This window comes from Cupriavidus sp. 94F1, from assembly GCF_057798875.1.
In genome coordinates this window covers 1-106523 of the sequence record NZ_JBYOJT010000015.1, presented here as the reverse complement: position 1 = coordinate 106523, position 106523 = coordinate 1, and the positions used below count along the sequence as shown (strand labels likewise).

Sequence of the window (106523 nt, the reverse complement as noted above, 5' to 3'; positions counted from 1 at the left end):
CGAACCTTCACGCCTTGGGCGCCCTTGTGCGCCAGCAACTCGCCGATGGTCATGACATCCGCATGGCCGCGCTTGAAGTACATCGAGGGCTGGAAACCCCAGCAGATGATGTCCACCGAACGCCGTGCGGCCAGGATGGCGTCGTAAACCTCGCCGAACGCCTCTTCGCCGTTCACAAGCGGCTTGAACGTGCATTGCGCCGGGTCATATTCCGAACGTTCCACAAACCACTTCAAGGCGATCGTGGCAGTGCGCGTGCGCGACAGCGCAATCGGGGTCGTGATGGGATTCCGACTCATGCTGGCGGCTCCTTGTCGGTGAGGGTGTGGCATATGGCACGATGCTGTGCGCGGTCTTCCGCATCCGCATCGTCGTCGACAGCGCGCTCATGCAGCTGGAAGCCCTGATTGGCTAGTTCTCCGTTCGACATGTCGCCCCGATAGACTTCTGCGACGGGCACGGCGTAGGTACTGCCATTTGCCAAGGCGATCACGTACGACTGCACCTCTGGCCGATGGTCGATAGAGATCAGCGCATCATCATCGATGACGCCGCTCCCCACTGGAGCGCCGTCGGCCAGCACGGTGTATGGCATGCCCACAGGAAGGTTGTGCCGACTGATGGCCGACGCGACTGCGCCCAGCCACAACTTTGTCGGGGGTAGTCCGGTCGGGAGCTGGGCCTCAAGTGGCACGGAAGCGGGGCCGGCTTTGTCCCACGCGGCGCACTTCTCGACGATGTCGCCAGTCGTGCCGTTCTCGATCCGCTCCGGCGTGATGCGAATGTACGAACCGCCTGCGCCGATTAACACCTCTTTGTCGGCGGAGAGAATCAGCTTGCCATCGACACTGGCGATCTTCAGGTCCTTCAGCGCGCTCAGGTGCATCTCGTCGGACTGAGCCTGGATCTCGACCTTTCCCCTGCTGGCGAACAGCCTCATTCCAAGGCGTTGCGCGAACAGTGATATGCCGTTCCCGGCGGCCACCATGAACTGCCTGAGCACACTGATATCTGCGTTTCCCCCCGCAGTAGCAATCAGATTATTGTTGGCAGTCAATTGCAGGTCCTTGCCTGAGACCAACGCCATGCCCGCCGGTGCACTGGCAAGCAGGCCGGCAGCCTTCAGCTGGTCGAGGGTGTCGCCGAGCAGCGCCTTCTGCCGCTCGCAATCAGCGACGAGTGCCTGTGCCGCTCTGGCGGATTCGGCCAGCGCTTCCGTTTGCTGCTGTGCGATCGTCAGCAGCCGCAAGGCAGGTTGCATGTCCAGTTGCGCCCCACCGGCCCCAGGCTGATCGTCCGCCGACAAAAACAGCCCCTTGCCCGCCCGCACCGCGCCCCAGTGCGATGTCCGCAACTCGAACCCCTGCCCCCGCTCCTTCATCTGGCGGTCCACCAGGTACCCGAGATTCAATTGCGACTTGCCGCCGTACTCGGTCGACAGCTTGATCCCCTCGTGCCCTTCCCAGTCCTCAAAGCGCAGCTTGTTGTTGCGCTGCGTCCGGATTACGTTGCGCGATTGCCAGCCGTCCCGGCCGATGATCAGGTCGGGCTTGTGGCTGTTGTGCAGCGCGTGGGCGATATAGGGACGGTTCGGGTTGCCGTCGTGGAAGGCGATGGCGACCTCGGTGCCTTCCAGCAGCGGGAAGTGGAAGCCGGTCTGCACGGCGCCGGCGAACGGCTTGGCCAGCCGCAGCGGTACGCTTTCCTGGCCAGTCGGCCATGCGTCGAAGTCGAGGTCGAAGCGGACGGTGTAATGGCCGTCCTGCGTCAGGTAGGCATATTTGTATTGGCCCGGCGAGGTGACGCGACCGCTCAGCGTGCCGGCGATGCGTGGCCATTTCGTGTCGTCGACCGGCAGACGGAAGCGCCGGTCCGACGGAATCGCCTGATAGGTATTCCGATAAGCCTGATCGCGGGCGCCCGTGTGGATGACTTCGGTAATGACCTGGCCGTTCGGCGCATCGGGCAGCGTCGCATCCATGCGCAGGATGCGCGCCGGGCGCAACGCCAGCACGTTGCTTTCACCCTGATAGACGACCTGGCTGGCGATGGCCGCCTCGTGGCGCAGCAGCGCCTCCCACTTCGCGCCAGCCATATCCAGATGATGGGTGCCGTGGACGTATGGCTCGCCATAAGTTGTCCGATCCTTGTATGCAATGTTGGCGTCGGCCTTGAGCCGCTCGTAGGCGTGCGCGGGGTTGTAGTCCGATGCCAGGACCGATCTGGCGACGGTTCTCGTATGGGTAAGAATCGCAAAGACGGCTTCGGTGCCCGACTCCAGCCCGGCCGTCTCCCGATAGGGCACCCGCAGTTCCGGCTGATAGATGTAGTGGTCGATGTCGTCCCCGAACACCACAATTTCGCCAAATTTTCCCGGCGCGAAGTAGCAATACATGCCTTCCTGCTCCATCAGCAGGCGCACGTAGTCCCAATCGGACATCTGGTACTGCAGGCGGAACTTGTGCTCGGGATACTCGCGCCGTAGCCGAAAAGCGAATTGATGGCCTTCCAGGTCGTGGCTGCGCAGGATCGCCTCGATGATCTGCGGTGCGGTCTTGTGCTGATAGACACGGCTGCGCGGCGTCAGCCGCAGGCGCGTCACCAGCGGCTCCACGACCATCTCGTAACCATGGAAGTCGCGCGTCTGACGAGTCTTCGAGAACGCCGGAATCCATCCCGCAAAGCGGCGCGGCTCGCTGCCATCGCCGGGGTCGATGACGAAGGTGGCTGGACGATTCAGGTAGTCGGCACGGTCCAGTTCCAGCGGATGGGTCAGCTGGACGGTGACCTCGTAAGGCTTGCCGAGTGTCTCGACGGCCTTGAACGAGACCACCGACAGGGCGATGGCGGTGGGCGCAGCGGGGACTTCGAGGCGGTAGGACTGGCGGCCTGGCATCGTTGCCGGTAGACCGTCCGCAGACCCAAGCAAGTGTTTATCGATCATCGGTTCGCGTCACGCACTGTTTGCTGTGCGACGCACGCTACACCGACTTTCTGCCGACAAAGCTACCGATTTCGCGGTGATCTAATCCGACGCAACCGCACGCAGAATTCGTCGGATTGCGATTTACGCGCAAATGAAAAGGGCCCTGCGAAGCAAGGCCCTTTCCGGGTTCCGAGACAGGCTCGGACGCTGATTCCTTCACGACGACTGCGCGCTCACCCAGGCTGTGCCGCCTTGCGTTCCGCCAGCAGTTTCTGGATGGCCGCCTCGGTTTCCTTGTAGCGGCCTTCGCCGTAGTGCTGGTAGACGATGCGGCCATTGGCGTCGATCAGGTAGAGCGCGGGCCAGTACTGGTTGCGATAGGCCGACCATGTGCCGTACATGTTGTCCTGCGCCACCGGGTAGCGGATGTCGTACCGCTTCAGCGCCGCCTGTACGTTCGCGGTCGATTTTTCGAACGGGAATTCCGGCGTGTGCACGCCGACCACCACTAGCCCCTGGTCCTTGTACTTGTCGTACCACTGTTTCACATACGGCAGCGTGTTCACGCAGTTGCCGCAGGCGTACGTCCAGAAGTCGACCAGCACCACCTTGCCACGCAGTTGCTGCATCGTGAGTGGCTCGGAATTCAGCCAGTTGTTGATGCCCACGAATTCGGGGGCGGCGCCCTGGTCGCCAACCTTTGGAATTTCGGCGATGGCGCCGGTGCCGAAGGTATAGATGGCCGCGATGCCGATGGCGGCGAGCATGGCGCGGATGACGTTACGCATGATTCAGGGGCCTCTGTCCGGAAGATGCTCGCCCCGCGTCCGCAGGGCGGACGTCGGGGCGATGGCGCGATGGGGCACTGGTCAGACCAGTTCGGTTTCGATATGGATGTTGCCGTGCAGGGCCTTCGAGTACGGGCAGGTGCGGTGGGCGGTGTCCACCAGCGCCTGCGCCACCTCGCGCTCGATGCCGGGGATATGCACGCGTAGCCGGGCCTGCAGCAGGTACTCCGCACCGGCCGTGCCAAGGTCCACTTCGGCATCGACCGACAGGTCTTCCGGCAGCTTGATCTTCTGCTTGCCGGCGGCCAGGCCGATGGCGCCGATGAAGCAGGCAGACCAGCCGGCGGCCAGCAGCTGCTCGGGGTTGGTGCCGTTGCCCTTGCTGCCCGGCGACGACAGGTCGATGTCGAGTTTGCCGTCGTCGCTGCGGGCCGATCCGTTGCGGCCGCCGGACGTGATGTGGACCTTGCCGGTGTACAGGACGTTTTCGATGCGGGTCATGGTGGATTCCTTGTCTTGTTCAGTGGTTGGTTGTGGTAAAGCGGATTCGATGGCGACGGTGCGTGGGCCGGGCTCAGGCGTAGGCGCCATCCAGGTACGGATCGACGCTGCGTGCCGGATCGGCCGACACGCCGGTGCGGTCCATGCCGGCCACCGTGCGGGCGCCTTCGTAGTACGGGTCGAGCGTGCGGGCGCCGTCATAGAACGGGCTACGCTGGTCTTGCACCGAGCGGGCGCCGTCCAGGTACGGATCGGCCGAGCGGGCCGGCGGGGCTGACACGCCGGTGCGATCCAGGCCGGCTACCGTATGGGCGCCGTCGTAGTAGGGGCTGCGCGGTTCCTGCACCGAATGGGCACCGTCGGTGTACGGGCTGCGCTGGTCCTGTACCGAACGCGCGCCGTCGCTGAACGGATCGGCCGAGCGGAACGACAGGCTTGCCACCGTGCGGGCGCCGTCGGTGTACGGGCTGCGCGATTCCTGCACCGTGCGGGCGCCTTCGGTGTACGGGTCGCGGGCGTCGGCGGCCGAGCGGGCGCCTTCGCTGAACACGTCGCGTGCACCCTGTACGGCGCGGGCGCCGTCGGCGTACACATCGCGGGCCCCGACAACGGAAGCCTGTGCGCCAGCAGCGGCGGCAACCAGGGCAACGGCGAGAACAAGGCGCTTGGTGAGGTTCTTGGACATGATGGTTTCCTTTTCAGTGGTATGCGGTCGATTCGGTGGATGCCGTGGCAGCGTTTTCGCTGTCGTTTGTGCGTCGCGCTGCCATGGACCGTATTTAAGGCGGCCCACGTATCGCGCCCGTAGCGAATTGGCGGCCGTTGTGTCAGGGCACGTATCGTCGCGGCGGCCTGATACAAAGCCGTACAAAAAGCAAGGAAGCCTGCGGGGAGGCGAGCACTACGGGGAGGGGAAGAACCGCGGAGGTGCGCCTTGCGGCACGCCCCTCTCCCGGGAGGGAGGGAGAAAGAGAGATGTTGGAGGGGGAGGGCGGCAAGGCGCTGCTGGCCTGCCCGGTGCGATTTGGATCGCTCGCCCTATCCCTGGACCCTTCTCCGCCGACGGGAGAGGGGAGCAAACCGAATCGCTGGAGACTATCGCAAGACAGCCTCAGCCAAGCCGGATTTCGGCAGCCAGGCCGCCGCCTTCGCGATTGCGCAGCGTCAGCGAGCCGCCGATGGCCGCCGCGAGCTGGTGGGCGATGGCCAGGCCCAGGCCGGTGCCGCCGGTCTCGCGGTTGCGCGAGCCCTCCAGGCGGACAAACGGCTGCAAGACGGCTTCGAGCTTGTCTTCGGGGATGCCGGGGCCCCGGTCCATGATCGATATGATCACGGCGTCACGTTCGCGGTGGACGCCCACTTCGGCCGCCCCGCCGCCATATTTGATGGCGTTGTCGATCAGGTTGGTCAGCACGCGCCGCAGCGCATTGCGGCGCGTCACGATGGCGCCGCCGGCGTTCTCGCCGATCGACACGTCCTTGCCGGTGTCCTGGTAGTCGTAGACCAGGCTTTCGACAAACGACCCCAGGTCGATCTTCGACGCCTCCTCGCCGTCGCCGCCCGAACTGCGCGCGTACGCCAGCCCTTCGCGCACCAGCGTCTGGATTTCCGCCAGGTCGTTGACCAGCTTGCGCTTTTCCTCGGAATCCTCGGCCAGCTCCGCGCGCAGCTTCATCCGCGTGATGGGGGTCTGCAGGTCATGCGAGATGGCGGCGAGGATCTGCACGCGCTCCTCGACAAATTGCGCGATGCGGTCGCGCATGGCATTGAACGCCCGCGCCGCCTGCGCCAATTCCGTGGGCCCGTGCTCGTCCAGCGGCTGCGACCGGGTATTCGGGTTGAGCGCGTCGGCGGCGTCGGCCAGCGCCACCAGCGGGCGGATCGACAGGCGCACGGCGAACCAGCAGCACAGGATCAGCAGCAGCAACTGCAGCACCAGCACATAGGGCAGCCACTGGGCGATGGGCGTCATGCGCGGGTGCACGTCGATGGTCAGCGGGCTGCCGTCGCTCAGCGTCAGATGCGCCTGCAGCTGCTTGCCGTCCCCCGGAATCGACTCCACCGTGACCGGATAGTGCGTGCCGGTGGCTTCCATGATCCGCTCGGCGATGTCGCGCCCGCGCTGGGTCATCTCCGGCACCCCCGGCGATCCTGGCCCCAGGATGTACTGGTAGTTGCCACGGTTCACGCGCGGCAGCCACTGCGGGCGCTCGGCGGCGGGAATCCGGTCCAGGATCGCCACCGACGTCGCCACGTCGGTCTCCAGCGTGCCCAGCATGACCTGCCGCGCCGACATGTACCGCTCCGAAAACAGCACGGCAAACGACATCAGGTGCGCGACGATCATGCCCGCCAGCAGGATCAGGAACAGGCGCGATCCCATGGTATGGGGCCAGCGCCAGCGGTGAGTGCTCACTGACGTGCCTCCGTAATCTCCACGGGCATCGAGAACACATAGCCCTCGCTGCGCACCGTCTTGATATAGGCCGGCTCACGCGCGTCGTCCTTCAGGCGCTGGCGCAGGCGGCTGACCAGCAGGTCCACCGACCGCTCGAACATGTCGGCTTCGCGGCCCTGCGTCAGGTTCAGCAGCTGGTCGCGGTTCAGCACGCGCTGCGGGTGGTCCACGAAGACGCGCAGCAGCCGATATTCCGCCCCGCTCAGCGCGACGATGGTGCCTTCGTTGTCGATCAGGTGGCGCGCGGTGGTGTCCAGCTGCCAGTCGCCGAAGGCCAGCATCTGCCCGGCCTCGGTGATCTGCAGGTTGGGCGGCAGCATCCGGGTGCGGCGCAGCACGGCCTTGATGCGCGCCAGCAGCTCGCGCGCGGCGAACGGCTTGGTCAGGTAGTCGTCGGCGCCCATTTCCAGGCCGATGATGCGGTCGGTCTCGTCGTCGCGGGCGGTCAGCATCAGGATCGGCGTGGTCTTGTGCTTGCCCGCGCGCAGTTCGCGGCACAGCACCAGGCCATCGTCACCCGGCAGCATCACGTCCAGCACGATCAGGTCGACCGTGTTGCCGTCCAGGAACTGGCGCATGTGGCGGCCGTCCGGCGCCATGGTCACCCGCAGGCCATTCTTGGTCAGGTAAGTGGATACCAACTCACGGATCTCCCGGTCGTCATCGACGATCAGGACATGGTCGACATGCGATTCCATCAGCTTCACCCCTGGGCAATCTATTTTTAGGAAAAATGTGAACAATCAGTCCGTTGGCGGCATTGTATGGGCGCGGGCGCCGTCGCGTGTATCGCAATGTATCTGGCGGCAGCCGGCCCACAAAGCCATACAACTTTGCCGGTTGGCGACACATTTACGGTAGATCACGGGCGTCTCATTGGGGCATGCCAGATGGCTGGCCTCTCATCCTTGCCGAAAGGAACCCGACCATGACGCTGCTGATCCTTGCCTACCTGGGTGGTGCCCTGACCATCCTGAGCCCGTGCATCCTGCCCGTGCTGCCGTTCGTGCTGAGCGGCAGCGGCCAGCCGTTCCTGCGCGGGCGGCTCCCGATGCTGGCCGGCATGGCGCTGACCTTTGCGGCGGTGGCCACGCTGGCGTCGGTGGGCGGCGCCTGGGCGGTGCGCGCCAACGAATACGGCCGCCATGCCGCGCTCGTCCTGCTGGCGATGTTCGGGGTGTCGCTGCTGGTGCCCCGCCTGGCCGATGCGCTGACGCGGCCCGTGGTGGCGCTGGGCAACCGGCTGGCCGGCGATGGCACGGCCGGCGCCGCGTCGCCGTGGGCATCGCTGCTGCTCGGGGTGGCCACGGGCATGCTGTGGGCACCCTGTGCCGGCCCCATCCTGGGCATCGTGCTGACCACGGCCGCACTGCAGGGCGCCAGCGTGCAAAGCTCGCTGCTGCTGGTGGCATACGCGGCCGGTGCGGCCACGTCGCTGGCCGCCGCGCTTGGGCTGGGCGGCCGCCTGTTCGCGGCGATGAAGCGGTCGATGGGGACCGGCGAATGGCTGCGTCGCGGCCTGGGCATGGGCGTGCTGGGCGGCGTGGCCGCCATCGCCATCGGCGCCGATACCGGCTTCCTGGCGCGGCTGTCCATCGGCAGCCCGGCCCGGCTGGAACAGGCATTGATCGACCGGCTGCACAACGCATCGGCGCCGGCCCCGCAGGCCAGCCACGAAGATGCGTCCACGACCGCTGCCGCAGGCAACGCCGGCGCCAGCGCGGGCATGCTGCTGGCCGCCAACGACACCGGTTACGGCTTCGGCAGCCGCCTGCCGGCCGAAGGCCAGTTGCCGCCGCTCGATGGCGCGGTCCAGTGGTTCAACACGCCGAACGGTGCGCCCATCACGCGCCAGCAGTTGCAAGGCAAGGTCACGCTGGTCTATTTCTGGACGTACTCGTGCATCAACTGCATCCGCACGCTGCCCTACCTGCGCGCCTGGGCTGACAAGTATCCGGGCCTGCAGGTCATCGGCGTGCACACGCCCGAGTTCGCCTTCGAGAAGAAGCCGGACAACGTGCGCCGTGCCATCGGCGACTTCCGGATCGGCTTTCCGGTGGCCGTGGACAGCGACTACGCCATCTGGCGCGCCTTCCACAACAACTACTGGCCGGCGGCGTATTTTGTCGATGCGCGCGGCACTATCCGCCACCACCAGTTCGGCGAAGGCGACTACGCCCAATCCGAGCGCGTGATCCAGACCCTGCTGGCCGAGGCCGGCCAGCCGTCTGCGTCGCGCGATGTGGTGGTGCCCGATGCCACGGGCGCGCAGGCCGCGCCCGACCTGCGCAACGTCCGCTCCGGCGAGACCTATGTGGGCTACAACCAGGCGTCGAACTTCGCTTCGCCGGGCGGCATCCGTGCGGATGCACCGCGCAATTACGCCGTGGACGGCAAGCTGCGCCTGAACCAGTGGGGGCTGGCCGGCCAATGGACGGTCGGACCGGAATTCGCCACCGTGGAACGCGCCGACGGCAGCATCCGCTACCGCTTCCAGGCCCGCGACCTGCACCTGGTGCTGGGGCCCGCCGCCAACGGACGCGCCGTGCGCTTCGTGGTGACCATCGACGGCAAGGCGCCGGGCGACAGCCATGGCGCCGATATCGACGCCAACGGCAACGGGGCGATCACCGCCACGCGGCTCTACCAGCTGGTGCGCCAGGCCGGCGAAGTGGGCGAACACACGTTCGAGATCCGCTTCCTCGACCCGGGTGCCCAGGCCTACGCGTTCACGTTCGGCTGATCGTCGCCGAAGGCCGGCGCGGCCAGCTTGCGGGCGTGGTCGCGCAGGTCGGCGGGCCACGCCTGGGACAGCGCCACGAAGCGGTCCCGGTCGCCGCCGTACAGCGCGCGGGATGCCTCCTCGTAGCCGGGCTGGTTGCCGAGCATCGTCGACATGAACCGGTCCGCCGCGGCCTTGGCACGGCCGGCGGCCAAACCGGCGTCGGCCCCCTGGCCCTTGCGCGCGGCGTCCACCAGCTTGCGCAGCGTCACCGACGCCCCGCCCGGCTGCTCGCCCAGCCATTCCCAATGGCGCGGCAGCAGCGTGACCTCACGCGCCACGACCCCCAGCTTCGGCCGCCCCGCGCCCTTCCTGGCCGGGCCGTCATCGGCAGCCGGCGGCGCCAGCCGTGCGGCAATGTCGGCATCGCTGCCGCGCAGGTCGAAATCCAGCTGCCGGCCCGTGGTATCGCCAAACGCCAGAATCGATTGATGCGGATCGGCACGCAGGGCGGCCGCCACGGCCAGCGCCACGTCCACCGGCTTGCCGGACGCCAGCCGCCGCTCGCCAGCAAAGGCGGTACAAGATTCGTTGTCTTCCATGGGGTCTCCCGACGCCGTTGTGATGGGAGTCGATATTACCCGGATAATATCCAGGCAGTCAATTACATCCGGGTAATATTTTTCTTGCGGGAAGGATGGGGGGGCCAACGCGTGGCGTTTTGACCCGGGGCGCCGCGCATGGCAGCATCGCGGGGCAGATTTTCCAGACCACTTCTTATGAAACCTTCAATGATCGGAATCCGGCCACTGCTGATCGCGGCGATCGTCAGCCCGCTGCTGGCGGCCTGCGCCAGCGGCAGCTCTGTGGAATACCTTGAATCGCAGGACGGCAAGCCGTTCCATTCCGACGCCAGCGTGGGCGACATCGTCGTCTGCCTGAAGCAGAAGCTCGGCGACGACGCGAACGTGCTGGCCTATCCCGAACCGGGCAAGGTCGACGTGCGCGTGGGCTACGGCCACCGGGCCGACGCCGGCTACTCGTACCTCATCAACCTGCGCGCCGCCCGCCAGGGCACCGACGTAGAAATCCGCAGCGCCGGAGACTTTCGGCCGATGCTGAGCCAGGGGCGCGTGACGGGCTACATCAAGAACTGCCAGCCGGGCACCCCGGCGCGGTAAGCGCGCTTCAGCCGGCCCAGCCCATGGTCCGCGCCTGGGCCAGCACGGCGCGGGCGCGCTCCACGAACGGCCGGTCCACCATCTTGCCGTCGACCAGATAGGCGCCCACGCCGCTCGCGTCGGCCTCGTCGGCGGCAGCCACGATCCGCTGCGCGGCGTCGATTTCGGCGGCGGTCGGCTGGAAGACTTCGTTGGCCAGCGCGATCTGGCTCGGATGGATGCAGCTCTTGCCCAGATACCCGAGCCGGCGCGCCAGTTCGGCCTCGGCACGGTAGCCATCGGCATCCTTGACGTCCGCGAAGGCCGCGTCATAGGCAAACACGCCGGCTTCGGCGGCGGCCATGCGCATCTGATACATGGTCTGCGCCACGGCCAGTGTTTCGCGCCGATGGATGCCTGCCGGCTCGAACAGGTCGGCATAGCCCAGCTGCAGGCCCGCCACGCGCGGATCGGCGGCGGCCAGTTCATGCGCGCGGCGCAGCCCGCGCGGCGATTCGATATTGAGCAGCAGCTTCACCGGCGTGGTCACGCCGTTGGCGGCCTCGGCCAGCGCCACCGCCTTGGCCGCCAGGTGCACCTGCTCGACGTCTTCCACCTTGGGCACGTTGACCAGATGCAGCCCGTTGCGTACCACGGCGGCAATATCCGGCGCGAAGTGGGCGGTGTCCGGCGCGTTCACGCGCACGATCAGCGTCTTGCCCGATGCGGCCGTGCGGCCCGACGCCAGCAGGTCCTGCAGCGTGGCGCGGGCCTCGGCCTTGCGCGGCTCGGCCACGGCGTCTTCCAGGTCGAACGACAGCGCGTCGGCCGCGCTGGCCAGCGCCTTGTCGAACAGCTCCGGGCGCGATCCCGGTACAAACAGTTTGCTGCGCATGATCGCCCTCATCTTCATTCCGCCCGGATGCTGCGCTGCTTGACCAGCGCCCCCCAGCGCACGGCCTCGCCCTGCACGAACTTGCCGAACTGCTGCGGCGAGTTGCCCACCGGCTCCAGCCCCATCTGGCGCAACTTGTCCTGCACTTGCGGGTCGGCCACGGCGCCCTGCACTTCCTTCGCCAGCCGCGCCACCACCTCTGGGGGCGTGCCCCTGGGCACCCACACGCCATTCCACTCCAGCACCTCGAAATCGGGCAGGCCGCTTTCGGCCAGCGTCGGCACATCGGGCAGCCCCGGGTTGCGCTTGAGCGACGTCACCGCCAGCGCCTTGAGCTTGCCGCCTTTCGCATAGTTGAGCGTGGATGCCACGTTGCCGAAGTACGCCGACACCTGGTTGCCCATCACGTCGGTCAGTGCCGGCGCACCACCCTTGTACGGCACGTGCAACAGGTCGATGCCGGCCTTGGCGTTGAGCAGTTCGCCGGCCAGGTGCGACCCGCTGCCCGAGCCGGCCGACGCGAACGTCAGCTTGCCGGGGTTGGCCTTGGCATAGGCGATGAATTCCTTGACCGTCCGGTACGGCGCGTTGGGCGGTACCACGAGGATGTTGGCCGCCGTGGCCACCAGCGAGATCGGCACCAGATCCTTGAGCGGATCGAACGACATCCTGCGCAGGCTCGGATTCACCGCGAACGCCGATGCGTCGTACAGCACCGTGTAGCCGTCGGGCGTGGCCTTGGCCACCGCTTCCTCGCCGATCACGCCGGCCGCGCCGGGGCGGTTGTCGATCACCACCTGCTGACCCATCGACGCGCTCATGCGCTGCGCGATCACACGCGCGGTGTTGTCGGCGCCGCCACCGGCGGAGTACGGCACGATCATGCGGATCGGGCGGTCGGGATAGGCTGCGGCGGCCAGCAGCGGCGCGCAGGCGGCCACTGCGACCAGCAGTTTGCGGCAGGTCGAATGCATGGATGGGTCTCCTGATGTCGTGAAGTCGTGCGGTCGTCAGACCGTGGCCATCGGGTTGGCCGGCGATCCCACCGCGCGCGGCAGGTGCATCGGCGGGGCGGTCAGCAGGAACGAGGCCCGCCCCGCCTGGTGCAGCCATGCGGCCAGTGGCGTCAGGTGCCACATCTCGCCCAGCGGGATGCCCAGCTTGACCAGGCAGAGTTCGTGCAGCGGCAGCAGCGGCCCGGTGGTGCCGGGCGGCAGTGCGTGGCGGCGCTCCTCCACCGCGTGGTTGTCGGCGGCGATGGCGGCGATGCCCGCTTCGTCGATCCAGCGCAGCAGCCGTGCGTCGGTGCCGTCCAGCACCGCGCAGGCATGCCGCAGCCCCGCATGATCGTCGGCCGCGGAGAGTTGCAGCGCCATGTCGGCCAGCCCGGTATGCACGCAGAGGATGTCGCCGCGCTGCACGTCCACGCCATCCGCCTCGATCACGCGCATCAGGTCGTCATAGCCCACCGCGCGCCGCGCCGGGCCGAAATGCCGGTGCAGGTCCACCAGCGTGCCGCGCCCCTGGATGCCGCGCGCCGCCATCGGGGCCACCGACAGCGCCTGCGCGCCGATGAACGTGCCATCGGCCGCGCTGCCGCTGCCCACCGAGTAGCCGTTGTACCCCACCGTTTCGGCCTGGCCGTCGCCATCGGCATCGAACAGGCAGTTCACATGGCCCAGCGCGTCCCACTGCGTGGAATATTGCGGCGACAGCGTGACGTGGTCGTCGCTGATCACGTCGGTGGCGCCCGGCACATCGCCCGCCATCGGGCGATTGAACACGCGCTGGCCGTCCTTCTCGGAGGGATGCAGCACGGGCGGGCGCCGGCGCGGATTCAGCACGCCGGCACGCGGCACGTCGAGCGGCAGGCTCAGCGAGAACGTCAGCCCCTGGCGCACTTCGCGCACGGCGGCCAGCACCTGCGCGGGGCCGATCAGGTTGAGCCGGCCAAGCTGGTCGTCGGGACCGAAGTCGCCCCAGTTGGATCCTTGCGGACGCTGCTTCCAGCGCGGGTTCGCCGCCATCATTGGTCCTTGCCGGCGTCGCCGGCATCGATCACCACGCCGGCCGCCTGCAGTGCGGCGATACGGGCGTCATCCAGCCCGGCCGCGCGCAGGGCTTCGACCGAATGCTCGCCCAGCGCCGGTGCCGCGCGCCGGAAGGCGCCCGGCGTGCCGCCCAGGCGCGGCGAGATGTTGTGAACCGGAATCTGGCCCATCTCGGCGTCGGGAATCTCCACCACGATGTCGCGTGCATGGAAGTGCGGGTCGTGCTCGATGTCGGAGATGTCGTAGATCGGCCCAATCGTCACGCCGGCCTTGTCGAAGAACGCCACGCAATCGGGCTGGGTCATCGTGCCCAGGAATTCGCCGATGATGCCGTCCAGCAGCGCGGCGTGCTTCACGCGTTCGGCATTGGTGGCGAAACGCGGATCGGTAATCAGCGCCGGCCGGCCGATGGCGCGGAACAGCCGTTCGGTCATGGCCTGCGTGGACGCCGACAGGCACACCCATTTGCCATCGGCGGTCTGGTAGGCATTGCGCGGCGCGCTGTTGGTGGACCGGCTGCCGGTGCGCGGCTTGACCTTGCCGGTCAGCCGGTAGTTGGCCGCCTGCGCGCCCAGGATGGCGAAGATCGGGTCGAGCAGCGGCAGGTCGATCACCTGGCCCACGCCGCCGCGCACTTCCACGTTGCGCACGGCGCTGAGCACGCCGATGGCGCCGTACAGGCCGGCGGTCATGTCGCCCAGGTAGATCGGCGGCAGCACCGGCTCGCGATCGGCAAAGCCGTTCATCGACGCAAACCCCGACATGCCTTCGACCAGCGTGCCGAAGCCGGGACGATGCGAATACGGGCCGTCCTGGCCCCAACCCGATACGCGCACGATCACCAGCCTGGGGTTGCGCGCCATCAGCACGTCGGGGCCCAGGCCCATGGTTTCGAGCGTGCCCGGCTTGAAGCTTTCGACGAACACGTCGGCGTGAGACACGAGATCCAGAATCACGCCGATGGCGCCTTCGGCCCGGAAGTTCAGGCACAGGCTGCGCTTGTTGCGGCAGTAGGCCTTCCAGGCGGTGGACACATCCTTGACCTTCCAGTCGCGCAGCGTGTCGCCGCTGGCCGGTTCCACCTTCAGCACATCGGCGCCCAGGTCGGCCAGCGCCATCGTCAGCGTGTTGCCCGCCACCAGGCGGGAGAGATCGAGGATGCGGATGCCGTCGAGCGGTCCGGTGGCGTCGGGCGCCAAGGCTTGCTGCCTGAACATGGGAAGACTCTGTGAATTATTCGGCGGTGATGTTGCGGGCCTTGGCCACCTGCTTCCAGCGCGCGCTGTCGCGGCGGATATGCTCGGCGAACTGGGGCGCGGTCATCGCGGATGGCTCGGCCCCTTCGCGCGAGAAGATTTCGCGCATTTCGGGCGTGGCGATGATGTCGCGGATCTCTGCGTTGAGCTTGTCCACCAGCGGCTGCGGCGTGCCAGCCGGCGCGAACACGCCCCACCAGAGTTCGGCGGCATAGTTCGGCACGGTCTCGGCCACCGACGGCCACTGCGGCGCAAAGCGCGAGCGCGCCGGCGACGTCACGGCCAGCGCGCGCACCTTGCCGCCCTTGACCTGCGTGGCCACCGACGGGAAGCTGGCGATCACGAACTGCACCTGCCCGGCAATCAGGTCGGTCAGCGCATTCGAGATGCCCTTGTACGGCACGTGCGTAAACTCGATACCGGCGTCGCCGGCCAGCAGTTCGCTGGACATCTGGTTGATCGATCCGATACCGGCCGACCCGTAGTTGATCGCACCCTTTTCCTTCTTCGCGGCGGCAATCAGGTCGGCCACGGTCTTGTATGGCGACTTGTCGGACACGGCCAGCACCATCGGGCCGCTGGCCAGCATCGCCACGGGCGCGAAGCTCCTGTTCACGTCGTAGCTGGTCTTCGGCTGCACGGCGGCATTGGCGGTCAACGTGGACGACGTCACCAGCAGCGTCGCACCGTCGGGCGCGGAGCGCGCCACGAATTCGGCCCCGATGGCGCCGCCCGCGCCCGGCTTGTTGTCGACGATGGCCGTGATGCCGAGCTTCTTCGACAGCTTCTCGCTGACCAGGCGCGCAAACACGTCGTTGCTGCCGCTGGGCGGGAACGGCACCACCATGCGGATCGTCTTCGGCACCACCGGCTCGGCCGCCTGCGCGGCGGCCGGGGCAAGCGCGGCGCCGGCCATGCCCAGGGCGACGGTGGATGCGGTGGAAAAAGCGGCGGCAAGGGTGCGCAGGCGCGGACGGTGCGGCATCACGGCGTTGTCTCCAGATATTGTGCGGTGCGGCACCTGTCGATCGGCGCCGTCTGCCAAGCATCGTAGCCATGCCGTCGATTGAGATAAAGTGACGTTTTTAAACCTATCGGTGAGAAAAACTCATGAAGGTCGAGTGCTTCCAGACGCTGGCGGCGGTCCTGCGCTGCGGCAGCTTCGCCGGCGCGGCGGCCGAGATGAGCCTGTCGCCCAGCGCGGTCAGCCTGCAGATGAAACAGCTGGAGACCTACTTCGGCCAGCCGCTGTTCGACCGCTCTGCCTTGCAGGTGCGGCCCACGCCGTTCGCGCTGGAGGTCAGCGCCACGCTGGACGGCGCGATGCATGCAATGGAGTCGCTGCGCCGCCGCTCCGCGCCCGTGGTGGAGGGCAAGGTCACGCTGGGCATCATCGAACCGATGCAGGTGACGCTGCTGCCGCCGTTCACGGCGCTGGTGCGCGAGCGTTATCCCAACCTGGACGTGCGGCTGGAACGCGGCCGCTCCACCGCGCTCGTGGACGCGCTGCGCTCTGGCACCATCGACGCCGCCGTGGTGGCCCAGCCGGAATCGGGCGCCTCGGCCCGGGTGCGCTGGGCACCGCTGTTCCGCGAACCGTGCGTGCTGGTGGCACCTCTGGATTCGGCGGGCCGCACCGCGAAGGCGCTGCTGAAGGCCTACGAGTGGATCCGCTTCGATACATCGACCATTGCCGGGTCGGTGGCCGCGGATTTCGTGCGCCGCACGGCGCCCGACGCGCGCTCGCGCATCGAGCTGCTGTCGATTCCGGCCATCGTGGCCATGGCGTCGCGCGGGCTGGGCGTGTCCGTGCTGCCTCAGCCCGACCCTTATCTGCTTGAGGCATTTCCGGTGCGCGTCATGACGCTGGGCGACACGCCACCTTCGCGGCAGATCTCGTTCGTGTCACGCGTGGCGCCGGCCGAGGACCGCGTCATCGCCGCACTGCTCGACACCCTGCGTAGCGCCGCGGCCGGAAAGGTCTGAGCGCGGGCGCGCCAGGCCGCCTCCGGGTCAGTTAAACGGTTTCGACGCGCGATCTGACTCATTTCGCAAGGTGCTTCCACAGGGGTTGCCTTGCGGCATACTGGCCCGCGATGTGGCCCTCCGGCCACGCTTCCTTGACAAAGGTGAGCCCGTGGAAAAGACGCAGATCGTCAAAGTGGTCAACGCCATCGCGGTGGCGGCCGTTGCAGGTGCCGGCATGGCCCATGCGCAGGACAAACCCGGCGTCGAAGGCACCCCGGTGCCGGTCACCGCCGACAACTTCGTGCGCGCCGAATCGGACATGTACCTGGCCGGCCTGGCAAAGCAGGGCGGCGTGGGCAAGCTGCTGCACCGGCGCGAACCCGCGTCGATCGACCACCAGACCGTGATCCGCCTGAACCGCGACACGCTCTATTCGTCCGGCGTGTTTGACCTCGACGCAGGCCCGGTGACCATCACCATGCCCAATCCGGGCAAGCGGTTCATGTCGATGCAGGTCATCAACGAAGACCACTACGTGCCGGCCGTGTACTACGGCGCTGGCAAGCATGTGCTGACGCGCGAGAACGTGGGCACGCGCTACGTGGTGGTGGGCATCCGCACCCTGGTGGACCCCGCCAGCCCCGACGACATCAAACAGGTCCACGCGCTGCAGGACGCCATCCAGGTCAGCCAGAAGGCGCCGGGCACGCTGCAGTTGCCGGACTGGGACGCCGCCAGCCAGAAGAAGGTGCGCGACGCCATCCTGGTGCTGCAGTCCACCCTGCCCGACTTCAAGGGCGCCTTCGGCAAGAAGGGCGAGGTCGATCCCGTCCGGCACCTGCTCGGCACGGCCGCGGGCTGGGGCGGCAATCCCGACAAGGACGCCACCTACCTGAATGTGACGCCGCCGAAGAACGACGGCAAGACCGTCTACCGGCTGCATGTGAAGGACGTGCCGGTGGATGGCTTCTGGTCGGTCAGCGTCTACAACGCCAAGGGCTACTTCGAGAAGAACCCGGCCGGCGCCTATACGCTGAACAACCTCACGGCAAAGCGGGATGCGGACGGCGGCATCACGATCCAGTTCGGCGGCTGCGAGGCCAATACGGCCAACTGCCTGCCTATCGTGGACGGATGGAACTACACGGTGCGGATGTACCGTCCGCGCCATGATGTGCTCAGCGGCCGGTACCAGTTCCCGGCGCCGCAGCCGGTGAACTGAACCCTGGCGGCCGGCTGGCGGCCACGCAACAAGGCAAGAGGGGGCGTGCAGACACGCCCCCTTTTCTATGGGCATTCCCGCCGGCATCGGCGCCCGCCAAGGCGCCGCCGGCCAGTGCCTAGTGTTTGCTGTCGTCTTCGGGATGCGACGACAGCAAATCAAGCATCTCGTCCGCGTGTTCTTCCTCGACGGCCAGGATGCTCTCCATCAGCCGGCGCGACGTGGGGTCTTTCTGGCCGATGTACTGCACGATCTCGCGATAGGTGTCGATGGCGATCCGTTCGGCCACCAGGTTTTCCTTGATCATGTCGGTGAGTGACGTGCCTTCCACATATTCGGCGTGGCTGCGCGACGCCAGCCCATCGGGCGACAGGTCGGGCTCCCCGCCCAGTTGCACGATGCGCTCGGCGATCTGGTCGGCATGGCCCTGCTCTTCGTTGGAGTGCGCCAGGAATTCTTCCGCCACGCTCTTCGAATTCGGCCCCTTGGCCATGAAGTAATGGCGGCGATAACGCAGCGTGCACACGATCTCCGTGGCCAGCGCCTCGTTCAGCAGCTTGATCACGGTGTCGCGTTCCGCATCGTACCCAGCGGTCACCGCGCCGTCGTCGATGTGTTGGCGGGCACGCTCGCGAATGGTCTTGATGTCCGTCAGGAACGGTTGCTTGTCAGACATGAGGGGACTCCTTCGTCATCGTTCGAATGGTCCCGCGCCCCGCTGCGTGCGGGGGCGGCTTTTACTGCTGAGGCAAAATCGGTGCCATTCCGCCCAGCCCTGATACGGCTGGGGTCCTGCAGCCTGCCGCCCGTGTGTTTTTTACAAAGGCCGGGCACCGGCGCTTGCAAACTCCCGTTGCCATCCCACGTAGCCGCCCCCGCCCGTCGTCAGCCAAAAGGCTTACCCCCACTACCGCAAGGCCCAACTTGCCGCTGCCCGGCAATCCGCGTAGTGTGACGATTTGCGTACATCTGCAACACATTGCGGATGCCAAACCTCGTTCACTCGGAGAACTACGATGGAATCGCGCCGCCTGCCCCGCGCCCGCATGTCCCCTTCCCCGCTGTCTTCGCTGCTGTCCCGCCTGTCGGCTGCCGCTACCGCCACCGCCGTGGCCGCCGTGATGGCCACGGCGCTGCCGCTGGCGGCCAGCGACGCCCATGCCGCCCCGCCCGCCCAGCAGAAGACGCAGGTGCCGGGCTACTACCGCATGATGGTGGGACAGCTTGAAGTCACCGCGCTCTACGACGGCTATATCGATCTGGACCCCAAGGTGCTGAAGTACACCAGCGCGCGCGAGGTACAGAGCCTGCTGGCGCGCATGTTCGTGGCATCGACACCCGGCATGCAGACGGCCGTCAATGCCTATCTGGTCAACACCGGCACGCACCTGGTGCTGGTGGATACCGGCGCGGCCGCCTGCTTCGGCCCGACGCTGGGCGGCATCGTGCAGAACCTGCGTGCGTCCGGCTACACCCCGGAACAGGTGGACACGGTGCTGCTGACCCACCTGCATGGCGACCACGCCTGCGGCCTGACGGCCGACGGCAAGCCCGTGTTCCCGAACGCCACGGTCTACGCCGACAAGGCCGATGCCGACTACTGGCTCAGCGAATCGGCGGCGGTCAGCGCCCCCGAAGGCGCCCGGCCGTTGTTCGGCATGGCGCGCGATGCCGTGGCGCCGTACCAGGCCGCCAACCATTTCCGCACCTTCAACGCCATCGCCGGCGAGGAACCGATCCCCGGCGTGCGGGCCGTGCCCACGCGCGGCCACACGCCGGGCCATACCGGCTATCTGTTCGCAGCGGGCAAGGAAAACCTGCTGCTGTGGGGCGATATCGTCCACAGCCACGCCACGCAGTTCCGCCGCCCGAACATCGCCATCGAGTTCGACGTGGACAGCCACCAGGCCGTGCTGACGCGCCAGCGCGTGCTGGCCGATGCGGCAAAGGACAAGCTGTGGGTGGGGGGCGCGCACCTGCCGTTCCCGGGGCTGGGGCATGTGCGGCGCGATCAGGTCGGCTATACCTGGGTACCCGTGGAATTCGGGCCGATCCGCAGCGATCGCTGAACGCCACACCCCTCTGTCGGCCGGCGCGCCGGCGTGCGAACATGGCACCTTTGCCCCGATGTCCGCACGCCGATGATTACCCGCCCGCCGCTTCACTGGTTCAGGATGCTGTTCGTGCTGCGGGGGTCGGTCCTGCCCAGGATTGCCCCGCAGCTCGTCACTATCACGTTGTTCGCCGCGGTCATCACGTTCTTTCACGGGCGGATCGGCGAATGGAAAGTGTCGCTGAATTTCGTGCCGTTCTCGCTGATCGGCCTGACGCTGGCCATCTTCCTGGGCTTTCGCAACAGCACCAGCTACGCGCGCTTCTGGGAAGGCCGCACGCTATGGGGCAGCGTGCTCAACGAATCGCGCTCGCTGACCCGCCAGGCGCTGACGCTGGTGGCCGACCAGCACGACGCGCGGCGGCTGGCGTACCGGCTCTGCGCCTTCGTGCACGCCTTGCGCCACCAGTTGCGCGGCACCGACGCCTGGCCGGACGTGGCCCCGTTCCTCGACGAGGCCGATGCCGCGCGGCTGAAGGCGGCGAAGTTCAAGCCGGCAATCGTGCTGCTGATGGCTGGCGAATGGGTTGGCGAGCGGCTCCGCGCGGGCCAGCTGGCGCCGGCGCTGGCCCAGCCGATGGAGATGTCGCTGAACCAGCTCAGCACCGCGCTGGGCGGCTGCGAACGGCTGGCCGGCACGCCGATTCCGTTCACGTACTCGGTCATCATCCACCGCTGCATCTATCTCTATTGCGTGCTGCTGCCGTTCGGGCTGCTCGACTCGATCGGCCTGATGACGCCGGTCATCGTCTGCTTCATCGCCTATACGTTCTTCGCGCTCGAAGCCTTGAGCGCAGAGATCGAGGAACCGTTCGGCGAGGAACCCAACGACCTGGCCCTGACCGCGATGTCCTACATGATCGAATCCACGGTGCTGGAAATGATTGGCGAGACGCCCAAAAGCGCCGCGCCGTCGCCGCACGACTTCATTCAGGTCTGACGCCCCCGGCACCGATCCCGACTGGCTATCCCCTCCCGCAGGGCGGGAGAGGCGTTGGGGGTTAGGTGCTTACCTCGGCCGCTTCACCGCGCGCACCTTGCCGCTGTCGCCGCCACCGCAATAGAAGCGGTCACCGCCATCCGACTCCAGACCCGACACGGCCATGCCGGCCGGCATCTCCACCGCTTCGAGCACCTTGCCAGATTGCGGATCCACATGGCGCAGTTCGCTCTGGTCGTTCTCCCACGTGCCGTGCCAGAGCTGGCCATCGACCCACGTCACGCCGGTAACAAAGCGGCTCGATTCGATGGTGCGGCGAATCGCGCCGGTGCCGGGATCGATCTCGTGGATCTTGCGGTCACGATACTGGCCCACCCAGAGCGACCCTTCGGCCCAGGCCAGCCCCGAGTCATTGCCGTTTCCCGGCGCCGGAATCGTTGCCACCACCGCCCCGGTCTGCGGATCGATCTTCTGGATGCGGCGCTCGGCAATCTGGAACAGATACCGGCCATCGAACGCCGTGCCGGCATGCGCGGGCACGCTGATCGCGTGCCCGGCCTTGCCGGTGGCGGGGTCGAGCGCCAGCAGCCGGTCGCCCACGGCGAACCAGACCTGCTTGCCGTCGTACGTCAGGCCGTGGACATGATCGACACCCGGGAAGGGACCGTACTCCTGGACAATCTCTGCGGCAATACGCTTCATGATGATTTCCTTTGGACGTTTGCAAGCGGCGCATGGCTGCGCGCCTGCGTGGTGGATCTGGAAACCATGCTACGCGCCGGGCAGCGGCGGCGGGAGTAACAAGGCCGTCGCGAATCCGGCCATCGGCGGCGTCATCCAGCGGCGCGTGCGGCCGCCGCCCACAGGCTGGACCTTGCCCGCCCCGGCCAGCACGTCGAGCGCCCGCTGCACCGTGCGCTGGCTGGTGCCCAGTGCCAGCGCCAGTGCCGAACTCGACCACGATTCGCCATCGGCCAGACACGCCAGCACCGCCGCGTGGGCTTGCTCGACAGGATGCGTCATCACCACGATCTCGACCCCCGCAGGCGGTAGCAGCGCAAACCCTTGCGGCGTCGCGTGAATGCGCGCCAGTTCGCCCAGGGCCTTGCGCAGCCGTCCGATTTCCACGCGCAGGCGTGCGCGGTGCGTGTCGTCGGGGTGTCGCATGCGGAAGGCCGTGGCGATCAGCGCGTCGCGCGGCACGTCGCCGGGCCACGCCTGCGCCAGCGCGCGGGCCAGCGCAAACAGCACCGGCCGCCGCGCCAGCGGCACGACGGCGCAGCGCTGCCGCACGGCCATGCGGCAGGCATCGACGATCAGGGCACCGGACGCAAACCAGGCTTCCACCGCATCGAGCCGCAATGGCTGTTCCGTGCCCCGCGCCAGCAGACGTGCCACCGGCGCGCGCAGCGTGTCCAGGGCGCCATCGACTTCCGCCATCAGCGCGGGAATGCCGGCCTGCCGCGCCGCGATGCCGGCACGCTGCAAGGCATCGCGCGCAGGCGTGAACGACACGCGACGCATGGCGATGCCGGCCGCCACCAGTTCGTGCGCTGCGCGCAGGGCGGGCGGCAACGGTGCGGGATCGATCGTGGCGATGGTCTGCTCGGCATCGTCGAGCTGGCCGGTAAGCAGGTGATGCCGCGCGATCAGGTAGCGCGCATGCGCGGCGTTGAGCGTGTCGCCATGGGTGTCGAGCACGCGCCAGGCAGTATCCAGCGCCCTGGCGGGCCAGCCAAGGTCGCGCGAGACCAGCGCGATCTCGGCTTCGGCCACGGTGCAGCGGGCCCGCGCGATATGTTCCCGGGGGCCAAAGGCGCGCGCCGCGCCGCGCAACAGCGCGCGGGCACGCGTGAAATCGCCCAGCTGCGACATGGCAATGCCGCGCAGGGCCAGCGCGGAGGCGTCATCGCGCAGGGCGATGCGGTTCAGCGCGCCAAGCGGGTCGCCGGCCGCCAGCGCGCGCGCCGCCGCCGTGATCAGTGAGTCCATGGGAATCCCGCCACACCGGTTACTCCCCATGCCGGGAGCCGGCGCCTAATCTAGCACACGACCCTCGCCGATGATGGGCACCTGACGACACCCGCCTCGACCATCATTGCGGCGACATGGCGCATACGCGGCCGTGGCGCGCGGGCGCATCCCCGGCAGTGCGGCAATGCAGCAGGCGTCCGATGTTATCGTTGCGCCTGATCCCCGCCATGGCCGCCGTCCGGGCCCCTCGTCCATGCCAGAACGCACGTTGCAGGCGCCGGCCACCCCGCTCTGGCTGCGCGTCGCGCCCGCCCTGTTCCTGCTGCTGTGGTCCTGCGGCTTCGTCTTTCTGAAGCTGGGCCTGCAGTATGCCGATCCGCTGACATTCCTAGCGCTGCGCTACGCCTGCGTGGTGGCGCTGCTGATCGGCCCCTGCCTGTGGCTGCGCCCACCGATGCCGCGCGGCCTGGCGCCCTGGCTGCATCTGGCGATGATTGGCCTGCTGATCCAGGCCGGCTATTTTGCGTGCACCTATCTAAGCCTCAAGCTCGGCATGTCGGCGGGCGCGGTGGCGCTGGTCACGTCGCAACAGCCGATCCTGATCGGGCTGCTGGCGCCAGCCATCGCCGGCGAGCGCGTGGACCGCGTGCGGTGGGCGGGGCTGGCGCTCGGGGTGGCCGGTGCCGTGATGGTCATCACGGCCAGGTCCCCGGTGCAGATGACGTCGCCGCTGGGCCTCACTTTCGCGCTGCTGGCGCTGCTGGCAATGACCAGCGGCACGCTATGGGAAAAACGCTTCGGCGCGCCTGTGCATCCGGTACTGGCCAACACCGTGCAGTACACCGTGGCGTTGCTGGTCACCGCCCCGCTGGCCTGGTGGCTGGAACCGATGCACGTGCAATGGACGCCAGGCCTGTTCGGGTCGCTGGCGTACCTGGTCGTCGGCAACTCGCTGGTGGCGATCTCGCTGCTGCTGGCGATGATCCGGCATGGCGAGGCGTCGCGCGTGTCGGCGCTGTTCTTCCTGGTGCCCCCGGCCACGGCGGTCATCGCGTTCGTCCTGCTTGGCGAATCGCTGGCGCCGATGGCCTGGCCCGGCATGGCCATCGCGGCGGCGGGGCTATATCTTGTAATGCGCCGGCGCTAGAGATCTCGCGGCCCAGGGCGGCGGCCCAGGGCGGAAGCCATGCAAAAGCGGGCCACGCGGGCCCGCCCTTTACTGCCTGTGCGCCAACCGGTTCGGGCTCAGCGCGAAGAGCTGCCCGAAGTGGCGCCGCTGCCGCTGGTGCTGCCGCTCGAGCTGCCGCTGGGGGCCGAGCCATAGCCGCCGCCGTAATGGCCGCTGCGCGAGCCCGAATCGGTCGGGGTCACGGCGCCGGAGCCTGCCACCGAGCCGGAGCCCGTACCACTGCCAGCTGCCGTACAGCCGCCGAGCATCATCATCACCAGGGCCAGTGCTGCTGCCGTCGTTGTCGTCTTCCGCATGGTTTCCTCCATCGAACCGTTAGTCACCCCCCCAGCCCGGGCGGAAGCACAAGGGGACTCCCCCGCCTGTCACGCAAACGCCGTTCCAGTGTCCGGGTGCGCACGACGACAGACATTTCGTCATCCTGCAGTCAGGCAAGGCACCGCCGGATGGCAGCGGCTACTCACGGTTGTAAGCATTGCCCGGGACGGCGGCTGTGCATGGGCTGCTTACTTCAGAGAGGCGGCCGTGGGCTGATTCCACGTCGTGGATCTGCGTTTGATGCAGCGCAAAGCGAATAGCCATATCGCCAAATTCTCGTGATGAACGGACTACGATCGGATGGCGTCGGCGTGCGCCATTACCCCGCACGTCCGCCTATTCGCCATGGCCAAGAAATTTCCGATTCATCCGAAACATCCCGAGCGCATCTGCTGGGGCTGCGACAAGTACTGCGCGGTCGATGCCATGGGCTGCGGCAACGGGTCGAGCCGGACGCAGCATCCGATGGAACTGCTGGGCGCCGACTGGTACGAACACGGCGACTGGGGCATCGACGTCGAGCATGCGCCCGCGCCATCGGCTGCCCCTGCCCCCGCCAAAGGTTCGACCTGAGGCCGCAGTCCTGCCGCTTCAGATACCCCTCGGGCAGCGCCGGCCGACGAGGGCCGGCGTCGATCCGGCCCACGGCGACGGTTTTGCCTGTACTGCCTGCCTCAATAGCCGTAGTACTGCTGCGGCGGGGCGTACTGCACCGGCGCCGGACGGCCGCACGGCACGTAGCCACCCTGGTAGTTGCTATAGCAGTAGCCCGGCGGCACGGCCGGCGCGGCATAGGCCACCGGCTGCGGCGGCGCGTAGACCGGCGCCGGCGCGGCGTAGACCGGCTGGCTGCTGGCCACCAGCGCGCCCAGCGCCAGGCCTGCCACGGCCGCCACCGCAATGGCGGCACCTGCCGAAGATCCGCCACCGCCACGGTGATAGCGGTCGTGGGCCGAGGCGGTCCCGGCGACCAGCATGGCGGCACTCAGGACAGCGATACCGGTGTAACGAATCGACTTGCGCATCTTTCACTCCTTCAGTCGGGCCAACCTTGGCCCTCTCTACGGAATGCATGATGGACGCCCGATGATTACAGTGGGTTACGCCGTCGTGAGCAGATGTAAGCGCAGGGAGACATCGCTGCCCGCCGGACGGCCTGCCCGCGCGCACGGATCGCCGTTTCTTGAATTTGGCGTTACAACTTCCTGCGGCGTCCGGCCCGGCCCTGCTGGGAAACGCCGGTTGACAGCGCATCGGCGCATGCAAATACTCCACCTCGCAACGCCTCAGTGCCTGCGCGAATCCCCCCCTGAAGCGGTGCGGTTTTGGCAATGTCGAGACAAATTCAACCAGGGACGACCATGATCACACGCCGCCTTCCGGGGCTTTCGCGCCTGCCATCCTGTGCGCCACGCCTGCTGCTGGCTGGCGCCATCGGGCTGCTCGGCGCCTGCGCCACCAGTGTTTCGCCTCCACCCGTGCCGGCACAGCCGGCCGCCGCGGCCACGGCCACGGCGCCAGTGGCCGCGGGCAAGACCGAAGTCCTGTGGCTGGGCCAGTCGGCCATGCGCATCACAACGCCGGGCGGCAAGGTCATCGTCGTCGACCCATGGCTGACCGGCAATCCGAAGACGCCCGCCGAATACAAGCAGTTGACCGCGCTGGGCAAGGTCGACCTGATCCTGGTCACGCACGCGCATGGCGACCACCTGGGCGATGCCGTCGCGCTGGCAAAGCTCACCAACGCACCGCTGTGGAATGCCGGCGGCCTGAGCCAGCAGCTGGTTACGCTGGGACAATTGCCGGCCACCCAGGCCATGCGCTTCGGCAAGAGCGGCACCATCGCACCGCTGGGCGACAACGGTCCGAAAATCACGGCCGTGCACGCCGAGCATTCGTCGGAACTGGTCTGGAAGAATCCCGCCACCGGCAAGGACGAAACCCATTACGGCGGCGAGCCCGTGGGCTACATCATCGAGATGGAGAACGGCTTCAAGATCTGGCACATGGGCGATACGGGGCTCTACGGCGACATGATGATGGTGGCCGACCGCTACAAGCCCGACCTGGTGCTGATCCCGATCGGCGGCCACTTCACGATGGGCCCGCAGGACGCCGCCATCGCGCTGCGCGACTTCATCCGGCCCAGGTACGCGATCCCCATGCACTACGGCACCAGCCCGATGCTGCGCGGCACGCCCGCCGAACTGAAGACGGCGCTCGGTACATCGGCCGCCACGGCGGTGATCGTGCCGGAACCGGGGCAGAAGGTGGATTTTTGATGGGGGGGTGTCCGACCGCAGCTGAAGAAAGAAAAAACCCGCTGCGAAAGCGGGTTTTTTCGTTTCAGGCATTGGGCCGTCAGGCCGTTGTCAGGCCATCACTTCGGCCGGTTCACGGAGATGTCGAAATACGGTTTCGTCACGTGCAGACCAAGATTCACACCGATGCCGGTGTTGCCCAGCGTCAGCTGGACCGCCTCGTCGGCACCCACGCTGCGAGCGCGATAGCGCAAGCCGGTCAGCGGATAGTTCTGCCGCCACATGTCCAGACGATTGTCTTCGATACGGGTACGGGTGTACGTGCCATTCACGGTGTCGACCGAGGTGATGCGGGTCGATGCCTTCGTGAACTGGCTCGACATGTCGCCGAAGGTGACATAGTCCCAGTAGGCATTGGTCGCACCCACTACCGGCAGGTCGCGTGAAACCTGCTTGGTGGCGATCATCAGCCCGGTCTGCTGGCTGATTACCGCCGTCACCTGGCCGTCAGTCCCCTTGAATGCCACGCCTACGCTGGTGCCCGTCACATCGGTAATCAGGAAGTAGCCTCCCGGCTGTTTCGTAACGGTAGACAGTTCATTGCCAGTCCAGGCCGCGCACGCATTGTCGTCGTTGCAGGTCGAACCGGCCGTCATCTTGCCATTGGCATCCAGCGTGAAGGTCGCACGCGCTGTCGTAAAGCTGGCGCCACCCGCACCAACCATTGCGAAGGCGTTCCAGTTGCCTGCAAGTTCTGCCAGGGACAACTGCTGAACTGGGACGATCACGGCCGGCGCACCATTGGGCGCGGAGACCGTCCCTGCGCTCGGCATCGCCAGGGCAATGCCCGCCGACGACACCAGCATGCTGAAGGCGTTGTTATCGACATCGAAGCGGCATGCTTCGCCGGAAGCCGGCGACATTGCCAGCGAAGCAACCGTCGCCAGCGGGGCCACGACGTTTGCCGGCACGTTTGTCATGGCTTTGGGCGTCAGCGTCAGCGCCTTGGCATCGATCGACAATGCACCGACCGTACCCCCTGGGGCCAGCAACACGTAGTCGCCGGTCCGCAGCCCGGCGCATGTTGCCGAAGCGGTCTTCAGGATCGTGCCGATGGCCTCGGAGCCCGCATTGCTGCCGATGGCGGTCGCCAGGTCCGCCACCGTTGCCCGGGACGTGGCAAGCCGATCACGCAATTGGTCGAGCAACTGGTCCATGGCGTTGCCAGGCTTGCCGTTGTTGGCGGCAACCAAGGCCCCCTTGAGCGGGTCCACGCCAGCCAGGTCAACCACGCCAGTCAGCGTCAGGCGCACCGTATCGGTCGCCGTCGACAGGCTGGACGCCGTCAGGCGCGCCTGGGCGGCGGCATCGAACTGGCTGAAAAACTTGTCGGTACTGCCCTGAGCGAGCGCAGCAGTCAGCAATTCCGTGAACGGCGAGACATTTGCCGTGACGCTGGTTCCCGAACCCGCTTCCACGACCGAATGAAGGACCGTGCCGTCCGCCGCCGTCGCGCTCAGCACGCAGGGGCGGGTGGCATTGTCGATATTGATCGTGAACGTGCCGTCGGAAGCGGTCACCGCGCTGCCGCCGCCGGATGCGCACTTGGCGGTTACCGTCACGTTGGCCATGGCGGCACCGGTCGCTGCCGTACCACTGATTTTGGTCGTGGTGGCCGCAGGCGTCGCTGTGCCGCCGTTGCCGCCGTTGCCGCCATCCCCTCCACCCCCGCACGCCGTCAGCACGACAGCGGCCAGACCCGTCAAAAGAAGTCTCGATTTCATCCCTGTTGTCTCTTTCTTTGGTTGATTTCGACGCGCCACGTGCCAGGTTCTTCCGGCCTGGGCTGCCCCGGACCGACTGGCGCGCCTAATACATCACACGCAGGCTTTATGCAACCGCATTACCAGGCGGCGTGGAGTGTGTCCGACTCGACTTGCGCCGCATAACCCACATCAGGGGCATTGACAGGTGACGAATTTGTAATATTTGGCATACATAGTTGTTACATTTTTGATGCAGTGCGCGCTGCATGAGCCGATTTCGAACGGCCGTGGGCCATGGCCCCCGTAGCGCCCACGCGTAAAGCCATATGTGACGCGGAAGATAGCCCTTCCCGTCACAATCCCGCACCGCACATAGCGAAAACGCCACTATTGCCTATACTCGTCTTGTCCTCGCAGAACGTCCATGACCGGACGGCGGTCCGGTCCCAGGAGGTGTACCCATGGTTACGATGAACCGCCGACAGTTCCTGAAGTTCACGGGAGCGTCGCTGGCGGGGTCAAGCCTGGCGCTGATCGGGTTCGCGCCCGACGTGGCGCTGGCGGAGGTGCGGGCCTACAAGCTGGCGCGCACCACCGAGACCCGCAATACATGTCCCTATTGCTCGGTGGCGTGTGGGCTGCTGATGTACAGCCTTGGCGACAATGCCAAGAACGCGAAGGCCAGCATCATCCATATCGAAGGCGACCCCGATCACCCGGTGAACCGCGGCACGCTGTGCCCCAAGGGGGCCGGCCTGATCGACTTCATCCATAGTCCCAACCGCCTGCAATACCCCGAGTACCGCGCGCCGGGCTCTGACAAGTGGCAGCGCATGACGTGGGACGACGCGCTGGACCGCATCGCCAAGCTGATGAAGCAGGACCGCGACGCCAACTTCATCGAGAAGAACGAGCAGGGCGCCACGGTCAACCGCTGGCTCAGTACCGCGATGCTGGCGGCGTCCGCCAGCAGCAACGAGGTGGGTTACATCACGCACAAGACTATCCGCAGTCTTGGCATGCTGGGATTCGACAACCAGGCTCGTGTCTGACACGGCCCGACGGTGGCAGGTCTTGCCCCGACGTTTGGCCGTGGCGCGATGACGAACCATTGGGTCGACATCAAGAACGCGGACGTCATCCTGATCATGGGCGGCAATGCCGCCGAGGCACACCCGTGCGGATTCAAGTGGGTCACCGAGGCCAAGGCGCACAACAAGGCGCGGCTGATCGTGGTGGACCCGCGCTTCACGCGGTCGGCGTCGGTGGCGGACTACTACGTGCAGATCCGCACCGGCACCGACATCGTGTTCCTGGGCGGCGTGATCCGCTGGCTGCTGGAAAACGACAAGATCCAGCACGAGTACGTGAAGAACTACACGGACATGTCGTTCATCGTCCGCGAGGATTACCAGTTCAAGGACGGCATCTTCTCGGGCTACGACGCCGAGAAGCGCCACTACCTCAAGGAAACCTGGGACTGGGAAATGGGCGACGACGGGTTCGTGAAGACCGACCCCACGCTGGCCCACCCGCGTTGCGTCTACCAGTTGCTGAAGGCCCACTACGCGCGCTATACGCCGGAGATGGTGGAACGCGTCTGCGGCACGCCGCAGGACAGGTTCCTGAAGGTCTGCGAGATGATGGCCTCGACGGCCACGCCCGACCGCGCCATGACGATCATGTACGCGCTGGGCTGGACGCAGCACTCGATCGGCTCGCAGATGATCCGCACCGGCGCCATGGTGCAGCTGCTGCTGGGCAATATCGGCATTGCCGGCGGCGGCATGAACGCGCTGCGCGGGCACTCGAACATCCAGGGCCTGACCGACCTGGGCCTGATGACCAACCTGCTGCCCGGGTACCTGACGCTGCCGTCAGACTCCGAGACGGACTACGGCAAGTACATCGAGGCCCGCTCGTTCAAGCCGCTGCGGCCCAACCAGCTCAGCTACTGGCAGAACTACGGCAAGTTCCACGTGAGCCTGATGAAGGCCTGGTGGGGGCCGGCGGCCACCAGGGACAACAACTGGGCATTCGACTACCTGCCCAAGCTCGACAAGCCATACGACATGCTGCAGGTGTTCGAGATGATGAACGCCGGGCGCATCAACGGCTACATCCTGCAGGGCTTCAACCCGCTGGCGGCGGCGCCCAACAAGGCCAAGCTGCTCAAGGGCCTGAGCCAGCTCAAGTTCATGGTGGTGATGGACCCGCTGGCCACCGAGACCAGCGAATTCTGGCGAAATTACGGCGAATCGAACAACGTCGATTCGAAGTCGATCCAGACCGAGGTGTTCCGCCTGCCCACCACCTGCTTTGCCGAGGAAAACGGCGCGCTGGTCAATTCGTCGCGCTGGCTGCAATGGCACTGGCAGGGCGCCGATCCGCCGGGCGAGGCGCGCAGCGACATCGAGATCATGGCGGCGCTGTGGCTGCGCATCCGCGCCATGTACCAGAAGGAAGGCGGCAAGTATCCCGATCCGATCGTCAACCTCTGGTGGCCCTATGCGGTGCCGCACTCGCCTTCGCCCGAGGAACTGGCCAAGGAGTATTCGGGCAGGGCCCTGACCGACCTGGTGGACCCGAAGGACCCGACCAAGGTGGTGCGCAAGGCCGGCGAGCAGCTCAACAGCTTTGGCGAGCTGCAGGCCGACGGCAGCACCATGAGCGGCTGCTGGATCTACTGCGGGTCGTGGACGCAGGCCGGCAACCAGATGGCCAAGCGCGACAACAGCGACCCCACCGGCATCGGCCAGAACCTGAACTGGTCGTGGGCCTGGCCGGCCAACCGCCGCGTGCTGTACAACCGCGCGTCGTGCGACGTGAGCGGCAAGCCGTTCAATCCGGCGCGCAAGCTGATCGCGTGGAACGGCAAGAGCTGGACCGGTTTCGACACGCCCGACTTCAAGCTCGACGAAGACCCGGCCAACGGCATGGGCCCGTTCATCATGCAGGCCGAAGGCGTGGCGCGGTTCTTTGCGCGGCAGACCATGGTGGAGGGGCCGTTCCCCGAGCACTACGAGCCGTTCGAGAACCCGCTTGGCTACAACCCGCTCAATGGCAAGGACTCCAAGGTCATCAGCAACCCGGCGGCGCGCGTGTTCAAGGACGACTGGGCGCAGTTCGGCAAGCCCGATGCCTATCCGGTCATCGCCACCACGTATCGCCTGACCGAGCACTTCCACTACTGGACCAAGCACGCGCGCATCAACGCCATCCTGCAGCCCGAACAGTTCGTGGAAATTGGCGAGGAACTGGCCAAACAGGTGGGCGTCAAGGCCGGCGACCGCGTCAAGGTGACGTCGATGCGCGGCTACATCCGCGCCGTGGCGCTGGTGACCAAGCGCATCAAGCCGTTCAGGATCGATGGCAAGACCGTGCACATGGTTGGCATACCGCTGCACTGGGGCTTTACCGGGCTGACCAAGCCGGGCTTCCTGGCCAACACGCTGACGCCGTTCGTCGGCGACGGCAACACCCAGACGCCCGAGTTCAAGTCGTTCATGGTCAAGGTCGAACGGGCATAGGAGACCGACATGGCACTACAGTCCCTGGATATCGTGCGCCGGTCGGCCACCACCACGCCGTCGCCCAGCGTGCGCGAGCCCGTGACGGGCAGCGTGGCCAAGCTGATCGACACCACCAAGTGCATCGGCTGCAAGGCCTGCCAGGCGGCGTGCATGGAGTGGAACGACCTGCGCGGCGATGTGGGCACCAACGTGGGCGTCTATGACAATCCGGCCGACCTGGACGAGCATACGTGGACGCTTATGCGGTTTGCCGAGTACGAGAACCCGAACGGCAATCTCGAATGGCTGATCCGCAAGGACGGCTGCATGCACTGCGAGGACCCGGGCTGCCTGAAGGCCTGCCCGGCGCCGGGCGCCATCGTGCAGTACGCGAACGGCATCGTCGACTTCCACGAGGAAAACTGCATTGGCTGCGGCTATTGCATCACGGGCTGCCCGTTCAACATCCCGCGCATCTCCAAGCAGGACCACAAGGCCTACAAGTGCACGCTGTGCTCCGACCGCGTGGCCGTGGGCCAGGAGCCGGCCTGCGTGAAGACCTGCCCGACCGGCGCCATCGTGTTCGGCACCAAGACCGACATGATCCAGCATGCCGAGGAACGCATCGTCGACCTGAAGTCGCGCGGCTTCGAGAAGGCCGGCCTGTACAACCCGGCCGGCGTGTCGGGCACCCACGTGATGTACGTACTGCACCATGCCGACCAGCCGAGCCTGTACCACGGCCTGCCCGACGATCCGCATATCAGCCCGCTGGTGAGCCTGTGGAAGGGCCTGGCCAAGCCGCTGGCGGTGGCCGGCATGGCCATCGCGGCGCTGGCCGGCTTCTTCCACTACATCCGCGTGGGCCCGAACGAGACCGGCCCCGAGGATGAAGCGGCGGCCGAGGACGAGATCGTGCGCTGGGGCCGCGACAACCCCCGGCCGCGCGGCACGCCCGATGAAGTGGTGCCCCCCGAGGAGGTCCGCGATGAGAATCGATAAGCGCCGCGAGGCAACCATCCGCCGCTACACCGCGGGCGAACGCACCAACCACTGGATCGTCGCGCTCACGTTCGTGCTGCTGGCGCTGTCCGGACTGGCATTGTTCCATCCGTCGATGTTCTGGATGAGCGCGCTGTTCGGCGGTGGCACCTGGACGCGCATCCTGCACCCGTTCCTGGGCGTGGTGATGTTCCTGGCCTTCCTGATCCTGGCCGTGAAGTTCTGGCACCACAACCTGCTGACATGGAGCGACCGCGAATGGCTGCGCCACGGACGCGACGTCCTGACCAACCACGAGGAAAACCTGCCCGACGTGGGCCGCTACAACGCCGGCCAGAAGCTGCTGTTCTTCCTGATGGTGGGCTGCCTGGTGCTGTTGCTGCTGAGCGGCATCGTCATCTGGCGCACCTACTTCTCGGCGTTCTTCCCGATCTGGGCCCTGCGGGTGGCGTCGGTCGTGCATGCCGTTTGCGCCTTCGCGCTGATTTGCGGCATCATTGTCCACATCTATGCAGCCGTATGGGTCAAGGGTTCCGTGCAGGCCATGACGCGCGGAACGGTCACGCCCGGCTGGGCGTGGAAACATCATCGCACCTGGTTCCGGGAGACCTTCCGGCCGGGCGACAAATAGCGGGCCGGTGGCGGGAAGCCGATACGCCAGACACGCCGGACTGCCAGAGGATGACGACGGATGGTGCAGCGCATTCTGGAGCCGGCGGAAATCGAATCGATCGACCACATCGCCATCGCGCGTGTGCGGCTGCCCGATCGCGCGGAGGTGTTTGCCGCGCGGGCCCAGCGGCTGCGCCAGCTGGCGCCCGGCAACCCGATCGGCCCCTACCTGCTGCTGATGGCCGCCGTGGCCGACGCGCAGCATGTGGTGGCGCAGTCGCTCGCCGGGTCTCCCGGTTTCGCGGCCCTCACCCCCGCAGCCATCGACCGTGCTGGCGAGCACTGCATGCCGCTGCTGCCCGCGCAGGACGCCGGCGCGCCCCATGCGGCCGCCGCGCTGTTCGACCGGCTGGCCACCACCTGCCCTGAACTCGCGGCCCCGCTGGCAACCCTGCGTGCGATGCCGGCCGATGCGCTGGCCAACGCCGTGCAGGGGCTGCTGGGGCTGCGCCATGCGGCCGACAGCCCCATCGACACCGCCACCGCGCCGCTGCTGATGGCGGCCCTGCAACTGGACCGCACCGTGCTGGCCAGCCAACTGCGCGAGCAGGACCTGCCGATGCTGGACGTCCACACGGTCTGCCCGGTCTGCGGCACGCCGCCGGTGGCCAGCATCGTGCGCATCGGCGGGCGCTACCAGGGGCTGCGCTATCTGCACTGCGGCCTGTGCGCCACCGAATGGCACATGGTGCGCGTCAAGTGCAGCCATTGCGAAACCACCGAGGGCATCAGCTACTACGCCGTCGAAGGCCAGGGCGACGCGCTCAAGGCCGAGACCTGCGGGCAATGCCATCACTACCGCAAGATCGCCTACATGGAGAAGGACCCGATGGTCGAGCCGCTGGCCGACGACCTGGCCTCTCTGGCGCTCGACGTGATGATGGGCGAAGCGGGCTTCGGCCGCGCCAACGGCAACCCGCTGCTATGGCTGGCCGATGACGAAGACGGTGACGGCGGCGTGGCGATGCCGGAGGCGCGCGGATGAACGACACCGTGTCGATGCCCGCCCGCCCCGCAGACATCCCATCGGTCGACCGCGTGCTGCGGCTGCCGGGCCTGCAGCCGTTGCTGGACCGCTACGGCCGGGCACCGGCCACCAGCGCCCTGCGCCGCCTGCTCGACGCGCTGCGCGCCCAGGCCGTGGCCGGGCAGCTCGCGCGCCAGGCCATCGGCGACGACGCGCTGTGCGCGGCCCTGGCCGCGCAACTGGCACGCGACGCCGAGCCGCGCATGCGCGCCGTGTTCAACCTGACGGGCACCGTGCTGCATACCAACCTGGGCCGGGCACTGCTGCCCGACGGCGCCGTGCAGGCGGTCGTCCGCGCCATGACCACGCCGGCCAATCTCGAATTCGACCTGGACACCGGCGGCCGTGGCGACCGCGACGATCTGGTCGCCGACCTGCTGTGCGAACTGACCGGCGCGCAGGCCGCCACGGTGGTCAACAACAACGCGGCGGCCGTGCTGCTGATGCTCAACACGCTGGCGCAGCGGCGGGAGGTGGTGGTATCGCGCGGCGAACTGGTGGAAATCGGCGGCGCCTTCCGCATTCCCGATGTCATGCAGCGCGCCGGCGTCAAGCTGGTGGAGATCGGCACGACCAACCGCACGCATCCGCACGACTACGCCAACGCCATTGGCGCACGTACCGCGCTGCTGATGAAGGTGCATTGCAGCAACTACGAGATCACGGGCTTCACGCGCAGCGTGGAGGTGGCCGACGTGGCGCGCATTGCCCAGCCGCTGGGCCTGCCCGTGGTGGTGGATCTGGGCAGCGGCACGCTGACCGACCTCTCCCAGTGGGGCCTGCCGCGCGAGACCACGGTGCGCGAGACCATCGCCGCAGGCGCGGACCTGGTCACCTTTAGCGGCGACAAGCTGCTGGGCGGCCCCCAGGCCGGCCTGATCGTCGGACGAGCCGACCTGATCGCGAAGATCAAGAAGAACCCGCTCAAGCGCGCGCTGCGCGTGGGCAAGCTCACGCTCGCCGCGCTGGAGCCGGTGCTGCGGCTGTATCGCGATCCGGACACGCTGGTGCAGTCGCTGCCCACGCTGCGCCTGCTGGCGCGGCCGTCCGGCGAGATGGCGGCCATGGCCGAGCGCCTGCGGCCCGTGGTCCAGGCGCCGTTGGGCGATGGCTGGCAGGTCGCGGCCGTTCCCATGGTCAGCCAGATCGGCAGCGGAGCGATGCCCGGCGGGCAACTGGCCAGCTTCGGGCTGGTCAGTTGCCCGCGCGACGCCGGCAAGCGTACCGGCCGGCGTCTGCAGCAGCTGGAAGCCGCGCTGCGCGCGCTGCCGCGCCCGGTGATCGGCCGCGTCAGCGAAGACGCGCTATGGCTGGACCTGCGCTGCCTGGAAGCTGGGGACGAAGCCGCGTTCGCGGCGCAGTGGCCCCTGCTGGCGGAGGCGCTGCGTTCATGATCGTCGGCACGGCCGGACATATCGATCACGGCAAGACCACGCTGGTGCGCGCGCTGACCGGCGTCGATACCGATCGGCTCAAGGAAGAGAAGGCGCGCGGCATCTCGATCGAGCTTGGCTATGCCTACACGCCGCTGCCGGATGGCGACGTGCTCGGCTATATCGACGTGCCCGGCCACGAACGCCTGATTCATACGATGGCCGCCGGGGCCAGCGGCATCGACCTGGCCCTGCTGGTGGTGGCCGCCGATGATGGCGTCATGCCGCAGACGCGCGAGCACCTGGCCATCGTCGAGCGACTGGGCGTGCCGCGCGCCGTGGTGGCACTGACCAAGGCCGACCGGGCCGATGCCACGCAGCTGGCCAGCGTGCGCGGCGAGATCGAGGCGCTGCTGGCCGGCACCCCCTATGCCGGCGCCGACGTGTTCCCGCTCAATGCCACCGACGATGCCGATCCCGGCGTCGCGGCGCTGCGCACATGGCTGCAGGACACCGCGCAGCATACGCCGGCCCATGGCGCCGACGGGCTGTTCCGCCTGGCGGTGGATCGCGTGTTCACGCTGGGCGGTCATGGCACGGTCGTCACCGGCACCGTGTTCGGCGGCCGGGTGGCGGTGGGCGACGTGATGCAGGTGGCGCCGTCGGGCCTGCCCGCCCGCGTGCGCAGCATCCACGCCCAGAACCGGCCGGCGGAGGCCGGCCTGGCGGGCCAGCGTTGCGCGCTGAACCTGGCCGGCATCGACAAGGCAGACATCCATCGCGGCGACTGGATCGTCGATCCGGCCCTGATGGCGCCGGTGACGCGCATCGACGTCCGGCTCACGCTGCATCCGGGCGCCGGTTCGCGGATCGGTCACTGGTCGCCGCTGCACGTCCATCTTGGCGCCGCGCATCGCATGGCCAATGCCGTGCTGCTCGACTGCGAAGCCCTGGAGCCAGGCGGCACGGCGCTGGCCCAGCTTGTATTCGCCGCGCCGGTCTGCGCGGTGGCCGGCGACCACTTCATCCTGCGCAATCCGCAGGCCACGCAGACCGTGGGCGGCGGCGTGGTGCTCGACAACGTCGCACCCGAGCGGCATCGTCGTGCGCCCGGGCGTCTTGCCTGGCTGCTGGCAGTGGAGCAAATGCTCGGCGGCGCCGGCATCCTGCCGTTGCTGGACCATGCGCCGCACGGCGTGGCCGAGGCCCGGCTGGTACGCCTGACAGGCCTGCCGGCCAGCGCCATGACGATGCCGCCCGCCGTGCTGCGTATCGGCGAGACGCTGATCCTGTCGCGCTATCTCGATACGCTGCGCAGCGGCGTGCTGGACACGGTGACGGCCTTCCATGCGCGCATGCCCGACGAGCCCGGTCTGGGCGCCGGTTCGCTGCGCCGGGTGGCATTTGCGGGCGCGCCGATTCCCGACGCGCTGTGGTCCGCCCTGCTCGACACGCTGCTGCAGCAGCATGCCGTGGAACGGCATGGCGGATGGCTGCGCCTGCCGGGCCACGCCATCACCTTCACCGATGCCGAACAGGCGCTGGCCGCGCAGTTGCTGCCGCGCGTGGCGGCGGGGGGCTTCGACCCGCCCTGGGTGCGCGAGCATGCGGTGGCGCTGGGCGCGCCCGAGGAACAGGTGCGCCAGGTGCTGCGCAAGCTGGCGCGCCAGGGCACGCTGCATCAGGTGGTGCGCGACCTGTTCTATGCCGAAGCGGCCATCGAAACCATGGCCCGGCTGTTCGGCACGATGGCCGCGGCGCAGGGCCACGTGGAGGTGATTGCGTTTCGCGATGCCGTGGGGCTGGGCCGCAAGCGCACGATCCAGGTTCTGGAGTTCTTTGATCGCGCGGGATACACTCGCCGCGTGGGCAATGCGCGCATGCTGCGCCCCGATAGTGAATGGCGCCCGCTGGCCACGCCTGCCCGGCCAGCGCCGTCATAGATCCGCAAGGGAAGGCATCCGTATCCGGTGATGCGGCCGGGCTTCAAACCCGGTTGGGGGCGCCAGCCGTTCCCAGGTAGGTTCGACTCCTGCTGCTTTCCGCCATTCCTCTTCGGTTTGCCGCCGATTTCCCTGTTGCCACGCGCATGACCTACCATGCATAAGCAGCGGTTGGGCATGTTTCGAGTCTCGAACTTCTCATCCAGAGGAATCATCATGGACAGACGCGCATTCCTGCGGCTGGGTGCCGCAGTACCGGTTTCCATTGGCGCGGGCGTCGGCCCGGCTTTCTGCGCCCCCTCCTCCGCCCCCTCCTCTCCCGCCGACCCGTATCCGGCCTCCGCCGGCTGGCGCGTCTACGAACTGACCACCGAAGTGCACCTGCCGGCCGCCGCGGCGCCGGCCACGGTGTGGCTGCCCGTCGCCGCCCCGCACCTTGGCGACTATCAGCGCACCGTATCGAACGAATGGATTGCGCCCGGCGCGCGGGCCCGGGCGGCGCGCACCGGGCGCTACGGCGTGGACATGTTGGTCATCGACTGGCCCACCGCCACGCACGGCGCACCACTGTCGGCCCGGCTCACCAGCACCGTGGCGCTGCGCGGCCGCGATGTCGATCTTGGCGCGGTACCGTCGCGCAATCCGGCGCGGTCGGCGCAAGCGGCGGATTCCGCTGCCACGCTGGCCGAGTATCGCCGGCCCACGCAACTGATGCCCACCGACGGCATCGTGCGCGACACCGCGCTGGCCATCACCGCTGGCCTGACCGACGACATGAGCCGCGCGCATGCCATCTACCAGTGGGTGGTGGACCATACCTGCCGCGACGCCAGCGTACGCGGCTGCGGCACCGGCGACGTGGTGACGATGCTCAAGACCGGCGGCATCATGCATGGCAAGTGCGCGGACATCAACGGCCTGTTCGTGGCACTGGCGCGCGCGGCTGGCATTCCGGCGCGCGATGCGTACGGTATCCGCGTGGACGATTCCCCGCGCGGCTTCCGCGCGCTCGGCAAGGCTGGCGACATCTCCAGGGCCCAGCATTGCCGGGCCGAGTTTTATGCCGCAGGCTATGGCTGGATTCCGGCCGATCCGGGCGATGTCCGCAAGGTGGCGCTCGAAGAGGTGCCGGGCGGCCTGCCGATGACGGACAGCAAGGTCCTGGCCGCCCGCGCGCTGCTGTTCGGCGCCTGGGAAGGCAACTGGGTAGCCTACAACCACGGCCATGACGTGCGTCTGCCCGGCAGCGGCCTGGCGCCGGTGCCCTTCCTGATGTATCCGCAGGCGAAGACCGTGGCCGGTACGCTGGACAGCCTGGACCCGGCGGCATTCGGCTATCGCATCGCGTCGCGGAGGGTGGCCTGATGACCGCATCGATCGAACACAGGGGTGGTGAAGTCCGCCTGACATCGCTGGCGCATGGCGGCGGCTGCGGCTGCAAGATCGCGCCGGGCGTGCTCGGCGACATCCTGCGCAACACGCGGCAATTTCCGGCGCCGCCGGGGCTGCTGGTGGGCATCGAGACCAGCGACGACGCGGCGGTGTACCGGCTCAACGATACGCAGGCGCTGGTGGCCACCACGGACTTCTTCATGCCCGTGGTGGACGACCCCTACGATTTCGGGCGCATTGCGGCCACCAATGCCATTTCCGATGTCTACGCGATGGGCGGCACGCCGATCATGGCGCTGGCGCTGGTGGGCATGCCCGTCGACAAGCTGTCGCCCGAGACCATCGGCAAGGTTCTGGAAGGCGGCCAATCGATCTGCGCGGCCGCCGGCATTCCGATTGCCGGCGGCCATTCGATCGACTCGGTCGAGCCGATCTATGGGCTGGTAGTCATGGGCCTGGTGCATCCCGACCGCGTCCGCCGCAATCGCGACGCGCGGGCCGGTGACGTGCTGGTGCTGGGCAAGCCGCTGGGGGTGGGCGTCTATTCGGCCGCCATCAGGAAGGAATCGCTGGACGACTACGGCTATCGGCAGATGATCGCCAGCACCACGCAGCTCAACACGCCCGGCAAGGCGCTGGGCGAACTCGACGGGGTGCACGCGATCACCGACGTGACCGGCTTTGGCCTGCTCGGCCACCTGCTGGAAGTCTGCCGGGGCAGCGGGCTGGGCGCTACCATCGACATGGCCCGCGTGCCCCTGCTGCCCGGCGTGGCGGCGCTGGCCGAAGGGGGCGCGGTCACGGGGGCTTCGCGGCGCAACTGGGCCAGCTACGGCCACGACGTCACGCTCGATGCCGGCGTGTCGCACGTCCAGCAGGCGCTGCTGACCGACCCGCAGACCAGCGGGGGATTGCTGGTCTCTTGCGCGCCCGATGCCGTCGACGCGGTGCTGGGCATCTTCCGCAAGGAAGGATTCGGGCACGCCGCGGTGATCGGCGCCATGGCCGAAGGCGATCCGCGCGTCACGGTGACGGGCTGATGGGGTGAGGGGGTGAGGGGGTGAGGGGCTGACGCGGCGCTGCCCTGGCGCGAAGCGATCACCCGCAGGCCCCCGCACGCGCAGGTTCCCGCACGTCGCGCACGCTGTGTGCGCTACCCCACGTTGGCGTAGGCGTTTCCGTGAAAATCTACACGCCACGCTACCGGATTTTCCGCGTTGCAGCCGCGCGGAAGGGGCGCCAGCGTCTAAACGTACGCCAACCCGCGCAATCGCCTCCGCCCGAGGCGGGGAGCCACTCCATGACCCAGATTTCGGTCGTCACCGTCAACTACAACAACCGCGCCGGGCTGGGCCGGACGATGGACAGTGTGGCCATGCAGCACGCCGACACGTTCCAGGTCCAGTACCTCGTCATCGACGGCGGCTCCACCGATGGCTCGGTGGAACTGGCGCAGTCGCGCGCCGCCGAGATCGACATATTCGTCAGCGAACCCGACAACGGCGTCTACGCGGCCATGAACAAGGGCCTCTCGCGCGCCACCGGCGAGTGGGTGCTGTTCATGAACTCCGGCGACTGCTTTGCCAGGCCCGACGCGCTGTCCATCATCGTGAAGGCCGCCCACCAGCACCGGGGCGCCTGGCTGATCTACGGCGACAACATCAGCCCGCGCGGCCTGGAGCCGGCGGCGCCGCTGCACCGGCTGAAGGCGGGCGTGATCCACGCCTGCCACCAGGCCATGGCGTTCCGCGTCTGCGACCTGCGCTACGATGAAAAGTGGCGCATCTACAGCGACCTCGATTTCGTCCTGCAGTACTACAAGCGGTTCAAGGCCAAGGCGTTCCGCCACGTGCCCGTCGCGTTGTCGCTGATCGAGGAAAGCGGCCTCAGCGCGTCGTTCCCGGGCGCCAAGCGCCGCGAGAAGTTCGGCATCGTGTACGAGCGAATGGGGCTGGCAGGGCTGATCTTCGCCCTCGCGTCATCGGTGCTGGCCGCCATCGACCTGCTCTGACCCGCCGCGCTGATATCAGTTGGCGTCGTGGAAAATGATTCCCAGTGTCTGCCGATGACCGCTACGCAGCCGGCTGACGCCGTGACGCAGCGTGACCCGGTACGTCCCCCGCGTGCCTTGCACCGGCCGCTGGTGCACGGCAAACACCACGGCGTCGCCCTTGCCCAGCGCCACCACCTCGGCGCGGGACTGCATGCGCGGGCGCTGCTCGGTCATCACGAATTCGCCGCCAGTGAAATCCCTGCCCGGCTCCGATAGCAAAATGGCCACTTGCAACGGAAACACGTTGTCGCCATACAGGTCCTGATGCAGACAGTTGTAATCGCCGGCCTCGTAGCGCAGCAGCAGCGGCGTGGGGCGCCGCTGGCCGGCACGGTGGCATCGGGCCAGGTAATCGCCGTGCCCGGCGGGATAATCGACGTCGATGCCCATGGCCGCGTTCCACCGGTTCGCGATGATTGCCAGATGTGGATACAGCGCGGCGCGAAAGGCGCCCACGACGTCCGGCAGCGGATAGGAGAAATATTTGTACTCGCCGCTGCCGAAGCCATGCCGGCGCATGTCGATACGCGAGCGGAACAGCGCATCGTCCCGATACAGCGCGGCCAGTTCGTCGCACCTTGCCGGCGGTACCAGTTCCCGAATCACGGCACAGCCGTAGGCGTCCAGGTCATGGCGGATGGCCGGCCAGTCCAGTGCATCGACTTGATGCCGGACGGCGTCGGATGGAGGTCGTGTCTTCATGTCGAATTACCCGATGCCTGATAGGTCTGTAAGGTCTGTGAGGTCTGTGGTGCCCCGGTGCCCGCAGGCCTTGTATGTGCGCGCTGGCACGTTGGACGCCGCGGGAGACTGCTACGCTTCGTCAACTTCACGGAAGCCGCCTCTGGCGTACGCGCGTGCCCTCTTCGATCCGGCGTCGATTCAGCGGTGATCCCGCCACCCAATGGCTGCCGCGCGCCGCCTCGGTGGTGCTATTTGTTGCACTTTGCGCACTGGTCACCCATTGGGTGCTGACGTTCAGCGCGATGCGAACCATTCCCGTACCCAAGTCCGCGCGCATCGCCCGCACCGACGCCGTGGAGACCGGCGCCATCGCCACGCTGTTTGGCGGCAGCGCGCAGCCGGGCGTGCGAGACATCCAGCTGATTGGCGTCGTGGCCGATCTCGATGGCCCTGGCCGATCTGCCGCCATCATTTCGCTCGATGGCGGCCCGCCCAAGGCAGTCCGCGCCGGGGCGTCGCTGTCCTCTGAGATCCGCCTGACCGAGATCCATGGGCGCAATATCGTCATCGACCGCAATGGCGTGCGGCAGGAAATCGCGCTGCCGCTGCCGGGCACGGCCTCGGCGGGCCGCCCGGGGAATGTCCCCGCGTCGCCCCCGTCTGGCGCGGCTGCCCCGTTAGCGACACCGATGCCCGCCCCGGTCCAGTCGCCTCCGCCGCAGTCTGCCAACGCACCGGCGCGGCAGCCTTCCCAGACTCCGCAACAAAACGTCCAACCCCAGCTACAACCGCAGGCGGAGCCCCAGCCCAGCCCGCAGGAGATTCCGCAGATTCCCGGGCAGCCGTTCAGGGCCGTACAGCCGCCCGGCGGGTGATTCCAGCCGACCCAGGCACCCAAACCCCACTCACCTTCATGGACAAAAATATTCCTTGAAATGAGATCGATTCCCATTTACTATCCAACCACTGTCTAACGCACGGCACCGCCGGGGCGGACAGGAACAGATTGCTGGGCGTGGTAGCGATGGATCGATACGGCGCCCGATACCGTCTTTTGTGGGGACCGCTCCGACACACGGAGCGTTTGGTAGTAGCCAGCTCCAGGAAGATCGGGAAAACATCCAGACCCCGTTTTCCCGATCGCGTCATCCTGCAGCAAGCCAGGCCACCTTTTTATTCCGCGCGCCACGCAGGCACAGCGCGCCGTCCGGAGCGATGCAACGTGTTCGATCCGACGCTTCCCGCCTGCTTCCGCCACGATCTGGCGGAAGGTTGGCCGGCCAAGGGCGCCGGCCCCAGCTTTCCGCCGTGGATCCACCGCCTGGAGTATTAACCGTGCGTCCCAGTGGGGCGCGAGCCGCCGCATGACTATTTCCACAGTGAACTCCGAAGCCGTACCTCTCAAGCGCGCGGGCCTGAAAGCCACGTCGCCGCGCATGCACGTGCTGGAAGCGTTCCGCAACAGCGACCGCCGCCACCTGAGCGCGGAAGACGTCTACCGGATCCTGCTCGACCTCGATGTCGATGCGGGGCTGTCCACCGTCTACCGCGTGCTCAACCAGCTGGTGCAAGCCAATATCCTGCTGCGTCACAGCTTCGAGTCCGACCATGCCGTGTTCGAACTCAACGAGGGCGGCCATCACGACCACCTGATCTGTATCGCCTGCGGCGTGGTGGAGGAATTCAGCGACGAAGGCATCGAGGCGCGCCAACAGCAGGTAGCCGCGCAGAACGACTTTGTGCTGCGCGAACACATGCTCGTGCTCTATGGCCTGTGCCCGGCCTGCCAGCGGTCGGATGTCGAGACGGCCACCGGCATCCTCAGGAAGTAACGCCGACGTTTCTTACACAAACACGAAGTGCCGTTACAAAGGCGTGCAATCGGTAATACGCCAGATGGGTAGAGTGGAGCCATAGCACCTTACCCACTGGTGATCACGATGAACAAGCGCCCCCTGTATCTCTCCCTCCTCGTTTCCGGCGCCGCCGCGCTGGCCACTTCCACTGCCGCCATGGCGCGCGTCGATGTCGATGTGAATGTCGGCGTGCCCGTTGCGCCGGCACCGGTCGTCGTGGCGCCAGCCCCGGTCTATGTGCAGCCCCAGCCCGTCTATGTGGCGCCGCCGCCCCCGCCGCCGGTGGTCTATCGCCCGGCACCGCCAGTCGTCGTTGCACCGGCGCCCGCCATGGTGATCGGCTGGCATAACGACCGCTACTGGGACGGCCGCCGCTGGTACGACCGCCGCGAGTATCACGCCTGGCACGACCATGGCCGGGGCCCGGACCACTATCGCGGCGATGATCGCGGCTATTACCGCCGCTGAGCGCCGGCTCTCGGTACGCGTGGCATCATGACCGCGCCACGGCCGGCGCAGGCGCCGGCGTCGCGGGGCGCAGCACCAGCCAGACCGCCCCGCCGATCAGCAGCATGCCGGCCGCGTGCGCCCACGACAGCGTCTCGCCCAGGAACATCCAGCCCCACACGATGCCGAACGGCGGAATCAGGAACGTGACGGTCAGCGACCGTACCGGCCCAAGATCGGCGATCAGCCTGAAATACAGCACGTAGGCAATGGCGGTGCAGAACATGCCCAGTCCAAGCATGCCGGCCCACACACCCAGGCCGGCCGCAGGCAGCGTGTTATCGCGGATCAACGCCGCCGCGCTGAAAGGCAGCAGGAACAGCGTGGCACCGACCAGGCTGCCGCCTGCAACAAGCCGACTGTCCAGCCCACCGCGCGCAGTGATCCAACGACGCGTCAGAAATCCGGCCAGCCCGTAACACGACGTCGCCACCAGGCACGCCAGCGCGCCCAGCAACACGTCGTGCGAGAAGACCACCGGACCCGTGCGCGTCAGCACCGCCACGCCGGCCAGGCCCAGCAGCACGCCCGCCGCCTTGGCGCGCGTCAGTTTCTCGGCAAAGAACAGCGCGCCGATCACCACCCCCATCAGCGGTGTCATGGCGTTGAAAATGGCCGAATAGCCAGCCGGCAGCCATAACGCGGCCACCGAATACATCACGAAAGGAATGCCCGAATTGATGACGCCCAGCATGACCACCGCTGGCCACTTGCCTTGCATGTTCCATTTCAGGCCCAGCATGGGCAGACAGGCCGCCAGCGTGATGGCGCCAATCAGCACCCGGAAGAACGCCGTCGGCAGCGGCCCCAGGACCGGCGCGGCAATGCGGATGAACAGGAAGCTGGCGCCCCAGATGGCGGAGAGCAGCAGGAGGCGAAACAGATCGGCAGGCTTCATCAGTTCGATTCAGGCAATGATTGGGTTCAAAGACAGCAAACCGTTGCAATAATGCGACAAATGCTGCACTTTACAGCGCTTTCATGCGATTCGGGCGCAAATCCATGGGGGCCATTTCATCGCAAATCCACGCGCATGGCTGGCTGGAAGCGGACATGCGCCCCTTAGCGCGCGCACGGTCGAAGGGGCGAAATACTGGCCGATTCACGCCCAAAAATGGGGCAACAGCGGCGTTTGTTGCGCCTTCGCCGCAATATCGCTTTCGAAAGCCTTACGGAATCACCCCCCGGTGGTAGGGGTCACTACCACAGGGCGTGACATCGCGTATTCAGTTCCATTAAAATCTGCCCTGCGCCAGAGTTAATTGACCCCTCCGACGCATTCCCGACAAGCCGCCAGGCAACCCTGGCGGCTTCTTTTTTTCTGGCGTTGAGAATCACGTATCGTAACGACTACGGAGCGTGCAAGGGGATGGGGCGCTTCGCTCACGTTGCATTCCCGCGTCAACCGCCACCCCGGCTTTTGCGTTGCCTGCCACATGAAACGACAGTTCCTCGGCTTGCTAGCCCGCGTCTACGTCATGCAATTCGCCATGGAGGTGCCCGCCACCGTGGCCATGCTTGCAGAAATGCTCATGGAATACGGATTCCAGGTGGACATCGGCACGGTACGACCTTTGCTGCGCGCGCTGCAGATGGAAGGCTATCTCGAAAGCGTCCTGCGCGATGGCATCGGGCGCGTCTACCTGCTGACCGAGCAGGGCCGCGAAGAACTCGCGAGCAGCCGGTCGCGCATCGACGACCTGTACCGGCGCCTGCACAATCCCACGGGGGTCGGAGAACCGGCCGTGGTCACCACGAATACCTGAGCGCCCCCGCTCTCACCGACAACCCGGCGTTGCGCGCCATGCGCGAGCCGGGTTTCTTTTTTGTCGAAGCGTACCCGTTTCTGCGTGCGTTTTTGTATGACGCGCCGCTCACGCCGCGTCGGCAAACCCTTTTCCGCCCAGCAGGATCTGGCGCAGCGCATCGAGCCCCACGGGCTGGCAGAACAGGAAGCCCTGCACCGCATCGCAGCCTTCGCCGCGCAGGAATTCGAACTGCGCCTTCGACTCGACACCCTCCGCCACCACCTGCAGGTGCAACTGATGGCCTAGCGCGATGATGGCGGCCGCCACGGCGCGGTCGTGCCCCGGCATGGCCAGGTCATCGACAAAGGACTTGTCGATCTTCAGCTTGCTGATCGGCAGGCGCGTCAGGTAGCCCAAGCCTGAATAGCCGGTGCCAAAGTCGTCGATCGACACACCGACGCCAAGCTGCCGCACACGGCGGAACGTCTCGATCGTCTTTTCGCCACCGTCCACCAGGATGCCTTCGGTGACCTCGATCGTCAGGCTGGCCGCCGGCAGGTCGGCGGCTTGCAGGCACTGCACCACGGTTTCCGGAAAATTCGCCTGCCGCAGTTGCAGCGGCGAGATGTTGACGGCCACGTCGATGTCGAGCCCCAGCTCTTGCCGCAGCGACTGGATCTCGCGGCAGGCCGTGGCCAGCGTCCACGCGCCCAGCGCGCCGATCAGGCCGCACTGCTCGGCAACGGGGATGAACTCGGCGGGGCGCATCGGTCCGCGCTCCGGCGTTTCCCAGGCGATCAGGGCTTCCACGCCCACCACGGCTAACGTGGCGACATCGACGATCGGCTGGTAGCGCAGCCGGAACTCCTGCTCGGCCAGCGCACGGCGCAGCAGCGCCTCGATCGTGAAGCGGGCCAGCGATGCCTGCGCCATCTCCGTGGCAAATCGACGCAATTGCGCGCGGCCATCCTGCTTGGCGGCGTACATCGCCGAATCGGCCGACTTCATCAGGTTGGTCAGCGTGTCGCCGTCGTCGGGATAGACGGCCATGCCCAGCGACGGCGTCACACGCAGCGACTGGCCCGCGATCTGCAGGTCTTCCGACACCCGCGCCAGGATCTTGGCCGCCGCCAGTTCGGCTTCGCTGTCGTGACGCAGGCCGCCCAGCACCACGGCGAACTCGTCCCCACCCATGCGGGCCACCACGTCGCGCGGCCGCACTGCGCCGCGGATGCGGTCGGCGATGGTGCGCAGCACGTCGTCGCCCACCGGATGGCCCAGCGTTTCGTTGATGTGCTTGAAGTGGTCCAGGTCCAGCAGCAGCAGCGCCACGCGATGACCGTGGCGGCGCGCGTCGGCCAGCACCGTTTCGGTACGTGCGTTCAGCTCGGTGCGATTGGGCAGGCCGGTCAGCGCATCGTGCTGGGCCAGATGCCGGATGTATTCGTCCACCCGCCGGCGTTCGGTCAGGTCGTGGGCGATCACCAGGAAGCCGCCTTCGGTGCTGCCGTCGGCCAGCACCGTCACCGTCAGATGCACGGGCAACCGCGATCCGCCCTTGCGCAGGTACGTCCAGTCGCGGCCATCGGTCACGCCCAGCCGGGCCTTGGCCACCAGCGCCGGCAGCCCCGGCTCGACCGTTTCGCCGACCTCGTCCGACAGTTCGCGCGCGTGCGCGGCCACCTCGTCGGCATCGTGCAGGTTGGCGTAGGGCATGCGGCCAACGAGTTCGGCCTCGGCGTACCAGAGCATGCGCTGTCCGGCCCGGTTGATGCCCGTGATCATGCCGTAGGCATCGAACGTGATGACGCAGAACGGCGCGTGATCCATCAGCCGCGCGTAGCGCAGACTGGCGGTGGCCGCGCTCTGTTCGGCACGGGCCAGGCTTTCGCGCAGGCCCGCAGCCACCGCGCTGCCCGCCTGTCCGGCCAGCGAGGCCTGCCGGCGGGCATCGCGCCGTTCCCGTGCCAGCCGGAACGCCAGCCATGCCATCAGCCAGGTGGCCAGCGCGCCCAGCGCCAGCACGCGCATGCCATAGCGGCCGGCGTGCGCGGCTTCGAAGCCGGGCCGCGTGGCGGCGCGCAGCGTCCAGGTGCGGCCGCCGAATTCGATCTGCCGGTCGGCCTCGATCATCGGCTTTCGGTGGTCGTCGCGACGCTCGGCCTCGGGCACACCGCCTGACAGCAAGGCGCCGGCGGCGGCCGAAGGTCCTTCGAACAGCGTCAGCACCAGATCGCCCGACACGCCGCCGCTCACGCCGCGCATCAGGTCGCCCAGCCGCAGCGAGACGTACACGACGCCGGACAGCGCATCGCGCCGTTCGGCGGCGGTGGCTGACGGTACCCCCGCCGGGAACACCGGCGCATAGAGCAACGCACCGCGCTGCGGCGCCTGCGCTTCCACCTCGCGGATCAGGGCCAAGCCTTCGGTCAGCCTGGGCTGGCCGCTGTCGCGCGCCGCTTCCAGCGCCGCGCGGCGCGCCGGGTCGGTGAGCAGGTCAAAGCCCAGCGCCCTGGCATTGCGGCCGCTGGGCGGCTCGTTGAACAGAATCGGGGCGTACTGCGCCCGCTCGCCCGGCGGATAGACCTCGAAGTCGCTCACGCCATCGGCATGGGCCCCGGCCACGACGCCGGCCAGCTGTGCCTGGGGCACGAGCGGTGCGTAACCGATCGACTGGGTGCCCGTTGGCAGTTCGTCAAGTTGCGCCGAATAGAGGTAGTTGCGCCACTGCGCCCGCGTGGTGTGGCCATTGGCGGCCATCAGGGCGGCGGCCCCGCGCAGCAGGCGTTCGTTTTCCTGCAAGCGGTCGGTCAGCGCATCGGCGGTGCGGCCCAGCATGGCGCCCACATCCTGTTCGGCCACCCGGCGCTCCAGGCCCGTGGCCAGGCGCCAGGCTCCCGCCGTCAGCAGCGCCCCCCCTGCGGTAACCAGCAGCGAGAGCACGACAGGAGACAGCAGGCGCAATTTCATGAATGAATGGGGCGGGACAGGATCATGCCGACCCTGGGCATACATTACGTAACATGGATCGCCGCACTATAACCTGCCCCCAAGCGCCCGCACAGTGGCGTCACACACACATGTGTGCGGGCGGCGCCAGGCTGGGGCAGGGCCCCTGTCACGCGATTGTCAAACCCCGGATTGCCCGGGCTGAACCAAACGGGTGTGCCGTGATACCGTTCGGCTGCCTTGTCGTACCCTTGCACTGGATATCCAGGCGCGACGAAAGGCCTTTCGGACGCCGTGGCCCCTGAGCCGCCCTGACCTCTGACATCCTGCATTGCCGTGCCGGCGTCGTATTTGGACCCATGCCCCGATTTTTGCCATCGCTCAAGGCGCGCATTGCGCTGATCACCACGGTGCTTGCAGCCGTGCTGGGCAGCGGCATCGTGCTCGGTTCGCTCTACTACGCACACCGCGACCTCGAGGATGTGCTGCAGAACCAGCAGGACTCGATCGTCAAGCTGTCGGTCGACCAGCTGGACACGGCCATGGAAGATCGCATCGTGATGCTGACCCACCTGGCGCCGCAGTTGAGCGCGCCGCTGGCGGCCGCGCATGGCATGTCGCCCGACGCGCTGCGCAACCGGGTCAAGGATGTGGTGACGCGCACGGTGCCGGTGCCCGAGGCATTCGATTCCGTGCTGGTGGCCGACGCCAGCGGCACCCTGCTCAGCATGAGCGGGGCCGCCCCGGCCGACATCAGCGACCGCACCTACTTCCGCGAAGCCGCGCGTACCCGGAACGTGGTCGTGGCCGCCCCGTTGCGGGCGCGTATCGACGGCTCGATGGGCGCGCTGCTGGCGGTGCCGATCCTGTCGCCGTCGGGCGCGTTCCTGGGCCTGGTGGCCGGCTGGCTCAACCTCGGGCATCCGAATTTTCTGGTCGAGATCGGCCACAGCCGGCTGGGGATCACCGGCTTCTACTGCCTGGTGTCGGCCGGCGCGGCGCCGGTGTACATCCAACATCCCGACCCCGCGCAGGCCCACCAGCCCGCCAGCGCCGCCGGCAATACCTGCGGTGTCGACGACACTGCCGCGCCGCTGGAATTCCTGACCCCCACGCGGCCAGTGATCGCCCGGCGGCTAATGGCCACCACCGGCTGGGAGCTGGTGGCCGTGCTGCCCGCGCACGAGGCCTACGCACCGCTGCGGCAGTTGCAGCGGCGCTTCGTGATGATGTCGGGCATCGTGCTGGCCGTGGTGGCCCTGCTGATCTGGCTGGCGGTGCGCCGGCAGCTGGCGCCGCTGTCGCGGCTGCACCAGGTGGTGCGCGACAGCGCCAGCGACTTGGACGCCTTCGAGCGCCTGCCGAAGCGGCCCCAGCGCGACGAAATCGGCGACGTCACGCGTGCCTTTATCCGCCTGATGCAGGACGTGCGGCAGCGCGGGCAGCAGCTGGCGCGCAGCGAACGCCGGTTGCGCGCCGTGACCGATACCCTGCCCGCGCTACTGGCGTTCATCGACAACGACGAGCACTACGTTTTCAACAACGCGGCCTATGAACGGGCGTTCGGCCTGTCCGTCGAGCAGATCCGCGGCATGACCGTGCGCGAACTGCTGGGCGAGGAACGCTATCTGCGCGCCCGCCCGTACCTGCAGCAGGCGCTGGCGGGCAGCGTGGTCAGTTTCGAGGGCGAGTACGAGTTTCCGCGCCACCACTGGATGGAAACCACCTATCGGCCCGAATGGAGCGAGGACGGCAGGCAGGTGGTGGGGGTGCATATCCACGTGCTGGACATCACGCAGCGCAAGCTGGAGACCCAGCGGCTATCGCATCTGTCGCGTACCGATCACCTGACCCAGCTGCAGAATCGCAGCGCGTTCGAGGCGCATCTGCGCGATGCCATGGCCCTTTCCCGGAACGAGGATCGCCTGATGGCGCTGCTCTACCTGGACATGGATCGCTTCAAGGCCGTCAACGACATCCACGGCCACGCCACTGGCGACCTGCTGTTGCAATCCTTTGCACTGCGGCTGCGCCGCTGCGTGCGCCACCAGGACCCCGTGGCCCGGCTGGGCGGCGACGAATTCGCGGTAATCCTGGCGGACATCGAATCCCCACTGGCGGCGCGGCGCGTGGCCGAGGCCATCCTGGAATCGGTGGGCCGGCAGTTCTATTTCGATGGGGTGGTGACCGACGTGGATGTCAGCATCGGCGTGGCCTTGTACCGGGGCGAGCCGCTTAGCGAGGATGCACTGATGCGCATGGCCGATGTGCTGCTGTATCGCGCCAAGGCGGCCGGCCGGGGCCGCTATGAAATCGGCCCCGAGGCGCTGCTGGCAATGCAAGCGTGAGCGGCTGGCGGCGGCCGACGCGGCCCACTGACGACTTTCGGCGCTGAAAGCCGCCACTGTGGCCGGGTTGGCGCGTCCTCAATGTTTGGTCGACTCGTCGGAAGCGTCCGATGCCAGCGGTGCGTCGGCGTCGAACGGCACGTGGCGGCCGTCCGCCGACTGGTAACCGAGCTTGGCGTTTTCGCCCATCATCCGTTCGTAGGCCAGCATGGCTTCGGCAACCGCCTTCGACTCACCCTTGAACACCACCACGTCGTTGCCGCAGTTCGGGCACTGTCCGCCGAACACGGCGTCGATACCGTGCAGGCCCGGCGCGGGAATGGCATCGAAATTCGTGAATGCGGTCTTGCAAGATCCGCAGACCAGCTGTGCAGGCCGCAGCGCGTCAATGCGTGCCCGTGCCTGTTGTGCCCGTTCCTCGGGCGTACCCCGCCGTTTTGCGTCACCCATGATGCTGTCCTTTCCACTGGCGGATTGTGTCAATCACTGCCTTCTGCGCGCTTCGTCGGTCATCCGCCATTTGCATGGCCGACCATGAACGCCACAGAAACAATGCAGTGGCGGCCATTGTAGAACAGTCCGGCGCCAGGGCCATCAACGGGGCGTGCCGGCCCGGCGTGCCGGCATGGTCGCGGTACGCCTGCTATTGTGGATAACGGTTGCCTACCCCTTACCCCCTTAGGAGGACACCGATGATTCGACCCAACGTGAAGGAAAACTTCAACCGTTACGCCGACTGCATCGCCGCGTGCAATGCCGCCGCGGCGGCTTGCCTGAAATGCGCCGCCGCGTGCCTGGAAGAGCCCGACACGAAGAAAATGACCCGCTGCATCGCCCTGGACATGGATTGCGCAGGCATTGCCAACCTGGCTGCGTCATACATGCTGCGCAACAGCGAATTCGCGCCACTGGTGTGCGAAGACTGCGCCGAAGTGTGCAAGTGGTGCGCCGAGGAATGCGAGCGCCATGACCATTGGCACTGCCAGGAATGTGCCAAGGCGTGTGCCGCCTGTATGGAAATGTGCCTGAAGATGACCGCCTGACCCCGTCGCCCGCGTTGACGGCCCCATAGATCGTTACGCCGGATCGACGCGGGCATTTCGCCAGGCAACCGCCGCCGGCCGCGCGCACAAGCACACGCCGGCGGCAGGGCCATGCGGCGCATATGCCACCGGACGGCTATCCTCTAGGTCTGCTCAGATTCAGCTGTGAGATCTCTTTCCTGAAGGAGTCAGTCCATGTCCGAGAAGTCCACCGCCACCCGCATCGAGAAAGACAGCCTGGGAGACGTTGCCGTCCCCGCCGATCATCTCTGGGGTGCGCAGACCGAAAGGTCGCGTCAGAATTTCCGCATCGGCAGTGAGAAAATGCCGCCCGCGCTGATCGAGGCATTCGCGGTCCTGAAACTGTGCGCCGCGCGCGCCAACCGCGAACTGGGCGTACTGAAGCCCGACGTGGCCGACGCCATCGAAAAGGCCGCCGAGGAAGTGATCGCCGGCAAATGGCCCAACGAATTCCCGCTGGTGGTCTGGCAGACCGGTTCCGGCACGCAGACCAACATGAACCTTAACGAGGTCATCTCGAATCGCGCCATCCAGATGCTGGGCGGCGAGGTCGGCAGCAAGAAGCCGGTGCATCCGAACGACCACGTCAACGCCAGCCAGTCGTCGAACGACAGTTTTCCAACGGCGATGCATATCGCCGCCACGCGTGCCATCCAGCAGACGCTGTTGCCGTCGCTGGAGAAACTGCAACAAACCTTCGCAAAGAAGGTGGAAGCCTTCTCCGATATCGTCAAGGTCGGCCGCACCCATCTGCAGGATGCGGTGCCGCTGACGCTGGGCCAGGAATTTTCCGGCTACATGACGCAGGTGGCCGATGCCCAGTCGCGCCTGCAGCAGGCCATGCTGCGCGCGATGCCGGTGCCGCAGGGCGGCACGGCCGTCGGAACGGGCCTGAATTCGCCGCAGGGCTTCGCCGCCGCGTTCGCGCGGGCGCTGGCCGGCTACACCGGCCTGCCGTTCGAACCGGCGCCGAACCGCTATGCGCTGCAGGCCGCGCACGATGCGCTGGCCGACCTGTCGGGCGCGCTCAATACCACCGCGTCGTCGTTCCTGAAGATTGCCCGCGACTTCATGCTGCTGGGCTCCGGTCCGCGCGCGGGATTTGCCGAGTTGCAGTTGCCCGCCAACGAGCCCGGTTCGTCGATCATGCCCGGCAAGGTCAATCCGACCCAGGCCGAGGCGCTGGCGATGGTCTGTTGCCGCGTGATCGGCAACCACACCACGGTGACGCTGGCCAACAGCCTGGGCACGCTGGAGCTGAACGCCTACAAGCCGGTCATCATCTACAGCTTGTTGCAGTCTGTGACATTGCTGGCCGATGCGGCCGCCAGCTTTGCCGAGCACATGGTGGAAGGCGTGGAACCCGACCGTGCCCGCATCCAGGAACTGCTGGAACGGTCGCTGATGTCGGTGACGGCGCTGAACCCGCATATCGGCTACGACAAGGCTGCCGAGATCGCCAAGCTCGCGGTCAAGAAGAACCTGTCGCTGCGTGAAGCGGCCATTGATTCGGGCCACGTCACCAACGAGCAGTTCGACCAGTGGATCGACTTCAAGGCGCTGACCAGAGAAGTCTGACGCCGATGCCATAGATGTCATACGGCGAAGCGGAACGGCCGGCGGCGTAGCACGGTCTATGCGAAACCCCGGCCGCGCGGCGCAACGCCGCGCGCAACTCAAGAATCTGCCATGTTCCGCTTTCGCCTTTCTATCGCCTTTGCCCTGCTCGTGGCGCTGGTCTGCATCCAGGCCGGCTTTGTCTACTGGGGCGCCAATCGCGTCAATGACTACGCTCAACACAGCCGGCTGGCCAGCGACATCCTGTCCGAACTGCTGGACCTGTCCGCCAACAAGCAGCGGTTGCGCGTGTGGGCATCGCAGCGGCTGATGAATGCCGATGCCGCGCCCGAAGTGCGCGACCGGCTGCTGGACACCATGAAGCGCGGCGCCGCCCGGCTGCAGGAACTTGCGCAGCGCGACATCGTGCTGTGGAACGAGATCTCCGCGCTCGACGGCGTACCGATCCCGCCCGAAGTCAACGCGCTGGCCAGCATGACGGATCTGCTCGGCGACAACATCGTCGCCGTGGAAAAGCGGCTGGTGGCCCTGCAGCCTTTGCCGCGCGACGCCGACTTCGCCGGGGTATGGCGGGAGCTGAACGACGTCTTCGACAAGGCGCGGGGCCGCGATTTAAGAGAGTTGCTATATGGCGCGATTGATCGTCAGCGCGCCGCCGTGCCGTTGGCGCGCGCTGCTACCGAGCGAGGCCTGGACCGCGTGCGCGCCCAGGCCTTCGGCATGGCGGCCGTCACGCTGCTGGCCGCCATCGTGCTGGCCTGGCAACTCGGGCGCCGGCTCAAGCGCCCGCTGGACCAGCTGCTGGAAGGCGTGGGCGCGCTGCGGGCCGGCGCGCTCGACTACCGGCTGCCGATCCGTTCGGGCGACGAATTCGAGCATGTGGCCGAGGGCTTCAACGCCATGGCCGCCGAACTGCAACAGCATCGTAGCGATGCCGATGCCGCCCGACGCCGTCTGGAAGACGCCGTGCAGGCCCGTACCGCCGAACTGAGTTCCGCGCATGAAACCCTCCAGCGCATCGACCAGCGCCGCCGGCAACTGTTTGCCGACCTGGGGCATGAACTGCGCACGCCCACCACGGCCATCCGGGGCGAGGCCGAGATCGCGCTGCGGGGCGGCGAGAAGCCGGCGCAGGAATATCGCCATGCCTTGCAGCAGATCGTCGGCGCCGCCGAGCAGCTGACCGGGCATATCAATGATCTGCTACTGATTGCCCGTGCCGAGGCTGACCAACTGGTGATGCAGCCGCAACGCGTGGCCCTGTTGCCGCTGCTGCAGGACGCCGCCGACTTTGCCGATGCGCTGGGCGCCGAACATGACGTGCGCATCGCGCTGCAATGGCCCGAAGCGGCCGGCGGCATCACGGTCATGGCCGATGCCGACCGGCTGCGCCAGGCCATCGTGATCCTGCTAGATAACGCGATCCGATATTCGCCGCGTGGCAGCACCGTGTATCTGCGCTGTCACGTGGTGCCGGCCGGCGTGCGTATCGAAGTGGAAGACCATGGCATCGGCATCGATGAGGACGAACTGGCGTTGGTCTTCGAGCGTTTCGTGCGGGGCCGGCGCGCGCGGGCACATCGTGCCGACGGCACCGGCATCGGGCTGTCGATCGCGCAGGCCATCGTCCAGGCCCATCACGGCAACCTCACGCTGGCCCAGGTCGACCCGCACGGCACGCGTGCATGCATCGACATCCCCGGCGGCCTCCAACCCGCCGTCACCGTCCACGCCATCGCAAGCCATGAACATCCTGGTCATTGAAGACGACGCCCGCGTGGCCGATTTCCTGGTGCGCGGCCTGCGCGCCGAGGGCTACCTCGTCCAGTTGTCCCGCACCGGCCCCGAGGGCCTGGACATGGCGCGCCGCGGCGATGCCGCGCTGTTGCTGCTCGATCTGATGCTGCCCGGCATCAACGGCCTGGAGCTGTGCCAGACGTTGCGTGCCGAACGCAATCACGTGCCGATCCTGATACTGACCTCGCTCAGCGACGTGGGCGACCGCGTGGCAGGCCTGCGTCTGGGCGCTGACGACTACCTGACCAAGCCGTTCGCGTTCGAGGAACTGCTGGCACGCATCGAGGCACTCCTGCGGCGCGGCCGGGAACAGCAGCCCAAGGCGCAGCAGTTGCAGGTGGCCGACCTGGTCCTGGACCGCGAACGCATGCAGGTCTCGCGCGGTGGCAATGCCATCGCGCTGACAGCCAAGGAGCTGGCCTTCCTGGAGCTGCTGATGAGCGCCCCGGGGCGGGTCTTCAGCCGCGAGCGCATCTTGTCGAACGTATGGGGCGCCAACGAAGACCCGCTGACCAATATCGTCGATGTCTACGTGCGCCGCCTGCGCGGCAAGATCGACGATGGTCACGCGTTGCCGTTGCTGAAGACCGTGCGCGGGCTGGGCTACCGGATCGACGACACGCCCTGATCAAAGCGTGAAGCACATTGCAACACCACTGCGACACCCTGTTCATCTTCCATTCATCTTTTCGTCAGCATCGCTTCATCGAACACGCCAGCTGCGGTTAACGTTGGCGCCCGAGAATAACCCTGTGCCGACTCACCGGCGCCGCGCCGCAGGGTGCGATGACGACTCTGATCACAGGAAACTTCGATGAAATACGTGGGTGCCGCTTCTCTTATCACCGTCGCCGCAGGCGTTCTGTTTGCTTCGATGCCCGCCACCGCGCAAACCGCCGCCCCGGCGTGCGCGCCCGCGACCGAGCAGCAGATCGCCGGCCTGTTCGATCGCTGGAATGACTCGCTGCGCACCGGTGACCCGGACAAGGTAGTGGCCAACTACGCACCCGATGGCGTGTTGCTGCCGACGGTGTCGAACCAGGCCCGTAACACGCCGGCCGGCATCAAGGACTACTTCGTCAAGTTCCTGAAGGGCAAGCCGCAGGGCTCGATCGACGACCGCTTCATCCGGATCGGCTGCAACGTGGCGCAGGACGTGGGCAACTACACGTTCCGGTTCGCCGACGGCAAGACGGTCCATGCCCGGTACACCTATGTCTACGAGTGGAAGGACGGAAAATGGCTGATCGCCCACCACCATTCGTCGGCCATGCCCGAGCCGACCGGCAAGCACTGATCGACGGCCGATTGCACGAATGAAGAAAGGCGCCGGAGTGTATCCGGCGCCTTTCGATTTTTGGCTGGCTATCGCATCGTTGATGCAGCGAATTGGCGATTCAACGACGTCCGCCGGCGCTGGCTGGATCACGTCCACTGCGCCAGTACGAACACCCCTGCCGCCGCACCGCACACCACGCCAATGCCGCGGCCGATCAGCATGTTGTCGAGTTCATCGTCCAGCACAAATGGGTCCTGGCCGTGCCACACCGTGCGCTTGAGCAGCGGGCGCGGAAGGACGATGCACGCGGCGATCGCCACGCCGACCAGCACATGCGCGATCCGGCCGATGCCCAGATCTTCCAGCGGCAGCGTTGCCAGCAGCACCATCACCACCACCGTCACGATCACGGCCAGGAAGATGCCGCCGAACAGTCGATCAACTGGATGTTTCATGATTCACTCCTGACCAGACAGCGCGCCCGAAGGTTCGCCCGATGGTTCGCCGGACTGTTCCGCGTGCGCGGCAGCCAGCCCGAGCAGATGGCCGTTGACGCGTGTCACCACCTCGCTCCAGCCACCCGCACCCTGATTCCGGAACAGCCGCATCGTGGGATACCACGGGCTATCCTCGCGCACCAGGTGCCAGCGCCAGTCCGCATAGGCGGGCAGCAGCAGCCACACCGGCTTGCCCATCGCGCCGGCAACGTGGGCAACCGAAGTGTCCACTGTCAGCACGACGTCCAGCGCGTCAATGGCCCGCGCCGTGTCCATCATGCTTTGCAACGTGGCGCCGACATCGTGGAAGTTGGGCAGGCGCGCCGCCCAGGCGGCGGCCTCGTCGGCGCCCTGGCCTTTCTGCAGGCTGTAGAACTCGATGTCGCGATGGGCAAACAGCGGATCGAGCACCGAGAGCGATGGCAACGACCGGAACCTGTCGTTCTCGTGATTGGGCGCCCCCTTGAACGCGATGCCGACCTTGAGCGCGCCGCCCCGGCCCGCGAGGGCGAACTTCGGCAATCCGGGCGGTATCCGCAGGTAAGGCACCGAATCGGGCAGGACGTCGAGCTCCACCGGCAAGAAGGCTGGGATGTCGTGCGGATAGACCCAGTAGTCATGCGCCGGCAACGTGGCCGTCTGATCGACCGCCACCACGGCGTCCGCCTCGCCCGACGCCTCGAACAGCGCCACCAGCGGCTTCTGGCACACCACCGTCACGGTTGCAGCACCGGACTGATCGCGCAGCATCCGCGCAAAACGGAGGAAGAAGATCTCGTCGCCAAGCCCGAACTCGCTCCAGATCGCGATGGACTTGCCGAGCAGCGGCTGGCCCGTCCATTCCGCGATGTGCTTCGGCGGCTCGGCCGTGGTGCGGCGTTGCCACGGCCAGCTCCGGACGCGCTCGGCGCGCAGCGCGAATCCCTCATGGATCTTTCCGCGCGAAATCATGAACAGGAACTGGTACAGCTTCGGATTCCATTCGTCCGGCAGCCGTTCGACAGCCTGCTCCCATAGTGCCTCCACCTCGTCATCGAGATGCCAGCGCTGCAGCATCATCGCCGCCCGTTGCGTGACGTCGAAACGATAGGGATAGGTCCGCACCGCGCCCAGGCACTCGCGCAGGCAGGCTTGTGCGTTCTGGGCGCGTCCGGCCACCAGGAAGAATTCATCGGGTGTGGGAACCTGCCGCTTGCGCAGCACGACTTCAATCGCCCGTTCGGCCAGCGGCCCGCCGGCCGCACCCTCCGTGCCACTGTTGTCGACATGGTGATCGCGGACCACTGCGATGCGTTCGCAGGCTGCCACCGCAGCGACCGACCGCACCACATCCAGCATATTGACCGACGCCGGCAGTGCACTGGCCGGCTTGCAGACCGTAAAGCTTGCGCGGCGCGACGGATCGATCTGGCTTGGCCACTTGCCCTGTTCCTCCAGATCCTCATCGGGGACGGTCAGCACCAGATAGCCACCCGGCTTCACCAGGTCCAGCCAGCGCGCCACGGTTTTGGTCGGATTGGCCACGTTTTGCAGGCATTGGCCGGCATGGACGAAATCGAACGCGCGCTCTTCGACGCCAGGCACTGCAGCGACATCGCCGTGCCACGGCACCACGCGCACCACCCGCGGGAACAGGCTGCTGCTTGAGGCAAGGTCCGATTCGCGAACGCCGATATCGAGGCCAACACCGGCGAAGTAGTGCTGAACGAAACACGGGTCATGCGCCCGGCGCAGGACCGCCTTGATCGACGGGTTCATGATGCTTGCGCCTCGCCGGCGGGCAGCTTCTGGCTCCAGATTTCCTCGATCCGTTCGCCAAGAATCTCCGGCCGGCCCTTGAAGATCAGCTTCTCGATCGCCTGTGGGCCTGCCAGCTGCGCGGTCAGTGCATCACGCTCTTCCTTGTCTTCGATCATGCGCAGCGCCGCATCGACATACGCTTCCTTCGTTTTGGCGATGGTCCACTCCGGAAAGCCAAGCCGATGGAACATCCCCTCGTCGATATGTTCGTGGACTTCCCGCCCAGTCTTGCACACCCCGACCAGGCCGGCCCAGACTGTATCGACAATGCCATTGGTGTTACCAAACGGGAACGGGTTCAAGAACATGTCGCAATCTGCAATCACCTTCATGTAGCTGTGATAGTTCTGGTGCTTGTACACCACAGCGTCTTCACCGACGATGCGCCGCACCAGGTTGCGCACCTGCGGGAAGACCAGCCCGCTGGCCTGGCCCACCAGGAAGTGGAACTGCACAGGCACCTTGGACTTGCGTGCAATCGTCGCGCAGGTTTCAAGGAAGCCGGGATTGAGCTTGATCGTGGTGCCTGCGACGGCGATCTTGACCACGTCGGACGTTGACGGCGTCTTCGTCGGCAACTCAAGTTCAAGCATGGCGGCCGGCGGCCGGTAAGGCATGCCATCGGATGGTAGTTTCAGCAATTTTTCGCTGAAACACGATTCATCGCCCAGGTAGTCTTCTTCCACCACCACGTAGTCCATCGCATGGCCGTGGGTCGTGGCCGGGTGGCCCAGCGCCATCATCTGCAGCGGCGCCACGCGCAGGCAGCCCAGCACCATGGTGATGGGGAACATGCCGACGCTGGGCATGTACATCACCTGCGCCTGGTACTTCTCGCTCGTGTCGCGAATGTGCCGCGCATGGTCCCAGACGCTGTTGCCCTCGATCGTGATGAACTCGTGGAAAACCTCCCGGCCCGCATCGTCCACACGGTCGCCGTAGCCCATGCCCACCAGGTGGAAGCGGTCGCGCATGGCCACCATGGTCTGCGAGTGGGTGCGGTAGATCGAGTGGTTCTTCGAGAACCACTCCAGCACCACCAGCAACACAGGTTTGCCGTTGGCCGCCACGGCGGCGGGGCGTTCGACATCGAACATCCCAAGCGTTGCCAATTTGCGCCGGATCAAGGTGTTGATGGGCTTCTTGATGTCGTGCTTGCTCGCGATGTCGGCGTAGCTGCAATGCATGTAGACATCGTGCATCACGCCCATCGGCAACATGTCGACGCTGTCGATCTGGTCCAGGCGTTCCGGCAGCCAGCGTAGCAGCAGCTCGCGCTTGGAATGGGCCGAAGGCGTGGCCAGGAAGCGCGACGACATCATCGCCATTGCCAGCCCGGCCGTCACCACCTTGTTGTGCTCCCAAAGCGCATCCCAATCGAGCCGGACCTCCGACTCCGGCAGATAGAACAGCTGGAACTTGCGCAGATCCGATGTCCGCAACTGTAGCGAATAGCGCGCCTCCTCATCCAGACCGAGCGTACGCAAGACATGATCCGCATTGCGGAACGGGCTGGCCGCAAACATCGCCGCCAGCCATCGCTGGTATTGCAGCAGCAGCGCGCCGCCGTGATCGGTAATCCGGAATTCCGGGTCGGTGGCCAGGCTGCTGATGGCCGACGTCAGCCGCGTCAGCAGATGGTCGTCCATGATGTCGCGCGCTTCGCCCGACTGCGCCCATTCGTCGATATCCATCAGGATGCCGTAATGGTTGTCGATGCGACCCAGCAAGGCCACCAGTTCGCGACCCGCTTTTTCGTGTTCGCGGCGATAGCAGAGATATTCGAACTTGTTAATGCTGAAGATCGAAGGTTTTGTCATGATCATTTTCCTGTAGAGGGACAATCGTTCCGGTTTTTCGGACACACGCCAGCCGCGTCACGGATTTATTTGCTCCATGTCACCGATAACCAGTACTGCAAGGGTTTCTTGCCAGGGTCTACCCAGGACGTCGAAGAGAATCCGTATGCCTTGGAAACGGATGCGGAAACCGTGGCGCCTATCGGCGTCAACCAGTCGATTCCCAGGCCATATCCAGAGAGAATCCGACGATTGCTGACGTCGGACATGCCGATATAGGTCGATTCCCAGCCGCCCCAGGGGTTGTGGTTGACGCGGCCGATGGCGAAATCCGAGAAAATGCCGAATTGGACCTGGTGGCCAGCTGCCACCGGAATGCGTTGGTAGAGACCGGCGTTCAGCACCACGCCATCGTCAAACGACCCTTCGTCGGCGCGATAGGCACGGACTGCATTGGGGCCGCCGACGCCAAGCTTTTCGCTTGGGTCCAGGTTCTTGCTGGCCAGTTGACCATTGATCTGGCCGGTCAGAAACAGATCGCCACTGCGATTCAGCCCGTATTTTCCGAAGCCGGTCGTTGTGAATTTTCCGTAGACGCCGACCACCTGCGTGACGGTATTGTAGAAAGGCACGTCGTTGCTCTGATGGCCGACCGTCAGCGCCAGTTCGCCACTCCAGATATCGCTGCGCAATTGCTGCGCGCGGTCGCCATTGTTCGCCTGGAGCGAAAGCCGCAGCGCATTCAACGTGCTGTGCGCCACATACTGGTTCTTGTAATCAGTATTCGTGCGGCTATGGAGATATGACGCACCGGCCCAGATATTGGCATCGAGGCCACGCGTAATGGGATATTGCAGCCCGGCCTGCAAAGTGTTGGCTACGCCTACGACCTGCGTCACGGCATTGATCGTGTATTGCTGGCGGGTAAAGCCGCCCGTGACACGCAAGCCATCGTCAAGGATGGGAACGCTGCCCGTCAGCGACCCGGTCCACATCTTCTTTTCGGTGCCGGTCAAAGTCAGCGCGTAGGCCTCGCCCAAACCAAAGAAATTGTTAGCCGCTGCAGTGACGCCGAGACGGTACAGGCCTGTCGACTCGATACCCTTGTTGTCGATAAAGACATCGCCGGTGATCGGATCGCCCCGCTGCGCGATGCTGAAGCGCACATTGATATCGCCGGGGCCCCCACCCGGAGAAAACTGCGGCGCGGCGGCAATCGCGACGCCGGGCACGTCCTGCAGCAACTGCGTGGCGCGCTCCAGACGGCTGGTCTGCAACAGACACACGCTGTCCAGCGATTCGCTCCCACACAGGGCTTTCGTGATCAGGCGATGCAGTCGTTCGTCCTTGACGCGCGACTGGTTCTCGATCTGGACGTCATGGATGCGGCCCGGGAAGGCCGTGAACACCAGGGGATTGCCTTGCTGGGCTGCGCGCCAGTTCTGATCGGTCAGCAATACCTGGCCAACCGGGAATCCGCCTTGGCGCAGGGCGTTGGTGAGGCTGTCGGACCACTGATCCACTTCGGCCAACGTTGCCGGCACGGCGCCCAGCCGCGATACCGCGCTTTGCAGCACGCGCTGGACCACGTCTGCGGCGGGGCTATCCGCACCGCCTTGCTGCGTGATATTTCCGGTAGCCGTGCCCGAACTGGCGGTGGTGATCGTGACGTCCGTACCGTTGTTCAGCGCGTTGTTGATCGAGGTGTTGCGGACCGTTGCCGTGTTGTTGGTGCCCGCGTCGAAACCGCCGGACAGGTTGCCGTTATAGCCGGCATCGGCACCCGTGCCGATCGTGATGTCGGTCGGGTCGATCAGCCAGTGGCCGGATTTGCCGTTCGGTGCCGCAGCGGTTACCGTGCCTTGCACGTTGAGCTTGTGGCCCGACGTTTCAACGAAACCGCCATCGCCATTGAGCGCGCCAGCGTCAACGCGCGCGCCGCTATCCACCTGCGTGAAGTTGGCGAACGCCACGCCGTCCTGCAGCAGCCTGGCCGCGTCCGTGCCGGCCAGCTTGCCCAGGCTGTCGCCGCCCAGCACCACCTTGCCGCCCGCTGCGTCGCCCTTCACATCGATCGATGCATTGCCGAACAGGCCCACACGGTCCCCGGACAGCACCACGGTGCCGCCCTTGCCGCCTGCCGCCGTGCTGGACGCATCAATGGCGCCGGTCATCGTCACGTCGCCGGTTTTGCCCGCATCTGCCACCACCGTGCCGGCGCGCACCACGCCGCTCAGGTTCACCACCGTCTTGAGCAGCGTGTCCTTGCCGCGCGCGGTCAACAGCACCGTGCCGTCCTGCGCGCGGATGTTGCCGCTGTTTTCCACCAGCGCATTGGCGGTGGCGTTAGTCAGCGTTACCGAGATGCCCTGGCCGTTGTTCAGCGCGAACGTGGCGCTGTCGCCAGCCGCCAGCACGACCTGCCCGCCAGCACCGGCATTGATCGAACCGCTATTGCGAACCTGATCGCCGATCAGCGTGACAAAGCCGGCGGCGTTGATGTCGCCCTCGTTGATGACCCCTGCCTGCTTGCCCGTTGCGCTCAGCGCCAGCGGGTTGCCCGCCATGAAGGCGTTGGCATCGATGGACTTGGTAGTGGCCAGCAGCGAGCCCACGTTGACCACCGCGCCCCGGCCGAACAGCACGCCGTTGGCGTTCTGGATCAGCACCTGGCCGTTGGCCAGCAGGGAACCCTGGATGTTGGACGGCACCCCGCCGGTCACGCGGTTGAGCGCCTGCGCCTGGGCGTTGGGCTGGTTGAACTGGACGGTGTTGCCCTTGCCGATGTTGAAGGTGTTCCAGTCGATCACGGTGCGCTGGCTGCCCTGATCGATATGCATGGTGTTGCCGTTCGGCTGGGAAATCGTGCCCTGGCCGGCCACCACGTTGCCGTTGGTCGGCAGGGCCTGTGCGAAGGCCGGGCCGGACTCCAGAATCAGCATGGCCAGCGCGATGGAGGTCATCGCGGATACCACGCCAAACTGGGCACCATTCGCGTCGCCACCCCCCTCGCCCGGGCGCTTGCCCTGGCTCTTCACGTTCTCCGCAACGGCCACCAGCATGCCGAGACGCTTGCTGAATACGCGACGATACCGATTCTTGTTCATGGACTGATCCTAAAAATTGATTGCACGGCATCCGTCCCGCGCGGCGCGGTGACGGATGAGAGCGCAGGCATTGCGGTCGGCATCGCCATGGCGATGCCCGGCAGGCAAGCTCTGCGATGTCTCGTTTCCGGGATTCGGGACCGCGGGCGCACTGGTGTGGTGGTTGCCGCGTCCATGACCTTCTGGCGTATTCGCCAGAACGCCTTTTTGCGATTCCTCGCTTCGGATCGTATGGAAGACGGCTTCGCTGCGTAATCGCAGAATTCCTAAAGTTCGGTATTGCGCGGAAAACAATGTCGTCGTGCGGGCCTTGCTCAAAGTGCAAGGCGCAGAAGATAGATCGTAATTCGACGAAATTCGGCCAAATGCCACTGCACTGCGCCAAATTCGAGTTAGTTCCATAGGCGGATATCTGTCTATTCAGCAGACTCGTCAGATTGCCTTTTCGCAGTCAGCCATTTCTGGATATGGCGCACGGATCGGGCGATCCGATTCAGCGGGAAACGGAAATGGAAGTTTTTCCATCCTGCACGGGATGCAGAAAATCTACGCTCTAATTTGCGCTGTCTGGGCAGTGGCCTCGCACGCCGAGACTTGAAAGTCGCGATCTGAGAGATCGAATACTTGCGGCGATATATCGGCGCTAGCAGTAGCCGGCCACTCCATGCAATTGGCGGATGGCGCGTTGTCGCCAGGCCAAATCACACCGGGACATTCCGGGGAATCGCACTATGACCACCATTCGCGTCATGCTGGCTGACGATCATCCGTTCATTGTGTTCGGCCTGCGCGAAATGCTGGGCAAGCGGCTTGGCTTCCGTGTGGTGGCCGAAGCGGCCAATCCGCAAATGCTGCTGGAAAAGCTGGCACGCATCGAATGCGATGTGCTGATAACCGATTTCTCGATGCCCTGTGAAAATGCGCCGGACGGACTTGCACTGCTGCATTCCATTCGCACGCGGTTTCCGAAGGTGCGGATCGTGGTGCTGACCATGCTGGAGAATCCCGCCCTGCTCGGCTGCATGCGCAAGGCCGGGGCGCTGTCGTTGCTGAACAAGCGCGACGGCATGCAGGAGCTGTCCAATGCCGTCATTGCCGCCTTCCAGGGTCGCGAGCATTTGAGTCCATCGGTCAGGCAGGCACTGGCCAAGCTCGGCACGGCAAGCCCGGAAGCCCTTGCCATCGGCCGGCTCAGTCCGCGCGAGATCGAGGTGCTGCGGCTCTATGTAGGCGGCATGACCACCTCGGACATTGCCCGCCACCTGAACCGCAGCATCAACACCGTCAGCACGCAGAAACACAGTGCCATGCGCAAGATTGGCGTGAAGAACGAGGCCGAGTTGTTCGACTACGCGATCGAGCATGGGCTCAAGGGATAGCCGATTTCTTAAAAGAAAGCGGCCACTCGAAAAAAACCCCCGAGCCGCGACGGACCGGCCTGGGGGTGGGAACGGGATACGCGGTCGAGGGGTCAGACCGCGATGCCAAAGGCCAAAGGGGCCTTCGACGCAAAGGCTACCGGGGCGGCGGCAGATCCGACATGGAAGGATTTCGAAAATCCGCGATGGATCTTCGGCAAGCCCCCGCGATGCCGCGCGCCCGGCCTGATCGATGATATGCCGCAAACGCTACATTTGAGCCGTCAACGCGCCATGCTGTAAACTACGGCCCTTCCGTCGCTACGGGCTCGGCCGTTTGATGCCTTTCAGGCACACCGGCCATCGCCATTGTCGAAGTGGTGCGGCGGAAATCGGATATTTCTCAGGGCCTTGCGCCCGCCCCTGGCTTGCCTGCGCCTTGCCCGCAGCATTCGCCTTCTGACTTCGACCCTCGATCCGGGCCCTGCGCCGCTGGCAGCATCTGGCGGCCGCAACCCGGATAACGCCCCGTGCGCCTTCGCCAGAAGGGCTGCCGCGCGGGACTGGACCCCCTCAGGTAGTTGCCTGAACCGACTCTTCCCGACGCTCGCGCGCGCCGGGCGGATCCGTATTCCGGAGGACAATTCGTGAAGAAACCAGCCAGCCTTTGGCTGCTAGCGGCCGGGCTGTTGCCTTGTGTTGCATACGCCGACCCCGGCGTGACCCTGTATGGCGTCGTCAGCTCGGCGGTGCGCTATACGTCGAATATCGACGCCCACCATCACGATCAGGTGGCGCTGGTATCGGGCGGCATGGTGGGCAGCCGTTTCGGCCTGAAGGGCTCCGAAGACCTTGGCGGCGGCAATCATGCAATCTTCCAGCTCGAATCGGGCTTCGGCAGCGATACCGGCCAGGCGGCCTACAACAGCTTCTTTGGCCGCCAGGCCTGGGTGGGCCTGAGCGGCGACTGGGGCAGCCTTACGTTCGGCCGGCAGTACAACGCGCTGAACAACATCGGCTGGGCCTTCGATCCGCTGGACCAGGGCTGGGGAAATTTCTGGTCCGATCCGCTCTACATCGGCGGCGACATCTTCTTCCAGGACTACCGCATCAACAACAGCGTGGTCTACCAGCGTACGGTGGGGCCGTTTTCGGTGCAGCTGGACTACGGCGCCGGCGAGCAGCCGGGCAGCATGAACCATGGCACCACGCTCGGTGGCGGCGTGAAGTACAGCCAGGGGCCGCTGGCGCTGGGCGTGGCCTATGATCAGCGCCGCAGCGACGACGGCAGCAATACGGTGCGCAACTATTCGGTGGGCGGCTCTTACACGATCGGCAAGGCCACGGGCTACGCCGGCCACATGGGTCGGCGCGAATCGGCCAGCGGTGCGCGCTACAACATCTCGTTCGTCGGGCTGGGATACCAGGCGACGCAGGCGCTGCACCTGTCTGGCGCCTACTACCGCTACCAGCAGTCAGGCGACGTGACCACGCAGTTCCAGGACACGCCGGTGCACCTGGGTGGCGGCAATGCCGACAGCGTGGCCTTCGTGGCCGACTATGCGTTCTCCAAGCGCACCAGCGTGTACCTGGAGACCGATGTCGTGCATGCGCGCGGCGGCACCGTGGGGCGCGAGACCGAATACTGGGCCGGCACCCCGGTGACCGATGTCAGCCGCAGTACGCGGGTGGGCGCGATGATCGGCATGCGCCACCACTTCTGAGGATCGGGCTCAGCCGCCCTGGGTGCTCTTCTCGCTGGCTTCCCTGGCGATCTCGCGGATGGCCTGCTCGAACGCCTCGACGGGCTGGCCGCCCGTCACCAGGTAGCGGTTGTTGAAGATCACCGACGGCACCGACTGGATGCCCATGCCCTGGTATTCGCGCTCCTCGTCACGGACTTCGTCGGCATAGGCATCGCTGTCCAGCACCTTGCGGGCCTCGGCGGGGTCCAGGCCCACCGACTGCACGGCCTCGATCAGCACGTCGTGGTTGCTCGGGTCCTTGCTGTCGCCGTGATAGGCCTGCAGCAGCGCCTGCTTCAGCGGCAGCTGCTTGCCCTGCGTGGCCGCCCACTGCAGCAGGCGGTGGGCATCGAACGTGTTGTAGATGAAGTTGCGCGGGCCGAACGTGAAGCCCACGCTGGCGCCGCGCTCGCGGATCATCTTCTGGGTCTCGGCGATCTGTTCCGGCGTACGGCCGTACTTGCGGGCGATGTAGTCCAGCACCGGCTCGCCTTCCGGCCCCATCTGCGGATTGAGCTCGAACGGGTGCATGACGACCTCGGCATCCACCACGTCGCGCGTGCGCTCGACGGCCTGCATCAGCGACGACAGCCCGATGGCGCACCACGGGCAGGCGATATCCGAGACAAAGTCGATCCGGAGTGATTGAGTCATGGCTTTCTTCCAGTGGGCGGGTAGGGGACAAACAGGTTGAAGGCCGACAGGGTAGCCCGATTTGCCGATGGCTGCAGGCGTCCGCGCAATCACCCCGCGCCCTATACTGGATCAGGCGCGCCCTCCATGCGCGCCAGGAGGCCTGCCATGGGACGCAAATACATTGATTGCCGCGACTATCCCAGTGATACCAACTGTACGGTCGCACTGAGCGCCGACACCGAGGACGAACTGCTGGAAGCCGCGGTGCAGCACGCCGTCCAGGTGCATCAGCACCAGGACACCCCCGAGCTGCGTTCGCAGCTCAAGACCCTGTTCAAGGAAGGCGCTCCGCCGGCCTGATCCGGCCGATGCGCCGCTGCGCCGCCGCCCCGGCTGACGCGGAACGCAAAAAAGGACAGACCGTGCGCAGGGCACGTCTGTCCTGTCAAGAAACCGGCCCCAGCCCGAGTCCGGCTACAGATGCCTCAACGGCCCGCGCCGGCCCCGGCTGGCACGGACTGCATCGGCATCATGTTCAGGTTGGCGTTGTGCATGACCCATAGCGATCCCGACACGACAATGGCGATCAGGAACACCGTGCACGCGAAGATCGCCGTGTTGCCGCGCTGGCCCTTGCGCGGCCCCAGGTGCAGGAAGAACACCAGCTGCACCAGCAACTGGGTGACGCACAGCGCCACGATCAGCGCCAGGCCCGCGCGCGGCGGCAGCACCCGGCCCATCACCGCACCGAACGACAGGAAGGTCAGCACCAGCGACAGCGCATAGCCGATCAGATTGCTGCGCAGGCTGCCGTGGGCGTGGGCGTGTTGTGGATGGGACATCAGAGGAACTCCCGCAGATAGACGACCGTGAACACGAAGATCCACACCAGGTCCAGGAAATGCCAGAACAGGCTCAGGCAGGCCAGGCGGCGGCGCACCACGGCGTCGAGCCCGAACACCTGCACCTGGTTGACCATCACGATGATCCACAGCAGCCCGGCGCTGACGTGCAGGCCGTGCGTGCCCACCAGCATGAAGAACGCCGACAGGTAGGCGCTGCGGTTCGGGCCCGCGCCTTCGTGCAGCAGTTCGCGGAATTCGTAGACCTCCATGCAGACGAAGGCCGCGCCCAGCGCGAAGGTCAGTACCAGCCAGCGGATCACGGCCTGCGGGTTGCCCTGGCCGTCGCGGCCTTCGTGCAGCTTCACCATCGCCACGCCGAAAGTCAGGCTGCTGGTCAGCAGCAGCATGGTCTCGCCCAGCACGAAGCGCAGGTCGAACAGTTCGCGGCCCGTGGGGCCGCCCGCCGTGCCGTTTAGCAGCACGCCGAACGTGGCAAACAGCGACGCGAAGATCAGGCAATCGCTCATCAGGTAGATCCAGAACCCCAGCTTGAGGGTGGATTCCGTCTGGTGGGCGTGATGGGCGTGGTCGTGGGCGGCGTCGTGCGCGTGCGCGTGGGCGTCCGGCGCTGCGCCGGGCGGCAGTGCGGCGGCGTCGCCCCGCAGTTTCAGGGTGGTGATGGTCATGATCAGTTGGCCCCTGTCAGGTTCGCGGCGGGCTGCGCGCCCAGCAGCGCAAAGCGGGCGCGCTCGATGCGCTCCACTTCGGCGGCCGGCACGTAGTAGTCCACGTCGCGGTCATAGGCGCGGGCGATGAACGTGAAGATCATCGCGGCCAGGCCAAAGCCGGCCAGCCACCAGATGTGCCAGACCAGCGCGAAGCACAGCACCAGCCCGAACACCGACACCAGGAAGCCGGTGGCCGTGTTGCGCGGCATGTGGATGTCCTCGTACTGCGTGGGCGGCACGTAGGCCTTGCCAGCTTGCTTGTTGTCCCAGTGCTGCTCCAGCGACGTGATCCGCGGCACGTGCGCGAAGTTGTAGAACGGCGCCGGCGAAGCCGTGGCCCATTCCAGGCTGCGGCCGTCCCATGGGTCGCCGGTCACGTCCATGTTCTGCTTGCGGTCGCGCACGCTGACGAACAGCTGCCACAGGATGGCCAGGATGCCGCAGCCGATGACCACGGCGCCCACCAGCGCCACGATCAGGTACGGCTGCCAGTCGGGGTTGTTGTAGTGGTTCATGCGGCGCGTCATGCCCTGCAGGCCCAGCGCGTACAGCGGCATGAAGGCCAGGTAGAAGCCGACCAGCCAGCACCAGAACGCGACCTTGCCCCAGAACTCGTTCAGCATGAAGCCGAACACCTTCGGGAACCAGAACGTCATCGCGGCCAGGCAGCCGAACACCACGCCGCCGATGATCACGTTGTGGAAGTGGGCAATCAGGAACAGGCTGTTGTGCAGCACGAAGTCGGCGCCCGGCACCGCCAGCAGCACGCCAGTCATGCCGCCCACGGCAAACGTCACCATGAAGCCGATGGTCCACAGCGTGGACGAGTGGAAGCGGATGCGCCCCCGGTACATCGTGAACAGCCAGTTGAACAGCTTCACGCCGGTGGGAATCGAGATGATCGACGTCATGATGCCGAAGAACGCGTTGACGCTGGCACCCGAGCCCATCGTGAAGAAGTGGTGCAGCCAGACGAAGAACGACAGCACGCCGATCGACGACGTGGCGTAGACCATCGACGTGTACCCGAACAGCGGCTTGCGCGAGAACGTGGAGATGATCTCCGAGAACGCGCCGAAGCAAGGAAGGATCAGCACGTAGACCTCGGGGTGGCCCCAGATCCAGATCAGGTTCACGTACATCATGGCGTTGCCGCCAAGCTCGCTGGTGAAGAAGTGCATGTCCAGGTAGCGGTCGGCGGCCAGCAGCGCCAGCGTGGCGGTCAGCACCGGGAAGATGGCGACGATCAGGATGTTGGTGATCAGCGCCGTCCACGTGAACACGGGCATTTTCATCAGGTTCAGGCCCGGCGCGCGCATGCGCAGGATCGTCACGATGAAGTTGATGCCGGTCAGCGTGGTGCCCAGCCCCGATATCTGCAATGACCAGATGTAGTAGTCCACCCCGACCGTCGGGCTATACCCCAGCCCGCTCAGCGGCGGATACGCGACCCAGCCCGTGGCGGCGAAGTCGCCGACGAACATCGACATCATGACCAGCACCGCGCCCATCGCCGACATCCAGAAGCTCAGCGAATTGACGAACGGATAGGCCACGTCGCGCGCGCCAATCTGCAGCGGCACGATCACGTTCATCAGGCCCAGGATGAACGGCGTGGCCACGAAGAAGATCATGATCACGCCGTGCGCGGTGAAGATCTGGTCGTAGTGGTGCGGCGGCAGGTAGCCGACCGCCTCGCCCACTGCAATGGCCTGCTGGGTGCGCATCATGATGGCGTCGGCAAAGCCGCGCAGCAGCATGACCAGCGCCAGGATGATGTACATCACGCCAATGCGCTTGTGATCGACCGAGCAGATCCACTCGCGCCACAGATAGTTCCACTTGTTGTAGTAGGTGATGGCGCCCAGCAGGGCCGCGCCGCCAAGCATCACCACGACCAGCGTGCCCATGATGATGGGCTCGTGCAGGGGGATGGCGTCGAGAGAGAGTTTTCCGAACATGATGATTAGCGCTCCAGGGTCGTCTGCTGCGCCGGGAGCGGCGGCATGTTGACGCCGGCAATGGCGCCGAGGGTCACCGGGCTGTCGGCGCGGCAGATGTCGCCATTGCTGGCCATGTACTGGTCCACCACGCCCTGGAATAGGCGCGGCTCGACCTTGGCGTACACCGTGACGGCGTCCTTGCTGCTGGGCTGTTCCAGCTTGCGGTAGGTGGCCGCGTCGAGCGTGTTGCCAGAGGCGCGGGCGCGTTCGATCCACGCGTCGAAGTCGGCGCGCGACGTGGCCACGGTGCGGAAGTGCATGTCGGAGAAGCCAGACCCGCTATAGGCGGCCGACCGGCCATCGAACACGCCGGTTTCGTCGGCGATCAGATGCAGCTTCGTCTGCATGCCGGCCATCGCATAGACCATGCTGCCCAGGCGCGGGATGAACAGCGCGTTCATCGTGGACTCGGCCGTGATGCGGAAATTGATTGGCGTACCCACCGGGATGGGCAGCTCGTTCAGCGACGCCACGCCGTACTGCGGATAGATAAACAGCCATTTCCAGTCGAGCGCGACGACATCCACTTCCACCGGCGTCACCTTCGATTCCAGCGGCCGGAACGGATCGAGCTTGTGGGTGGTGTCCCAGATGATGACGCCGAGCAGCGCCACGATCACGCACGGGATGCCCCATACGACCACTTCGATCTTCGTGGAATGCGACCAGCGCGGCGCGTACTCGGCCTTGGTGTTCGTCTCGCGATAGCGCCAGGCAAAGACAAGCGTCAGGATGATCACGGGGATCACCACCAGCAGCATCAGCGCCGTGGCCAGCACGATCAGGTTGCGCGTCTGCACGCCGATCGACCCGCTGGGGTTCAGCAGGTCCCACGAACAGCCGGTCAGGATCAGGGGTGTGATGGCATATAGCCATGCACGGGGGGCACGCAGGGATGGGGGGCGCCGACGCGGAGGTCTGGGGTCGGCCGGTTGTTCACGCATTTCAACACCTTCTTACAGGGGCACAGGCGGGGTGGCCCAGACAACATCCCGGTATTTGTATGGATTTGCCTGAGTTGCGCGGCATGCTAAGGTCAGACAACACCCATACAAGATGAGGCTTGTCTTGCGTACAACAAATCCGTCGATGCCTTCGAACCTGGAAGACAAACCCGGCTGGATCGGCGCCTTCGCCGCTGCAGGCGGCCCGCGTTACGTCCAGATCGCCGGGTTCCTGGAACGCGCAATGGCCGATGGCGTGCTGGCCCCCGGCGACCGCCTGCCGCCGCAGCGCGAACTGGCGGCGCTCCTTGGCGTGGATCTGACCACTGTGACCCGGGCACTGGCCGAGGCCCGACGGCGCGGGCTGGTGGAGCCGCGTGGATCGCTCGGCACTTTTATTGCGGCGCCGGCGTTTGAACTGGCCCAGGCCGTGGACCTGAGCATGAACGTGCCGCCGCCGCCGGAAGGCATCGATTTCGCCGACATGCTCCGGCGCGGCCTGGCGCAGGTCACGCTGCGCGCCGATGCGAACCTGCTGATGACCTACCAGCTCGGCGGCGGCACGCTGCCCGACCGCGTGGCCGGCGCCCAGTGGCTGGCGCCGATGCTGGGCGATGTCCCGCCCGATCGCGTCATCGCCAGTCCGGGCGCACAGTCGGCACTGGCGGCGCTGATGCTGTGCCGGACCACGCCGGGTGCGGCGATTGCCGCCGAGCCGCTGATCTATCCGGGTGTACGCGGCGCGGCCGCCGAACTGGGGCGCCACGTGGTGCCCATCGCCACCGACGACGACGGCATGCGCCCCGACGCGCTGGACGCCGCCTGCAGCACCGGCAATGTGCAGCTGATCTACCTGAACCCGACGCTGCAGAACCCCACCACGCACACGATGCCCGCGGCACGCCGCCACGAGATTGCGCGCGTGGCCCGGCAGCGCGGCGTGCTGATCGTCGAGGACGACCCCTACTGGCTGCTCACGCCCGACGCCCCGCCGCCACTGGCGGCCATCGCCCCGGCGCAGACGGTCTACATCGCCACGCTGGCCAAGTGCCTGAGCCCAGGCCTGCGCACCGCCTACGTCGTGGCACCCGACCGCGATCTGCAGGAATCGATCCTGGCCGCGCTGCGCGCGATCACGCTGATGGCATCCCCCATTGCCACGGCACTGGCCACGCAATGGATTCGCGACGGCTCGGCGGCCGACCTACTGGCCGGCATCCGCACCGAAGCCGCCGCGCGGCAGCAGATCGCCCGGCAATGGCTGGCGGCCAGCGGCCCGTACGCGCCATCCGGCATCCACGTCTGGCATCCCTTGCCCAGCTACTGGTCATCGGCCGGCTTCAGCCGCGCGGCGCAGGACGAATCGCTGCGCGTCACCGCATCGGACGTGTTCTACGATGGCGCCACCCCGCCCAACGCCATCCGCATCTCGCTGGGCGGCGTGGCCGAACGCACGCAATTGTCGATGGCCCTCAAAAAGCTGTCCGGCCTGCTGGCGCGCAAGCCGCCCAATGCGTCGATGGCGGTGATTTGAGGCACGCCACCTACCCCACCACCCCCAGCAACCCCGCAACGCCGAACCCGAGCGCGGCCAGCGCGTCGCCGGCGATAAGGCCGCCGCCGATCAGCGACGTGGTGCTCATGTCGTCGGGCATGGCGGCATCCCGGGAAACCGGGCGCTCGCGGCTTGCCACCAGGCTGGAGACCATGCCCCCGACGGCCATCCAGGCGGCGGCCGGCAGGTTGACGAAACCGCCGAACGACGATGCGTAGGGCGACGGCAGGATTACCGCATCGAGCACGAAATCGCACGCGCGGCCCGTGCGGCTCTGATCGGCAAAGCGCCGGTAGCGCGCCGACGCGAAGATGGCCTTGCGCAGAAGCTGCGTGACCAGCCCGATGCCCAGGCCGATCCATACGGCCAGCCGCTGGTAGGGCCGGTCGTCGGTCATGCTGCGCAGCGCGCCGACGATCTTGTAGGTCATTGCCGATGTCCACCGGGCGGGCTGCTGATCGGCCGGCAGCACGGTCTGGTCGAGCCGCAGCACCGGATAGGCGTCCATGAACAGCCGCGCCAGCCACACCGCCAGGATCGCGCCGGCGACGACACCAGCCACCTGATAGCCGAACTGCACCATGCGGTCGGTGCCCAGGCGCCAGCCCGTGGACCGGTCCTGCTGCATGTCGCAGGCTTGCGCCGTGGACACCAGCAGCACCGTGGCCGCGATCAGGCCGATATGCGGCTGGCGCAGGCCCACGGCCGCCATCAGGATCACCGTCAGCACAAACGCCGACGAGATCGGATTCTGATCGACCATGCCGACCGAAATGCCGTTGACCAGCGCGAAGATCAGCACCAGCAGCACGGCCATCAGCTGGTAGCCCACCGGCTGGCCGAACCACGCGGCGCCCGCCGCCACGACCGCCAGCCCCCAGGCCACGACCCACGCCACGATCCAGCGTTGCGGCAGCGCCGGCGCATGGCCCGGGGCGTCCGGCGCCCTGCTCGCCGGCTGTCGGGTCCGCTGCCACGCCGTCGCCAGCAACCGCAGCACATCGACCGCCGCCGCGCCCATGATCATGCCCAGCGCAAACAGGAACGTGATTTTTCGATAAGGATCACCGGGCGCGAGCCAGCCGATCGACACGAAATACGGCGTCAGTGCCCACCCGGCCGCGCCACCCGCCAGCGCGGCGATGCCGATGCGCGCGCCAACGATCATGCCCGCGCCGAACGTTGACGCGGACAGGTCGATGGCACCGAGCCATGCGATGCGCGCGGCGCCTACGCTAGCCAGCATCCCCAGCCCCATTCCGCCGGCCAGCCGCGTGATCGACCGGCGCAGCAGCACGGGGTCGGTCAAAGCGCGCAGGATATTGGCCACCGCCAGCCCCGACGGGAACGTGAGCTGCATCCGATCGACCAGCAACGGCGTGTAGAGCATGCCCACACCCACGCCATACATGCCGATGCAGAGCATGTAGCCGATCAGCTGCCACCACGGCGGCTGCGTCATCCCCATCCAACCCATGGCCTGAATCACCACCACCATGCCGCCCATGCCGGCCACCGACGCGGCCGCGGTCTGGATGTAGTTGGCACCGTGCCGGCCCGCCGCGCCGTAGCCGGCGGTGACTGCCGAACCGAGGATGCCCGCCAGCACCTGCCCGCCCACGAAGAAGCCGAGCGACAGGTTCATATAGGCCGCCGCGATGCCGCCCAGCGGCCCGAGCACGAGCATGCCGGCCGCGCCGAGCAGCGCGTGGTATCGCCAGGTGTTGGGAATGGGCAGTCGCATGCGTGTGGAAGATTGGCGTAGTGGTGTGGATGCGTTTGCCCTCTCCCCCGGCCCCTCTCCCGCTGGTAGGAGAGGGGAGAACACCGCGGGCATAAAGGTCTCCGACGGCATTGGGGGTGAAAAATTGGCGTGATGGGCGGTGGATGCGGCTGCCCTCTCCCCCGGAAAACACCGCGGGCATCACGGTCTCCAACGGTTTGCTCCCCTCTCCCGCCACGCGGGAGAGGGGTTGGGGGAGAGGGCGGGCAGGTCAATCACCAACACGCCCAAAGCGTACCCATTTCTGCGTGATTGCCCCAGCGAAAAATCGTGGAGCGTACCCGTTTCTGCGTACGCCGCCACACGGTGGGCTGGCCTCTGATAATCGCCCAGAACCGCCACGCGGTCCCGAGCAGGCCGGCCCACGCGGGCATAGAATGTGGCGTCGGCCTGGCCGACCTCCAACAACAACACCTCCTCGTCCCGCTGTCACGCATGAAGCCCGCCCTGCTCGTCCTGGTCCAGCTCGAACCGGACCATCTCGCCATTGTTTCCCAGCAATACGACGTTGTCTACGCACCCAGCGCGGCCCAGCGCACCGAGGCCGTCGCCAGTGCCGGCGGCACGTTCCGCGCCGTGCTGAGCAACGGCACCACCGGCATCACGGCCGCCGAAATCGACGCGATGCCCAGGCTCGAACTGGTCTGTGCACTGGGCGCCGGCTACGAGAACATCGATATCGCCGCCTGCCGCGCGCGTGGCATTGCCGTGGGCAATGGCGCGGGCACCAACGACAGTTGCGTGGCCGATCACGCCATGGCCCTGCTGCTGGCCACCGTGCGCCGCGTGCCGGCACTGGACCGCGCCACGCGCGACGGCGTCTGGCGCAACGCGATTCCGCTGCCGCCGAACCTGTCCGGCAAGCGGCTGGGCATCGTGGGCCTGGGCACCATCGGCCGCCGCATTGCGCAGCGTGGCGAGGGCTTCGACCTGGAAATCGGCTATCACAACCGCCGTCCGCGCGCCGACGCGCCGTTCCGGTACTTTGCCGATGTGATGGCGCTGGCCGAGTGGGCCGACTATCTGGTCATCGCCACGCCCGGCGGCGCCGAGACGCGCCATCTGGTCGATACCCCGGTGCTGCGCGCGCTGGGTCCGTCGGGCTACCTGGTCAACATTGCCCGCGGCAGCGTGGTGAACACGGCGGCGCTGGCCGATGCGCTGCGCGCCGGCGAAGTCGGCGGCGCGGGCCTGGATGTCTATGAAAGCGAGCCGAAGCCGCCGGTCGAACTGTTCGATTGCCCGAACGTCGTGCTGACGCCGCACGTGGCCGGCTGGTCGCCCGAGGCAGTGCTGGCGTCGGTGACCCAGTTCATCGAGAACGCCCGTCGGCACTTTGCCGGCGAGCCGCTGGTGGCGCCCGTGAACTAGCCCACGGCCGGGAAGACCACGCGCACGCGCAAGCCCGGCGCCGCGTCTTCCAGCGCCACGCGCGCGCCATGGGATTGCGCCACTTCGTCAACGATGGCCAGTCCCAGCCCGCTGCCGCCCGTCGGCGCATCGGGTACGCGATAGAAGCGGTCGAACACGCGGGCGCGCTCGTCGGCCGCGATCCCCGGGCCGTTGTCGGTCACCACCAGCTCCACGCCGCGCGCGGTGTGCGTGACGTCCACGTCGATGCGGCCGCCACGCGGGATGTAGTGCAGCGCGTTGTCCACCAGATTGGTCAGCAGGATGCGCAGCGCATCGGCATCGCCCCGGATCATGACGGGCCCGCTGGCGCTGTTGTCCTCCAGCCCCAGGTCGATATCGCGGTCGATGGCCGCCTGCGACATCTCGGCCACCACATCGCCCGCCAGCGCCCGCAGGTCCACGGGCTCATGCGGCGGCGGCGCGGCGCCCGGTTCCTGCCGGGCCAGCGTCAGCAACTGGGCCACCAGGTGCGTCAGCCGCTCCAGCCCCTGACGCAACTGTCCCATCGCCGCCTGCCGGGCCTCGGCGCTGGGCGCGCGCTCCACCAGCTGGGCCTGCAGCTGCAGGGCAGTCAGCGGCGTGCGCAGCGCATGCGCGGCATCGGCCACAAACGCGCGCTGGGTGTCGATGGCGTGAGCCAGCCGCGCCAGCAGCTGGTTCAGCGCATCGGACAGCGGGGCGATTTCATCGGGCATGTCGCGCACGGCCAGCGGCGCCAGCGTGTTGGCATCGCGCGCCCGCACTTCGGCGGCAATCTCGCGCAGCGGCCGCAATCCGCGTCCCACGGCCATCCACACCAGCCACGCCAGCAGCGGCAACAGCAGCAGCAGCGGCGCCACGGTGCGCAGCGCCATATGCGCGGCCAGCGTGCGCCGTGCGCTGAGCGGCTGCGCAATCTGCACCACCGCCGGCCCCAACTGCACGCTATAGATCCGCCATTCGCCCGATTCCGTACGGGCATCGGTAAAGCCCAGCTCCGCGCGCTGGGGCAACGCCGGGTGCGAATGCGACAGGTAGAGGCTGCGCCCGGAGCCATCCCAGATATGGATCACCACGTCCTCGTCGGCGTGCAGCAGGTCGGCCCCGGTGGCGCTGTCGGGCGCGAACGGCGGCGCCACCGGCGCACTGAACTGGCTCGGCAGCGCGGCGGCCACCTGCTTCATCTGGTAGTCGAATAGCGCGTTGGCTTCCTGCCGGGCCTGGCCGTAGATGAGCCCCGTGGCCACGGCGATGCCGGCCGCCAGGCCGGCCGCCAGCCACCACAGCAGCGTACGTTGAATCGATCGCATCAGTCCGGCGTTCCTTCCGCGCGGGGGGCGCCTTCCGCGCCGTCCCGGCCGTCCAGTTGCGGCATCAGGTACCCGACGCCCCGGATGTTGCGGATCAATGCCGCGCCGAACTTGCGCCGCAGCGCGTGGATATAGACCTCCACCGTGTTGCTGCCCACCTCGTCATCCCAGCCGTAGAGCCGTTCCTGCAGTTGCGGCACCGACCAGACCTTGCCGGGCCGGGCCATCAGCGCCGACAGCAGCGCGTACTCGCGCGCCGACAGCCGCACCGGCGTGCCGCCCTGCGTGGCTTCGCGCGTGGCCGGGTTCAGTACGATGTCGCCATAGCGCAGCACCGGTTCGGCCCGCCCTTCGGCGCGGCGCGCCATCGCATGCATGCGCGCCACCAGTTCCTGCAGGTCGAACGGCTTGATCACGTAGTCGTCGGCCCCAGCGTTCAGGCCGGCCACGCGGTCGGCCACGGCGTCGCGCGCCGTGACGATCAGCACAGGCGTGCGGACATTGCGCGCCCGCAGTGTCTTCAGGACGTCGAGCCCCGAACGGCGCGGCAGGCCCAGGTCCAGCAGCACCAGGTCGTAGCCGCCATCGGCGCGTGGGCCGTGCTGGTCGGACGCGGCGTCGAGCCCCGCGTCGCCATCGGTCACCCAGTCCACCGTGAAGCCCTCCTGGCGCAGCGCCACCTTCACGCTTTCGCCAATCATGGCGTCGTCTTCCACCAGCAATACACGCATGTTCGTCGGGATTCAGGATTGGGCGTGGCGCATATCGCCTTCGAGCCGGTCTGCCAGGGCACGGGCCAGCCCGGGCAGCGCCGGGAATTCGGCCACGATCACGTAGACCGGGATATCGGCCAGGTACTGGCCCATGCGGCCCTTGTCGACAAAGCGCGCGTTGAACGGCGACGCGCGGAAGGCATCGACAAAGCGCGGCACGATGCCGCCGCCGATATACACGCCGCCACGCGCCCCCAGCACCAGCGCGACGTCGCCGGCCACCGAGCCCAGCAGGCCGCAGAAGGCATCGAACGCGCGGCGGCATAGCGGGTCGTTCTGCTTCAGGGCGCCCTCCGTGACCTGCGCCGGCGTCAGCGGTTCGGCCAGAAGCGTACCCATTTCTGCGGACAAGGCGGCGTGGATGTGCGACAGGCCCATGCCCGACAACAGCCGCTCGGCCGACACCCGGCCAAGCTGGTCATGCGCCGCGCGCCAGGCAATCCGTTCGTCATCGGTGGCGGGCATCACTTCGATATGGCCGCCCTCGCCGGCCAGCGCCACGGCACCGCCGCCGGGGGCCGGCACCAGCCCGGACACCCCCAGGCCGGTACCCGGCCCGAGCAGCGCGCGCGGCGCAGTGGCCACGGCGCTGCCCGGGCGCACCTGCACCAGATCGGCCGCAGGCAGGTACGGCAGCGCCAGCGCCAGCGCGGTGAAGTCGTTGATGGCCACCAGCGTGTCCAGGCCCAGCGCCTGGCGCATGGCCTCGATCGAGAACGCCCAGTTGTGATTGGTCAGCTTGACGTGGTCGCCGGTCACCGGGTTGGCCAGGCCGATGGCCGCGTGGCCGGGCCGCTCGCCGTGCGCCAGCGTCGACAGATACAGGCGCATCGCCGCTTCCAGCGATGCATGGTCGGCCACCTTGTAGGCCGTGACCTCGCCGATGCGCATCGGCGCGGATTCCAGGGCGAAGCGGACATTGGTGCCACCGACGTCGGCAAGCAGGCGCGGATAGGTCATGGAGTAGACAGGGTTGCGGGATGGCGCGTCATTGCGCCTCGGTCCGGAAGATATCGACACCGCGCCGGTAGCGCGCCAGCACCACGCTCACCGGCAGCGCCGGCGTAGGGGCCTGCAGCGCGCGCTCCAGCACGGCGTTCTTCTTTTCGCCGGTGATCGCCAGGAACGTGCGCTCGGCCGCCAGCAGCGCGGCCAGGTTCAGCGTCACGCGCGCGTGGGGCGCCAGCGTCGGATGCGTGACCAGGTAACGCGGATCGGGCTCCGACAGCGCGGTCTGCAGCTCGGGCGCGTCGGGAAACAGCGACGCGGTATGGCCGTCCTCGCCCATGCCCAGCACCACCACATCGGGCTGCTGGAACGATGCATTGAGCCGCTGCACCGCCTGCAGCGGCGCGGCGGCCTCGGCCTCGTCGCGGATCAGCGGCACCCAGCCCGCCACGCCCGCCCCTTCGCGCAGCAGGTGGCGGCGCACCAGCGCGCCGTTGCTGTCGGGATGATCTGGCGGCACCGCGCGTTCGTCCACCAGCGTGACCGTCACGGCTTCCCAGCGGATCGGGCGATAGCGCAGCCGTTCGAACATCGGCACCGGCGATGTTCCGCCCGACACCGCCAGCACGGCCCAGCCCCTGGCCTTGATGACGAGGTCCAGTGCATGGCTGACCGAGATCGCCAGCGACTCGGCCTGGTCCATCAGCGTGGCATGTTCGAACTGGCGCATGGCGCGGGCTCCTTGTCGGTCAACGGGTGGGTGGGGCTGGGGCCGGGAGAGGCGTCAGACTTCCTCGTGCCAGAGCGCGCCGTCGCGCGACATCAGCGCGGTGGACGCCGCCGGGCCCCAGGTGCCGGCCGTGTACTGCTTGGGCGGCACGGTGCTGGCTTCCCAGGTATCGATGATCGGCTCGACCCAGCGCCACGCCTGCACCTGCTCGTCGCGCCGCACGAACAAACCCAGCCGGCCGCGGATCACGTCCAGCAGCAGGCGCTCGTAGGCGCCGGCGCGGCGCGCCTTGAACGAGTTGGCAAAGTCCAGATCGAGCGAGGTAGGCGTCAGTTCCAGCGTGTCGCCGGCCTGCTTGACCAGGAAATACAGGCGGATGCTTTCCTCGGGCTGCAGCCGGATCACCAGCCGGTTCTGCGGCGACAAACCCAGCGGCTTGGGGAAGATGGCGTGCGGCACGTCGCGGAAATGCACCACGATCTCGGCCACGCGCGACTGCATGCGCTTGCCCGTGCGCAGGTAGAACGGCACTCCTTCCCAGCGCCAGTTGGCGATCTCGGCCTTGATGGCGACGAAGGTCTCGGTGCGGCTGTCGGGGGCAATGCCCTGCTCTTCCAGATAGCCCACCACCGGCTTGCCGGCGATGGCGCCCGAGCGGTACTGGCCGCGCACGGTCTTCTCGGCCACGTCGGCCGGCTGGATCGGCTTGAGCGCCTTCAGGATCTTGATCTTCTCGTCGCGGATGGCGTCCTCGCTGAGGCTGGCCGGCGGCTCCATCGCCACCATGCACAGCAGTTGCAGCAGGTGGTTCTGCACCATGTCGCGCAACGCGCCAGTGCGGTCGTAGAAGTCGCCGCGCGTTTCCACGCCCAGTTCCTCGGCGATGGTGATCTGCACGTCCTGCACCCATTCGCGGCGCCACAGCGGCTCGAACAGCGCGTTGCCGAAACGGATGGCCATCAGGTTCTGGACCGATTCCTTGCCCAGGTAGTGATCGATCCGGTAGATCTGGTCCTCGGCAAAGTACTGCGCCACGGCCGCGTTGATGGCCTCGGACGACTCCAGGTCATGGCCGAGCGGCTTCTCCAGCACCACGCGCACGTTGGGCGTGTTCAGCCCGGTGCGGGCCAGTTGCTCGCAGATGGGGACGAAGATGTGCGGCGCCGTGGCCAGGTAGCACACCACCACTTCGGGCTTGCGGGCCAGCACTTTCTCGGCCAGCGCGTCGAAGTGGGCCGGCTGGCGCGCGTCGGCCTGCACATAGCAGATGCGGTCCAGGAACGATGCCCAGGCCTCGGGCGGCGCGTGTTCCAGGCCCGGGCGCACGGTGTCTTCCAGCATGGCCTTGTACTGCTCGGTGGTCTGCGGATGGCTGCCGGTGGCCAGGATGCGCGCCGACGGATGCAGCACGCCACAGCGATGGGCGTCAAAAAGGGACGGCAGCAGCTTGCGCCGCGCCAGGTCGCCGGTGCCTCCAAATAGCACCATGTCGAAATCGGGCATGCTCACCCTGGGCTCCTTGCGGGGTATCGCGGATTGCGTGCGGAATGCGTGGGGCAATGCGCGCCCCGGCATCTACTGAGTGCCGCCGGGCGGCGCATTGGTTCCAGTGATGTTACGTCACTCATGGCCGCTTGGACAGGCAGGGGCGCCGCCAGGCAGCACGGGCGTACCCGTTTCTGCGTGCCGCCGGTGTGACGCAAAGCCGATGCGGAACATCCCGGCCGATCATCGATCCCATCTGCTGATAGCCCATGGCGATGACACCGCAATGACGGTGGCGTCCGGTTTTTTCGGCTACGCTGAAAAGCGCCCTACAGGAGATATCCCCATGCCCCGCCACCCCGTACTGGAGAAAGTCACGGCCCGCATCGTGGCCCGCAGTGCCCCCACCCGCCAGGCCTATCTGGACCGCACGCGCGCCATGGCCGGCCAAAGGGTCGAGCGCGCCAACATTTCGTGTACCAACCTGGCGCACGGCGTGGCCGCCATGCCCGACGAAGCCAAGATCCGGCTCAAGGCGCAGGAGCGGCCCAACCTGGCCATCGTCTCGGCCTACAACGACATGCTGTCGGCTCACCAGCCGCTGCAGGCCTACCCGCAATGGCTCAAGGAAGCCGCCCTGGAAGCTGGCGGCACCGCGCAGTTCGCGGGCGGCACGCCCGCCATGTGCGACGGGGTGACGCAGGGCCAGGACGGCATGGACCTGTCGCTGTTCTCGCGCGACGTGATCGCCATGGCCACCGCCGTGGCACTGTCGCACCAGATGTTCGACGGCGTGCTGTGCCTGGGCGTCTGCGACAAGATCGTGCCCGGCCTGGTGATGGGCGCGCTGTCGTTCGGGCACCTGCCCGCCGTGTTCGTACCCGGTGGCCCGATGACCACGGGCCTGAGCAACGACGAAAAAGCCCATATCCGCCAGCTCTATGCCGAAGGCAAGATCGACCGCGCGGGGCTGCTGGAGGCCGAGACCCGGTCCTATCACGGCCCCGGCACCTGCACGTTCTACGGCACGGCCAACTCGAACCAGATGCTCATGGAAATCATGGGCCTGCACTTGCCGGGCACGGCATTCATCAATCCGAATACGCCGCTGCGCGAGGCGCTGACGCGCGAATCTGCCCGCCAGGCGCTGCGGCTGGTGCATGGCGGCGAACGCTACACGCCGATTGCCGAGGTGCTGGACGAACGCGCGTTTGTGAACGGCATCGTCGGGCTCGTGGCCACGGGCGGGTCCACCAACCATACGCTGCACCTGATCGCGATGGCCCGCGTGGCCGGCATCCAGCTGACGTGGGACGACTTCCACGAGTTGTCGGCCACCGTGCCGCTGCTGGCGCGCGTGTACCCGAACGGCAAGGCCGACGTGAACCAGTTCCAGGCGGCCGGCGGTCTGTCGCTGGTGATCCGCGGCCTGCTGTCGCTGGGGCTGCTGCATGACGACGTGAACACGGTGGCCGGCCCCGGGCTGGCCCACTACATGCGGGAGCCGGCCCTGCGCGATGGCAGGCTGACATGGGTCGACGGGCCCGAAGCATCGCTCGACGACACCATCGTGCGCACCGCCGATGCGCCGTTCGCGCCCGATGGCGGCATCAAGCTGCTGGACGGCAAGCTGGGGCGGTGCGTGATCAAGACTTCCGCCGTCAAGCCCGAGCACCAGGTGGTGGAGGCGCCGGCCATCGTGTTCCATCATCAGGACGACGTGCTGGAGGCCTTCAAGCGCGGCGAACTGGAGCGCGACTTCGTGGCCGTGCTGCCGTGGCAAGGGCCCGCCGCCTGCGGCATGCCCGAACTGCACAAGCTCACGCCCACGCTGACGCTGCTGCAGGATCGCGGCTTCCATGTGGCGCTGGTCACCGACGGACGCATGTCCGGCGCTTCGGGCAAGGTGCCCGCCGCCATCCACGTGTGCCCCGAGGCGCTGTCGGGCGGTGCCATCGGCAGGGTCCGCACCGGCGACATCGTGCGGGTGGATGCGCCGGCCGGCGTGCTCACCGTGAAGGTCAGCGATGCCGATTGGGCTGCCCGCCCCCACGAAGTGCCCGACCTGACCGCCAACCGCCATGGTGTAGGCCGCGACCTGTTCGCCGGCTTCCGCAAGCATGTGGGGACGGCCGAAACCGGGGCCTGTTCGTTGTTTGCGGACGAAGGTTAGCGGCTTCGGTTTTGCTCCCCTCTCCCGCCACGCGGGAGAGGGGTTGGGGGAGAGGGCATCGAGCTTCTGCTTGCCGACATGTCGCGATTTGAACCGCCGGGCCCTCTCCCCCTGCCCCGCTCCAGCAAGGCGGGAGCGGGGTGCAAACCCGAGCAACCGGCAGAATCAGCAGCAAGGCGTACCCGTTTCTGCGACCTCAATTTGGGCGTCCCGACCCCGGCGCACGGCCTCGATAACCCTCTCCGTGCCCCGCCTCCGCAGTCTCGGCTTCCTCCAGATCCGGCACCCGCACCTCCTGCACCGGCACCGCGATGCGGCAGCCAGCGCCCTCCACCGTGGCCTTCAGCTTCGCGTACAGCGCGAACTGCACGCTCCAGAAATCGTCGTTCGAGGTCCAGTAGCGCGCATTCAGCGTGACACCGCGCTCGGTGTAGCGCACCACCATGACTTCGCGCTTCGGCTGGGGCAGCAGGCGCTTTTCGCTGTCGAGCATGGCCGCCAGTGCGTCCAGCCCGGCCTGGATCGGGCTGTCGAAGGTCACCGTGACCTCCATGTCCATCCGGCGCGTGGGGTTCTCGCTGTAGTTCATGATCGGACTGCCCCAGATCTTGCCGTTGGGCACGCGCAGGCAGACGCCATCGAACGTCTGCAGCTCGGTCATGAAGAGCCCCGTCTCGCGCACCGTGCCGGCCACGCCCTGCGCGTCGATGTACTGGCCCACGCGAAACGGCCGCAGCAGCACCAGCATGATGCCCGCGGCGATGTTTTGCAGCGTGCCCTGCAATGCCAGGCCGATGGCCAGCCCGGCCGCGCCGAGCATCGCAATGATGCTGGCCGTTTGCACGCCGAACTGCGACAGCACCAGCACCACGGTCAGTACGCGGATCACCCATTGCACGATGCTGGCCAGCATGGGTCGCAGCGTATCGTCCACATGGGTGTGCTGCAGAGTCTGCCGCAACGCCCGGGCGGCCCGCGCGGACAGCCACCATCCGATGATCAGGATGGTCAGGGCGGCCAGGCAGTTCAGGCCCTGGCTGACGGCGAACTGGGTCAGGTAGGCCCAGGTGGCTTCCAGCTTGGCGTGATCGATGAGGTTCAGGTCCATGCGTCAGGCTCCGGGTGTCAAACCCCCGCCAGACTTGCGAAGGACGTGCCAGCCGCACCACACCTGGCGGCAAAAGCGTACCCGTTTCTGCGTGATCCCCGACGGCACAATGGCTGCCGGCGTGCGGCTCCCGGCGGGGCCTTTGGCATCACTACGGACCCCATCGGGGCCATCCATGTGCAGGATTTACAACTCGCCTGAAATTCCTGCCGCACCGCGCCATTGGCCCGGCGTGACGCCGTAGGCCGCGCGAAAGCGGTTGTTGAAGTGGCTGGCGGAGGCAAAGCCGGCGCGGCTGGCCACCTGCTGCAGGGACAGCCGCCGGTCGTCCAGCAGCGCACGCGCGCGGTCGAGCCGCGACCGCATGACCCAGGCGTGCGGCGCCATGCCGAACGACACCCGGAACATGCGCGCGAAGTGGAATTCCGACAGGCCGGCCAGTGCAGCCAGGTCGCCCAGGGTCGGATTTTCGGCGGGATGGGCGTGGATCCAGTCGGCCACGCGGCGTCTGGCCTGTGCCGACAGCCCGCCGCGCCAATCCGCCGCAGGCTGGCGCGCGCCGTGGGACAGCAGCAGATGGGTCACGGCCTGGTGCGCCATGGCGTTGCCGACCATACGGCTGTCAGGGTCCTGCCAGTCCAGCGCCACCAGTTGGCGCGACAGGGTCGCCAGCCCGGCATCCTCGACGAACAGCCGGTCCTGCAACTGCAGCGCGCGAGGCTCGGTGTCTAGCACGCGCACACAGTGCCAGGCCAGGTGTTCCGGCTGGAAGTAGAGATGCAGGAATCGCTGCGTGCCGCCCACATGCCAGGCCGATTCGTGTCCGGCCGGCAGCAGGCAAAGGCGGTCCGGGCCGCCCTTGCGATCGGGGGCATCCCGGCGATAGGTCGAATAGCCGCCTTCCAGGTACATCGACATCGTGTGGTGCCCAGGCCGGGCGTAGGCGGTGTCGTCGTGGCGGTTGCGCCAGAGCGCCAGCCCCAGGCCATCGCCCAGCACGCAGGCGCGCTCCAGAGACGCACGCGATTGCGTGAGCGCCGAAAACACGGCGTTGTCGGTGAGCGGCCGGGAGGTGTCTGCCATGGCGTGACTCTAATCCAATCCGACTGGCCTGCGGACGGATCGCGGCCACGCAGAAACGGGTACGCCCGTGCGTGCGCGCCGACATGCAAAAAGGGCGGCCAGGCCGCCCCTTCGAACGTTCGGGCCGTGCCGCATCAGCGTGCCGGCGCCGCCTTGTTGCCGGACGCGTCCGCCCCGTGAGGGCCGGTTGGATGGTCGTGCAGGCGGTCGCGGTTGGTCAGCATCGGGAACAGCTTCATCCATGCCGCCACCACCAGGATCGTGCCGGCGCCGCCCAGCAGCACCGCGCCCACCGGCCCGAGCAGCGCCGCCGTCACGCCCGACTCGAACTCGCCAAGCTGGTTCGATGCGCCGATAAATACCGAGTTGACCGCGCCCACGCGGCCGCGCATGTCATCGGGGGTATCGAGCTGCACCAGCGTCTGGCGCACCACCACACTGATCATGTCCGACGCGCCCAGCACCACCAGTGCGGCCATCGACAGCGGCAGCCACGTGGACACGCCGAACACCATCGTCGCCACGCCAAAAATGGCCACCGCGCCAAACATCACGCGGCCCACGCGGCGGTTCAGCGGATGCCGGGCCAGCCAGAGCGCCGTCACCAGCGCGCCGATGGCCGGCGACGACCGCAGCAGGCCCAGGCCCCACGGGCCGGTATGCAGGATGTCGCGCGCATAGATTGGCAACAGCGCCGTGGCGCCGCCCAGCAGCACCGCGAACAGGTCCAGGGACACGGCGCCCAGCAGCACCTGGTGGCTGCGGATATAGGCAAAGCCGGCGAACAGCGTCTTGATGCTGACCGGCGCCGTCAGGCGTTGCGCGGCCTGGCGCAGCTTCAGCGTGAACACCAGCGCCGCGGCGATGGCGAACAGCACGGCGCTGATCGCGTAGACTACCCCCGCGCCCGCCACATAGGCAAACCCGCCCAGCGCGGGGCCGATGATGATGGCGGTCTGCGCAGCCGAGCTGGCCAGCGCCACGGCGCGCGGCAACTGGCGGGGCGTGACCACGCTCGGCAGCAGCGCCTGCAGCGTGGGAGTCTCGAAGGCGCGGCAGCCGCCAATGGCCGCCACGAAGAAGAAGATGTGCTCGCTGGTGACCCAGCCCGAGAAACTGGCCACGGCCATCGACGCCGCGATCACCGCTTCGAGCATCTGGCAGGTCCGCACGATGATGCGGCGGTCGAAACGGTCGGCCACATGGCCGGACATCAAGATCAGCGCGATCGATGGCAGGAACTGCACCAGTCCCACCATGCCGAGCATGAACGGATCGCGCGTCAGGTCATACATCTGCCAGCCCACGGCGACCGTGAAGATCTGATAACCGATGGTGGTGCAGAGCCGGGCAAACCAGAAATGCCGGAAGGCGGGGTCACGAAAGACGGAATCCGGCTCGTCGGCCGGCAGCGCGGAGGCGTTGGACATGGGGCTGGAAGCGCCCTGAGGGCGCAGGAGGCAGGCAATGTACGCAGTCGCGTACAAAGCTCAGGATTCTAGCCCAGACGCCGGCATTACGCCGGGCCGGTGTTGTATCGTTGCAGACACAATGAAGTGATCAACACAGCATGCCAAAGCGGGCCCAATCCCGTCGCGGAATTGGCCCGCCATGGGCCAGCCGCAGCCGGATCAGGCGATCTCGCGCGTTTCCAGGAAGCGGATATTCGGGAAACGCTCCTGCGTGAGGCGCAGGTTGACCATGCTCGGGGCCAGGTAGACGTGATCGCCGGCACCGTCGATGGCCACGTTGTGGCCGTTCTTGTCGATCAGTTTTTCGATCTCGGCCGGATCGCCCTTGAGCCAGCGCGCCGTGGCGCATTCATGCGACTCGAAGATCGCATCGACGCCATATTCGTGCTCCAGGCGGTGCGCCACAACGTCGAACTGCAGCATGCCGACGGCGCCCAGCACCAGCTCGTTCGACATCAGCGGGCGGAACATCTGCGTGGCGCCCTCTTCGGCCAGCTGCTGCAGGCCCTTCTGCAGCTGCTTGACCTTCAGCGGATTGTTCAGGCGCGCGCGGCGGAAGAATTCGGGCGCGAACGACGGAATACCCGTGAAGCGCAGCGGCTCGCCTTCCGTGAACACATCGCCCAGACGGATGGTGCCGTGGTTCGGCACGCCGATGATGTCGCCGGCGTAGGCTTCCTCGGTCGTGTTGCGGTCCTGCGCCATGAACGTGATGGCGTTGTTGATGGCCACAGTCTTGCCCTGCGCCACGTGCAGCAGCTTCATGCCGCGGTCGAAGCGCCCCGAGCACACGCGCACGAACGCGATGCGGTCGCGGTGGCGCGGGTCCATGTTGGCCTGGATCTTGAACACGAAGCCGCTGAACTTGCCTTCCTGCGGTTCGACGGTACGCGATTCGGTCGCGCGCGCCAGCGGCGGCGGCGACAGTTCGCACAAGGCGTCCAGCAGCGACTGCACGCCGAAGTTGTTGATCGCCGAACCGAAGTACACGGGCGTCTGCCTGCCGGCCAGGAAGGCCTCGCGGTCGAACGTGTGCGACGCGCCGCGCACCAGTTCGATCTCCATGCGCAGTTCGTCGGCCTGCGAACCCAGGATGCGGTCGAGTTCGGGGTTGTCCAGGCCGTCGAGCATGGCGGCGGTACCCTTTTCGCCCTTCGGATCGAACAGCTGCACCTTGTCGTCGATCATGTGATACACGCCGCGGAAGGCCTTGCCCATGCCGATCGGCCAGGTCATCGGCGCGCACTGGATCTTGAGCACGTCCTCGATTTCGTCGAGCAACTCGATCGGCGAACGGCCTTCGCGGTCGAGCTTGTTGATGAACGTGAGGATCGGGGTGTCGCGCAGGCGGCAGACGTTCAGCAGCTTGATGGTCTGGGCTTCCACGCCATTGACGGAGTCGATCACCATCACGGCCGAGTCGACGGCCGTCAGCGTCCGGTACGTGTCTTCGGAGAAGTCCTCGTGGCCCGGCGTGTCGAGCAGGTTCACGATGTTCTCCGGGGCGTCCGGGCGCGACTGGTAGGGGAACTGCATCACCGACGACGTCACCGAGATGCCGCGCTGCTTTTCCAGCTCCATCCAGTCGGACGTGGCGTGACGGTCGGCCTTGCGCGCGCGCACTTCGCCGGCCACCTGGATGGCGCCGCCGAACCAGAGCAGCTTCTCAGTCAGCGTGGTCTTACCCGCATCCGGGTGGGAAATGATGGCAAACGTGCGGCGACGCGCAATTTCGGAAACGAGCGAACTCACGGCTTCAGGAATCGGGTAAGGGGCGATGGGCGAAAGGCGCCCGGGCTGGGCGCTGGCGCCGCTGGCATACGTTCGGGCGGGCGCCAGCGGCCTGGGAGCACCCGGGACGTGTCCCGGGGATCGGATTGGGGCGCTATTTTACCGGTTCGCGGTGCCGACCGGGGGCGTGCGTTGCCGGCGGGCGGTTTTCGCGCGCTGGATCATGCCCACGCAGGCTGCCAAACTGCAACGCGTACTGCCGCGTCAGTTCGGCGCCGAAAAAGAAAATTTGTGCCGAATAATACACCCACAGCATCAGCGCCACGACCGATCCCGCTGCGCCGTACGATGACGCCACGGCACTGTTGCCCAGATACAGCCCGATCAGCCGCTTGCCCACCGAGAACAGCAGCGCGGTGATGATGGCGCCCATCAGCACGTCCCGCCACGCGATCCGCACGTTTGGCAGCATCTTGAAAATCGTGGCGAACAGCGCGGTGACCACGGCGAACGAGAAGGCGGTGGAAATCGCGTCGGCCACGGGTGCGAACCACGAGGCCGTCCAGAGCTGGCCCCAGAATCGGTTGACCACGGCCAGGGCCGCGTTGATCACCAGCGACACGAGCAGCATGAACGCCAGCGCCAGCACGATGCTGAACGACAGCATGCGTGCGCGCAGCAGCTTTTTCCATCCGGCCCCGATGGGCGGGGGGGCCTGCCAGATATCGTCGAGGCTGCTCTTGAGCTCCGCGAACGCGCTCGTGGCGCCGACGATCAGGATGCCGAACGCGATCGTCGCCGCAATGCCGCTGCCGCCGGCGCGGTGCGTGGCGGCCAGGATGCTCTGGATGGCTGCCGCACCCTGTTCGCCCACCAGTCCGTTGAGCTGCGAGAAGATTTCACCGCGCGCGGCTTCGGCCCCGAAGAACAGGCCGGCAATGGAGATGACCAGCACCAGGATCGGCGCCATCGAGAACAGCATGTAGAACGACAGCGCCGCGCCCTTGCTGGCCGCGCGGTGATCGAACCACGCCATGATGGCGGCCGATACCACGCGCACGGTGCGGCTGCCGGTATGGCGATCGGGCAGCCAGCGCCCGCGCCGGGGGCTGGGCGGCGAGCGGTCGGGCTTCTCGGGCACGTGTTCTGAAGGCATGCCGGGGTGTCCTGGAGTGGGCTGGCGTCGGGCAGGTTCGGGCCGACCGGAAACGAGGCTGGCCTGGAGCCCTGGACCCTGGCCCCAAACATCGCCCCTGTGACGCATCCTGTCTGTCAGCCGAAGTCTGATGCGTGCGTTCATCATAGTGCGCTCGGGGCGCGGCCGACACGTCTGCCTGCTACAGTTGATCAAGGCACACATGCCGTACCGCCCGCGCCCGGTATATCCGCCGGGCACGCCGCGTGTCCGGCCCGAACAGGAGCCATACGTGATCTTCACCAAGAACGGCCAGCCCCAGCCCTTGACCGCTCACGCGGGCCGCGTGCCGTCCCGGCTGGTGCCGGGCCTGATGCTTTGCCTCGCGATGTTGTCGGGCTGCGAACGCAACCAGCCGCCGGGGCCGGGCCCCAAGCCGATATCGGGCAGCGCCGCGGCAACGTCCCCCGTGCCAGTCACGAACGGCGCCTCGGGCGCGCAGGCCGCGCCGCGCTGACGCACCCACCGCTGCCGACGCACTGCGGCACCCCGGCGGCGGGCTGTCGTGGCGTATCCGCCGCGCCCCCGGCGTACCCATTTCCGTACCCATTTCCGTACCCATTTCTGCGGGCCCTCGCCGGTATCAGGGATGCAACCGGATGCACGCGCGGTCGGCATCCAATTACCGGCGCGGCCGGACCTGCGGCCTTTCTATAGGCGTGGGGCAGTTCTGCCCCGAAAAGCAGACACCCCCGCAGGTTTGGCGGCCCCCAGGTTGCCTCTGTCCCACCTTGGCACCCGTGGGCGCCCCCTTGGCACCCGCTCGTGCGCGGCCGCGTTCGCGGCCGGCGCCTTGCATCCGGCAAGCCGCGTTTCACGCGTGACGGGTCCACGCGACCTGGCGTCCGCTTGTCGTAACACCGGCGTAACCGATTGCCGCCGCGGGGGCGTCATGGCGCGCGACATGCAGCGCGGCCCCTGCCGGCAAGCCTTGTAAAACAAGCGTTTGCACCCGATTGGCACGCTTGTCGCTCTGTTACGCATGGGAGAAGTCCGAGTCAAATAACAAAGAAAGTCAGAACGCAGGAGAAGACACTGCCATGCGTCATCCACCCGCCCGAATGACGGCGCGCCGCCGCGCCTATCGGCTTGCAGGCCCGCCCCCGTCCGTCAGGGAATTGCTCTCGCCGCCCCTGCTTCCGTCTCCACGGCAGGCCACGCGGCCGGTCACGTCGTTTTGCGCCACCGCCCATCGCAGTTCGGCCGCGCCAGCCAGCCGCCAGCGCAACGGGCATCCTGGCTGCTGACAGGCGCCTGACCGATGCATTTGGCCGGGCAGATGACGTGAAACAGGCTTTCGGGCACGCGCCCGTTGCTTTTTGGCGCGCCGGCACCTAAACAGGTTTACGTGCTCCGTCCCCCGGCGGGCACCTTTTTCCAGGAAGGGAGGGAGCCACCCATGTACGCCAGAGTGTTAGCCACCATCGCAGTGGCATTGCTCTCGACCGCGGCCGCGCCCGCACTGGCGGGCAACTACGCCTATTTCGACCGGCCGGAGGATGCAGACCTGAACAGTCACGCGGCCGTCAGCAACGATATCTACGTGCGGGCATTCGGCTGGGCCTGGGGCGACGTGCGGTTCAAGCCCGACCAGACGCCGGCACACTCCGCGCAACCGGCCGAACGGCAGGCGCGCGACTACATTACCGATCCCCACGACGTGTCGCCGGGGCGTCTGCAACATGACGACAGCGCACCGCCTCGTGGGCGCCGTGGCAAGGTCAGCATGAGCTAGGGCCGCTGGCCGGCCAGTTTGCGCGGGCCAAGCCGCGCCAGCCTTCCGCCGCTGTCCGGGCGAAAGGACGAAGGGGGTCCGGCGAGCGGACGTCGCCGGATCCCCCTTGGCGCCATTCACGTCCTGGCGCGTTTTCCTTTGCCGGTCTTCCGCGAAGTTGCCGCTAGTCTCCCGAAGCGCCTGGCTGCAAGTCCACGCGGATATTGTGCTTGTGCATCAGCCGGTAAAGCGTCACGCGCGACACGTTCAGTTCGCGCGCCGCCGGCACCACGTGGAAGCCATGGCTGGCCATCACCGTGCGGATGGCTTCGCGCTCGGCTTCTTCGCGAATGGCGTCGAGCGTCTTGCGCGGGACTTCCACCCCGCCATGCAGCTGCAGGTCCTCGGCCGTGATCTTGCGGTTGTCGGTCATCACGATCGCACGCCGCACGCGGTTGATCAGTTCGCGCACATTGCCGGGCCAGCTGTATTGCATCATGGCCTGCGTCGCACACGTGGAGAACCCGCGGATGCGGCGATGCGCCTCGTGCCCATGTTCGGCCAGCACGGCGTTGGCCAGCAGCAGGATGTCTTCGCCGCGCTCGCGCAGCGGCGGGATGGTGAGCGTCAGCACGCAGAGCCGGTGGAACAGGTCGGAGCGGAAGCGGCCATCGCCCTGCGCCGCCACCAGGTCCACGTGCGTGGCCGAGATGATGCGCAGGTCCAGCGGAATCGACTGGTGGCCGCCCAGGCGCGTGATGGTGCCCTGCTGCAGGAACCGCAGCAGCGCCACCTGGCTTTCCAGCGGCAGGTCGCCAATTTCGTCCAGGAACAGCGTGCCGCCCTGCGCCTGCTCGATCCAGCCGATCTTGCGCTGGTTGGCGCCGGTGAAAGCGCCCTTCTCGTAGCCGAACAGTTCGGACTGCACCAGGTGCGACGGAATGGCGCCGCAGTTGATGGCCACGAACGGCCCCTTGCGCCGGCTCGACGCTTCGTGGATGGCCTGAGCGGCCAGTTCCTTGCCGGTGCCCGATTCGCCGGAGATAAACACCGGGGCATCGTTGTGCGCCACCTTGGCCAGCGACCGGAACATGGCACGCATCGGCTGGCATTCGCCGATCATGGGTCCGCGCGTGTTCTGCTCGGGCATGCGCGCGCCGTGCAGGCTGGCCATGCCGTGGGCGTGCTTGAGCGTGTAGAGCAGTTCGTCGAACGAAAACGGCGTGCGCACGTAATCCACGCAATAGTCCCGGATAAGCCGGCGTACGCGTTCGTCCTCGAGCATGGCCGTCGAAGTAATGGCCACCCACATGACATGCAGATGCTGCAGTCCCTGCTCGAGCTGGGTCAGCTCGGCGTCGGTGTACGGCGCCTGCAGGTCGATGATGCCGGCCATCGGCGCGCTGCCGCGCACCGTGCGCTCCAGGTCTCGCACCTGTTGCACACGCCGGATTTCCCAGCCCGATCCGAACTGGGATGCACTGAAACCAAAATCCTCATAGCGCGACACGAGCACGATCTGTGCGGTGCGTGCGGGCGCCTTGCACAGTCGGTCCATGACGTTCTCCCTGACGTTGGGCTTCTTGTTGGTCGCAACGGAACCGGCGGCACGCGCGGCCGAGGGCCATTCGGCCCGGCCCGGTTCCGCCGGCTGCGCGGGCTGGCCCGCGCGCAACGTCTGGGGGATCACGGCGTGGACAAACTGCGTGATGGGTCTTCGAGCACGCTGGCACGATCGCCGGCCGCGCACAGTTCGTCGCGGATACGGCGGCGCACCATGTCTTTCTCGCGCATGAGCTCGATGCTGGGCGACTCCGGTTTCTGGCCCGAATACTGGTAATACAGCGCCTTGTACGTCAGCTGGCTCAGGATCCATTCCTGCAGCAGCAGGCGCTGGCGGCACAGTTCGTTGGCCAGCAGGCGATGGCGCTGCAACAGCCCCTCGACTGCGGCGCGCGTGCGCGGCGAGAGTTCGTGGTCTTCGGCAAGCACGGCGGCAACGTCGGTGATGGCGTAGTCCTCGTGCCCTGCATCGCTCCCTTCATGCAGCGCGATGTCTGCGGAGGCTTCTCCCAGGGCTTTCCATTGGCCCTGCGCCGGCTGGCTGCCAGGCTGGCTGATGGGCCCGACGGCGGGACGCCGGATTTCTCCTGCGGTCATGATCTGTTCCCCGTTGAACAACATCCCCCGGCACTACACGTTCGCGTTTACCACTTTCTGTTCTGGATTCGAGCTGTCTTTGTCCGGTGCGCATGGATGTTCGCGCACTCTTTCTTTCGTGGTGGCGAAGCCGTCCTGCGAGGACGGTCTCATGATCGGCTGGCCCCGTTCTGGTGCTACCGGCGGGCCTCGCCAATTTGCTGTCGCGTGCGGTCGATGCGCGTCGACGGCGCCCGGATCCCGGAGTCAACAAAGGGCGCTCTTGCGCGCCCTCAAATTTTTGCCACGCCTCTAGTTCAGTGCATTTCCCCCCTTTTGTCCAGCCCGGAATGTTGGCTGTCAGCCAAGTCTCATACTTTTGTATGAGACTTGGAAGCGGCTTTCGACTGCGCCTTACTAGGTTAATGAGCACTTACATTCGTCGCAGAAACGGGTACGTCGTCGCGCTGCCGCACATCCGTTTGATACGCAGAAACAGGTACGCGTACATTCAGCGGCAGCGCCGGATGTCATCGTTTTCATTTTGAATGTGTCAAACCACGCGCCGCAATGCAAAGGGGATGGCGTTTCGGCCATCCCCACTTGTTTCATGAAACCTTCGCGCGCTGCGCGCCGGTCAATGCCCAGGCAAGTAGTAGAACTTGAACAGGAACACCGCGGCGATGATCCATGCCATCACCGGCACATCCCTGGCGCGGCCCGTCAGCAGCTTCAGCGCGGCATACGAGATAAAGCCGAAGGCCACGCCGTTGGCCACCGAATAGGTAAACGGCATGGCCAGCGCGGTCAGGACGGCGGGCACCACTTCGGTGACATCGCTCCAGTCGATGTCGACGAGCTCGCGCAGCATCAGGCACGACACGTACAGCAACGCCGGCGCGGTGGCATAGGCCGGGACCGTGCCGGCCAGCGGCGCGATGAACAGGCACGCCAGGAACAGCACGGCCACCGTGACGGCGGTGAGGCCCGTGCGGCCGCCCGCCTGCACGCCCGACGCACTTTCGATATAGGCAGTGGTGGAAGACGTACCGAGCAGCGAACCCGCCATGATCGCGGTGCTGTCAGCCATGAGGGCCTTGTTCAGGCGGTCCATCTTGCCGGCCTTGAGCAGCCCCGCACGGTTGGCCACCCCCATCAGCGTGCCCGTGGCGTCAAACAGCTCCACCAGGAAGAACACCAACACCACGTTGACGATGCCGATCGACAGCGCGCCGGAGATATCGAGCTTGAACAGCGTGGGCGAGATCGAAGGCGGCGCCGACACCACGCCGTGGAACTGGTTGCCCGCGAAAATGAAGCTGAGCACCGTGGTCAGCAGAATGCCGATCAGGATGGCGCCCTTCACCTTGAGCCGGTCCAGCGCCACGATTGCCAGGAAGCCAATGATGGCCAGCACGGCCTGCGGCTGGTGCAGGTCGCCGATGGTGACCAGCGTTGCGGGATTGCCGGTGATGATGCCCGCACTGTGCAACGCGATGATGGCAAGGAACAGACCGATACCGGCGGTAATGGCGCCGCGAATCGCGACGGGAATGCCCTTGACGATGGCTTCGCGTACGCGGAACAGCGTCACCACGAGGAACAGGCAGCCCGAGATGAACACGGCCCCCAGCGCAGCCTGCCACGGCAGGCCCATGCCTTTGACCACGGTATAGGCAAAGTAGGCGTTCAGCCCCATGCCAGGCGCCATGGCAATCGGGTAGTTGGCATAGAAGCCCATGATCAGCGTGCCGATGGCGGCAGCCAGGCACGTGGCCACGAAGACGGCATCCTTCGGCACGCCGGCATCGCCCAGGATGCTCGGGTTCACGAAGATGATGTAGGCCATCGTCAGGAACGTTGTGACGCCGGCCAGCACTTCGGTGCGCACGTCGGTGTTGTGTTCGCGCAGGCGGAAGAGGCGCTCCACAAGGCTCGATGAGGGGGATGCGGCGGATGGATGGCTTGGCCGGGGGGCCTGTTCAGGGGTGGACATGGTGTCTCCGGGGTGCTCGGGCGGCGCGTGCGACACGCGTCGCCGGGTGCCGTGTTGACTCGACAATGCGGAAAAGGCCGGATCATCCCACAAGCCGCCAGGGGCTTCCAGCCCCGGCCGGGGAATCCCTGCCTTGACGAGACCGGCAATCCCCCGTATAAATCTCCGCCAGATTCAAGCGACGAGGCAACAGTTCATTCGTTAGCCAACGTCTTGGTACTTCGGTTGTCCATGGTGTCCTTTCCTTGAGTTGGCAATACGGTGGTGTGCGCACCATCGGTTTCTTTTTTATTTTTTTTGGAAAGCAATACCATGCAAACCGGTATCGTAAAGTGGTTCAACGACGCCAAGGGCTTCGGTTTCATCAAGCCGGACGCCGGCGGTGACGATCTGTTCGCGCACTTCTCGGAAGTCCGCGCCGAGGGCTTCAAGTCGCTGCAAGAAAACCAACGCGTGTCGTTCGAAGTCAAGAACGGCCCGAAGGGCCTGCAAGCGGCTAACATCACCCCGATGTAAGTCCAGGCTGCACGCGCGCTTCGGCGTGCGTCGCGTCCAAAAAAACCCGCCATCGGCGGGTTTTTTTTCGTCCGTCCACGGCGGACAGCTCCAGGCTGCTGTTGCGGATGCGGCGTATTCGCGACACGCGGCCCCTGTCGCCTCCTGGCGTAGAACGCCGGCGTCACGGTCCGCCTCCGCACATCCCTTCTGTCCTTGCACGCTCCCGTCGGCTGCACCTCGCAGAAACGGGTACGCATTCCCCAGGCCGCCTGACTGTCGCCGCAGAAACGGGTACGCCCGTCGTGGGCGTCGGCGCAGAAATGGGTACGGACCGCGCCGTCGCGCCTTCCTTGTGACGGGATTACAACAGGTTTGTGCAACGCAGAAACAGGTACGCTTTTTTGCTTTATATGGCTTTTGAGGCACCTGGCATCGGGAGTTATCCCGCCTAATGTTTGGGCAAGGCAGTTTTCCCCGCAGAATCGGGTTCGCATGTTCGGGCGCCCATGAATACAGGGCTGCGACGCAGGCGCTGCGCAGAAACGGGTACGGTTTACGGCCACCGGCGGCCGCAGAAATGGGTACGCAACGGATTTGCAGGCACTTCCGAGTCTCCGTCCGCGTTCCCGCGATGGCCGCCAACCACGCAGAAACAGGTACGCAGGCTGCCGCAGCATGCTTGATTCGCGGTGTGCAAAGTGATGGCTGGCTCTGCGTATACCCGTTGATGCAGCGTTGACGTATACCCGCGGTCGCCGTATCACCGCGGGGGCAGCTCGCAGAAATGGGTACGGCCGGCAAGCAACGGTCCATTTTTCAGGACGCAGAAACGGGTACGCCTTGGTGGATGGGGCGCCTGGAAGTTAGGTTCCGCAGATTTGGGTACGCCGCAGAAACTGGTTCGACAGGGCAGCATGGGAGCCTCCAACCCTGTATACGCAGAATCGGGTTCGTTTTCTGGCCATCCAGGCGCAGAAACGGGTACGCAACGCACCCGGAACGCGGCGCGCGGCCGCCAGGGCGTACCTGATTCTGCGGGGATAAGGCCCTCCATCGCCCCGCGCAAGCCACGGTGACTGCCGGTTCGGCCCATGCCGCGCAGAAACGGGTACGCTTTGTGCTCGACTTTCTGTGGAAAAGCCTGTGGGATCAGTGACTTATCCCCGCAGATTTCGGTTCGCCGATTTCGCTGAAACGGGTTCGCCTGGCCGCAGATTCGGGTTCGGGGCTACGCAGAAACGAGTACGGATGGCCGCAGAAACGGGTACAGAGGGGGTCGAAAAACGCTTTGCAATCAATGGGCTTGGCGCTCCGTATACGGTTTACGAGTAGTTAACCCGTATCGGTATCGTTTACTTGTAGTGGATGAGCAGCCAACCGTGGACAACCCTGGCGGGTTGCCCACCGTGCGGCCGCCATCTCACCAATCGCCAGATACTCTGGCCAGTCAACACAAACAGCCTGCAGGACAGGCCTTGCGTTGCCCGACCGATGTCCCGACCGACGCGCTGGAGAGGGCAAACGGCATCCTCGCCAGATAAACACGTATACGTACCCGTTTCTGCGTGACAACGTATACGTGATCGCGTAAAAAGGCGGGTAATCCGAAGCCCATCAATATGTCGATCAAACGCTCTATGGCCTCCGAGGGAGAACGTGCCGTCCTGGAAGCGGACGCGGAACCGTCCCGCATCATCATTCCCGGGAACGAGAACGCCCTCGCGCCGTCCGAGAAATTCCAGCGTCTTTTCGACGAAGCCCAGGCCATGGAGCGCGAAGACGCGTGGCAAAGTGGCGAAGTAGGCTTCCTGAGCCGTGCAAGCGTGCAGGTCACCCTGCCGTATCGCGCACCGAAGGGCGCGCCGCCCGTCTGGACACGCACCAGCGGCAATATCTCGCTGATGATTCAGCCTGGCTACTTCACGCAGCAACGCTCCGAGCGCGCGTCGAATGGCCGGCAGAAGCTTGTCTCCGAAACCGTGTCGCTGGGATACCCGTACGGCTCCTACCCGCGCCTGATGCTTGCCTGGATCGGCAAGGAGATCATGGCCAAGAAGAAGCGCGGCGAATTCACCGGAACGGTGGAAGACCGTCGTATTTCGCTTGGCAACTCGCTGTCGGAGTTCATGTACAACCTTGGCATTCCGATGGCCACGGGGGGCAAGCGCGGCACGATGACGCTGGTACGCCAGCAGATGATCCGGCTGTTTTCGGCCACGATCGCCATCGTCCAGAACAAGTCGGTGCCAGTGCCGAATCAGGCACCGAATCATGAGCCTCTGTCGATCGATCGGGTCGGTTATTTGCTGGCCGATCAGCTGTCGACCTGGTGGGATCCGATGCAGCCTGGGCAGGGCTCGATGTTCGAGAGCTTTGTCGTGCTGTCGGAGCCGTTCTTCAATGAGCTGGTCAACCGGCCTGTTCCGGTCGACATGCGCGCCCTCAAGGCGCTGAAGCAGTCGCCGTTCGCGCTCGACGTGTATTCCTGGCTTACCTACCGGTTCTTCACGATCCAGCGGCGGACGGAGATCCCGTGGGAAGCGTTGCAGATGCAGTTCGGGACCGAAACGGAGAGCGAACGCAAGTTCCGGGCGCTGTTCCGCAAGGCGCTCAAGGACGTGCTCGTTGTCTATCCCGGCGCGAAGGTCGATGCGGACTCGTCCAAGGCGCTGATCCTCCAGCCGTCGCGTACGAGCGTGCGCAAGCTCGGATAAGGGCTTGTAGCAGGGGCCAGCGCGGCGTGGCGTCCCAGGCGGGGGGACGGGCCGGCTGAAAAGCAGGAAGGGCAAGCATGCGCTTGCCCTTCTTGCTTACCGGTCAGTCATCTCGACGACCGCCGGGAAACTGCAGCGGTTCGCTTCAGGCCGGCTTGATCGCAGAAGCCTGGAGGCCCTTCGGACCTTGCTTGACTTCAAACGTCACGCGCTGACCATCCTTCAGGGTCTTGAAACCCGAGCCCTGAATCTCCGAGAAGTGGGCAAACAGGTCTGCGCCGCCATCGTCGGGAGTAATGAAGCCGAAACCCTTGGTCTCGTTGAACCACTTGACCGTACCGGTTGCCATAAGAAAGTCCTTTCGAAGCAAGTTCGTTTTACACAACGCAAACAACCGTTCAAGCACGCTGGGGTCTCGTAGATACCGAACGGAAGTCAACGAGTTGACACGACTTGACTCGACTGTAACGGGCATCATAACCACATTGTGTTGCGGTGTCATGTGCGCGGTAATGCGCACTACCTTTACTTTAGGCGGATTCTGTACCGCTTTTCAAGAAGAAGAATCCCCAAAGTTGATATAGGCGGTTTGTCCCACCAACGCACTTCCAGCGCGCTGACGCGCCCTCGCTGCCGCTTTGCCCAACGCTTCCAATTTATTTAAATTTTCGAAAATGGGTTGTAGCGCACTGTGGGATTGGCTAAAGTTTCGCCTTGATTGAACACCCATCATTCGCGCTTTCAGCGCTGAAAGTGAGGCCCCAAGTGGCAGCAAAAATCATCACCGTTTTCAACCAGAAGGGCGGCTGCGGCAAGACCACCGTCAGCATGCATCTCGCTGGCACATTGGGACTCCGTGGCGCGCGCTCGATGCTTGTCGACATGGATGAGCAGGGCACCGCCACCAGATGGGCAGCGCAGGCCAGCGATGAACGGCCCTTCCCGGCTTCTGTCATCGGGCTCGCGCCCTCTGGCGGCGCCATGCATCGGGAAGTGCGCAAGTTTGTGCATGACTACGACTACATTCTTGTCGACTGCCCGCCGGCCGTGCATTCGGCGGCGCCGTCCAGTGCGCTGCTGATTTCCGACCTGGCGATTATTCCCGTGGTCCCGTCGCCGCCCGATTTGTGGGCCGCCGTTGCGGCCAAGACATTGGCGCAGCATGCGCAGGTACAGAACGAGACCCTGCAGATTCGCGTCATGGCGAACATGGTCCAACGACGCGTTTCCATCGCGCGACAGGCTATCGAGATTCTTGGCGACGACGGTGACGTGCCCCTGCTGAATTCGATGATCGGTTCGCGCTCGGCGTTTCGCGAGTGCCAGGCGATCGGCTGCACGGTCCATGGAGTTCCGGGTGCGCGGGAGGCGATCCAGGAAGTCGACATGATGGTGGACGAGGTCCTGTCCTTGATTGAGTAATACGAATGGCAACGAAACTGAAAAGCCTGAAGGCCGGCATGCTCGCCGGCATGGCCGCGGAAAAGACCCGCAGCGATGCGATCGACCGGTTCGCACGTGCGGAAGCCGCGCTGTCCGAACATCCGAATGGCCTTTTGCAGAACCAGCGCCCCCCGCAGGCGTCGGCGACTTTCAGCGCTGAAAGTGCGGTCGCCAATGCGGAAGGTCGGCTGCTGATTCGCGTGCCCATCGCGAACCTGCACGACAACCCCTTCAACGCGCGACGCATTTACGATCCTGCCGTGGTGCAGGAGCGCGCCGCATCGATCGCCACGCATGGCCAGAAGACGCCAGGTCTGGCTGCCCCCGATCCTGCGCGGCCAGGGCAATACATCCTGATCGACGGTCACTATCGAAAGCGCGCCCTGGCATCCGCCGGCAAGCTGGAGATGGAGTGCTTTATCGAGGACGATCTTAGCGACCTCGATTTTTACCGGCTCTCGTTCCTGCTTAACGAGCAGCGATCGGACCAGTCTGCACTGGACAACGCCATTGCCTGGCGCCAACTGCTGGACGAAGGCAAGGTCCAGAAAGAAGAAGAGATCTGTGAACTGACCGGGATGTCCGCTGGCACGGTCAACAAGACGCTGGCGCTACTGAAGTTGCCTGAATCGGTGCTCGCTGTCATGCGCGAGCGGCCCAGCGCCATCGGCATCTCGGCCGGCTACGAGTTGACCCTCTATTGCAAGATCGCTGGCGAGGATCGCACGCGCGAGCTGGCCACGCGGATCATGAACGACGGGCTGTCGAGCCGCGAGGTGGAATCGATCCGGAAACACGCGCAAGAAGGCAAGTCTCGCAAGGTCAAGGAAATCAGCCGCCAGTACAAGATTCGCACCGAGGCGGGTCAACTGCTGGGGACGATCAAGGAATGGGATTCCGGACGCATCATGCTCGATGTCCAGCTGACCGACCGCAACGCTCGGGAAGATCTGCTGGAAGTCCTGAAGGCCCGCTTCGGCCTGGACAAGACGCTACTCTGATCTCGGGAGCCTGAGCTGGCGGGGTGTGAACGCCGCCGGCACATCGTCACGCGCGGCGGCGAAGCGCCGCCAGCTGACGCGGAGCAGCCGCTCCAGCCCGCTCGAAGAATAGCCGGCTGCGGTCTGGGACCGCTTCGCGCGACCCCGTTCGGTGTCAGGGAAATCAACCGGTGCGAGCAAGGCGGCGTCGGGACGCTCGCCCGAAAAACTGCCGTCCCATTCCAGCTCGCGATCGCCCCAGTGCATCCGCAGCGCCTGCCACACGTCGGCGTCCAGCGAGATATCTCCCGCCCTTGCGGCACTCTTTGCCGCCAATGCCAGATGGACGCCGGCGACACCGGGAGCCAAATGCGCGAGGCGAAGCGTAGATAGTTCTGTTACGCGAAGTCCGTGCCGTGCAATCAGCAAGGCCGCGGCCCGTGCTGCGCGCTGCTGGGGCGACGGCGTATCGTTCGCAAGCCAGTCCAGGAAGCGATCGACCGGAATCGTCGACACCGCGCGCAGCGTGTCGGGCGAAGTCGGTGGCACCTCCACCACCGAGGTGTCTGCCGACAAGGCCTGCGGCGGGGTGAGCGCATCGTACGCATCCAAAGGAACTGACTCGCGTGCCTGTCGGCCGCGTTTGCGCGGCACTTCGTTATGAAGCGCGCCAAGTAGCGACCGGACTACGCGCAGGGCAGCTTCGCAGGAACTGGTACGCAAAGGCCCTTCGAATGGCCGCCAATGCACCTTGTCGCGTGCGCTGGCGGGGCCGCACCAGAAGTCAGCCGGTTGGGGGTCGCCGAGAAACGACTGGTACGCCGCCAGGTCTGCGGCGGACAGCGCGCGCAGTGAACGGCCCTGTCGCGCGGCCCACAGCAACAAACGTTCGGCCTCGCGCCGATAGCTCTTCCAGGTGTTCGGCGATGATTTCTTTGTCGTCAGCCAATGCCGTACCAGGCGCAGATCTTCGGCCAGTTCCCTTTCGAGGGCAGTGCGCCCGCCGTCCATGCGCATCCATTCCAAGGGGATGGGCACGCGCATGGCCGGAGATAACGGGGCCGGTAAAAGCGCCTTTCGCGCCACAAAATCATCGGGTAAAAGTACAAAATCCCGCAGCTTGATGTCGGACGTTGCCTGCTGACCGGCCAGCCAGCGCACCACGGTTTCGCAGGATCTTCTACCGATTCGGGGGACGTGACGCCACCAACTGCTACCTCGCCGATTGGCCAATGTCACGAGATCGGCGATGGTATGGATGTCCGCGGCCATCAGTCGCCGGGCCAGGCTGGGTCCGAACCACAGCGTTACACGGTGGGACGGCAGAGGCCGCCCCTGACCCAGCTGTTCGATCGACGACAGCGCCTCGACCCGGCGGGACATGCCTGTGTCTGACCGGCCGCGCAGCGCCTCGAACATCTCGGCGATATCCGGGCGGTCGTGCTGGAGGGCAAACTGCACCAGCCGATCGCGCAGCGACAGAATGCGTTGGATCGCCTGATGCTCGGTCAGATCATCATCGTCATCGGGATCCAACAGATAGCGGTTGGCGATATCGATTGGGCGCATGCCCTGCGCATACGCACGGACCACCGCGAATTCGGTGCGGGTCAGCTTTGTCGCCGCCAGGGTGTCGTGATCAGCGGACACGCTTGGGCTCCAGATACTGTGCCGTTAGAAGCACATTAATACCTTGAATCGGTCGCTGTTGTCGACTTCCCACGGCGTCCGTAGCAGCCTCGTGGCGGAGCGGAGCGCCGAAACCGCCGCATATGGGCGTAGCTACGTAAGTGACTGATTTGCAACCGAAAGTTTTCATCCCCAATCCTGACCGGCCCATTCTGCACATCAAAGTGCAATGCAAATTATTTTAATGCAAGCTGGCGCACATGGGGAAATTCAGGCGGAGACAAGGTGACAGCAGCACGGCGACCGATTTGAAGGGCTGAGGGCCCATATGGCCGAAGATCTCGCCTGGCATGGACGATACCAGAAGCCAGGCGGCCCCATGGCGCCTTAGCGGCTGGGTAGGGCGCGAGTACGGCCAGGGAGGCCAAGCGCCGTCGCGACAACAAGGTTTCAGGGCCCGCCAAGCGGGTGCTTGGAAAGATGCCTGTGGCACGCTCCCTGCCCCCGCGCGGCATCTCCGCATGCCGGACGTGCGCCTCAAATCCAGCTAACGAATGTGAGCCCGGTTTCAGCGGTGGCCTTCATTCGTGCCGCGTGCGAACGCGGCGAGGACCGGGGCAAGACATCCGCCGCTCGATGCGCTTCGCCTACAGCGGGCCAACGCGTCCTTGGGGCCACTGAGAGTGCGCAGCAGCCGCTTTCGGGTAATGGATCGCGGGTTGCCGCAGTGCCCTCCAGCGAGAAAATCGCGTCGTTGCTAGTGTCATTCCGCAGCGTTGATTTAAAAGGAATTTCATACGCAGCAGTGAGTACGCTTTGGGTCCGGCGACGTGGTTATCGACGCATGGAAGTGCAGGGCGAGCGAGTCTCTCGAAGCGCAACGGGCGTATACGTATAGGCGTATACGCATTCCGCTACCGGCTTGCCTCCCGGTTCCGTCACGGCGCACCCAGCGGAAAAAACCGCAAAATACGCATCATTCGTTCGAATGATTTTTCCCTGGCTCAAGAGCGATCGCGTCACTAATCCACCGAATAAATTGCGTCGAACGAACACGGGCACGCGAGCGCCACCCCGGTGGGTGATGGCGCTCGCGTGCCCGCGTCTTGTGGGAGGTGTTGGAGGTCTTCGATCAGTACTCGATCACCGGCGCATGCACCGGCGCGATCGACGGATGAGCGCTTTGCGTGCGCTGGGCGGCCTTGTGCACCATCGTGTAGGCGTAGTCGATGCCCATGCCGTAGGCACCCGAGTGTTCCTTCGCCAGGCCCGTCACCGCGTCGTACGTTTCCTTGTTCTTCCAGTCACGCTGCCATTCCAGCAGCACCTGCTGCCACGTCACCGGCACCACGCCGGCCTGGATCATGCGCTGCATGGCGTAGTCGTGCGCTTCCTTGGTGGTGCCGCCCGAGGCGTCGGCCACCATGTAGATCTCGTAATCCCCCTCGAGCATGGCGCTCAGGGCGAAGGTCGTGTTGCACACTTCGGTCCACAGGCCCGCCACGACGATCTTCTTGCGGCCGTTGGCGGCCAGCGAATCGCGCACCTTCTGGTCGTCCCACGAGTTCATCGAGGTGCGTTCGAGCGTTGGCTTGCCCGGGAAGACGTCGAGCAGTTCCGGGTAGGTGTAGCCGGAGAACGATTCGCTCTCGACGGTGGTGATGGTGGTCGGCACGTCGAAGATCTTCGCGGCCTTGGCCAGGCCCACGACGTTGTTCTTCATGGTCTGGCGGTCCATCGACTGCACGCCAAAGGCCATCTGGGGCTGGTGGTCGATGATGATCAGCTGGCTGTTGCGCGGGGTCAGGACTTGCAGTTTGGCGTTCGACATGATGGGCTCCGGTATTAAAAACGATTCAATAAGTTTGAGGTGTTATCGGGCGGCGCTGGCTTCGCTTCGTTCGTTTCGCTGCGTTGC

At 66.3% G+C, this 106523-nt stretch carries 89 protein-coding genes and 1 tRNA gene; 41 read left to right on the top strand and 49 right to left on the bottom strand.

What is annotated here, in order from left to right:
- The 7 genes from AC3FJ6_RS25375 to AC3FJ6_RS25345 all read right to left on the bottom strand — a co-directional run.
- Positions 1-299: phospholipase D-like domain-containing protein (locus AC3FJ6_RS25375; protein ID WP_488774228.1), on the bottom strand; the 299-nt coding region annotated here is incomplete at its 3' end.
- Positions 296-2944 carry a type VI secretion system Vgr family protein gene (locus tag AC3FJ6_RS25370; RefSeq protein WP_488774227.1) on the bottom strand — a complete coding sequence of 883 codons (2649 nt, stop codon included), beginning with the start codon at positions 2942-2944 and terminating at the stop codon, positions 296-298. The genes AC3FJ6_RS25375 and AC3FJ6_RS25370, both read right to left, overlap by 4 nt.
- A 215-nt stretch (positions 2945-3159) precedes the next feature.
- On the bottom strand, positions 3160-3714 hold the full coding sequence (locus AC3FJ6_RS25365; protein ID WP_488774225.1) for a thioredoxin family protein: 555 nt from the start codon (positions 3712-3714) through the stop codon (positions 3160-3162).
- Positions 3715-3795: 81 nt separating this feature from the next.
- Positions 3796-4215, bottom strand: coding sequence for an organic hydroperoxide resistance protein (locus AC3FJ6_RS25360; RefSeq protein WP_153946867.1), 420 nt, complete (start codon positions 4213-4215; stop codon positions 3796-3798).
- A 73-nt stretch (positions 4216-4288) separates the two neighbouring features.
- Positions 4289-4900 carry a copper resistance protein CopQ gene (locus AC3FJ6_RS25355; RefSeq protein ID WP_488774224.1) on the bottom strand — a complete coding sequence of 204 codons (612 nt, stop codon included), beginning with the start codon at positions 4898-4900 and terminating at the stop codon, positions 4289-4291.
- Between the two features lie 426 nt (positions 4901-5326).
- Entirely contained in the window at positions 5327-6598 is a 1272-nt protein-coding gene (locus AC3FJ6_RS25350; RefSeq protein ID WP_488774234.1) for a sensor histidine kinase, read from the bottom strand.
- A gap of 29 nt (positions 6599-6627) precedes the next feature.
- Positions 6628-7371 (bottom strand): response regulator, encoded by a 744-nt coding sequence (locus AC3FJ6_RS25345; RefSeq protein WP_153946865.1) that lies wholly within the window; start codon positions 7369-7371, stop codon positions 6628-6630.
- Between the two features lie 230 nt (positions 7372-7601).
- Here AC3FJ6_RS25345 and AC3FJ6_RS25340 point away from each other — a divergent pair, with 230 nt between their 5' ends.
- The gene (locus AC3FJ6_RS25340) at positions 7602-9416 is read left to right on the top strand and encodes a cytochrome c biogenesis protein DipZ (RefSeq protein ID WP_488774223.1); all 1815 of its coding nucleotides are present in this window, start codon (positions 7602-7604) and stop codon (positions 9414-9416) included.
- Here AC3FJ6_RS25340 and AC3FJ6_RS25335 read toward each other — a convergent pair.
- On the bottom strand, positions 9395-9997 hold the full coding sequence (locus AC3FJ6_RS25335) for a DUF2239 family protein (protein WP_488774222.1): 603 nt from the start codon (positions 9995-9997) through the stop codon (positions 9395-9397). The genes AC3FJ6_RS25340 and AC3FJ6_RS25335 overlap by 22 nt on opposite strands.
- 189 nt (positions 9998-10186) lie before the next feature.
- On the opposite strand from AC3FJ6_RS25335, the gene AC3FJ6_RS25330 reads away from it, so the two are divergent.
- Entirely contained in the window at positions 10187-10576 is a 390-nt protein-coding gene (locus tag AC3FJ6_RS25330; RefSeq protein ID WP_488774221.1) for a hypothetical protein, read from the top strand.
- Between the two features lie 7 nt (positions 10577-10583).
- Here the strand turns inward: AC3FJ6_RS25330 and AC3FJ6_RS25325 are convergent, their stop codons facing one another.
- Genes AC3FJ6_RS25325 through AC3FJ6_RS25305 form a run of 5 tightly spaced genes read right to left on the bottom strand, consistent with a single transcriptional unit; the run spans position 10584 to position 15742 of the window.
- Positions 10584-11450, bottom strand: a complete 867-nt coding sequence (locus tag AC3FJ6_RS25325; protein WP_488774220.1) for an HpcH/HpaI aldolase/citrate lyase family protein — start codon at positions 11448-11450, stop codon at positions 10584-10586.
- A gap of 14 nt (positions 11451-11464) precedes the next feature.
- Positions 11465-12424 (bottom strand): tripartite tricarboxylate transporter substrate binding protein, encoded by a 960-nt coding sequence (locus tag AC3FJ6_RS25320; protein ID WP_488774219.1) that lies wholly within the window; start codon positions 12422-12424, stop codon positions 11465-11467.
- 36 nt (positions 12425-12460) lie between these two features.
- Positions 12461-13477: a cyclase family protein gene (locus tag AC3FJ6_RS25315; protein WP_488774233.1), complete on the bottom strand. Its 1017-nt coding sequence runs from the start codon at positions 13475-13477 to the stop codon at positions 12461-12463.
- On the bottom strand, positions 13477-14718 hold the full coding sequence (locus AC3FJ6_RS25310) for a CaiB/BaiF CoA transferase family protein (RefSeq protein WP_488774218.1): 1242 nt from the start codon (positions 14716-14718) through the stop codon (positions 13477-13479). The genes AC3FJ6_RS25315 and AC3FJ6_RS25310 overlap by 1 nt, the downstream gene beginning before the upstream one ends.
- 16 nt (positions 14719-14734) lie before the next feature.
- The gene (locus tag AC3FJ6_RS25305; RefSeq protein WP_488774217.1) at positions 14735-15742 is read right to left on the bottom strand and encodes a tripartite tricarboxylate transporter substrate binding protein; all 1008 of its coding nucleotides are present in this window, start codon (positions 15740-15742) and stop codon (positions 14735-14737) included.
- Between the two features lie 125 nt (positions 15743-15867).
- Between AC3FJ6_RS25305 and AC3FJ6_RS25300 the strand changes: the two genes are divergently transcribed.
- Positions 15868-16743 carry a LysR family transcriptional regulator gene (locus AC3FJ6_RS25300; protein WP_488774216.1) on the top strand — a complete coding sequence of 292 codons (876 nt, stop codon included), beginning with the start codon at positions 15868-15870 and terminating at the stop codon, positions 16741-16743.
- Positions 16744-16960: 217 nt separating this feature from the next.
- On the top strand, positions 16961-17947 hold the full coding sequence (locus AC3FJ6_RS25295; protein WP_488774232.1) for a DUF1254 domain-containing protein: 987 nt from the start codon (positions 16961-16963) through the stop codon (positions 17945-17947).
- Between the two features lie 118 nt (positions 17948-18065).
- Here the strand turns inward: AC3FJ6_RS25295 and AC3FJ6_RS25290 are convergent, their stop codons facing one another.
- Positions 18066-18623 carry a ferritin-like domain-containing protein gene (locus AC3FJ6_RS25290; protein WP_153946856.1) on the bottom strand — a complete coding sequence of 186 codons (558 nt, stop codon included), beginning with the start codon at positions 18621-18623 and terminating at the stop codon, positions 18066-18068.
- A gap of 445 nt (positions 18624-19068) precedes the next feature.
- Between AC3FJ6_RS25290 and AC3FJ6_RS25285 the strand changes: the two genes are divergently transcribed.
- A complete protein-coding gene (locus tag AC3FJ6_RS25285) occupies positions 19069-20016 on the top strand; it encodes an MBL fold metallo-hydrolase (RefSeq protein ID WP_488774231.1) in 948 nt (315 codons plus the stop codon).
- A 72-nt stretch (positions 20017-20088) separates the two neighbouring features.
- A complete protein-coding gene (locus tag AC3FJ6_RS25280; protein ID WP_488774230.1) occupies positions 20089-21000 on the top strand; it encodes a bestrophin family protein in 912 nt (303 codons plus the stop codon).
- 69 nt (positions 21001-21069) lie between these two features.
- Here the strand turns inward: AC3FJ6_RS25280 and AC3FJ6_RS25275 are convergent, their stop codons facing one another.
- The gene (locus tag AC3FJ6_RS25275) at positions 21070-21702 is read right to left on the bottom strand and encodes a Vgb family protein (RefSeq protein ID WP_488774215.1); all 633 of its coding nucleotides are present in this window, start codon (positions 21700-21702) and stop codon (positions 21070-21072) included.
- Positions 21703-21771: 69 nt separating this feature from the next.
- A complete protein-coding gene (locus tag AC3FJ6_RS25270; protein ID WP_488774214.1) occupies positions 21772-22992 on the bottom strand; it encodes a helix-turn-helix domain-containing protein in 1221 nt (406 codons plus the stop codon).
- Between the two features lie 235 nt (positions 22993-23227).
- Between AC3FJ6_RS25270 and AC3FJ6_RS25265 the strand changes: the two genes are divergently transcribed.
- Positions 23228-24121 carry a DMT family transporter gene (locus AC3FJ6_RS25265; RefSeq protein WP_488774213.1) on the top strand — a complete coding sequence of 298 codons (894 nt, stop codon included), beginning with the start codon at positions 23228-23230 and terminating at the stop codon, positions 24119-24121.
- A gap of 98 nt (positions 24122-24219) precedes the next feature.
- On the opposite strand, the gene AC3FJ6_RS25260 is transcribed toward AC3FJ6_RS25265, so the two are convergent.
- Positions 24220-24459, bottom strand: coding sequence for a hypothetical protein (locus AC3FJ6_RS25260; RefSeq protein WP_488774212.1), 240 nt, complete (start codon positions 24457-24459; stop codon positions 24220-24222).
- A 367-nt stretch (positions 24460-24826) separates the two neighbouring features.
- Here AC3FJ6_RS25260 and AC3FJ6_RS25255 point away from each other — a divergent pair, with 367 nt between their 5' ends.
- Positions 24827-25054, top strand: a complete 228-nt coding sequence (locus AC3FJ6_RS25255; protein WP_488774211.1) for a DUF3079 domain-containing protein — start codon at positions 24827-24829, stop codon at positions 25052-25054.
- A 101-nt stretch (positions 25055-25155) separates the two neighbouring features.
- Here the strand turns inward: AC3FJ6_RS25255 and AC3FJ6_RS25250 are convergent, their stop codons facing one another.
- Entirely contained in the window at positions 25156-25506 is a 351-nt protein-coding gene (locus AC3FJ6_RS25250; protein ID WP_400397142.1) for a mechanosensitive ion channel protein MscS, read from the bottom strand.
- A 336-nt stretch (positions 25507-25842) separates the two neighbouring features.
- Here AC3FJ6_RS25250 and AC3FJ6_RS25245 point away from each other — a divergent pair, with 336 nt between their 5' ends.
- Positions 25843-26763, top strand: a complete 921-nt coding sequence (locus tag AC3FJ6_RS25245; protein WP_488774210.1) for a metal-dependent hydrolase — start codon at positions 25843-25845, stop codon at positions 26761-26763.
- A gap of 98 nt (positions 26764-26861) precedes the next feature.
- Here AC3FJ6_RS25245 and AC3FJ6_RS25240 read toward each other — a convergent pair whose 3' ends face one another.
- Positions 26862-28565, bottom strand: coding sequence for a hypothetical protein (locus tag AC3FJ6_RS25240; RefSeq protein ID WP_488774209.1), 1704 nt, complete (start codon positions 28563-28565; stop codon positions 26862-26864).
- Positions 28566-28969: 404 nt separating this feature from the next.
- Between AC3FJ6_RS25240 and fdnG the strand changes: the two genes are divergently transcribed.
- From fdnG to AC3FJ6_RS25190, 10 genes are all read left to right on the top strand, one after another.
- The gene (fdnG, locus tag AC3FJ6_RS25235) at positions 28970-32038 is read left to right on the top strand and encodes a formate dehydrogenase-N subunit alpha (protein ID WP_488774208.1); all 3069 of its coding nucleotides are present in this window, start codon (positions 28970-28972) and stop codon (positions 32036-32038) included.
- 9 nt (positions 32039-32047) lie between these two features.
- On the top strand, positions 32048-33022 hold the full coding sequence (gene fdxH / locus AC3FJ6_RS25230; protein WP_488774207.1) for a formate dehydrogenase subunit beta: 975 nt from the start codon (positions 32048-32050) through the stop codon (positions 33020-33022).
- Entirely contained in the window at positions 33009-33653 is a 645-nt protein-coding gene (locus AC3FJ6_RS25225; RefSeq protein WP_400393667.1) for a formate dehydrogenase subunit gamma, read from the top strand. The genes fdxH and AC3FJ6_RS25225 overlap by 14 nt, the downstream gene beginning before the upstream one ends.
- 60 nt (positions 33654-33713) lie before the next feature.
- On the top strand, positions 33714-34679 hold the full coding sequence (gene fdhE / locus AC3FJ6_RS25220; RefSeq protein ID WP_488774206.1) for a formate dehydrogenase accessory protein FdhE: 966 nt from the start codon (positions 33714-33716) through the stop codon (positions 34677-34679).
- The gene (selA, locus tag AC3FJ6_RS25215; RefSeq protein WP_488774205.1) at positions 34676-36115 is read left to right on the top strand and encodes an L-seryl-tRNA(Sec) selenium transferase; all 1440 of its coding nucleotides are present in this window, start codon (positions 34676-34678) and stop codon (positions 36113-36115) included. Before fdhE ends, selA begins: the two co-directional genes overlap by 4 nt.
- Positions 36112-38037, top strand: a complete 1926-nt coding sequence (gene selB / locus AC3FJ6_RS25210) for a selenocysteine-specific translation elongation factor (RefSeq protein ID WP_488774204.1) — start codon at positions 36112-36114, stop codon at positions 38035-38037. Before selA ends, selB begins: the two co-directional genes overlap by 4 nt.
- A gap of 9 nt (positions 38038-38046) precedes the next feature.
- Positions 38047-38142: transfer RNA gene (locus tag AC3FJ6_RS25205), tRNA-Sec, on the top strand.
- A 111-nt stretch (positions 38143-38253) separates the two neighbouring features.
- Positions 38254-39402 carry a transglutaminase-like domain-containing protein gene (locus AC3FJ6_RS25200; RefSeq protein WP_488774203.1) on the top strand — a complete coding sequence of 383 codons (1149 nt, stop codon included), beginning with the start codon at positions 38254-38256 and terminating at the stop codon, positions 39400-39402.
- On the top strand, positions 39402-40469 hold the full coding sequence (selD, locus tag AC3FJ6_RS25195; RefSeq protein ID WP_488774202.1) for a selenide, water dikinase SelD: 1068 nt from the start codon (positions 39402-39404) through the stop codon (positions 40467-40469). Before AC3FJ6_RS25200 ends, selD begins: the two co-directional genes overlap by 1 nt.
- Positions 40470-40729: 260 nt before the next feature.
- Complete coding sequence (locus AC3FJ6_RS25190; protein ID WP_488774201.1) at positions 40730-41440, top strand: glycosyltransferase family 2 protein; 711 nt, start codon at positions 40730-40732, stop codon at positions 41438-41440.
- Positions 41441-41455: 15 nt separating this feature from the next.
- On the opposite strand, the gene AC3FJ6_RS25185 is transcribed toward AC3FJ6_RS25190, so the two are convergent.
- The gene (locus AC3FJ6_RS25185; RefSeq protein ID WP_488774200.1) at positions 41456-42184 is read right to left on the bottom strand and encodes a 2OG-Fe(II) oxygenase; all 729 of its coding nucleotides are present in this window, start codon (positions 42182-42184) and stop codon (positions 41456-41458) included.
- Between the two features lie 155 nt (positions 42185-42339).
- Between AC3FJ6_RS25185 and AC3FJ6_RS25180 the strand changes: the two genes are divergently transcribed.
- The 3 genes from AC3FJ6_RS25180 (at position 42340) to AC3FJ6_RS25170 (ending at position 44490) form a co-directional block, all read left to right on the top strand.
- Complete coding sequence (locus AC3FJ6_RS25180; RefSeq protein WP_488774199.1) at positions 42340-43041, top strand: type II secretion system protein N; 702 nt, start codon at positions 42340-42342, stop codon at positions 43039-43041.
- Between the two features lie 489 nt (positions 43042-43530).
- Positions 43531-43998 carry a ferric iron uptake transcriptional regulator gene (fur, locus tag AC3FJ6_RS25175; RefSeq protein ID WP_488774198.1) on the top strand — a complete coding sequence of 156 codons (468 nt, stop codon included), beginning with the start codon at positions 43531-43533 and terminating at the stop codon, positions 43996-43998.
- A gap of 108 nt (positions 43999-44106) precedes the next feature.
- The gene (locus AC3FJ6_RS25170; RefSeq protein ID WP_488774197.1) at positions 44107-44490 is read left to right on the top strand and encodes a hypothetical protein; all 384 of its coding nucleotides are present in this window, start codon (positions 44107-44109) and stop codon (positions 44488-44490) included.
- A 25-nt stretch (positions 44491-44515) separates the two neighbouring features.
- Here AC3FJ6_RS25170 and AC3FJ6_RS25165 read toward each other — a convergent pair whose 3' ends face one another.
- Positions 44516-45427, bottom strand: coding sequence for a DMT family transporter (locus AC3FJ6_RS25165; protein ID WP_488774196.1), 912 nt, complete (start codon positions 45425-45427; stop codon positions 44516-44518).
- A gap of 538 nt (positions 45428-45965) precedes the next feature.
- On the opposite strand from AC3FJ6_RS25165, the gene AC3FJ6_RS25160 reads away from it, so the two are divergent.
- A complete protein-coding gene (locus tag AC3FJ6_RS25160; protein WP_049816016.1) occupies positions 45966-46295 on the top strand; it encodes a PadR family transcriptional regulator in 330 nt (109 codons plus the stop codon).
- Between the two features lie 108 nt (positions 46296-46403).
- Here AC3FJ6_RS25160 and AC3FJ6_RS25155 read toward each other — a convergent pair whose 3' ends face one another.
- Positions 46404-49247: a bifunctional diguanylate cyclase/phosphodiesterase gene (locus AC3FJ6_RS25155; protein WP_488774195.1), complete on the bottom strand. Its 2844-nt coding sequence runs from the start codon at positions 49245-49247 to the stop codon at positions 46404-46406.
- Positions 49248-49585: 338 nt separating this feature from the next.
- Between AC3FJ6_RS25155 and AC3FJ6_RS25150 the strand changes: the two genes are divergently transcribed.
- Positions 49586-51574 (top strand): sensor domain-containing diguanylate cyclase, encoded by a 1989-nt coding sequence (locus AC3FJ6_RS25150; RefSeq protein WP_488774194.1) that lies wholly within the window; start codon positions 49586-49588, stop codon positions 51572-51574.
- A 78-nt stretch (positions 51575-51652) separates the two neighbouring features.
- Here AC3FJ6_RS25150 and AC3FJ6_RS25145 read toward each other — a convergent pair whose 3' ends face one another.
- The gene (locus AC3FJ6_RS25145; protein WP_092597255.1) at positions 51653-52024 is read right to left on the bottom strand and encodes a hypothetical protein; all 372 of its coding nucleotides are present in this window, start codon (positions 52022-52024) and stop codon (positions 51653-51655) included.
- A gap of 242 nt (positions 52025-52266) precedes the next feature.
- Here AC3FJ6_RS25145 and AC3FJ6_RS25140 point away from each other — a divergent pair, with 242 nt between their 5' ends.
- From AC3FJ6_RS25140 to AC3FJ6_RS25120, 5 genes are all read left to right on the top strand, one after another.
- Positions 52267-52617 carry a four-helix bundle copper-binding protein gene (locus AC3FJ6_RS25140; protein ID WP_092597258.1) on the top strand — a complete coding sequence of 117 codons (351 nt, stop codon included), beginning with the start codon at positions 52267-52269 and terminating at the stop codon, positions 52615-52617.
- Positions 52618-52812: 195 nt separating this feature from the next.
- Positions 52813-54216, top strand: coding sequence for a class II fumarate hydratase (gene fumC, locus AC3FJ6_RS25135; RefSeq protein WP_488774193.1), 1404 nt, complete (start codon positions 52813-52815; stop codon positions 54214-54216).
- A 111-nt stretch (positions 54217-54327) separates the two neighbouring features.
- The gene (locus AC3FJ6_RS25130; protein ID WP_488774192.1) at positions 54328-55980 is read left to right on the top strand and encodes a sensor histidine kinase; all 1653 of its coding nucleotides are present in this window, start codon (positions 54328-54330) and stop codon (positions 55978-55980) included.
- Positions 55961-56641 (top strand): response regulator transcription factor, encoded by a 681-nt coding sequence (locus AC3FJ6_RS25125; protein WP_488774191.1) that lies wholly within the window; start codon positions 55961-55963, stop codon positions 56639-56641. The genes AC3FJ6_RS25130 and AC3FJ6_RS25125 overlap by 20 nt, the downstream gene beginning before the upstream one ends.
- Positions 56642-56827: 186 nt before the next feature.
- Positions 56828-57310, top strand: coding sequence for an SgcJ/EcaC family oxidoreductase (locus tag AC3FJ6_RS25120; protein WP_153946833.1), 483 nt, complete (start codon positions 56828-56830; stop codon positions 57308-57310).
- Positions 57311-57438: 128 nt separating this feature from the next.
- Here the strand turns inward: AC3FJ6_RS25120 and AC3FJ6_RS25115 are convergent, their stop codons facing one another.
- Genes AC3FJ6_RS25115 through AC3FJ6_RS25100 form a run of 4 tightly spaced genes read right to left on the bottom strand, consistent with a single transcriptional unit; the run spans position 57439 to position 64495 of the window.
- On the bottom strand, positions 57439-57747 hold the full coding sequence (locus AC3FJ6_RS25115; RefSeq protein WP_153946832.1) for a hypothetical protein: 309 nt from the start codon (positions 57745-57747) through the stop codon (positions 57439-57441).
- Positions 57748-57750: 3 nt separating this feature from the next.
- Positions 57751-59547, bottom strand: coding sequence for a methyltransferase domain-containing protein (locus tag AC3FJ6_RS25110; protein WP_488774190.1), 1797 nt, complete (start codon positions 59545-59547; stop codon positions 57751-57753).
- Positions 59544-61415: a peptide transporter gene (locus AC3FJ6_RS25105; RefSeq protein WP_488774189.1), complete on the bottom strand. Its 1872-nt coding sequence runs from the start codon at positions 61413-61415 to the stop codon at positions 59544-59546. The genes AC3FJ6_RS25110 and AC3FJ6_RS25105 overlap by 4 nt, the downstream gene beginning before the upstream one ends.
- 59 nt (positions 61416-61474) lie before the next feature.
- Positions 61475-64495 carry a two-partner secretion domain-containing protein gene (locus AC3FJ6_RS25100; protein ID WP_488774188.1) on the bottom strand — a complete coding sequence of 1007 codons (3021 nt, stop codon included), beginning with the start codon at positions 64493-64495 and terminating at the stop codon, positions 61475-61477.
- Between the two features lie 731 nt (positions 64496-65226).
- On the opposite strand from AC3FJ6_RS25100, the gene AC3FJ6_RS25095 reads away from it, so the two are divergent.
- Positions 65227-65874, top strand: a complete 648-nt coding sequence (locus AC3FJ6_RS25095; protein WP_488774187.1) for a response regulator — start codon at positions 65227-65229, stop codon at positions 65872-65874.
- A 626-nt stretch (positions 65875-66500) separates the two neighbouring features.
- Positions 66501-67577 (top strand): porin, encoded by a 1077-nt coding sequence (locus AC3FJ6_RS25090; protein ID WP_488774186.1) that lies wholly within the window; start codon positions 66501-66503, stop codon positions 67575-67577.
- 9 nt (positions 67578-67586) lie between these two features.
- On the opposite strand, the gene AC3FJ6_RS25085 is transcribed toward AC3FJ6_RS25090, so the two are convergent.
- Positions 67587-68252, bottom strand: a complete 666-nt coding sequence (locus tag AC3FJ6_RS25085; protein WP_488774185.1) for a DsbA family oxidoreductase — start codon at positions 68250-68252, stop codon at positions 67587-67589.
- 147 nt (positions 68253-68399) lie between these two features.
- On the opposite strand from AC3FJ6_RS25085, the gene AC3FJ6_RS25080 reads away from it, so the two are divergent.
- A complete protein-coding gene (locus AC3FJ6_RS25080; RefSeq protein ID WP_029051378.1) occupies positions 68400-68594 on the top strand; it encodes a DUF1059 domain-containing protein in 195 nt (64 codons plus the stop codon).
- 125 nt (positions 68595-68719) lie between these two features.
- Here AC3FJ6_RS25080 and cyoD read toward each other — a convergent pair whose 3' ends face one another.
- Genes cyoD through cyoA form a run of 4 tightly spaced genes read right to left on the bottom strand, consistent with a single transcriptional unit; the run spans position 68720 to position 72754 of the window.
- Positions 68720-69076 (bottom strand): cytochrome o ubiquinol oxidase subunit IV, encoded by a 357-nt coding sequence (cyoD, locus tag AC3FJ6_RS25075; protein WP_488774184.1) that lies wholly within the window; start codon positions 69074-69076, stop codon positions 68720-68722.
- Positions 69076-69765 (bottom strand): cytochrome o ubiquinol oxidase subunit III, encoded by a 690-nt coding sequence (gene cyoC, locus AC3FJ6_RS25070; protein WP_488774183.1) that lies wholly within the window; start codon positions 69763-69765, stop codon positions 69076-69078. The genes cyoD and cyoC overlap by 1 nt, the downstream gene beginning before the upstream one ends.
- Before the next feature lie 2 nt (positions 69766-69767).
- Positions 69768-71768, bottom strand: a complete 2001-nt coding sequence (gene cyoB, locus AC3FJ6_RS25065; protein ID WP_488774182.1) for a cytochrome o ubiquinol oxidase subunit I — start codon at positions 71766-71768, stop codon at positions 69768-69770.
- A 5-nt stretch (positions 71769-71773) separates the two neighbouring features.
- The gene (gene cyoA / locus AC3FJ6_RS25060) at positions 71774-72754 is read right to left on the bottom strand and encodes a ubiquinol oxidase subunit II (RefSeq protein ID WP_488774181.1); all 981 of its coding nucleotides are present in this window, start codon (positions 72752-72754) and stop codon (positions 71774-71776) included.
- A 145-nt stretch (positions 72755-72899) separates the two neighbouring features.
- Between cyoA and AC3FJ6_RS25055 the strand changes: the two genes are divergently transcribed.
- Positions 72900-74288, top strand: a complete 1389-nt coding sequence (locus AC3FJ6_RS25055; protein WP_488774229.1) for an aminotransferase-like domain-containing protein — start codon at positions 72900-72902, stop codon at positions 74286-74288.
- Between the two features lie 10 nt (positions 74289-74298).
- Here AC3FJ6_RS25055 and AC3FJ6_RS25050 read toward each other — a convergent pair whose 3' ends face one another.
- Positions 74299-76053 (bottom strand): OPT/YSL family transporter, encoded by a 1755-nt coding sequence (locus AC3FJ6_RS25050; protein ID WP_488774180.1) that lies wholly within the window; start codon positions 76051-76053, stop codon positions 74299-74301.
- A gap of 474 nt (positions 76054-76527) precedes the next feature.
- Between AC3FJ6_RS25050 and AC3FJ6_RS25045 the strand changes: the two genes are divergently transcribed.
- Positions 76528-77463 carry a 2-hydroxyacid dehydrogenase gene (locus AC3FJ6_RS25045; RefSeq protein ID WP_488774179.1) on the top strand — a complete coding sequence of 312 codons (936 nt, stop codon included), beginning with the start codon at positions 76528-76530 and terminating at the stop codon, positions 77461-77463.
- Here the strand turns inward: AC3FJ6_RS25045 and AC3FJ6_RS25040 are convergent.
- Genes AC3FJ6_RS25040 through zwf form a run of 5 tightly spaced genes read right to left on the bottom strand, consistent with a single transcriptional unit; the run spans position 77460 to position 82748 of the window.
- Positions 77460-78794: a sensor histidine kinase gene (locus tag AC3FJ6_RS25040; protein ID WP_488774178.1), complete on the bottom strand. Its 1335-nt coding sequence runs from the start codon at positions 78792-78794 to the stop codon at positions 77460-77462. The two genes, AC3FJ6_RS25045 and AC3FJ6_RS25040, sit on opposite strands and share 4 nt — an antisense overlap.
- Positions 78794-79525: a response regulator transcription factor gene (locus AC3FJ6_RS25035; RefSeq protein ID WP_488774177.1), complete on the bottom strand. Its 732-nt coding sequence runs from the start codon at positions 79523-79525 to the stop codon at positions 78794-78796. Before AC3FJ6_RS25035 ends, AC3FJ6_RS25040 begins: the two co-directional genes overlap by 1 nt.
- A gap of 12 nt (positions 79526-79537) precedes the next feature.
- A complete protein-coding gene (locus AC3FJ6_RS25030) occupies positions 79538-80527 on the bottom strand; it encodes a glucokinase (RefSeq protein ID WP_488774176.1) in 990 nt (329 codons plus the stop codon).
- Positions 80528-80555: 28 nt separating this feature from the next.
- Entirely contained in the window at positions 80556-81245 is a 690-nt protein-coding gene (pgl, locus tag AC3FJ6_RS25025; RefSeq protein WP_488774175.1) for a 6-phosphogluconolactonase, read from the bottom strand.
- A gap of 54 nt (positions 81246-81299) precedes the next feature.
- On the bottom strand, positions 81300-82748 hold the full coding sequence (zwf, locus tag AC3FJ6_RS25020; RefSeq protein WP_488774174.1) for a glucose-6-phosphate dehydrogenase: 1449 nt from the start codon (positions 82746-82748) through the stop codon (positions 81300-81302).
- A 328-nt stretch (positions 82749-83076) separates the two neighbouring features.
- Here zwf and edd point away from each other — a divergent pair, with 328 nt between their 5' ends.
- Positions 83077-84903: a phosphogluconate dehydratase gene (edd, locus tag AC3FJ6_RS25015; RefSeq protein ID WP_488774173.1), complete on the top strand. Its 1827-nt coding sequence runs from the start codon at positions 83077-83079 to the stop codon at positions 84901-84903.
- Between the two features lie 196 nt (positions 84904-85099).
- On the opposite strand, the gene AC3FJ6_RS25010 is transcribed toward edd, so the two are convergent.
- The 5 genes from AC3FJ6_RS25010 to AC3FJ6_RS24990 all read right to left on the bottom strand — a co-directional run bounded on the left by AC3FJ6_RS25010 (position 85100) and on the right by AC3FJ6_RS24990 (position 91453).
- Positions 85100-86011, bottom strand: a complete 912-nt coding sequence (locus AC3FJ6_RS25010) for a mechanosensitive ion channel family protein (protein ID WP_488774172.1) — start codon at positions 86009-86011, stop codon at positions 85100-85102.
- 186 nt (positions 86012-86197) lie between these two features.
- Entirely contained in the window at positions 86198-87094 is an 897-nt protein-coding gene (locus AC3FJ6_RS25005) for a helix-turn-helix domain-containing protein (protein ID WP_488774171.1), read from the bottom strand.
- 134 nt (positions 87095-87228) lie between these two features.
- The gene (locus AC3FJ6_RS25000) at positions 87229-88524 is read right to left on the bottom strand and encodes an MFS transporter (RefSeq protein WP_488774170.1); all 1296 of its coding nucleotides are present in this window, start codon (positions 88522-88524) and stop codon (positions 87229-87231) included.
- A 201-nt stretch (positions 88525-88725) separates the two neighbouring features.
- Positions 88726-90318: a peptide chain release factor 3 gene (locus AC3FJ6_RS24995; protein ID WP_400393454.1), complete on the bottom strand. Its 1593-nt coding sequence runs from the start codon at positions 90316-90318 to the stop codon at positions 88726-88728.
- A 133-nt stretch (positions 90319-90451) separates the two neighbouring features.
- Positions 90452-91453, bottom strand: a complete 1002-nt coding sequence (locus AC3FJ6_RS24990) for a YihY/virulence factor BrkB family protein (RefSeq protein ID WP_153950236.1) — start codon at positions 91451-91453, stop codon at positions 90452-90454.
- A 271-nt stretch (positions 91454-91724) separates the two neighbouring features.
- On the opposite strand from AC3FJ6_RS24990, the gene AC3FJ6_RS24985 reads away from it, so the two are divergent.
- Positions 91725-91949, top strand: a complete 225-nt coding sequence (locus AC3FJ6_RS24985; protein WP_488774169.1) for a hypothetical protein — start codon at positions 91725-91727, stop codon at positions 91947-91949.
- Positions 91950-92891: 942 nt separating this feature from the next.
- The gene (locus AC3FJ6_RS24980; protein WP_153950239.1) at positions 92892-93227 is read left to right on the top strand and encodes a hypothetical protein; all 336 of its coding nucleotides are present in this window, start codon (positions 92892-92894) and stop codon (positions 93225-93227) included.
- A gap of 163 nt (positions 93228-93390) precedes the next feature.
- On the opposite strand, the gene AC3FJ6_RS24975 is transcribed toward AC3FJ6_RS24980, so the two are convergent.
- From AC3FJ6_RS24975 to AC3FJ6_RS24965, 3 genes are all read right to left on the bottom strand, one after another.
- Positions 93391-94764 carry a sigma 54-interacting transcriptional regulator gene (locus AC3FJ6_RS24975; RefSeq protein WP_488774168.1) on the bottom strand — a complete coding sequence of 458 codons (1374 nt, stop codon included), beginning with the start codon at positions 94762-94764 and terminating at the stop codon, positions 93391-93393.
- 128 nt (positions 94765-94892) lie between these two features.
- Entirely contained in the window at positions 94893-95366 is a 474-nt protein-coding gene (locus tag AC3FJ6_RS24970) for a hypothetical protein (RefSeq protein WP_488774167.1), read from the bottom strand.
- A 616-nt stretch (positions 95367-95982) separates the two neighbouring features.
- Entirely contained in the window at positions 95983-97341 is a 1359-nt protein-coding gene (locus tag AC3FJ6_RS24965) for an NCS2 family permease (protein ID WP_488774166.1), read from the bottom strand.
- 312 nt (positions 97342-97653) lie between these two features.
- Here AC3FJ6_RS24965 and AC3FJ6_RS24960 point away from each other — a divergent pair, with 312 nt between their 5' ends.
- Positions 97654-97857 carry a cold-shock protein gene (locus AC3FJ6_RS24960; protein ID WP_029051093.1) on the top strand — a complete coding sequence of 68 codons (204 nt, stop codon included), beginning with the start codon at positions 97654-97656 and terminating at the stop codon, positions 97855-97857.
- A gap of 1601 nt (positions 97858-99458) precedes the next feature.
- Positions 99459-100553 (top strand): replication protein RepA, encoded by a 1095-nt coding sequence (locus AC3FJ6_RS24955; RefSeq protein ID WP_153950243.1) that lies wholly within the window; start codon positions 99459-99461, stop codon positions 100551-100553.
- Between the two features lie 145 nt (positions 100554-100698).
- On the opposite strand, the gene AC3FJ6_RS24950 is transcribed toward AC3FJ6_RS24955, so the two are convergent.
- Positions 100699-100902: a cold-shock protein gene (locus AC3FJ6_RS24950; RefSeq protein WP_006159056.1), complete on the bottom strand. Its 204-nt coding sequence runs from the start codon at positions 100900-100902 to the stop codon at positions 100699-100701.
- A gap of 416 nt (positions 100903-101318) precedes the next feature.
- Between AC3FJ6_RS24950 and AC3FJ6_RS24945 the strand changes: the two genes are divergently transcribed.
- Both AC3FJ6_RS24945 and AC3FJ6_RS24940 read left to right on the top strand, forming a co-directional pair.
- Positions 101319-101975, top strand: coding sequence for an AAA family ATPase (locus tag AC3FJ6_RS24945; protein ID WP_343656984.1), 657 nt, complete (start codon positions 101319-101321; stop codon positions 101973-101975).
- A 5-nt stretch (positions 101976-101980) separates the two neighbouring features.
- On the top strand, positions 101981-102997 hold the full coding sequence (locus tag AC3FJ6_RS24940; RefSeq protein WP_487522551.1) for a ParB/RepB/Spo0J family partition protein: 1017 nt from the start codon (positions 101981-101983) through the stop codon (positions 102995-102997).
- Here the strand turns inward: AC3FJ6_RS24940 and AC3FJ6_RS24935 are convergent.
- Positions 102989-104626 carry a phage integrase family protein gene (locus AC3FJ6_RS24935; RefSeq protein ID WP_488774165.1) on the bottom strand — a complete coding sequence of 546 codons (1638 nt, stop codon included), beginning with the start codon at positions 104624-104626 and terminating at the stop codon, positions 102989-102991. The genes AC3FJ6_RS24940 and AC3FJ6_RS24935 overlap by 9 nt on opposite strands.
- 1111 nt (positions 104627-105737) lie before the next feature.
- The gene (locus AC3FJ6_RS24930; protein WP_488770788.1) at positions 105738-106436 is read right to left on the bottom strand and encodes a hydrolase; all 699 of its coding nucleotides are present in this window, start codon (positions 106434-106436) and stop codon (positions 105738-105740) included.
- Positions 106437-106523 lie beyond the last annotated feature (87 nt).

What these genes read in the sequence shown, in the direction of transcription:
- AC3FJ6_RS25290 (WP_153946856.1), bottom strand. Translation starts at nt 18,623, where the DNA reads ATGTCTGACAAGCAACCGTTCCTGACGGACATCAAGACCATTCGCGAG.
- AC3FJ6_RS25040 (WP_488774178.1), bottom strand. Translation starts at nt 78,794, where the DNA reads ATGCGATCGATTCAACGTACGCTGCTGTGGTGGCTGGCGGCCGGCCTG.
- AC3FJ6_RS24955 (WP_153950243.1), top strand. Translation starts at nt 99,459, where the DNA reads ATGTCGATCAAACGCTCTATGGCCTCCGAGGGAGAACGTGCCGTCCTG.
- selA (WP_488774205.1), top strand. Translation starts at nt 34,676, where the DNA reads ATGAACGACACCGTGTCGATGCCCGCCCGCCCCGCAGACATCCCATCG.
- pgl (WP_488774175.1), bottom strand. Translation starts at nt 81,245, where the DNA reads ATGCGCCAGTTCGAACATGCCACGCTGATGGACCAGGCCGAGTCGCTG.
- AC3FJ6_RS25265 (WP_488774213.1), top strand. Translation starts at nt 23,228, where the DNA reads ATGCCAGAACGCACGTTGCAGGCGCCGGCCACCCCGCTCTGGCTGCGC.
- AC3FJ6_RS25335 (WP_488774222.1), bottom strand. Translation starts at nt 9,997, where the DNA reads ATGGAAGACAACGAATCTTGTACCGCCTTTGCTGGCGAGCGGCGGCTG.
- cyoC (WP_488774183.1), bottom strand. Translation starts at nt 69,765, where the DNA reads ATGACCATCACCACCCTGAAACTGCGGGGCGACGCCGCCGCACTGCCG.
- cyoB (WP_488774182.1), bottom strand. Translation starts at nt 71,768, where the DNA reads ATGTTCGGAAAACTCTCTCTCGACGCCATCCCCCTGCACGAGCCCATC.
- edd (WP_488774173.1), top strand. Translation starts at nt 83,077, where the DNA reads ATGCCCCGCCACCCCGTACTGGAGAAAGTCACGGCCCGCATCGTGGCC.
- AC3FJ6_RS25360 (WP_153946867.1), bottom strand. Translation starts at nt 4,215, where the DNA reads ATGACCCGCATCGAAAACGTCCTGTACACCGGCAAGGTCCACATCACG.
- AC3FJ6_RS25350 (WP_488774234.1), bottom strand. Translation starts at nt 6,598, where the DNA reads ATGGGATCGCGCCTGTTCCTGATCCTGCTGGCGGGCATGATCGTCGCG.
- AC3FJ6_RS25225 (WP_400393667.1), top strand. Translation starts at nt 33,009, where the DNA reads ATGAGAATCGATAAGCGCCGCGAGGCAACCATCCGCCGCTACACCGCG.
- AC3FJ6_RS25190 (WP_488774201.1), top strand. Translation starts at nt 40,730, where the DNA reads ATGACCCAGATTTCGGTCGTCACCGTCAACTACAACAACCGCGCCGGG.
- AC3FJ6_RS25080 (WP_029051378.1), top strand. Translation starts at nt 68,400, where the DNA reads ATGGGACGCAAATACATTGATTGCCGCGACTATCCCAGTGATACCAAC.
- AC3FJ6_RS25320 (WP_488774219.1), bottom strand. Translation starts at nt 12,424, where the DNA reads ATGCATTCGACCTGCCGCAAACTGCTGGTCGCAGTGGCCGCCTGCGCG.
- AC3FJ6_RS25130 (WP_488774192.1), top strand. Translation starts at nt 54,328, where the DNA reads ATGTTCCGCTTTCGCCTTTCTATCGCCTTTGCCCTGCTCGTGGCGCTG.
- fur (WP_488774198.1), top strand. Translation starts at nt 43,531, where the DNA reads ATGACTATTTCCACAGTGAACTCCGAAGCCGTACCTCTCAAGCGCGCG.
- AC3FJ6_RS25105 (WP_488774189.1), bottom strand. Translation starts at nt 61,415, where the DNA reads ATGATCATGACAAAACCTTCGATCTTCAGCATTAACAAGTTCGAATAT.
- AC3FJ6_RS25340 (WP_488774223.1), top strand. Translation starts at nt 7,602, where the DNA reads ATGACGCTGCTGATCCTTGCCTACCTGGGTGGTGCCCTGACCATCCTG.
- selB (WP_488774204.1), top strand. Translation starts at nt 36,112, where the DNA reads ATGATCGTCGGCACGGCCGGACATATCGATCACGGCAAGACCACGCTG.
- AC3FJ6_RS25170 (WP_488774197.1), top strand. Translation starts at nt 44,107, where the DNA reads ATGAACAAGCGCCCCCTGTATCTCTCCCTCCTCGTTTCCGGCGCCGCC.
- AC3FJ6_RS25310 (WP_488774218.1), bottom strand. Translation starts at nt 14,718, where the DNA reads ATGTTCAGGCAGCAAGCCTTGGCGCCCGACGCCACCGGACCGCTCGAC.
- AC3FJ6_RS25000 (WP_488774170.1), bottom strand. Translation starts at nt 88,524, where the DNA reads ATGTCCAACGCCTCCGCGCTGCCGGCCGACGAGCCGGATTCCGTCTTT.
- AC3FJ6_RS24990 (WP_153950236.1), bottom strand. Translation starts at nt 91,453, where the DNA reads ATGCCTTCAGAACACGTGCCCGAGAAGCCCGACCGCTCGCCGCCCAGC.
- AC3FJ6_RS24960 (WP_029051093.1), top strand. Translation starts at nt 97,654, where the DNA reads ATGCAAACCGGTATCGTAAAGTGGTTCAACGACGCCAAGGGCTTCGGT.
- AC3FJ6_RS24950 (WP_006159056.1), bottom strand. Translation starts at nt 100,902, where the DNA reads ATGGCAACCGGTACGGTCAAGTGGTTCAACGAGACCAAGGGTTTCGGC.
- AC3FJ6_RS25345 (WP_153946865.1), bottom strand. Translation starts at nt 7,371, where the DNA reads ATGGAATCGCATGTCGACCATGTCCTGATCGTCGATGACGACCGGGAG.
- AC3FJ6_RS25055 (WP_488774229.1), top strand. Translation starts at nt 72,900, where the DNA reads ATGCCTTCGAACCTGGAAGACAAACCCGGCTGGATCGGCGCCTTCGCC.
- AC3FJ6_RS25295 (WP_488774232.1), top strand. Translation starts at nt 16,961, where the DNA reads ATGGCCCATGCGCAGGACAAACCCGGCGTCGAAGGCACCCCGGTGCCG.
- AC3FJ6_RS25280 (WP_488774230.1), top strand. Translation starts at nt 20,089, where the DNA reads ATGATTACCCGCCCGCCGCTTCACTGGTTCAGGATGCTGTTCGTGCTG.
- selD (WP_488774202.1), top strand. Translation starts at nt 39,402, where the DNA reads ATGACCGCATCGATCGAACACAGGGGTGGTGAAGTCCGCCTGACATCG.
- AC3FJ6_RS25150 (WP_488774194.1), top strand. Translation starts at nt 49,586, where the DNA reads ATGCCCCGATTTTTGCCATCGCTCAAGGCGCGCATTGCGCTGATCACC.
- AC3FJ6_RS25035 (WP_488774177.1), bottom strand. Translation starts at nt 79,525, where the DNA reads ATGCGTGTATTGCTGGTGGAAGACGACGCCATGATTGGCGAAAGCGTG.
- AC3FJ6_RS25010 (WP_488774172.1), bottom strand. Translation starts at nt 86,011, where the DNA reads ATGGACCTGAACCTCATCGATCACGCCAAGCTGGAAGCCACCTGGGCC.
- AC3FJ6_RS25160 (WP_049816016.1), top strand. Translation starts at nt 45,966, where the DNA reads ATGAAACGACAGTTCCTCGGCTTGCTAGCCCGCGTCTACGTCATGCAA.
- AC3FJ6_RS25275 (WP_488774215.1), bottom strand. Translation starts at nt 21,702, where the DNA reads ATGAAGCGTATTGCCGCAGAGATTGTCCAGGAGTACGGTCCCTTCCCG.
- AC3FJ6_RS25370 (WP_488774227.1), bottom strand. Translation starts at nt 2,944, where the DNA reads ATGATCGATAAACACTTGCTTGGGTCTGCGGACGGTCTACCGGCAACG.
- AC3FJ6_RS25260 (WP_488774212.1), bottom strand. Translation starts at nt 24,459, where the DNA reads ATGCGGAAGACGACAACGACGGCAGCAGCACTGGCCCTGGTGATGATG.
- fdhE (WP_488774206.1), top strand. Translation starts at nt 33,714, where the DNA reads ATGGTGCAGCGCATTCTGGAGCCGGCGGAAATCGAATCGATCGACCAC.
- AC3FJ6_RS25185 (WP_488774200.1), bottom strand. Translation starts at nt 42,184, where the DNA reads ATGAAGACACGACCTCCATCCGACGCCGTCCGGCATCAAGTCGATGCA.
- fumC (WP_488774193.1), top strand. Translation starts at nt 52,813, where the DNA reads ATGTCCGAGAAGTCCACCGCCACCCGCATCGAGAAAGACAGCCTGGGA.
- AC3FJ6_RS25315 (WP_488774233.1), bottom strand. Translation starts at nt 13,477, where the DNA reads ATGGCGGCGAACCCGCGCTGGAAGCAGCGTCCGCAAGGATCCAACTGG.
- AC3FJ6_RS24970 (WP_488774167.1), bottom strand. Translation starts at nt 95,366, where the DNA reads ATGACCGCAGGAGAAATCCGGCGTCCCGCCGTCGGGCCCATCAGCCAG.
- zwf (WP_488774174.1), bottom strand. Translation starts at nt 82,748, where the DNA reads ATGCCCGATTTCGACATGGTGCTATTTGGAGGCACCGGCGACCTGGCG.
- AC3FJ6_RS25140 (WP_092597258.1), top strand. Translation starts at nt 52,267, where the DNA reads ATGATTCGACCCAACGTGAAGGAAAACTTCAACCGTTACGCCGACTGC.
- AC3FJ6_RS25115 (WP_153946832.1), bottom strand. Translation starts at nt 57,747, where the DNA reads ATGAAACATCCAGTTGATCGACTGTTCGGCGGCATCTTCCTGGCCGTG.
- AC3FJ6_RS25165 (WP_488774196.1), bottom strand. Translation starts at nt 45,427, where the DNA reads ATGAAGCCTGCCGATCTGTTTCGCCTCCTGCTGCTCTCCGCCATCTGG.
- cyoD (WP_488774184.1), bottom strand. Translation starts at nt 69,076, where the DNA reads ATGTCCCATCCACAACACGCCCACGCCCACGGCAGCCTGCGCAGCAAT.
- AC3FJ6_RS25100 (WP_488774188.1), bottom strand. Translation starts at nt 64,495, where the DNA reads ATGAACAAGAATCGGTATCGTCGCGTATTCAGCAAGCGTCTCGGCATG.
- AC3FJ6_RS25005 (WP_488774171.1), bottom strand. Translation starts at nt 87,094, where the DNA reads ATGGCAGACACCTCCCGGCCGCTCACCGACAACGCCGTGTTTTCGGCG.
- AC3FJ6_RS24930 (WP_488770788.1), bottom strand. Translation starts at nt 106,436, where the DNA reads ATGTCGAACGCCAAACTGCAAGTCCTGACCCCGCGCAACAGCCAGCTG.
- AC3FJ6_RS25050 (WP_488774180.1), bottom strand. Translation starts at nt 76,053, where the DNA reads ATGCGACTGCCCATTCCCAACACCTGGCGATACCACGCGCTGCTCGGC.
- AC3FJ6_RS25125 (WP_488774191.1), top strand. Translation starts at nt 55,961, where the DNA reads ATGAACATCCTGGTCATTGAAGACGACGCCCGCGTGGCCGATTTCCTG.
- AC3FJ6_RS25285 (WP_488774231.1), top strand. Translation starts at nt 19,069, where the DNA reads ATGGCCACGGCGCTGCCGCTGGCGGCCAGCGACGCCCATGCCGCCCCG.
- AC3FJ6_RS25155 (WP_488774195.1), bottom strand. Translation starts at nt 49,247, where the DNA reads ATGAAATTGCGCCTGCTGTCTCCTGTCGTGCTCTCGCTGCTGGTTACC.
- AC3FJ6_RS25145 (WP_092597255.1), bottom strand. Translation starts at nt 52,024, where the DNA reads ATGGGTGACGCAAAACGGCGGGGTACGCCCGAGGAACGGGCACAACAG.
- AC3FJ6_RS25200 (WP_488774203.1), top strand. Translation starts at nt 38,254, where the DNA reads ATGGACAGACGCGCATTCCTGCGGCTGGGTGCCGCAGTACCGGTTTCC.
- AC3FJ6_RS25030 (WP_488774176.1), bottom strand. Translation starts at nt 80,527, where the DNA reads ATGACCTATCCGCGCCTGCTTGCCGACGTCGGTGGCACCAATGTCCGC.
- AC3FJ6_RS25355 (WP_488774224.1), bottom strand. Translation starts at nt 4,900, where the DNA reads ATGTCCAAGAACCTCACCAAGCGCCTTGTTCTCGCCGTTGCCCTGGTT.
- AC3FJ6_RS25245 (WP_488774210.1), top strand. Translation starts at nt 25,843, where the DNA reads ATGATCACACGCCGCCTTCCGGGGCTTTCGCGCCTGCCATCCTGTGCG.
- AC3FJ6_RS24940 (WP_487522551.1), top strand. Translation starts at nt 101,981, where the DNA reads ATGGCAACGAAACTGAAAAGCCTGAAGGCCGGCATGCTCGCCGGCATG.
- AC3FJ6_RS25305 (WP_488774217.1), bottom strand. Translation starts at nt 15,742, where the DNA reads ATGCCGCACCGTCCGCGCCTGCGCACCCTTGCCGCCGCTTTTTCCACC.
- AC3FJ6_RS25300 (WP_488774216.1), top strand. Translation starts at nt 15,868, where the DNA reads ATGAAGGTCGAGTGCTTCCAGACGCTGGCGGCGGTCCTGCGCTGCGGC.
- AC3FJ6_RS25250 (WP_400397142.1), bottom strand. Translation starts at nt 25,506, where the DNA reads ATGCGCAAGTCGATTCGTTACACCGGTATCGCTGTCCTGAGTGCCGCC.
- AC3FJ6_RS25365 (WP_488774225.1), bottom strand. Translation starts at nt 3,714, where the DNA reads ATGCGTAACGTCATCCGCGCCATGCTCGCCGCCATCGGCATCGCGGCC.
- AC3FJ6_RS25085 (WP_488774185.1), bottom strand. Translation starts at nt 68,252, where the DNA reads ATGACTCAATCACTCCGGATCGACTTTGTCTCGGATATCGCCTGCCCG.
- cyoA (WP_488774181.1), bottom strand. Translation starts at nt 72,754, where the DNA reads ATGCGTGAACAACCGGCCGACCCCAGACCTCCGCGTCGGCGCCCCCCA.
- AC3FJ6_RS24975 (WP_488774168.1), bottom strand. Translation starts at nt 94,764, where the DNA reads ATGGACCGACTGTGCAAGGCGCCCGCACGCACCGCACAGATCGTGCTC.
- AC3FJ6_RS24965 (WP_488774166.1), bottom strand. Translation starts at nt 97,341, where the DNA reads ATGTCCACCCCTGAACAGGCCCCCCGGCCAAGCCATCCATCCGCCGCA.
- AC3FJ6_RS24980 (WP_153950239.1), top strand. Translation starts at nt 92,892, where the DNA reads ATGTACGCCAGAGTGTTAGCCACCATCGCAGTGGCATTGCTCTCGACC.
- AC3FJ6_RS25110 (WP_488774190.1), bottom strand. Translation starts at nt 59,547, where the DNA reads ATGAACCCGTCGATCAAGGCGGTCCTGCGCCGGGCGCATGACCCGTGT.
- AC3FJ6_RS25255 (WP_488774211.1), top strand. Translation starts at nt 24,827, where the DNA reads ATGGCCAAGAAATTTCCGATTCATCCGAAACATCCCGAGCGCATCTGC.
- AC3FJ6_RS25270 (WP_488774214.1), bottom strand. Translation starts at nt 22,992, where the DNA reads ATGGACTCACTGATCACGGCGGCGGCGCGCGCGCTGGCGGCCGGCGAC.
- AC3FJ6_RS25095 (WP_488774187.1), top strand. Translation starts at nt 65,227, where the DNA reads ATGACCACCATTCGCGTCATGCTGGCTGACGATCATCCGTTCATTGTG.
- AC3FJ6_RS25120 (WP_153946833.1), top strand. Translation starts at nt 56,828, where the DNA reads ATGAAATACGTGGGTGCCGCTTCTCTTATCACCGTCGCCGCAGGCGTT.
- AC3FJ6_RS25325 (WP_488774220.1), bottom strand. Translation starts at nt 11,450, where the DNA reads ATGCGCAGCAAACTGTTTGTACCGGGATCGCGCCCGGAGCTGTTCGAC.
- AC3FJ6_RS25330 (WP_488774221.1), top strand. Translation starts at nt 10,187, where the DNA reads ATGATCGGAATCCGGCCACTGCTGATCGCGGCGATCGTCAGCCCGCTG.
- AC3FJ6_RS25045 (WP_488774179.1), top strand. Translation starts at nt 76,528, where the DNA reads ATGAAGCCCGCCCTGCTCGTCCTGGTCCAGCTCGAACCGGACCATCTC.
- fdxH (WP_488774207.1), top strand. Translation starts at nt 32,048, where the DNA reads ATGGCACTACAGTCCCTGGATATCGTGCGCCGGTCGGCCACCACCACG.